The following is a 109856-nucleotide window of genomic DNA, read 5'->3' as shown; positions in this document are numbered from 1 at the left end:
CGGCCGTGCCGTCGCGCAGCAGGCCTTCGAAGTAGGCCTCGCCGAAGGGCTGGCCCGTGAGCTCGGCGATGCGGCGGTCGTGCGGCAGCACGTAGTCGCGCCACTGCGGCGTGATGGCGCGGCGGTTGGCGCCGGTCATCATGCCGCCGCCATGCAGTTCGACGCGCAGGCCCGGCACCTCGCGCGCGGCCTCGACCAGCGGCGCGGCGGCATAGCACCAGCCGCACAGCGGATCGAAGATGCAATGCAGGGTGGTGGCTTCGTTCATTGCGGCCATTTCATCTCTCCCTTGATGACCTTCGCGCTCAGTTCGAGCGAGGAGGCGTCCTCCAGCTTGGGGTAGCGCTTCTTCATCGCGGCGATCAGCGCGGCCGAGTCCTTGGCTTTCGCGGCCTCGGTCTCGAAGGCCTGCAGGTAGGCGCGCGTGAAGTTCACCGAGGCGAGCGTGGAGGGCGCCGAGCCGTCGGCGTTCGGCAGGTAGTGGCCGGGCACCACGGTCTTCGGCTTGAGCGCCGCGATGCGGTCGAGCGTGCGGCGCCAGTCGCGGCGCGACTCGGGTGTCTGCGTGTCGGCCACCCAGAGGTGGATGTTGGCCGATACCGGCACGCCGCCGACCACGGTCCTGAGCGAGGGAATCCACGCGACGGTGCGTGCGGGCGTGGGGCCGACGACCTGGATCTTGCGGCCCTCGAGCTCGATCGTGTCGCCCGCGAGCGGCTCGGGCACCACCAGCGACTGCGGCGCGTTGTCCTTGAGGATCGGACCCCAGTGGGCCAGCTTGCCGTCCTTCGAGGCCTGGATCGCGGCCACGGTCTGCGGCGTGGCGACGATCTTCGCGTCGGGGAAGGCGGCATGGATCACGTCGAGGCCGAAGTAATAGTCGGGGTCGCTGTGGCTGATGTAGACGGTGGCGAGCCTGCGGCCGCCGGCCTGGATCTTCTTCACCAGCGCCTGGGCGTCGTTGCGCTGGAACTGGGCGTCGATCAGCACGGCCTCCTTCTCGCCCGAGACGATGCTCGAGGAGACGGGAAACAGCGAGGCCGCGCCAGGGTTGTAGACCTCGAGCGTCAAGGGGGAGGCGGATGCGGCGAGACCGAGGGTGGAGAAGGCGGCGAGCGCGGTGGCGGCGAGGAAGCTGCGGCGGAACATGGCGATTCTTTCTGCGGATGAGGGTGTGACAGGTGAAGCCCGCAGTGTGGATGGCGCCGAACGAAACAAAAACCGGCTTCCGCGCAAAGGATCGTTTCGCAATCCGGTCGAATCGGGCGGATCAGTCGCGCCGCGCCAGCTTCTCGAGGTGCGCCACCAGCAGCTGTGCCGCGGGCGACAGCGAGGCCTCGTCGCGAAAGCAGATCGCGAAGCGGCGCTTCGCCCACGGGTCGGCCAGCGGCATCAGGCACAGGCCGTAGGCCGCGGTGAAGGGCTGCGCCACCTCGGCCGGCACCACGCTGATCGCGAGGCCGGCGCGCACGACGCGCAGCGCGGCGTCGAAGTTCGACACCAGCACGCGGTGCACCAGCGGCTTGCCCGCGGCCGTGGCCTCGCGCGCGAGCAGCAGCTGCACCGCGCTGAGCGCGGGCATGCCGACGAACTCGTGGTCGAGCAACTGCTCGAAGCGCACCTCGCGCATCCGCGCCACCGGGTGCGAGGGATGGGCCACCACCGCGAGGTGGTCGCTGCGGTAGTCGCGCCGCTGCAGGCCCTCGAGGTCGGCCGCGTCCCAGCACAGGCCGATCGAGGCCACGCCCTCGCGGATGCCGCGCACGATCTCGGGGCTGACGCGCTCCTCCATGTCGACGCGGATGTTGCGGTGCGCCGGGTCCTGCAGGAAATCGGCCACGTCCTCGGCCAGCGACTCGGCCATCACCGAGGCCGAGGCCAGCATGCGCACGTGGCCGCGCATGCCGCCGGCATAGGCCGCCATGTCGCGCTCGATGCGGTTCACGCTGCCGAGCATGGCGCGCGCATGCTCGAGCAGGGTTTCGCCGGCCGCCGTGGGCACCACGCCGCGGCGGCGTCGCACGAACAGCGGCGTGCCCAGCGTGTCCTCGAGCTGCGCCAGCCGCTTGCTGATGGCCGAGCCGACGATGCTGGCCTGGGCGCCGGCGCGCGCGATGCTGCGGGTTTCGCAGACCGAGACGAACAGGCGCAGGGTGGTGAGGTCGAGGTCGCGCATGGCGTCGGCTCCGTTGTTTTCGTGGTGTTCCGATTCGGAACGGATCGGCTTCCGAAATATAGCTTCTGCATCGAATCGGAAAGTCTAAGAATGACGCCGATTCCAGACACCCATCGCACGGAGACACCGCCTTGACCGAACCTTCCGCCCTGGCGCGCCCGCACGCCTTCCTGCCGCCGCGCGCCACCGTGCGCGAAGTGGGCCTGCGCGACGGCCTGCAGAGCATCGCCCGCACCCTGCCCACCGAGCACAAGCGCGAATGGATCCGTGCTGCCCATGGGGCAGGCCAGCGCGAGATCGAGGTCGGCTCCTTCGTGCCCGCGCGGCTGCTGCCGCAACTGGCCGACACGGCCGAGTTGCTGGCCTTCGCGAAGACCCTGCCGGGCCTGTTCGCCTCGGTGCTGGTGCCCAACCTGAAGGGCGCCGAACGCGCCATCGAGGGCGAGGCCGACCTGCTGGTGGTGCCGCTGTCGGCCAGCCATGCGCACAGCCTCGCCAACCTGCGCAAGACGCCCGACGAGGTGGTGGCCGAGGTCGGCCGCATCCGCGCCGCGCGCGATGCCGCGGGCTCGAGGACGCTGATCGAGGGCGGCGTGGGCACCGCCTTCGGCTGCACGCTGCAGGGCCCCGTGGCGCCCGAGGAGGTGCTGCGGCTGATGCAGGCGCTGCTCGACGCGGGCGCCGACCGCGTGAGCCTGGCCGACACCGTCGGCTATGCCGATCCGGCGATGGTGCGCCGCCTGTTCGAGCGCGCGCGGGCCATCGCGGGCGAGCGGCTGTGGTGTGGCCATTTCCACGACACGCGCGGGCTGGGGCTGGCCAACGTCTATGCGGCGCTCGAGGTCGGCATCGCGCGCTTCGACGCCTGCCTGGCCGGCATCGGCGGCTGCCCGCACGCGCCGGGCGCCAGCGGCAACGTCGACACCGAGGACCTGCTGTTCATGCTGCAGAGCATGGGCGTGGCCACGGGCGTCGACCTGCGGCAGCTGCTCGCGCTGCGCGGGCGCGTGGCGCAATGGCTGGACGGCGAGACCCTGCAGGGCACGCTGTGGCGCGCGGGCTTCCCGAAGACCTTCGCGCAGGAAGAGGTGGCGGCATGAGCGCCCTCGAAGAGAAGCGCCTGCCGCTGGCCGGCATCCGCGTGGTCGAGTTCACCCACATGGTGATGGGCCCGACCTGTGGCATGGTGCTGGCCGACCTCGGCGCCGAGGTCATCAAGGTCGAGCCCATCGAGGGCGACCGCACGCGCCACCTGCTGGGCGCGGGCGCGGGCTTCTTCCCGATGTTCAACCGCAACAAGAAGAGCATCGCGCTCGACCTGCGCCATCCGCAGGGGCTCGAGGCCGCGCTGCGCCTGTGCGCCGGCGCCGACGTGGTGGCGCAGAACTTCAAGCCCGGCACCATGGGGAAGTACGGCCTCGACTACGCCGCGCTGCGCCGGCTCAACCCGCGGCTGGTGTACGTCAACCACACGGGCTTCCTGCCCGGCCCCTACGAGCACCGCACCGCGCTCGACGAGGTGGTGCAGATGATGGGCGGGCTGGCCTACATGACCGGCCGGCCTGGCGACCCGCTGCGCGCGGGCACCAGCGTCAACGACATCATGGGCGGCATGTTCGGCGCCATCGGCGCGATGGCCGCGCTGATGCAGCGCGGCCAGACCGGAGAGGGGCAGGAGGTGCATTCGGCGCTGTTCGAGAACAACGTGTTCCTGGTCGGCCAGCACATGCTGCAGTACGCGATCACGGGCCAGGCCGCGGCGCCGATGCCCGATCGCATCTCGGCCTGGGCGCTGTACGACGTGTTCACCGTGAAGGACGGCGAGCAGATCTTCCTGGCCGCGGTCAGCGACGCGCAATGGCAGAGCTTCTGCGATGCCCTGGGCTTCGACGACCTGAAGGCCGACCCGGCGCTGCGCACCAACAACGACCGCGTGCGGCTGCGCCCGACGCTGCTGGCGGACCTGCGCGCGCGGCTGGCCTCGCGCCCGGCCGCCGAGCTGTCGGCGCTCTTCGAGGCGCGCGGCCTGCCGTTCGCGCCGATCGTGCGGCCCGAGGACCTCTACGGCGATCCGCACCTGCTGGCCACCGGCGGCCTGGCCGACATCCGCCTGCCCGACGGCGAGCGCGCGGGCCAGACCGCGCAGACCACGCTGTTCCCGATCACGCTGGGCGGCGAGCGCCTGGGCGTGCGCCTCGATCCGCCCGCGTTGGGCGAGCACACGCGCGAACTGCTGGCCGAGCTCGGCTACGGCGAGGCGCAGATGCAGGCGCTGCTCGACGACGCGGCCGTGGCATAGACCGGTTTTCTTTTCCCCATGACTACAACGAGAGACAAGACGATGCCCAACCAACTGCCTTCCTTCATCGACCGCCGCGCGCTGCTGGGCCTGGGTGCCGGCGCGGCCGCGCTCGCCGCCTGGCCCGCCTGGGCACAGGGCGACCGGCCCGTGCGCTTCATCCTGCCGATCAGCGCGGGCTCGGGCGTGGACGCCATCGTGCGCGCCGCCACGGTCGCGCTCGGCAAGGCCTTCGGCCAGCCGGTGGTGGTCGAGAACCAGCCGGGCGCGGGCGGCATCACCGGCACCTCGACCGTGGTCAAGGCCGTGCCCGACGGCTTCACCTTGGGCATGGTGTCGAACAACCACGTCATCAACCCGGCGGTGTTCAGGAAGATGCCCTTCGACCCGATCGCCGACGTGACGCCGATCAGCGTGGTGGGCGCCACGCCGCTGGTGCTGGCGGTGAACCCGAAGCTGCCGGCGAAGAACGTGAAGGAGCTGGTGGCGCTGCTGCGCGCGAAGCCCGAGGGCTACAACTACGCCTCCTCGGGCAACGGCACCATCATCCACCTGGCCGGCGAGATGTTCATGGACGAGGCCGGCGTGAAGGCGCGGCACATTCCGTACAAGGGCACGGGCCCGATGGTCACCGACATGATCGCGGGCCAGGTCGAGATGGGCGTGGTCGCGCTGCCGGCCGTGCAGCCGCACCTGAAGAGCGGCGCGCTGCGCGCCATCGGCCTGTGCGGCCCGGCGCGCTCGCCGGCCGCGCCCGAGATGCCGACCATCGCCGAGCAGGGGCTGCCGAACTACGTGGTCGAGGGCTGGTTCGCGGTGATCGGGCCGGCGAAGATGCAGGCGGCCGAGGTGCAGCGCGTGCACGATGCCGTGGCCGCGGCCTTCGCGAGCGCCGAGGTGCGCGAGGCCATGGACAAGCAGGGCAACCTCATCAAGCCGACCACGCCCGAGCAGGCGGCCGCCTATTTCCGCAGCGAGGCGGCGCGCTACGCGGCGCTGGTGAAGAAGGCCAACGTGGTGCTCGAGTGAGCACGCGGGCTTTCGCGGCCCGGGGCGATCAGTTCTCGGGCCGCACCGCGCGGTAGAGCGCGCGCACGAAATCCGACTGGGTGATCATGCCGGCCAGCCGCTTCTCGGCGTCGATGATCGGGATGTGGTGGTGGCCGCCCTCGGAGAACAGCGGCACCAGGTCGACCACGGGGCGGTCGGCGCTGGCCACGCGCACCTGGCGCGTCATGATCTGGCCCACCACCTCGGGCTTGTTCGAGACCACGGTGCGGGTGGCGCGGATGAAGTCGCGCAGCCGGCCCGCGATGCCCTCGTGGTGCGCCAGGTCGAGCTGGCGGAAGAAGTCGGCCTGCGTGACGATGCCCACCACGCGGCGCGTGCGGTCGACCACCGGCAGCGCCTTGATGCGGCGCTCGTGCATCAGCGCCCAGGCCTCCTGCAGCGGCGTGCCGAACTCCACCGTGATCGGCGTGCGCGACATGATGTCGTCGCAGTGCAGGGTGCCGAGCCGCCGCTTGTAGCTCTCGAGCTCGGTCTGCTGGATCAGCGACTCGAGGTCGTCGCGGCTGATGTCGAGCACCTGGTTGTAGCGCGCCAGCACGGCATCGATGTCGGCCTGGCTGAAGCGCGCGTCGGCGCGCGGCGGCTGCGCCACCTGCACGTGCGGATAGCGCCGGCCGGTGAAGCTGTTGTAGGCCGCGCCCGCGAGCACCAGCAGCAGCGAGTTGACGAAGAAGGGGAAGAAGGCCGACGACAGGTGCGTGGTGTGGGTGAGCACCGCGAGCAGCGCCGCGGCGCCGCCCGGCGGATGCAGGCAGCGCGCCACGAACATCAGGCCGATGGCGCCGCCGACCGCGACCGCGGCGGCCACCGCCGGGTCGGGAATCCAGTTGACGCTGGCGATGCCCACGATGGCCGACAGCGTGTTGCCGCCCACCACCGACCAGGGCTGCGCGAGCGGGCTGGCCGGCACCGCGAACACCAGCACCGCGCTCGCGCCCAGCGGCGCGATCAGCCACACGGCGTTGCCGCCGAGCGTCTGCGCGATCCAGCGGCAGATCAGCGCCGTGATCAGCAGCCCGAGGGCCGCGCCGCCCATGGCGCGCAGGCGCTCGCGCGCATCGACGGTGGTGCGGCCCGGCAGCCAGGCACGCAGGTAGACGAGGAGCTTGTTGGCGGAGGACATGCGGATCGAAGAGTGTCTCGGTGTTGTTCTTGTTCGTTCGCCGGCCGCCGCTTCAGCCCTCGTGGGCGACGCGCCGTCCGATGTCGGGCCAGCGGCCGTGCAGCCAGACCCAGGCCACCAGACCAATGGCCAGCATCAGGGTGGAAGTGAGCGCGAGCGCGAGCGTGGAATGCATCACCAGCGGCGCCACCGCGCCAGCCACGATGCCGTTGGCGGTGGAGCCGATCACGGCCTGCAGCGAGGAGGCCATGCCGCGGCGCTCGGGATGCAGGTCGAGCACCAGCAGCGTGACCACCGGCACCATCAGCGCCCAGCCGAAGGCGAACACCGCGAGCGGCCACAGCGCCCAGGCCACGTGGGCCTGGAAGAAGGTGTTGGCGACCACGTTGACCACCGAGGTGACCAGCATGATCAGGAAGCCGTCGCGGATCTGGCGCTTGGGCGCCACCTTGCCGGCCATGCGCCCGCTGGCGCGCGCGCCGAGCATGATGCCGCCGATGGTCAGCAGGAAGAACCAGAAGAACTGCTGCGGCTGCAGCGCGAGGTGGTCGCCGAGGAAGGCCGGCGCGGCCAGCACGTAGAGGAACATGCCGTTGAAGGGCACGCCGCTGGCGAAGGCCAGCAGCAGGAAGCGCGGGTCGGAACACAGGTCCCAGTAGCCGCGCAGCAGGTGGCGCACGTGGAAGGACTGGCGGTGCGAGGGGTGCAGCGTCTCGGGCAGCAGCTTGTAGTTGGCCGCGAACAGCACCACGCCCACGGCCACCAGGAACCAGAACACCGCGTGCCAGCCCGCGTGCACGAACAGGAAGCCGCCGACGATCGGCGCGATGGCGGGCGCCACGCCGAAGTAGATCGTGACCTGGCTCATCACGCGCTGGGCCTCGGCGGGCGGGAACATGTCGCGGATCACCGCGCGCGAGACCACGATGCCCGCGCCCGTCGACAGGCCCTGCAGGCCGCGGAACAGCACCAGCTGCGTGATCGTCTGCGACAGCGCGCAGCCCAGCGAGGCCAGCGTGAACACCGCGAGGCCCCACAGCACCACCGGGCGGCGTCCGAAGCTGTCGGACAGCGCGCCATGGAACAGGTTCATGAACGCGAAGCCGAACAGGTAGGCCGAGAGCGTCTGCTGCATCTCGGCCGGCGTCGCGCCGATCGAGCGCGCGATGCCCGAGAAGGCGGGGATGTAGGTATCGATGGAGAAGGGCCCGAGCATGCCGAGCACCGCGAGCAGCACGGCCAGCGCCCAGCGCGGGGCTTGCCAGAGTTTGTCTGCATCGGGATTCATGATGAGGATTGCTCCATTCTTCTTATCTGGGTGGCTGTCGCAGAGGGGCCCAAAAAAGAAAGCGCCCTTGCGGGCGCCTCCTTTGCGGGGAAATACCGGGAGACCGGCTCAGAGCGTATCAATAAAGCTGCGCAGCTTGTCCGAGCGCGACGGATGCTTGAGCTTGCGCAGGGCCTTCGCCTCGATCTGGCGGATGCGCTCGCGCGTCACGTCGAACTGCTTGCCGACTTCTTCCAGCGTGTGGTCGGTCGACATCTCGATGCCGAAGCGCATGCGCAGCACCTTGGCTTCGCGCGGCGTCAGCGAGTCGAGGATGTCCTTGACCACGTCGCGCAGGCCGGCCTGCATCGCGGCCTCGATCGGGGCCGTGTTGCTGCTGTCCTCGATGAAGTCGCCCAGGTGCGAATCGTCGTCGTCGCCGATGGGGGTTTCCATCGAGATCGGCTCCTTCGCGATCTTCATGATCTTGCGGATCTTGTCTTCCGGGATCTCCATCTTGGCGGCCAGGATGCCGGCGTCGGGCTCGAAGCCGAACTCCTGCAAGTGCTGGCGCGAGATGCGGTTCATCTTGTTGATGGTCTCGATCATGTGCACCGGGATGCGGATGGTGCGCGCCTGGTCGGCGATCGAGCGCGTGATCGCCTGGCGGATCCACCACGTGGCGTAGGTCGAGAACTTGTAGCCGCGGCGGTATTCGAACTTGTCCACCGCCTTCATCAGGCCGATGTTGCCTTCCTGGATCAGGTCGAGGAACTGCAGGCCGCGGTTGGTGTACTTCTTGGCGATCGAGATCACGAGGCGCAGGTTGGCCTCGATCATTTCCTTCTTGGCATCGCGCGAGGACGATTCGCCCTCGTTCATGCGCTTGTTGATGTCCTTGAGCTCGGTCAGCGGCACCACCACGCGCGACTGGATGTCGGCCAGCTTCTGCTGCAGTTCCTGCACCGGCGGGATGTTGCGCGCGAGCACGGCGCTCCAGGGCTTGCCGGCGGCGGCCTGCTTCTCGACCCACTTGAGGTTCAGCAGGTTGGAGGCGATCCGGTTGCCGTTCTTGTCGAAGCCGCTGAAGTCGCGGATGAACTCGTCCTGCGGGAAGCCGCACTTGTCCACGATGATGCGGCGCAGCTCGCGCTCCTTCTTGCGCACGTCGTCGACCTGGGTGCGCACGAGGTCGCACAGGCGCTCGATGGTGCGCGCGGTGAAGCGGATGGTCATCAGCTCGTCCGACAGGGACTGCTGGGCCTTGGTGTACGAGGGCGTGCCGTAGCCTTCCTTATCGTAGACCTTGTGCACCTTCTCGAACATCTCGGCGATGCGGTCGAAGCGCGACAGGGCCTCGTTCTTGAGTTCCTCGAGCTTCTTGGTCAGCGCCTTGGAGCCGCCCTTGCCGTCGTCGTCGTCTTCCTCGTCGAATTCGTCGAAGTCTTCCTCGGCCACGTAGTCGTCGGCCTCGTTGGGGTTCGAGAAGCCGTCGACGATGGTCGAGATGACGACCTTGCCTTCACGGATCTCGCCGGCCAGGCGCAGGATCTCGGCGATGGTGGCGGGGGAGGCCGAGATGGCCTCCATCATCGCCATCAGGCCGCCTTCGATGCGCTTGGCGATCTCGATTTCGCCTTCGCGGGTCAGCAGTTCGACCGTGCCCATTTCGCGCATGTACATGCGCACGGGGTCGGTGGTGCGACCGAATTCGCTGTCCACGGTGGAAAGAGCCGCTTCGGCTTCCTCTTCCGCTTCCTCCACCGTGGTCGCGGTGGGGGCGGTGTTGTTCAGCAGCAGGGTCTCGGCGTCGGGGGTCTGCTCGTAGACGGCCACGCCCATGTCGTTGAGCATGGTGACCACGACTTCCATGGTCTCTGCGTCGACCAGCTTGTCGGGCAGGTGGTCGGAGATTTCGCCGTGCGTCAGGTAGCCGCGGGTCTTGCCCAGCGTGATCAGGGTCTTCAGGCGCGAGCGGCGCTTGGCGAGGTCTTCCTCGGACAGCACGGTCTCGTCGAGGCCGAATTCCTTCATCAAGGCGCGTTCCTTCGCCTTGCTGATCTTCATGCGCAGCGGCTTGACCTTCTCCTCGGTCGTCGCAACGGTGGCCGCGGGTTCGTCACCGGCCAGATCGTCCTCGATGTCCGACAGGTCGACGTCGCTCTCGGGCGCATCCTTGTCGGCCTTGGGCTTGCGGCCGCGCTTGGCGCCGGTGGCGGGAGCGGCGGCGGTGCTGGCGGCCTTGGGCGGGCGGCCGACCTTCTTGGCCGCGGGGGCTGCAGCGCCTGCGGCAGCCGTCTTGGCGGCTGTCTTCTTGGTGTCGTCGGTGGTGGTCGTCGATTTCGTGGGCACGGTTTTCACTTTCGTTGCGGCTGCCGCCTTGGACGCGGCTGCACCCGTCTTAGTTGCCGGCAAAGCGGCCGCTTTCAACGGTTTTTCGGCTGCAGGCTTGGCGGCGGCGCTTTTGGCGGGTGAAGGAGCAGGCTTCTTTGAACTGGGCATACGACCTCGTTACAACAAGAATGAACAAGCGGGATCACACGAAATCACACGGGCGCGGTCCGCGAGGACAGCGCCGCCAGCCCGGCACGGCCGGACAGGAACAATTGGGGAAAAGAGGAATAAATCCTCAATAGGCAAGATGTCGGGCGATCATTTGGTGTGCAGTCCTTGCGGGTATTGGCCCTTTCCAGCGGGGTTGCCGTGGAGTGCGTTGCGCGAGGGGCCGGTCCGGAGGTGCTGCTGTCGCTCTTGCCGATTTCGCCAGTTGCGAAGCCCTACATTATAGCGTCTTGCGCAAATTTCAAGCAATCACACCGTCTTGGGGCGCATGCGGGCGCGCAACTCGAGCCGCCGTGCCTCCAGCGCCTTGTAGCGCTCGAGCGCCCGCGGATCCTTGCCGACGGCCGCGATGGCCTCGCTCTGCTGGAACTTGAGACGGTCGTCGAGCATGAAGTCGAGCACGCTGCCCAGCTCGCGGGCGGCCTCGGCCTGCAGGTCGCTCTCGCTGGCCTCCGGATCGACGGGCGGGCCGCCTTCCGCGGCCGTCATCAGCTTGTCGGCCAGCGCCTCTAATTCCTGGCCGCGCAGGCCCTCGCGCAGCGCGGCCCACGACTGGGCGCCGTGCTCGTGCAACTGGCTGTCGAGCCAGGTGAACAGCGCGCCGTGCGGCCCCGGCAGTTCGCACAGCATCAGGTGCACCTCGTGCGACAGCGGCTCCCACTGCGCCATGTTGGCGAGCAGCAGCCGCACCGCGATGTCGGGCCGGCTCAGCGGCTGGCTGCGCCCGCGCATCGGTTCGCGCGGCGGCTCCTTGCGGCCGAAACGCTTGTTGAACGGTCGTTTCTTGCTATCGTTTTCGTAGTAGCGCTCGCGCTCTTCGTAGACCGGCGGTTCCGGGAAGTAGCCGTCGTCGTCGGGCGGTCGCTCCTGGCTGCGCTCGGCCTGGCGCGAGGCGCCGCCGCCACGCGGCGCCGCCGCCGTGGCCCAGAGGTCCGACAGCGCGGCCGCGTCGAGCTGCACCAGCGTGGCGATCTCGCTCAGCAACTGGCGCTTGAGGGCGCCGTCGGGCAGCGCGCTCCACAAGGGGCGCACGTTGCTGCTCATGTGGGCGCGGCCCTCGGCGGTGCCGAGGTCGCAGCCCTCGCGCGCGGCCTCGATCATGAAGCGCGACAGCGGCGTGGCCTCCTGCACGAAGCGCGCGAAGGCGTCGGCGCCGAACTCGCGGATGAAGCTGTCGGGATCGTGCTCGGCCGGCAGGAACAGGAACTTGATGCTGCGCGTGTCGGTGGCATAGGGCAGGGCACCGTCGAGCGCCTTGCGCGCCGCGCGGCGGCCGGCGGCGTCGCCGTCGAAGCTGAACACCACCGATTCGGTGAAGCGGAACAGCTTCTGCACATGCTCGGTGGTGCAGGCCGTGCCCAGCGTGGCCACCGCGTTCGGAAAGCCGAGCTGCGCCAGCGCCACCACGTCCATGTAGCCCTCGGTCACCAGCGCGTAGCCGCGGTCGCGGAAGGCGGCGCGGGCCTCGTAGAGACCGTAGAGCTCGCGGCCCTTGCTGAAGACGGGCGTTTCGGGCGAATTCAGGTACTTGGGCTTCTCGTCGCCGAGCACCCGGCCGCCGAAGCCGATGCATTCGCCCTTGACGTTGCGGATCGGGAACATCACCCGGTCGCGGAAGCGGTCGTAGCGCTTGGCCTCGCTGGCCTCGACCTGGCCGTCCTCGGTGTTGACGATCACCAGGCCGCTCTCGGCCAGCAGCGGGTCCTCGTAGTCGGGAAACACGCCCGCGAGCGTGCGCCAGCCCGGCGGCGCGTAGCCGATGCCGAATTGCTTGGCGATCTCGCCCGAGACGCCGCGGCCCTTCAGGTAGTCGATGGCGCCGGGCGCCTGGCGCAGGTGCTTGCGGAAGGCGTCGCCGGCCTTCTCGAGCACGTCGGTCAGCGTGGCCTGCTTCTGGCGCTGGCTCGCGGCGCGGGCGCGTTCGGCCGGCGAGGCGTCGTCCTCGGGCACCTGCAGGCCGTACTGGCCGGCGAGGTCGTGCACGGCCTCCACGAAGCCCATGCCGGCGTGCTCCATGAGGAAACCGATGGCGTTGCCGTGGGCGCCGCAGCCGAAGCAGTGATAGAACTGCTTGGTCGGGCTGACCGAGAAGGAGGGCGACTTCTCACCGTGGAAGGGGCACAGCCCCATGAAATTGGCGCCGGCCTTCTTGAGCTGCACGTAGCGGCCGACGATTTCCACCACGTCGGCGCGCGCGATGAGTTCCTGGATGAATGAAGCGGGGATGGTCATGTAGGCGGGGAGCGGCAAATCATACGCAAGCCGCGGGTCCCCCGCGACCCGGCGGCATACTGGCGGCGACCGACCATCCCGCCCGCATGACGACGCTCAATCCGCTGAAACACGCCGCCCCGCTGCTGCGCCACCCGCTGCGCTTCGGCTGGGAGGCCCTGAAAGAATTCCGCGCCAACCAGGGGTTGCTGCTGGCCGGTGCCGTGGCCTATTACGCGCTGCTGTCGATCGTGCCGCTCTTGATCGTCAGCGTGATCGCGCTGTCGCATGTGATCGACCAGGCCGAGCTGCTGCGCACCATCGGCCGCTACCTCGAATGGCTGCTGCCGGGGCAGTCGAAGGCCATCGTGGCCGAGCTGTCGAGCTTCCTGGACCACCGCGACGTGCTCGGGCCGGTGCTGCTGGTGACGATGATCTTCTTCAGCTCGCTGGCCTTCAGCGTGCTCGAGAGCGCGATGGCGGTGATCTTCCATCACCGCAAGGCCGACCACAAACGCCATTTCCTGGTGTCGGTGGCCATGCCCTACGTCTACATCCTGTGCCTGTGCGTGGGGCTGCTGCTGGTCACGCTGGTGTCGGGCGCGCTGCAGCTCGTGGGGCAGGAGAGCGTGGACCTGCTCGGGCGCAGCTGGTCGCTGTCCGGCGTGTCGGGGCTGCTCCTGTACCTGCTGGGGCTGGGCGGCGAGATCTTCATGCTGACCTCGCTCTACCTCGTGATGCCGGCCGGGCGCATGTCGCTGCGCCATGCGCTGCTGGGCGGCATCACCGCCGCGCTGCTGTGGGAGGCCACGCGGCGGATCCTGATCTGGTATTTCTCGACGCTGTCGCAGGTGAACGTCGTCTACGGCTCGCTGACCACGGCGATCGTGGTGCTGCTGAGCCTGGAGATCGCGGCCACGCTGGTGCTGCTGGGCGCCCAGGTGATCGCGAACTACGAGCGCCTGGACCGCACCGGCAGCACCCGCGTGCGGCCGTCCTCGGTCAGCGGGGAGGGAGTCGAATCGCTCCGTCCAGCCGGATCACCTCGCCGTTGAGCATGTCGTTCTCGATGATGTGCTTGGCGAGCTTCGCGTAGTCGGCCGGGGTGCCCAGGCGCGAGGGGAAGGGCACGCTGGCGGCGAGTGCGTCCTGCACTTCCTGCGGCATGCCGAACAGCATCGGCGTGCCGAAGATGCCGGGGGCGATCGTCATGTTGCGGATGCCGTTGCGCGCCAGGTCGCGTGCGATCGGCAGCGTCATGCCGACCACGCCACCCTTCGAGGCGCTGTAGGCGGCCTGGCCGATCTGGCCGTCGTAGGCCGCGACCGAGGCGGTCGAGATCAGCACGCCGCGTTCGCCCGTGGCTTCGGGCTCGTTCTTGCTCATCGCGTCGGCGGCCAGCCGGATCATGTTGAAGCTGCCGATCAGGTTGACCGTGACGGTCTTGCTGAACACCGCCAGCGCGTGCGGGCCGTTCTTGCCCACGGTCTTCTCGGCCGGCGCGATGCCGGCGCAGTTGATCAGGCCGACCAGCTTGCCGAGCTGCAGCGCGGCCGCCACCGCGGCCTGGCCGTCGGCTTCCTGGCTCACGTCGCACTTCACGAACACGCCGCCGATATCGCGCGCGACGGCTTCGCCCTTGTCGGCCTGCATGTCGGCGATGACGACCTTGGCGCCGTTGCCGGCCAGCATGCGCGCCGCGCCTTCGCCGAGGCCCGAAGCGCCACCGGTCACGATGAAAACCTTGCCGTCGATTTGCATGTAGGAGTCTCCTGAGGAAGAAAAGCCCTGCATTATCGAAGACGCCCCGGTGCGCGACCGTTTCGGCGCGCGCATAAAAAAAGGCCCCGTCCGAAGACGAGGCCCTGAATTGGATCCGTGAGGACCCAAGGAGACAACTGGTGGTGGTCGGCGGCTTAGCGCTTGCGCGACGAAGCGGTCGCGGTCTTGGCAGCGGCGACGGCTTGCGTGGACACGGCGTTGAAGTTGGCTTCGGCGACGTCCGACGCTTGCTTGACGGCCTTTTGCACCGATTCGAAAGCGTTGTTGGCGGCGGCGACGGCGCTCTTCAGCACGGCGACGGCGGTTTCCGAACCGGCGGGGGCATTCTTCGAAGCGCTGTCGACCAGGCCGACGAAGGCTTGCTGGGCTTCGCTGGCCTTCGATTCGAAGGCCTTGGTGAATTCGGCGCCGGTGCCTTGGGCGATTTCGTACAGGTGACGGCTGTAGGCGGCGGTCTTCTCGGCCAGGGGCTGGAACAGGCTGGCTTGCAGCGTCAGCAGTTCTTGCGCGTCCTTCACGCTCAGGGCGGCCTGGGCGGTGGTGGCGGCTTCGGACAGGGCGGCCTTGGAGGCGGTCACGTTGAGTTCGACGAGCTTCTCGACGCCTTCGAAAGCCTTGGTGGTCAGGCCGAACAGGGTTTCGAGGTTGGCTTTTTGGGCGGCGAGGATCTGGTCAGCGGTCAGGGCCATTTGGAATCTCCGGAAGGGATGATGGTTGGTCTATTCACGTTGCGCTGCGCCTCGTCGTCTTTGTTGCGGTGCAGCATGGGCTCAAGTATAGGCAGCTGAAATCTCCGGGCAAGAGGTTTTTGTTGCTTTGCAGCAATTTAGAAGAGGCTTTCTAAAACAGGCCGGCCGCCCTTGAAAGCCGATGGCGGCCATGGGTGTCGCGCAGTCGCCTGGAGCCGGCCAAGGCCGCTGGCAGAATCTCGCGCGATGACGACGCCCGCCTCTCCCAGCCCCAAGCCCGTGCCGCAGCCGCGCGCCAGCTACCCCGTCTTCCGCAGCATCCCCACGCGCTGGATGGACAACGACATGTACGGCCACGTCAACAACGTCGTCTACTACAGCTGGTTCGACACGGCGGTGAACGCGCTGCTGATCGAGCGCGGCGCCCTCGACATCCACCAGGGCTCGACCATCGGCTTCGTGGTCGAGACGCAGTGCAACTACTTCGCGCCGCTGGCCTTCCCGCAGACCGTCGAGGCCGGCATCCGCGTGGCGCAGGCCGGGCGTTCCAGCGTGCGCTACGAGGTCGGCCTGTTCGCGCAGGGTGCCGACACCGCGGCGGCCCAGGGGCATTTCGTGCATGTCTACGTCGACCGCACGACCCAGCGGCCGGTGCCGCTGCCCGAAGCGCTGCAGCGCGTGGTCGATTCGCTGCGGGCCTGAGCCCCCAAGAGAAACGGCGCCCCTGGGGGCGCCGTCGTTGCGAGGTCGGAGACGCGGCTTACTTCTTGGCCATCGCCTTGATGTCGGCCTTGCCCTTGTCCTCGTCGGCCTTGGCCTGCTTCACGCAGGCGGACTTGGCATCGCCGGTCTGGTCGTCGCACTTTTCCTTCGCGACTTCATAGGTGGCCTTCACCTTTTCCTCGGCCACCTTGCGCGCGTTGCTGTCGCTGGGCTTGAACTGCTGCTCGAGCTCGGCCTTGGCAACGTTCTCCTTGCCCTTGGCTTCCTTCTGGCAGACGTCCTTGGCGTTGTCCTTCAGCGTGTCGCACTGGGTCTTGGCGACCTTGTAGTCGGCCTCGATCTTTTCCTTGGCGACCTTGTGCTCGTCCTTGTTCATCTGGGCGCCGGCCTGGGTGGCGACGAAGCAGGTGGAGGCGAGCGCGAGCATGAGCAGATGTTTCTTCATTTTGGAGTTCTCCTGGTCGATGGATGAGGGAGGGGGCGTCAGGACACCCGTCAGTAGCGTTCGAACCAGAGCGCGTCGGGCGTGCGGCCGTCGCGCGATTCCCAGTCCTTGACCTGCTTCTCGGCCTCGTCGCGGCTGATGCCGTGGCGTTCCTGGATGCGGCCCAGCAGCTGGTCGCGCTTGCCGGCGATGACGTCGAAGTCGTCGTCGGTCAGCTTGCCCCATTGCTCCTTGACCTTGCCCTTGAGCTGCTTCCAGTTGCCTTCGATGGTGTCCTTGTTCATGCGAATCTCCTTGAGAGGTTGATTCGGCGGGTCATTTCGCCGCCGTGAAAACACTGTCTCCAGGCGCATTCACCCCAGCGGTAGGACGTGCTGGGCAGGGTCCGTAGGCACAGGCCGACGGGGGCCGTGATAATCGAGCGATGCCCGCGAAAACTCCGGGCCGGGACGACAGAGAGACAACGCGCGCCGCACCATGATCATTCACAGCCTGCTCGACACCGACCTCTACAAGTTCACCATGATGCAGGTCGTGCTGCATCACTTCCCGGGGGCGCGCGTCGAGTACCGCTTCAAGTGCCGCAACCCCGGCGTGGACCTCGCGCAGTTCGCGAGCCAGATCCGCGAGGAGGTGCGCAGCCTCTGCTCGCTGCAGTTCCGCGATGCCGAGCTGGCCTACCTGCGCTCGATGCGCTTCATCAAGAGCGACTTCATCGACTTCCTCGGCCTGTTCCGGCTCAACGAGAAGTACATCAACATCATTCCCCAGCCCTCGGGCGAGCTCGAGATCCGCATCCAGGGCCCGTGGCTGCACACCATCCTGTTCGAGATCCCGGTGCTGGCGATCGTCAACGAGGTCTATTTCCGCAACACGCAGAAGCGCCCCGACCTCGACGAGGGCCGCCGCCGCCTCGAGACCAAGATCGCCCAGTTGCAGGAAGCCGGCCTCGGCGACCTCAAGATCGCCGACTACGGCACGCGCCGCCGCTTCTCGAAGGACTGGCACGAGGAAGTGCTGCGCACCCTCAACGCGCGCCTGGGCGCCGTGACCTCGCCGCCCTCGGCCTCGCAGCCCGGCGGCCGGCTGCCGCAGCTCGCGGGCACCAGCAACGTGCTCTACGCGATGAAGCTGGGCCTGATCCCGCTGGGAACCATGGCGCACGAATACCTGCAGGCCTGCCAGGCGCTCGGCCCGCGGCTGCGCGACAGCCAGATCTTCGGTTTCGAGAGCTGGGCGCGCGAATACCGCGGCGACCTGGGCATCGCGCTGTCCGACGTCTACGGCATGAGCGCCTTCCTGCGCGACTTCGACCTGTACTTCTGCAAGCTCTTCGACGGCGCGCGCCACGACAGCGGCGATCCGTTCCACTGGGGCGAGCGCATGATCGCGCACTACCTCGCGAACCGCGTCGACCCGCGCACCAAGACGCTGATCTTCAGCGACGGTCTCACGGTGCCGCGCACCATCGAGCTCTACCAGCAGTTCCGCGGCCGTTGCCAGCTGGCCTTCGGCATCGGCACCAACCTCACCAACGACCTGGGCTACGAGCCGCTGCAGATCGTGATCAAGATGATCCGCTGCAACGACCAGCCGGTGGCCAAGCTCTCGGACACCCCGTCGAAGAACATGTGCGAGGACGAGAAATACCTGGCCTATCTGCGCCAGGTGTTCGAGATCGAGCAGCCTGCCGCCTGATGCGGGTTCACGCGGTCCGCCGCGGGGCCCGGCTCTGGTACGGTACGGCCCCATGAAAAAATCGATGCGTCTCGTGGCGGCGATGGTGCCGCTGCTCGTTGCCGGGCCGGCCTTGGCCGCGGATTTCGACGGCGGCTCGCTGTCGCCGCTGTGGGGCGTGCCGTTCGCGGGCATTCTGCTCTCGATCGCGCTGATGCCGCTGCTGGCGCCGTCCTTCTGGCACCACCACTACGGCAAGGTCTCCGCGGCCTGGGCGCTGGCCTTCCTGCTGCCCTTCGCGGCACTGCACGGCCCGGCGCTCGCGGGCACGCAGCTCATGCATGCGCTGGTGGCCGAGTACATCCCGTTCATCGTGCTGCTGACCGCGCTGTTCACGGTGGCCGGCGGCATCCACATCCGCGGCAACCTGCACGGGGCGCCGGGCCTGAACACCGCCATCCTCGCGATCGGCGCGGTGCTCGCGAGCTTCATGGGCACCACGGGCGCGTCGATGCTGCTGATCCGGCCGCTGATCCGCGCCAACGACAACCGCGTGCACCGGGTGCACGTGGTCGTGTTCTTCATCTTCATCGTCTCGAACGTGGGCGGCTCGCTCACGCCGCTGGGCGATCCGCCGCTGTTCCTCGGCTTCCTCAAGGGCGTGGACTTCTTCTGGACCGCGCGCAACATCCTGCCCGACACGATGTTCGTGCTCGGCGTGCTGCTGGTCCTGTTCTACCTGATCGACCGCCACTACTACCGCAAGGAAGGCATCCTGCCGGTCGACCCCACGCCCGACACGCCCGGCATCGGCTTCGACGGCGCCGCCAACTTCTGGCTGCTCGCGGGCGTGGTGGCGCTGGTGCTCGTGAGCGGCTTCTGGAAATCCGATGTGCATTTCGACGTGGCCGGCACCGAGGTCGGCCTGCCGGGCCTGCTGCGCGATGTCGGCCTGATCGCGATCACGCTGGTCTCGCTGAAGATCACGGCGAAGTCGGTGCACCAGGCCAACCAGTTCGAATGGGGCCCGATGGCCGAGGTCGCCAAGCTGTTCGCGGGCATCTTCCTGACCATCATCCCGGTGATCGCGATGCTCAAGGCCGGCACGCAGGGACCGTTCGGCGCCGTCGTCTCGGCGGTCACGCGGCCCGACGGCCAGCCCGACCCGGCGATGTACTTCTGGGCCACGGGCGCGCTCAGTTCCTTCCTCGACAACGCGCCGACCTACCTGGTGTTCTTCAACACCGCGGGCGGCGATCCCGCGGCGCTGATGACCACCTACGCGACCACGCTCGCGGCCATCTCGGCCGGCGCGGTCTTCATGGGCGCCAACACCTACATCGGCAACGCGCCCAACCTGATGGTCAAGGCCATCGCCGAGAGTCGCGGCGTGCGCATGCCGAGCTTCTTCGGCTACATGGCCTGGTCGATGGCCATCCTGCTGCCGCTGTTCGTCCTCACCACCTTCCTCTTCTTCCGCTAGCGAGACAAGCCCATGAGCAAGCCCAAGATCCTGGTCGCCCGCGCGATCTTCCCCGAGACCCTCGAGCGCCTGGCGCAGCATTTCGAGATCGAGTCGAACCAGTCCGACGAGAGCTGGACCAGGGAGCAGCTCGCCGCGAAGCTGCAGGGCAAGCAGGGCGCCTTCACCACCGGCAGCGAGCGCATCGACGCGGCGCTGCTCGATGCCTGCCCCGACCTGAAGATCTGCGCCAACATGGCCGTGGGCTACAACAACTTCGACGTCGACGCGATGGCCGCGCGCGGCGTGGTCGGCACCAACGCGCCCGACGTGCTGACCGAGACCACCGCCGACTTCGGCTTCGCGCTGCTGATGGCCACCGCGCGCCGCATCGCCGAGAGCGAGCATTTCCTGCGCGCCGGCAAGTGGCAGAAGTGGAGCTACGACATGTTCGCGGGCTCCGACATCCACGGCGCCACGCTGGGCATCATCGGCATGGGCCGCATCGGGCAGGGCATCGCGAAGCGCGGCGCGCACGGCTTCGGCATGAAGGTGATCTATCACAACCGTTCGCGACTCGACGCCTCGCTCGAGGCCGAGTGCAAGGCCACCTACGCGAGCAAGGAAGAGCTGCTCAAGAGCGCCGACCACGTGGTGCTGGTGGTGCCTTACTCGGCCGCCTCGCACCACACCATCGGCGCCGCCGAACTCGCGCTGATGAAGCCCACCGCCACGCTGGTGAACATCGCGCGCGGCGGCATCGTCGACGATGCCGCGCTGGCCGTGGCGCTGCGCGACAAGCGCATCGCCGCCGCGGGGCTCGACGTGTTCGAGGGCGAGCCCAAGGTCCACCCCGACCTGCTGACCGTGCCCAACGTCGTGCTCACGCCGCACATCGCGAGCGCCACGGTGCCCACGCGCAAGGCCATGGCCGGGCTCGCGGCCGACAACCTGATCGCCTTCTTCGGCGGCAAGGGCCCATTGACGCCGGTCACGCCGGTCACGCCCGTGGCCGCCAGGTAAGCGGCGCCGAACGAAAAAGAAAGAAAGCGCCCCGCGATCCCCTTGGAACTCACCGATCTGCTTCTTCTCGCCCTGGCGGCCGTGGCCGCCATCCAGCTCGTGCTCCTCGTCTGGCTGCTCGCCCGCCGGCAGCCGCCGCCCGATCATGGCGAGCTGCTCGCCGCCCACGCGCGCACCGAGCGCGAACTGCGCCGCGAGATCGCCGAGAGTTCGCGTGGCGCGCGGCAGGAGACGGCGCAGGCCTTCGCCACCTTCCAGCAGTCGCTGGTGATGCAGGGCGCCGAGGCCACGCGCACGCAGAACGCCCAGCTCGACGCCTTCGCGCTGCAGCTCGCCGCGCTGCAGAACACGCTGGCCTCGCAGCTGCAGGGCCTGTCCGAATCGAACGCGCGCCGCCTCGCCGAGGTGCGCGCCACGATGGAGAGCCAGCTCACCCAGCTGCAGCAGGGCAATGCCGCCAAGCTCGACGAGATGCGCAAGGTCGTCGACGAGAAGCTGCAGAGCACGCTCGAGGCGCGCCTCGGCGAGAGCTTCCGGCAGGTGGCCGAGCGGCTCGAGCAGGTGCACAAGGGGCTGGGCGAGATGCAGACGCTGGCGGTCGGCGTCGGCAGCCTGCAGCGCGTGCTGACCAACGTGAAGACGCGCGGCATCTTCGGCGAGGTGCAGCTCGAGGCGCTGCTCGAGCAGGTGCTCACGCCCGAGCAGTACGCGCGCCAGATCGAGACCAAGCCGCGCAGCGGGCAGCGGGTGGACTTCGCGATCCGCTTCCCGGGCCGCGGCGACGAGGGCGCGCCGGTCTGGCTGCCGATCGACGCCAAGTTTCCGCGCGACGACTACGAGCGCCTGATCGAGGCCCACGAGCAGGCCGACGCGGGTGCCGCCGAGCTCGCCGCCAAGGCGCTCGAGGCGCGCATCCGCGCCGAGGCCAGGTCCATCGCCGAGAGCTACCTCGCGGCGCCGCACACCACCGATTTCGCGATCCTCTTCCTGCCGGTCGAGAGCCTCTATGCCGAAGTGCTGCGGCGTCCGGGCCTGATGGACGCGATCCAGCGCCAGTACCGCGTGACGCTGGCCGGGCCGACCACCTTGCTCGCGATGCTCAACAGCCTGCACATGGGCTTTCGCACGCTGGCGCTCGAGCGCCAGGCCTCCGAGGTCTGGAAGGTGCTGGGCGCGGTCAAGACCGAGTTCGAGCGCTATGGCGAGTGGGTCGAGCGCGTGAAGGAACAGGTGGCGAAAGCCTCCGACACGCTCGACAAGGCCGACACGCGCGCCAGGCAGATGCGCCTGGCGCTGCGCAAGGTCGAGGCGCTGCCCGAGGGCCAGGCGCAGGCGCTGCTGCCGCCGCTGGCCGCGGGCGCCGAAGGCATCGACGCCGACCCCGACACCGGCGGCAAGCCGTGAAGGGCAGCGAACTGCTGCGCGTCATCGGCGCGCAGGTCTGCCTCCACGCCACCATGGCCGGCATGCGGCTGGCCACGCCGCTGCTGGCGCTGCAGCAGGGCTACAGCGCGGCCGCGGTCGGCGTGCTGATCGCGCTGTTCGCGCTGACCCAGGTCTTCCTCGCGCTGCCGGCCGGGCGCTTCGCCGACCGCCACGGCTTCAAGCGGCCGCTGCTGCTGTCGGTGATCGCGGCCTCGCTGGGCGCAGGGCTGGTGTGGGCCTTCCCGGTCTTTCCGTCCATGTGCGTGGCGGCGCTGCTGACGGGTGGCGCCACCGGCGCGACCGTGATCGCGCTGCAGCGCCACGTCGGCCGCTCGGCCACCACGCCGACCGAGCTCAAGCGGGTGTTCAGCTGGCTCGCGATCGCGCCCGCGGTGGCGAACTTCGTCGGCCCGTTCCTGGCCGGGCTGCTGATCGACCATGCGGGCCGCGCGGCGGCCGACATGCTGGCCTTCCGCGTCTGCTTCGCCGCCATGGCGCTGCTGCCGGTGCTGTGCTGGCTGATGGCGCGCGGCGCCCACGAGCCGCCGCCCACGCCGCCGCCGCGCGGCGCCGCGCGCACGCGCGCCTGGGACCTGCTGCGCGAACCCATGTTCCGCCGCCTGCTGTTCGTGAACTGGCTGCAGTCCTCGAGCTGGGACGTGCATGCCTTCGTGCTGCCGGTGCTGGGGCACGAGCGCGGCATCAGCGCCTCGGTGATCGGCTCGATCCTCGGTGCCTTCGCGATTGCGGCGGCCGTCATCCGCATCGTGTTGCCGGCGATCGCCTCGCGCGCTTCCGAGCGCAGCGTGATCTTCGTTTCGACCCTGGTCACGGTCGGCGTCTTCCTGGTCTATCCGCTGCTGCCTTCGGCCCTGAGCATGGGCGTCTGTTCGGTGGTGCTGGGCTTCGCGCTCGGCGCGGTGCAGCCGATGGTGATGAGCATGCTGCACCAGATCACGCCGCACAGCCGCCATGGCGAGGCGCTGGGGCTGCGGCTGATGACCATCAATGCCTCGAGCGTGGCGATGCCGATGCTGTTCGGCTCGCTGGGCGCGCTGATCGGCATCGGCGGCGTGTTCTGGGTCGTGGGCGGGGTGGTGGCGCTCGGCGCGCGCGCGACCTGGGGCCTGAAGGTGCGGGAGGAGAGGGCCTGAACGGTCCCGAAGCCACTGCCGGCTTCCAGGAAACCCTGATACAAATAAGATTAATTCTCATCTGATTGACAAGATAGTGACTTGAAGTCAGTATCGCCGCCTCCTCAACGAATCCCGAAGGCGGTCCCATGGACTCCCCATCCCGGGCGGCGATCGACGATCCGCGCCGCCGGCTCGCGCTCGTTGCCGCGGTCTATCTCGGCAGCTTCATCGCCACGCTCGACGTGAGCATCGTCAACGTCGCGTTGCCCACCCTGCAGCGCGCGCTCGCCACCGACCTCGCGGGCCTGCAGTGGGTGATCGACATCTACGCCCTGTGCCTGTCGGCCTTCATGCTCTCGGCCGGGCCGCTGGGCGACCGCTACGGCCGCAAGCGCGCCTGGCTGGCCGGCGTGGTGGTGTTCACCATCGGCTCGGCGATGTGCGCCATGGCCGGCACCCTGAGCACGCTGCTGGCCGGCCGCGCGGTGCAGGGCATCGCGGGCGCGCTGCTGATCCCGGGCGCGCTGTCGATCCTGGCCCATGCCTTTCCCGAGCCGGCGAGCCGCGCGCGCGTGATCGGCGGCTGGTCCTCGTTCACCGCCATCTCGCTGATCCTCGGGCCGATGCTCGGCGGCCTGCTGGTGGACCACACGGGCTGGCAGAGCATCTTCCTGATCAACCTGCCGATCGGCCTGCTGACCGTGGGCCTGGGGCTCTGGGGCATCCGCGAGACTTCGCACCCCGAGCATGCGGCGCTCGATCCGGCCGGGCAGGTGCTCAGCGTGCTGTGGCTCGGCGCGCTGACCTTCGGGCTGATCGCGGCCGGCGAGCACGGCTGGCTGTCGGGGCGCACCACGGTGTCGCTGGCGCTGGCGGCGCTCGGGCTGGTGCTGTTCCTGGCGGTGGAGGCGCGCGTGCAGCGGCCGCTGCTGCCGCTGGGCCTGTTCCGGGACGCGCGCTTCTCGGTCACCAACTTCGCGTCCTTCGTGCTGGGCTTCTCGGCCTACGCGAGCCTGTTCTTCTTCTCGCTGTTCCTGCAGCAGGTGCAGGGCTGGTCGGCCACCGACACCGGCTGGCGCATGGTGCCGCAGTTCGTCGCGACCGGCATCGTGTCCTCGCAGTTCGGCCGGCTGTCGCGGCGCCACGGCGTCCACGCGTTGATGGTGGCGGGCTACGGCCTGATCGGCGCCGCGATGCTCGCGATGACGCTGCTGGCGGCCGACACGCCCTACGTGGTGCTCGCGCTGCTGTTCGTGGTGCTCGGCGCCGGCACGGGGCTGGCGGTGCCGGCCACCAGCACGGCGGTGATCGCCTCGGTGCCGGCGCAGCGCTCGGGCATGGCCTCGGCCACGATGAATGCGCTGCGCCAGGCCGGCATGTTGATCGGCATCGCGCTGCTCGGCACCTTGATGAGCAGCCGCGCCACCGCGCTACTGGCCACCGCGCTCGAGCATGGCGGCCTGTCGGCGGCGCGCGCGCAGGAGATGGCGGTGGCCGCCGTGGCGCGGCACGACACCGCCGCGCTCGGCGCGCTCGATCCTTCGCTGGCCCATGGCCTGGTGTCGGGTGCGCTGGCCGGGGGCTTCCATGCGGCCGTGGCCTGTGCCGGGCTGGCCGGCCTGCTGGCGGCCGGGCTGCTGCTCGGCGTCAGGCCGCGCGCCGCCGCGCTGCCGGCCCGCGCCTGAGGTCTTCGTTCCATGCCCGCCGCGCGCGTGCCGCTGCGCCTGTCCGCGCGTCGCCTTCCCGTTCTTCGTTCCCGGACTGTCGTCAAGGAGTTGTCCATGATCCATCACGAACTCGGCCAGTGGCCGCTGGTCATCAGCGTGTCTTCGGGCTTGCAGACCCTCGAGGACATGCAGGTCTTCACCGAGGACTGGAACCGCTGGCTTGACCGTGGCGAGCCTTTTGCTTCGCTGCGCGTGTTCGCCGACGCCGACGCGCTGGTGCATCCCGAAGGCAGCGCGCAGAGCGCGAAGCAGTGGCTGCAGGCGCGCGGCGCCGACATCCGGCGCCATATGATGGGAATGGCCAGCGTGGTGCCGCCCGATCAATACGAGAAAATCCGCAAGATGAATGTCGAGAAGCTCTTCGGCGTGCCGGCCGACACCTTCGCACGCACCGACGAGGCCATCGCCTGGCTCGGCGAGCGCGTGCTGGGGCCGCGCGGCCTGGCGCTCGACGCGGCCGCGGGGGACGCGGCCATCGCGGCGGCACGTGCCGCCGCAGCCACAACCTGAGGAACCGAATGACGACGGGGCGCCGCACCACCACTTCTTCCACGCCCGATGCGGCGGACCCGCCTGCGGCTCCCGAAACGGCCGAGCCGCGCCGCCGCGTCAAGGCCCCCGAAACCCGCGCCGTGGCGCTGATGGATGCGGCCGAGCGGCTGTTCATCGAGAAGGGCATCGCCACCACCAGCATCGACGACATCGCGGCCGGCGCGCAGGTGGCCAAGGGCACCTTCTACCTGTACTTCCCGTCGAAGGAGGCGCTGCTGGGCGCGCTGCAGCAGCGTTTCGTCGACAGCTTCTGCGCGCGGCTGCAGGAGGCGATGGACCGCCACCGTCCCGAGGACCACCATGGCCGCATCAAGGCCTGGGTCGAGACCGGGCTCGCGACCTACCTCGACAACGTCGCGCTGCACGACGTGGTGTTCCACGAATACCGGCCCGAGGACCGGCGCATGCGCAACGACAACGCGGTCATCACGCAACTGGTCGGCCTGCTCAGGCATGGCGACGCGGCCGGCGTGTGGGAGGTCGAGGACCCGACGCTCACGGCCGTGATCCTGTTCAACGCGCTGCATGGCGTGGCCGACGATGCCGTGGCCATGGGACTCGCCATCGGCCCGGGCCCCGAGCGGCGTCGGCGCGCCAAGGCGCTCACGCGCTTCTTCGAGCACGCGCTGCGGCCCGATGACGACGACGATGAGGACGAGGCCGCTAGCTCCTGAGGCGCGGCGGCCCGCGCCGGCTCAAAGCTTGTAGAAGCGCTTGATCGCGTCCCACGCGTCCTCGGGCGCGTCGACGTACTCGAAGAGCTTGACGTCGCCGGGCGAGATCACGCCTTCGTCGACCAGAAAGTCGAAGTCGATCAGGCGCTTCCAGTAGTCCGAGCCGAACAGCACGATCGGCACCGGCTTCGACTTGCGCGTCTGCACCAGCGTGATCACCTCGAACAGTTCGTCGAGCGTGCCGAAGCCGCCCGGGAACGCCACCAGCGCCTTCGCACGCATCATGAAATGCATCTTGCGGATCGCGAAGTAGTGGAACTTGAAGCTCAGCGCGGGCGTGACGTAGGGATTGGCCGCCTCCTCCATCGGCAGCGCGATGGCCAGGCCGACCGACAGGCCGCCGGCCTCGTGCGCGCCGCGGTTGGCCGCCTGCATGATGCCGGGGCCGCCGCCGGTGCAGATGAAGAGCTTGTCCTGCGGCTCCTTGTTCTCGCTGTGGCGCGCGACCAGCTTGCCGAAGGTGCGCGCCTTCTCGTAGTAGTGCGAGCTGCGCGCCAGCCGGCGCCAGCGCTCGGCCGCGGCGGTGTCGCCGGCCTTGTCGGCCTCGGCGATCAGCGCTGCGGCTTCTTCTTCGCTGCGAAAGCGCGCGCTGCCGAAGACCACGATGGTGTTCTCGATGCCGTGGGCGCGCTGCTCGATGTCGGGCTTCATCAGCTCGAGCTGCATGCGCACGCCGCGGGTTTCGCGGCGCAGCAGGAACTCGGGGTCGGCGAAGGCGATGCGCGAGGGATCGGGGTCGAGCGGCAGCCCATGGTCGGCATGGGCCTGGAGCGTGGCCCAGGCATCGGCGAGGCGCTTGTCGTGGAGGTCGTGCGTGCTGTTGGTCATAGGAATGGGATTGTGCGGCGCGGGATTCGTTGCGTGCGGCGGTGCGCAAAGACAAAAGGCTCCTTGCGGAGCCTCTTGCGGGTGGTGGTCAGCCGGGAAAAGCGTCGCTCAGACGCGCTTGCGGTATTCGCCGGTGCGCGTGTCGATTTCGATGCGGTCGCCTTGCGAGACGAACAGCGGCACGGGCACTTCGAAGCCGGTGGCGATCTTGGCGGGCTTGAGCACCTTGCCCGAGGTGTCGCCCTTGACGGCCGGCTCGGTCCAGGTGATTTCGCGCTCGACGCTGGTCGGCAGTTCGACCGAGATCGCCTTGCCGTCGTAGAACACCACTTCGACGGCCATGCCGTCTTCGAGGTAGTTCAGGGCGTCGCCCATGTTCTCGGCTTCGACTTCGTACTGGTTGTAGTCGGCGTCCATGCAGACGTACATCGGGTCGGCGAAGTAGGAGTAGGTGCACTCCTTCTTGTCCAGCACGATCTGGTCGATCTTGTCGTCGGCCTTGAAGACCACTTCGGTGTTGAAGTTGGCGATCAGGCTCTTCATCTTCATGCGCACGGTGGCGCTGTTGCGGCCGCCGCGGCTGTATTCGGTCTTGAGCACGACCATCGGATCCTTGCCGTGCATGATGACGTTGCCGGCGCGGATTTCTTGAGCGATTTTCATATCAGGGTCTCTGGATGTAAGCCGCTCGGTGCGCGGGACTTCCAGAATCCGGGCAGGAGTGCCGGTTGGAAAAAGCCCCGCGGTACATGTCCCGCGGCAGGTTCAGCGGAGTGCATCTCGAACCCCCAGGAAGTTCCCAGGATCCGGGCCGAAATCCGCAAAGCCCGCTATTTTAGCTTTTTCCGGCGACGAAATGCTGCAGTTGGGTCACGAGATCGTCTTGCGCGAGCAGGCGCTCGCGCCCCTGGGTCACCGCGAGACGCCATTCCTCGCCGATGTCGGCCAGCGACAGGGCCGCGTTGCCGAAGCCGTTCCAGGCGTGGTGGAAGCGCCGCATCGAGGCCGGCGCTTCCAGCCAGTCGAGCCAGGCGTCGAGCTTCACGTGATGCGCGTCGTCGTCCTGCGCATAGATCTGCCAGACCAGCGGCGCGCCGGCCCAGAGGGCGCGCACCAGCGAGTCCTCGCCGCGCACGAAGTTCAGGTCGCAGGCCCAGAGCAGATGGTCGAAATCGGGCTGGTCGAGGTGCGGCAGGTATGAAATCGATAGCGCGCTCGCCTGGCCGGGAGCGCGTTCGAGCCATGGCGCGCTCGAAAGACAGGCCTCGACGGCCGCGGTCGCGCGGCCGGGTGTCACGAGCAGCCGGGTCGGCGTGCCGTCATCGGCCAGTTGGGCCAGCAGCGCAGCCAGGGCCGGCGGCTCATAGCAGAACAGCGACACCAGCCGTTCGCCTTCGTTCCAGGGCAACTGCCGTCGAGCCAGCCAGGCAGCGCGATCGAAGGCCGCGCGCCGCCGCGCCAGGTCCGGTTCGCGCAGCAGGCCGCCGGTGGCCGGTGTGAAGCCTGGATAGAAGAAGCGCTTGGTGAGCCCGGCGCCCGGTTCCCTGAAGACCGGCGAGGGCAGGCCATGCAGCCGCTCCACATAGGGTTCGGCCGAGAGGTATTCGAGATTGATCCAGGCGCGCGGGGTGCCGTCGGCGGCCGAGGCTGCGGCGAAGCGCGCGATCAGTTCGGGCGCCGGGTCGCAGCCGAAGGCCTCGATCAGCACCCGCGGCGCCGGTTCGGCCGCGGCCGCGCTCACCGCCGCCGGGTCGCTCCAGTCGATCACGCGCACGCCCGCGCAGCCTTCCGGTGCCATCCAGGCCAGCGCGCTGGCGTCGTCGACCCAGAGCCGCACCCGTTCGCCGAGAGCGGCGAGCTGGCGCGCGAGCCGCCAGCACACGCCGAGGTCCCCATGGTTGTCGATGACCTTGCAGAAGATGTCCCAGTCGCGTTGCATGGCCGCGAGTGTGCACCTTGTGCCTTTCTTCTGAATGGCTCTCGCGCCGGGCCGTCGCTATGCTGGCCGCGCACCACAACCACAAGGAGAGAGCGAATGAGCCTGAAGAAGATCCGCGCCCGACATCCCGGCGCCGCCTTGCCCGCGACCTCGCGACTGCGCAGCTTGCGCAGCGCGCTGGCCCTGTCCCTCGCGCTCGGCGGCCTCGCCACGGCGGGCGCCCAGACGCTCACGCCGCAGCAGCAGCGCTTCCGCGAGATCTACAAGGAACTCATCGAGATCAACACCACCCACTCGGTGGGCGACAACACGCAGGCCGCGCGCGCGATGGAAAAGCGCCTGGTCGAGTCGGGCTTCGCGCCCGCGGACATCCAGATCCTCGAACCCTTCCCCAAGAAGGGCAACCTCGTGATGCGCTTCAAGGGCGACGGCTCGAAGAAGCCGTTGCTGCTGCTGGCCCACATCGACGTGGTCGAGGCCCGGCGCGAGGACTGGAAGACCGACCCGTTCAAGCTGCAGGAGTCGGGCGGCTACTTCACGGCGCGCGGCTCCATCGATGACAAGGCGATGGCCTCGGCGCTGGTGTCGGTGCTCGGGCAACTGAAACAGGAGGGCTTCAAGCCCCGCCGCGACATCATCCTCGCACTGACCGCCGACGAGGAGCGCGGCGATGCGCTGAGCAACGGCGCTTTCTGGCTCATCAACAACAAGCCCGAGCTGCTGCAGGCCGAGTTCGGCATCAACGAGGGCGGCGGCGGCGAACTGCGCAACGGCAAGCCGAACCTGCACCGGCTGCAGGTGGCCGAGAAGATGTACACCACCTACATGCTCGAGGCGCGCGACGTCGGTGGCCACAGCTCGGTACCGACCAAGAACAACCCGATCTACGCGCTGTCGGCCGGCCTGGAGCGGCTCGGCAACTACGCCTTCCCGATCAAGCTCGCCGACGTCACGAAGACCTATTTCGCGCGCAGCGCGCCCTTCGCCACCGGCCAGCTGGCCGAGGACATGCGCGCCATCGGCACCGGCAACCCCGATGCCGGCGTGCTGGAGCGCATGACGGCCAACCCGGCCTACAACGCCCAGCTGCGCACCACCTGCGTGGCGACCATGGTGCAGGCCGGCCACGCCGAGAACGCACTGCCGCAGTCGGCCAAGGCCACGGTCAACTGCCGCATCCTGCCGCACGACGACCCCGACGAGGTCGAGCGCCTGCTGACCCAGGCCGTGGGCAACGACAAGATCGTGGTGCGCAACCTCGGCAAGCCGCTGCGCAGCCCGGCGTCGCCGCTGCAGGGCGACCTGGTGAAGACGGTGGAGCGGCTGACCGAGCAGATGTGGCCGGGCGTGCCGGTGATTCCCGCGATGAGCACGGGCGCCACCGACAGCCGCTTCCTGCGCAATGCCGGCATTCCGATGTACGGCGTGACCGGCATGTTCCTCGAGCCTTCGGATGCGCGCGCCCACGGGCTGGACGAGCGCATCGAGATCCAGCGGCTCTACGACGGGCGCGAGTTCCTCTACCGGCTGGTGAGCGAACTCGCGAAGTAGGCGCCGCCGGGTTTCGGACCCCGGATCAGGGCGTGAAGGTATCGCCGAGCACGATGCCTTCGCGCCGCGGATCGGCGCCGCCCGTGAGCACTGGCTGGCCACCCACGTTGGTGCGGATGATGGTGCTGATGCCGCTGGACTGGGCGCCGAAGTTGACCGTGTGGCCGAGCGCGCGCAGGCCGGCGATCAGCGGATCGTTGTTGCCCGAGTTCGAGGTGTCGATGGCGGGGTGTTCGCCGCCCACGTTGGTGGTCACGCTGTTGGTGGCACCGAAGTCGACCAGCGAGGTCGCCTGTTGCGCATCGAGGCCCCAGTCGAGCGCGCCGACCACGGTCTTCACCACGTACTGGATGATCGTGCCGCCGCCCGGCGAGCCGGTGCCCATCACGAACTCGCCCATGCTGCCGTCGGTGTTCTTCTTGAATACCAGGGTCGGCGCCATCGTGCTGCGCGGACGTTTGCCCGGGGCGACGCGGTTGGCGACCTTGATGCTCGGGTCGGTGGTGTCGTTCGGGTTGGCCGAGAAGTCGGTCAGCTGGTTGTTCAGCATGAAGCCCTGCGTCATGTGGAACGAGCCCAGCGTGCTCTCGACCGTGGTCGTCATCGTCACCACGTTGCCCTGCTTGTCGACCACGGTGAAGTGGGTGGTGCCGTGCTCCTCGGTCTTGTCGATGCCCAGCGGCACGCTGCCGAGGTCGCCGGCCGCGGCCACGCCCATGCTCTTGGACAGGCTGATCAGGCTGGCCCGCTTCTGCAGGTACGGCTTGTTGAGCATCGTGTCGGCCGAGCCGCCGGGCAGCGGGATGAAGTCGGTGTCGGCCACGTACTTGTCGCGGTCGGCGTAGGCCAGGCGTTCGGCCTCGCTCACCAGGTGCACGCCCATCACCGTCGGCTTGCCGCCCTCGATGTCGATGGAGGTCGGCTTGTAGAGACTCATGTTGAAGGTCTCGAGGATGCCAAGCGCCTGCACCACGGCGATGCCGCCCGAGGAGGGCGGCGACATGCTGCAGACGTAGTAGTCGCGGTAGGTGCCGCAGACGGGGTCGCGGCGCTTGGCGACGTAGCTGGCCATGTCGGCCATGGTCGTCACGCCGGGCGTGATGGCCGAGCCGTCGTTGGCCGCGGTGGTGATGCCGATCTTGTCGACGATCGCCTGCGCGATGGGGCCGGTGTAGAACGCGTTGGCGCCTTCGTTGGCGAGCGTGGTCAGCGTCTTGGCGTAGGCCGGGTTCTTGAGCCGGGTGCCCAGCGCCTTCGGCGTGCCGTCGGCGTTGAAGAAATAGGCCGTCGCATCGGCGTCGCGCTTGAGGCTGGATGCCGACGAGGAGATCGCGGCCGCCATGCGGCCACCGATCGGGAAGCCGTCGGAGGCCAGCGTGATGCCGTAGCCGAACAGGTCCTTCCAGGGCAGCTTGCCATGGTCCTTGTAGGCGATGTCGAGCATGCGCACCGCGCCCGGCGTGCCGATCGAGCGGCCGCTGGCGCGTGCACTGGGCACGGGGGCTCCGCCGGCGGGATTGGTCTGCACGGCATAGCGCAGGTAGTTCTCGGTGGCCGCGGCGGGCGCCATCTCGCGTCCGTCGTAGGCCTGCACCTTCTTCGTCTTCGCGTCGTAGTGCAGCATGAAGGCGCCGCCACCCAGTCCGCTGGACTGCGGCTCGACCAGGCCCAGAACCGCCTGCACCGCGACCGCCGCGTCGACCGCGCTGCCGCCGGCCTTGAGGATGTCGCAGCCCGCGCGCGTGGCCAGCGGATGGTTGGCCACCACCATGTAGTTCTTTGCGTAGACCAGCTTGTGGCCGACCACGTAGCCCGAGGCCGGTTCGGGTGCCGCCGGATCGCCCGGATCGCCCGAGCCCACCGTCACCTGGGTGCCGCTGTCGCCGATCAGGCAGCCCTTGTCGGCCGCGGGCGGGGGCGGCGGGGGGATTGTTGGCCGCGTTGATGGCGGCGATCGTCGCGACCAGTGCTGCGTTGTCCTGTCCGCCGCCGCCACCGCCGCAGCCAGCCACCGTCAATGCCAGCGCCAGGGGCGAGAGCGCCCACCAGGCGCGCGACTGGATCTTCTTCGTCATGGAGAGAGTTTCCCGAGTAGTTGTGTTGAAACGAGACGGGCGCTCCTCGCGCCCGCATCCATCATGAGCACATTTCGTTCCAGCCACCTCGGGGTTTGCTCGCAGGTGCGCCATGACGTCGGTCGCCGCGCGCCACAATAGCCGCCATGTCAGACGTGCATTCCGATCAACTGCTCAGCGAAGTCGCGGCCCTGCCGCAGCTGCCGGGCGTCTACCGCTACTTCGACGCGGCGGGCGCCGTGCTCTACGTGGGCAAGGCGCGCAACCTCAAGAAGCGGGTCGCCAACTACTTCCAGAAGAGCCACGGCGGCACGCGCATCGGCCACATGATCTCCAAGATCGCGCGCATGGAGACCACCGTGGTGCGCTCCGAGGCCGAGGCGCTGCTGCTCGAGAACAACCTCATCAAGACGCTCAAGCCGCGCTACAACATCCTGTTTCGCGACGACAAGAGCTATCCCTATCTCAAGATCGCCTCGCACCAGTTTCCGCGGCTGGCCTACTACCGCGGCGCGGTCGACAAGAAGCACCGCTACTTCGGGCCGTACCCGAGCGCCTGGGCCGTCAAGGAGTCGATCCAGCTGCTGCAGAAGGTGTTCAAGCTGCGCACCTGCGAGGACACGGTCTACGCCAACCGCACCCGGCCCTGCCTGCTCTACCAGATCAAGCGCTGCACCGGTCCCTGCGTGGGCCACATCTCGACCGAGGCCTATGCGCAGGACGTGGCGAGCGCCGAGGCCTTCCTGCGCGGCGACACGCAGCTCGTGCTCAGCAAGCTCGAGCAGCGCATGACCTCGCACGCCGAGAAGCTGGAGTTCGAGCAGGCCGCCGAGCTGCGCAACCAGATGTCGGCGATCTCGCGCGTGCTGCACCAGCAGTCGATCGAGATCGCCTCCGACAAGGACGTGGACATCCTCGCCGTCAAGGTGCAGGGCGGCAAGGCCTGCGTGAACCTGGCGATGGTGCGCGGCGGCCGCCACCTGGGCGACCGGGCCTACTTCCCGGTGCACGTCGAGGACGCCTCGCAGATGCACCACGGCGAGCTCGACAACGACGAGGGCGAGGGCGAGGGCGAGGGCGCGCCTCCCGCCGCCACCGATTCGGTGGAGGTGCAGGTGCTCGAGGCTTTCATCGCGCAGCACTACATCGACGTGCCGGTGCCGGCCACGCTGGTGCTCAGCGAAACCGTGGGCCGCGAACTGATCGAGGCGGTGTCGCTGCAGTCGGGCACGCGCGTGACGGCCGTGTTCCAGCCGCGCGAGCAGCGCCGCCACTGGCTCGAGATGGCCGAGAAGAATGCCAGCCTGCAGCTGGCGCGGTTGCTGGCGGAGGAAGGTTCGCAGCAGGCCCGCACCCGCGCGCTGGCCGATGCGCTCGAGCTCGCGAGCGAGGACCTCGACAACTTCCGCGTCGAGTGCTTCGACATCTCGCACACCGCGGGCGAGGCCACGCAGGCCTCGTGCGTGGTGTTCGAGCACCATGCGATGCAGAACAAGGAATACCGCCGCTACAACATCGACGGCATCACGCCCGGCGACGACTATGCGGCGATGCGCCAGGTGCTGCACCGGCGCTACGGCAAGCTGGCCGAGGCGATGGCCGCCGAGACCGAGGCGCTGCCGCCCGGCGATGCCGAGAGCGAAGGCGCCGAGGGCGTCGAGGTTGCGGCGGCGCCGGCGCGGGCCCGGGGCGCGCGCATGCCGGAGCTGGTGCTGGTCGACGGTGGCAAGGGCCAGGTGTCGATGGCGCGAGAGGTGTTCAGCGAGCTCGGCCTGCCGCTGTCGCTGATCGTCGGCGTCGAGAAGGGCGAGGGCCGCAAGGTCGGCCTCGAGGAACTGGTGTTCGCCGACGGCCGCGAGAAGGTCTACCTGGGCAAGGATTCGGCGGCGCTGATGCTGGTGGCCCAGATCCGCGACGAGGCGCACCGCTTCGCCATCACCGGCATGCGCGCCAAGCGCGCCAAGGTGCGCGTGGGCGGCAGCCAGCTCGAGGACATCCCGGGCATCGGCCCGAAGCGCCGGGCCCGGCTGCTGCAGCGCTTCGGCGGCATCCGCGGCGTGGCGGCGGCGAGCGTGGAGGACATCGCCTCGGTCGAGGGCATCGCCTTCGACCTGGCCGAGGAAATCTACCGTGCGCTGCACTGAACATGCCGGCGCGGGAACGGGGCGCCGGCACGGCTTTGCCCCCGTTCTCGAATCCATCGTTTTCGCGTGACACAATCGAGCGCATGTTCTGGACCCTGCCGACCATCATGACCTGGACGCGCATCGTCGCGATCCCCCTGATCGTCGGTGTGTTCTACCTGCCCATCGCCGACCCGATGCGCAACGTGATCGCTACGGTCATGTTCATCGTGTTCGCGGCCACCGACTGGCTCGACGGCTTCCTGGCGCGCAAGCTCAACCAGACCTCGGCCTTCGGCGCCTTCCTCGATCCGGTGGCCGACAAGTTCCTGGTCTGCGCCTCGCTGCTGGTGCTGGTGCACCTGAACCGGGCCGACGTGTTCGTGGCGCTGATCATCATCGGCCGCGAGATCGCGATCTCGGCGCTGCGCGAATGGATGGCCCAGATCGGCGCCAGCAAGAGCGTGGCGGTGCACATGATCGGCAAGGTCAAGACGACGGTGCAGATGGTGGCGATCCCGTTCCTGCTCTACGACGGGCAGTTGTTCGGCTTCATCGACACCGGCCTGTGGGGCCAGTGGCTGATCTGGGTCTCCGCCGTGCTCACCGTGTGGTCGATGGTCTATTACCTGCAAAAGGCCATTCCCGAGATCCGGGCCCGGGCCAAATGAGCGCCGCCTCGGCCCGCGAGGCGGGCTGGTTGCGGGCCATGCCGGCGGTCTTCGTGCTGATCTGGAGCACGGGCTTCATCGTCGCGCGCTACGGCATGCCGCATGCGCCGCCCTTCAAGTTCCTGGCCGTGCGCTTCGTGCTCTCGTTCCTCTGCTTCGGCCTGTGGGTCGCGCTGGCGCGCGTGGCGTGGCCTTCGACCCGGGCGCAGTGGGGTCACCTCGCGGTCACGGGCATCCTGATGCAGGCCGGCTACCTCGGTGGCGTCTGGGCCGCGGTGCGCGCTGGCATGGGCTCGGGGCTGGTCGCGCTGTTGGTCGGCATCCAGCCGGTGCTGACCGCGATCTGGATGTCCTTCAACGGCGGGCGCGTGTCGCCGCGGCAATGGCTGGGTCTGGCGCTGGGCTTCGCGGGGCTGGTGCTGGTCGTGTGGCGCAAGCTGGGCGATGGCTCGGAGGTCAATGCCGCGACCATGAGCCTCGCGCTCATGGCGCTGGTGTCGATCACCGCGGGCACGCTCTATCAGAAGCGCTTCGTCGCACCCTGCGACGTGCGCAGCGCCAGCGCGGTGCAGATGGCGGCGGCCGTGGTCGCGACCCTGCCGTTCGCGCTGCTCGAGCCCGAGGCCATCGCGTGGAATGCGCATTCGATCGGCGCGATGGCCTGGTCGGTGCTCGCGCTCTCGCTGGGTGGCAGCTCGCTGCTCTATATATTGATCCAGCGTGGCACCGCGACCGCGGTCACGAGCCTGCTCTACCTGGTGCCGCCTTGCACCGCCCTCATGGCCTGGCTGCTGTTCCGCGAGCAGATCACGCCGGCCACGCTGCTGGGCACCGCGCTCACGGCGGTGGGTGTGAGCCTGGTGGTGCGCGCGGCCCGCTGAAGCGCGCGGGGCCTTCGCCTAGCGCGTTGGCTTCCAGGGTTCGCCGCGAAAGCGCTCTGCCAGGTGGTCGACCAAGAGCCGCACCCGCCGCGGCGTCTTCGGCCGCCAGGGCGCGATCCAGTGGATGTCGGCATCGGGCATCGCATACTGCGGCAGCACCCGCACCAGCGCGCCCGAAGCCAGTTGCGGCGCGATGTCCCAGAGGCTGCGCAGCATGATCCCGTGGCCCGCCAGGCACCAGTCGCGCACCATCTCGCCCGAGTTGCTCGACAGCGGGCCCTGCACCCGCACGCGCGCCGTGCTGCCGTCGCGGCCATGCCGCAGCGACCACAGCGCGTATTCCTGCCGGTGGATCTCGCCGTTCTCGCGCGCGACCAGGCAGTCGTGCGCGGCCAGCGCATCGACGCTGGCCGGCGTGCCGCGGCGCGCGAGGTAGGAGGGCGCGGCCGCCAGCACGCGCTGGTTGCGCGCGATGCGGCGCGAGACCCAGTCCGAGGCATGGCGCTGCTGCACCGCCCAGAGCCACAGCGCGCCGTCGTAGCCTTCGGCGCCGAGGTCGGGCAGGCGTTCGGTCAGTTGCAGCTCGATGCGCAGGCCCGGATGGCCGGCCTGGAATTCCGCGAGCGCGGGGCCGAGCCAGCGTCGGCCGAAGCCGAAGGTGGCGGCCAGCCGCACCGCGCCCGTGAGTTCGTTCTGGCGCTCGCCGAGTTCGCCCTCGAGCGCGGCGAAGCCTTCGAGCAACTGCTTCGCATGCCGGCACACGGCCTCGCCCTCGGCCGTGACGCTGAGCCGCCGCGTGGTGCGGTCGAACAGCCGCTGGCCCAGCCGTGCCTCGAGCGCGCCGAGCCGCTTGGTGACCACCGAAGGCACGACGTCGAGCGCGCCGGCCGCGCCCGCGAGGCTGCCGTGTTCGCGGATGGCGAGCGCCAATGCCAGGTCGGCGCGCTCCAGTGCCAATGAATTCATGCCAGAACGGAAAGTATGAATTGGCCGATTGTTGCTTGATGGACCGGGGTGCGCAACGCACAATCGCCGCGTGACCGCCTCTTTCCTCGACTTTCCCGTCTTCGACATCGAACGCGATGGCGTGCGCGTGCATGGCCGCATCGGCGGCCGCGGCGCACCCTTGCTGCTGCTGCACGGGCATCCGCAGACGCACGCCATCTGGCACCGCGTCGCGCCCGCGCTGGCCGAGCGCTTCACTGTGGTCGCGATCGACCTGCGCGGCTACGGCGATTCGGGCCGGCCCGCGGCCGATGCCGCGCACGCGAACCACAGCAAGCGCGCGATGGCGCTCGACGCGCTCGCGGCGATGCGCCATCACGGCTTCGAGCGCTTCGGCGTGCTCGCGCACGACCGCGGCGCGCGCGTGGCGCACCGGCTCGCGGCCGACCATCCGTCCGCCGTCGAGCGCATGCTGCTGCTCGACATCGCGCCCACGCTCGCCATGTACGAGCACACCTCGGAAGCCTTCGCGCGCGCCTACTGGCACTGGTTCTTCCTGATCCAGCCGCCACCGCTGCCCGAGGCGCTGATCGCCTCCGATCCGGTGCGCTACGTGCGCAGCGTGATGGGCGGGCGTCACGCGGGGCTCGCGCCCTTCGCGCCCGAGGTGCTCGCGGAGTACGAGCGCTGCGCGGCCATCCCGGGCAGCGCCGAATCCATCTGCGAGGACTACCGCGCCTCGGCCGGCATCGACCTCGAGCACGACCGCGCCGACATCGCCGCGGGCGCGCGGCTCGCGATGCCGCTGCGCGTGCTGTGGGGCGCGCACGGCGTGGTCGGACGCGCCTTCGACGTGCTGGCACTGTGGCGCGAGCGCGCCGACCGGGTCGACGGGCATGCGCTGCCCTGCGGCCACTATGTTCCCGAGGAGGCGCCGGGCGAACTGCTCGCCGAGGCACTCGACTTCTTTGCACCGCTCATCCCATCGGAAGGACCCAGACCATGACCACCCACAGAATCGCAGTGATCGCCGGCGACGGCATCGGCAAGGAAACCACGCCCGAGGGCGTGCGCGTGCTCGATGCGGCGGCGCGCAAGTTCGGCATTGACCTGAAGTTCGACCACTTCGACTTCTCGAGCTGGGACTACTGCGAGAAGCACGGCAAGATGCTGCCTGACGACTGGAAGGACCAGATCGGCGGCCATGACGCCATCTTCTTCGGCGCGGTCGGCTGGCCCGAGAAGATCGCCGACCACATCTCGCTGTGGGGCTCGCTGCTGCTGTTCCGCCGCGAGTTCGACCAGTACATCAACCTGCGGCCCGCGCGCCTCATGCCCGGCATCGTCGCGCCCGTGGTGCGCCGCGACGGCTCGCCGCGCCAGCCCGGCGAGATCGACATGTACATCGTGCGCGAGAACACCGAGGGCGAGTACTCGAGCATCGGCGGGCGCATGTACGAAGGCACGCCGCGCGAGATCGTGGTGCAGGAGACCGTGATGTCGCGCCTGGGCGTGGACCGCGTGCTCAAGTTCGCGTTCGAGCTCGCGCAGTCGCGGCCGAAGAAGCACCTGACCAGCGCTACCAAGTCGAACGGCATCTCGATCACCATGCCCTACTGGGACGAGCGCGTGGCCGAGATGGCGAAGGCCTATCCGGGCGTGACGCTCGACAAGTTCCACATCGACATCCTCACCGCCCACTTCGTGCAGCGGCCCGACTTCTTCGACGTGGTAGTGGCGAGCAATCTGTTCGGCGACATCCTGTCCGACCTCGGGCCGGCCTGCACCGGCACCATCGGCATCGCGCCGAGCGCCAACCTCAACCCCGAGCGCACCACGCCCTCGCTGTTCGAACCGGTGCACGGCTCGGCGCCCGACATCGCGGGCAAAGGCATCGCCAACCCGATCGGCCAGATCTGGTGCGGCGCGATGATGCTGGAATTTCTCGGCCACAAGGACGCGCACGACGCGATCCTCTCGACCATCGAGAAGGTGCTCGCGCCCGGAAGCGGTGCGCCGCGCACGCCCGATATCGGTGGCACGGCGAGCACCAGCGACCTCGGAAAAGCGATCGCCGAGGCCTTGTGAGACGGCCCGAGCCCGGTCGGAAAAAGGTCTTCGCGAAACGCCCCTAGAATCGCGCGCTCCGCTGCGCCGCACGGGCTGATGTCGTATTGACACCCCGCAGGCCAGTGGTTGTAATCCCCGATGGCAGCGCGCTGCCGGGGCGTCAGGCCTGCCAAGCTTCCGCGTCGCACCACGTCGCGACCGACTCGCCAGCCGACGAAAGCCGACCAACTTTTTTCTACAAGGGGCCCTTGTGAACAAGACCGAACTGATTGAGCACATCGCAAAGAACGCCGATATTTCCAAAGCAGCCGCCACGCGCGCGCTCGAATCCACCATCGGCGCCATTCGTACCACGCTCAAGAAGGGCGGCTCCGTGTCGCTCGTCGGTTTCGGCACTTTTGCAGTCGGTAAACGTGCGGCGCGTACGGGTCGCAATCCGCGCACCGGCGACGCGATTAAAATCAAGGCCGCCAAGATTCCGAAGTTCCGTCCCGGCAAGGCCCTCAAGGACGCGTTGAACTAAGTCGACGACGAGAACTCGGAAGAAAAGTATTCCCGGTGGGGTGCTTAGCTCAGCTGGTAGAGCGGCGCCCTTACAAGGCGTAGGTCGGGGGTTCGAGCCCCTCAGCACCCACCACCACCCGATGCAAAGGCGAACAACGGTTCGCCTTTTTTATTGCCGTCCGACAGCCAACGCCTGAGAGTGTCCAAGCATGTTTGATTTCTTCCGCAAGTACAACAAGATCATGATGATTATCTTGTTCTTGCTGATCATCCCGTCGTTCGTGCTGTTCGGCGTCGAGCGCTACCAGGGCTTCTCCAAGGACGAGGCCGTCGCGCATGTCGATGGCACCAGCATCACGCGGCCCGAATGGGATGCGCAGCATCGCGTGGAAACCGACCGCATCCGCCAGCAGTCGCCCAACGTCGACCCGCTGGTGCTCGACTCCGATGCGCTGCGCTACGCCACGCTCGAGAAGATGGTTCGCGACCGCGTGCTGACGGTGGCGGCCAACAAGGCCAACATGACGGTGTCCGAGGAACGTCTCTCGCGCATCTTCGCGCAGGACCCGGGCCTCGCGACCTTCCGTACGCCCGAGGGCAAGTTCGACCGCGACGCCTTCCAGCGCGTGACCGGCCGCACGCCCGAGCAGTACGAAGCCTCGATGCGCGCCGAGCTCGCCACGCAGCAACTGCTGCTGGGCGTGTCGGGCACCACCTTCACGCCGCCCGCGCTGGCGGCCGCCACCATCAACGCCTTCTACGAGCAGCGCGAGATCCAGGTGTCGCGCTTCGCGCCCGAGGGCTTCGCGTCGAAGGTCACGGTCAGCGATGCCGACATCGAGACCTACTACAAGGACCACGCGGCGCAGTTCCAGGCGCCCGAGCAGGCAAGCATCGAATACCTGCTGCTCGACCTCGAGGCGGCCAAGAAGAACGTGACGGTCAACGAGGCCGAGCTCAAGAGCTACTACGAGCAGAACACCGCGCGCTTCGGCACCAAGGAAGAACGCCGCGCGAGCCACATCCTGATCACCGCGGCCGCCAGCGCGCCGGCCGCCGATCGCGCCAAGGCGAAGGCCAAGGCCGAGCAACTGCTGGCCGATGTGCGCAAGGCACCCAACACCTTCGCCGATGTCGCGCGCAAGAACTCGCAGGACCCGGGCTCGGCCGAGAAGGGCGGCGACCTCGACTTCGTCACGCGCGGCGCGATGGTCAAGCCTTTCGAAGATGCGATGTTCGCCCTGAAGAAGGGCGAGATCAGCAACGTCGTCGAAACCGAGTTCGGCTATCACATCATTCGCCTGGACGACATCAAGCCGGCCGTGGTGCCGCCGTTCGAGCAGGTGCGCGCCACCCTCGAGAACGACTACCGTGCCCAGCAGGCCACGCAGGAATTCGCCAAGGCCGCCGAGACCTTCACCGATACGGTGTACCAGCAGCCCGAGAGCCTGAAGCCGGCCGCCGAGAAGCTCAAGCTCACGATCCAGACCGCGAACAACATCGGCCGCACGGCCGCGCCGGGTGCCACCGGACCGCTCGCGAGCCGCAACTTCCTGAGTGCGCTGTTCTCTCCCGATTCGCTGAGCCGCAAGCAGAACACCGAAGCGATCGAGGTCGGCACCAACCAGCTCGCCTCGGGCCGCGTGACCCAGTATTCGGCCGCGCACCCGATTCCGCTGGCCGATGTGAAAGACAAGATCCGCGCGCAACTCGTCACCGAGCGCGCGGCGGCCCTCGCCAAGACCGAGGGCGAGGCCAAGCTCGCGGCCTGGACCGCGAAGGCCGACGGCGCCAATTTCGCGGCGCCCGTCACCGTGTCGCGCACCGATGCGAAGGCACAGCCGGGCGTGGTGGTCGAGGCCGCGTTGCGCGCCGACGCCAGCAAGCTGCCGACCCTGGTCGGCGTCGACCTCGGCACGCAGGGCTATGCCGTGGTGCGCGTGACCAAGGCCGTCCCGCGCACTGCGCCGACGGCGGAAGTCGCGAAGCAGGAGAACGCGCAGGTCGGCCAGTCGATCGCCGCCGCCGAAGACGCCGCTTACTACAACCTGCTGAAGGACCGCTACAAGGCCGAGATCCTGGTGCCGCGTCCCGCGACCGACGGACTGCCGTTCGCCGGCGCACGCTGACCGATCGCGCCGCGAGGCGCTTCCTCTTCCCTTCGCGGGCCGCCTTGTGCGGCCCGTTGCTTTTTCCGTCTCGCGTGGGACAAGCGCCGCGGTCGCTTCTTGCCAGAATCCGCGCATGGGAACTCTCTACCTCGTGCGCCATGGCCAGGCCAGCTTCGGCGCGGCCGACTACGACAACCTGAGCGAACTGGGCCACAGGCAGTCGGTGCGGCTCGGCGAGTACTGGCGCGAGCGCGGCATGCGCTTCGATGCCGTGATCACCGGCACCTTGCGCCGGCATCGGCAGACCTGGGAAGGCATCGCACAGGGCCTCGGTCTGACGCGCGACGACGTGCTGCCGTGGCCCGGCCTCAACGAGTACGACAGCGAGGCGGTGATCGCCACCATCCATGAAGGCAAGCTCGAGAAGCCCGATTCGCCCGAGATGTACCGGCATCACTTCCGCCTGCTGCGCGAAGGACTGGGCGCCTGGATGCAGGGGCGCACGAAGCCGGTCGGCATGCCCAGCTACGTCGACTTTCTCGCGGGCGTGACCACCGCGCTCGACCATGTGCGCGACAAGCACCATGGGGCCAAGGTGCTCGTGGTGTCGAGCGGCGGCCCGATCAGCACGGCGGTGGGCCATGTGCTGGGCACCAGCCCCGAGACCACGATCGAGCTCAACCTGCGCATCCGCAACTCGTCGGTGACCGAGTTCGCCTTCACGCCCAAGCGCCACATGCTGGTGACCTACAACACGCTGCCGCATCTCGACGGGCCGGCGTACGAGGACTGGGTCACCTATTCCTGACGCGGGCCTTCGCGCTCAGGCCTGCCAGACGCCGTAGCCCGCCTTGCGCAGGGCGATGCCGAGCTCGACTTCCATCGAGCGCGCGTCTTCGTAGTTCATCGGGTTGTAGCGCTCGTAGAGCGCGGGCAGCAGGTGCAGGCCGTAGTCCTGCACGAAGCTGTTGGCCTGGATGCCCGCCTTGTGCTTGTCGAAGCGTATGTCGGGATCGAGCCCGGTCATGCCGACGTAGACGAAGGGCTTGCCGAGCTGATAGTCGGGATTGGCGCGCCGGAAGCGGGCGATGTTCCAGACGCGGTCGTCGAGCTCGACCACGTAGACATGGTGGTGCGCGCGGGGTTTGCGTGGCATCGGCCCCGCCCGATGGCCGGCGACTCAGCTCTTGCGCTTGACGAGGCCGTAGAGGATCAGCAGCACGATCGCGCCGAGCACCGAGGCGATGAAGCCGGCGCCTTCGCCGGCGGTGTACCAGCCGAGCGACTGGCCGACATAGGTGACGACCAGCGAGCCCGCGATGCCGATCAGCGTGGTGACGATGAAGCCGGCGGAGTCGTCGCCCGGTTTGACGGCGCGTGCCACCAGACCTACGACGAAGCCGATCAGGATGGTCCAGACGATGCTCATGAGTGATCCCTTGGTTCGTGAATGAAGCGGCGCCCGCATGGCAGGGCGCGGCCATGATAGCGGCCGGATGCATCGCGCGGGCGAGGCGAGAGCCCGTGCTTTCGAATCGGCGTGCGGGGCTGCGCGATCTGGCGCCGCAGGCTTCGGTTGGCCCGCTGCGGCGTCCTACAGGGGCGCGGCAAAGGGCGCGCTATACCCTCGGCATGCTCGAAAAGTTGCCCGAAGTCATCGGCCAGGCCCTGCACGGCGTGCGTGCCGGCCTGGACAAGATCGTTTTCAACACGCTCGGCCTGCGCGAGGGCATGGCCACGATCTCGCTGACGAGCGTCGCCTTTGCCGATCACGCGCCGATTCCGCCGCGCTACACGGCCGATGGCGAAGGCCTGTCGCCGCCTCTGCAATGGGAGGGCGTTCCGCAAGGCGCCGCCTCGCTGCTGCTGGTGGTCGAGGATGCGGATTCGCCCACGCCCAACCCGCTGGTGCATGCCATCGTCGTCAACCTGCCGCCTGGCGACACCCGGCTGGTGGAAGCGGCGCTGCCGAGCCAGGGCAACGAAGGCCAGGACACGGTGCACGCCGGCCGCAATTCCGGGCTGCAGGCGGCGTGGCTGCCGCCCGATCCGCCGCCGGGGCATGGCGTGCATCGCTACGCCTTCCAGCTGTTCGCGCTCGACCGCGCGCACGAGTTCTCGGTCGCGCCCGGACGGGACGAGGTGGTCGACGAACTGAAGGCGCATGCGATCGCCAGCGGTCTGCTGATCGGTACCTTCGAGCGCTCGGACGGCTCGATCCGGCAGAGGGACGCCGCGCATGACGAGGCGCCGCAGGTAGCGCCTTCGGGTCCGCTGGCGGCGGGCTGAGTGGGGCGCGCGCATCATTCTTCCAAACCAGGGTCGGGGTCGCGGCTTTTATGGCTATAATCGTGGACTCTATTACGGTGGCTGTAGCTCAGCTGGTAGAGTCCCAGATTGTGATTCTGGTCGTCGTGGGTTCGAGTCCCATCAGCCACCCCATATGAATTCCGAAGAAACGGCCCTGGAGCGATCCAGGGCCGTTTTTGTTTTTGGGGCCTGCCTAAAGCGTTTTCCGTGCGCGTTCTTGGGTGGGCAACGGGCGAATGCTTTTCTTTCCGGCCTTTCAATAAGCACCAGCGGCCCGAAACGGTCGCAAGGCGTTCAATTCCCCGGCTTCCGCGTTGCAGGCAGACTTTCAAAGCCCGGCTCAGGCCCGGTTCCTGCCCAGGAGCGGGGCGTTTTACCCTCGCGCTGTTGTAAAACGCCAAGCGCCCCGGATTTTTCTGGTCGGGTTTGCTCAAAATCAATTGCAAACTGAATTAAACTGCGGGCGTTTTCATTTACAGGAGCCGCCAATGGCCTCGACGCTCGCAGATATCAATTCCCAGATCCAGAAGCACGACGAACAGATCGCGCAATTGCGCAAGCAGGCCGAAGAGCTGCGCAACCAGGAACGTGCCGGCGTGATCGAGGACATTCGCAGGAAGATTGCCGACTACGGCTTGACCGCGTCGGATCTGAAGCTCTCGGCCGGCCGCGCCGTGACCGCCAAGCGCGCCGCCAGTGCGCCGGCCCCCAAGGCCGCCGCCAAGTACCGCAGCCCGACCGGCGAAACCTGGTCCGGCGGCCGTGGCCGCAAGCCGCGCTGGGTGACCGAGGCGCTGGCCGCGGGCAAGTCGCTGACGGATTTCGAGATCAAGTGAGCATGGTGCGCGAACACGCGCCAACCGGTTCCGCAATAAAAAAGCCCGCAAGCGCGGGCTTTTTTATTGCGGGTCCGGGTGCCAATCTCCTGGTGCCCGGGTTCGTGGGGATCAGTTCACCATCACGAGCTTTCCCTTGACCCCGCGCGAACCCATGTGCGCGTAGGCGGCTTTCAATTCGGCCATCGGCATCGTGCTGTCGATCACCGGCTTGATCTTTCCCTGCCCATACCATTGCGCCAATTCGGCCATCATCTGCGCGTTGGCCTTCGGCTCGCGCTTGGCGAAATCGCCCCAGAACACGCCCACCAGCGACGCGCCTTTCAACAGCGTGAGGTTCAATGGCAGCGAGGGAATCGGGCCCGACGCAAAACCCACGACCAAATAGCGGCCGCGCCATCCGATCGAGCGAAATGCGGGTTCCGCGAAATCACCGCCGACCGGGTCGTAGATGACGTCGGGGCCTTTGCCGTCGGTCGCGGCCTTGATGGCGTCCCTGAAGCCGTTCGGCAATGCATGCGTGGTGTAGTTGATCGTCGTGTCGGCGCCGATCGAACGGCACAGCTCGCATTTCTCGTCGGTGGACGCCGCCGCGATCACCTTGGCGCCGGCCGCCTTGGCGATCTGGATGGCGGCCGTGCCCACGCCGCCCGCCGCGCCGAGCACCAGCACCGTTTCGCCGGCCTTGAGCTGCGCGCGGTCCATCAGCGCGTGCCACGAGGTCGCGTAGATCATGATGAAGGCGGCCGCGTCGACATGGCCGAAGCCCTCGGGCAGCGGCATGCACAGCGCCGCGGGCGCCAGCGTGTGGGTGGCGAAGCCGCCGGTGCCCGAGAGGCAGGCGACGTTCTGGCCGACCTTGAGGTGCGTGACGCCTTCGCCCACGGCCTGGACGATCCCCGCGTACTCCGAGCCCGGCACGAACGGCAGCGGCGGCTTCATCTGGTACTTGTTCTGCACGATCAGCAGGTCGGGGAAATTCAGGCTCGCGGCCCGGATCTCGATCAGCACCTGGCCCGGGCCGGGTGTCGGCGTGGGCAGCTCCTTCCAGGTGAGCGCGTCGACACCGACGGGGTTCTCGCAAAGCCATGCGTGCATGCTCGGTCTCCTTCGAAACGGGTAGTAATGTTGAGGCAATGAAGCGCGCGATGATAGGCGTCGCCCTCGCGTGTCCTTGTCCCTGCTGCGACGCACCCGGCGCCTACAATCCGTTGCACCGCACCGCATCATGAAGATACTCATTTCCAACGACGATGGCTTCCAGGCGCCCGGCATCGTCGCACTGCACGACGCGCTCAAGGACCTGGCCGAGGTCGAGGTGGTGGCTCCCGAGCACAACAACAGCGCCAAGTCGAACGCGCTGACGCTCGCGGCACCGCTCTACGTCCACACCGCGCACAACGGCTTCCGCTACGTGACCGGCACCCCGGCCGACTGCGTGCACATCGCGCTCAAGGGCCTGCTCGGCTACCGGCCCGACCTGGTGGTCTCGGGCATCAACAACGGCGCCAACATGGGCGACGACACCATCTATTCGGGCACCGTCGGCGCGGCCATGGAGGCCTACCTGTTCGGCATTCCCGCGATCGCGTTCTCGCAGATCGAGAAGGGCTGGGCCCATGTCGACGCGGCGGCCCAGGTGGCGCGGCGACTGGTGCAGCGTATCGAGCGCGAGCGCATGCTCGAGGGCGGCGCCTTTCTTTTGAACGTCAACGTGCCGAACCGGCCCTTCGACGAGCTCAAGCCGGTGAAGGTGTGCCGGCTGGGCCGCCGCCACGCGGCCGAGAAGGTCATCACGCAGGAAAGCCCGCGTGGCGACACGATGTACTGGATCGCCGGCGCGGGCAGCGCCAAGGACAGCGGCGAGGGCACCGACTTCCATGCCACGGCCGAGGGCCACGTGGCGCTCACGCCGTTGCAGATCGACCTGACCGACCACGCCAACCTGGGCCAGTGGCGCGACGCGGTGGTCCGGCTCGCCGACTGACATGGCCACCCAACGGCCTGGATTCCCGGCTCGCCTCGCGCCCACCGTCTCGGCTTCGACGCCGGCTTCGTCCGCGCTGCGCGGACGGCAGCCCGTCGTGCCGCCCAAGCCGTCGGTCGCGTCGACGCCCTCGATGGCCTCCGACGCGGTGCGCGCGCGCATGGTGCAGAAGCTGGCCGCGCAGGGCATCTCTGATGCGCGCGTGCTGCGCGCCATGGGCGCGGTCGAACGGCATCGCTTCGTCGACAGCGCGCTGGTCAACCAGGCCTACGAAGACACCAGCCTGCCGATCGGACTGGGCCAGACCATCTCCAAGCCCAGCGTGGTTGCGCGCATGATCGAACTTTTGCTCGCGGCCCCGGCTCTGAGTGGCAAGCCGCAGGACCGTCTGGGGCGCGTGCTCGAGATCGGCACCGGTTGCGGCTACCAGGCCGCGGTGTTGAACCACGTGGCCACGGAGGTCTACAGCATCGAACGGTTGCGCGGCCTGCACGAGCGGGCGCGGACCAATCTGCGGCACTTCCGGCTGGCCACGGTTCACCTGATGTTCGGCGACGGCATGGTCGGCTATGCCAAGGGCGCACCCTATGCGGGCATCATCGCCGCCGCCGGTGGCGAGGCCGTGCCCGAAGCCTGGATCGAACAGCTCGCGGTGGGGGGGCGGATCGTCGCGCCGACGCACTCGGCGAAGGGCGGCCAGGCCCTCGTCGTGATCGACAAGACGGCCCGCGGTCTCGAGCGCCTCATTCTTGAGGCGGTTCACTTTGTCCCCCTAAAATCGGGCGTTGCTTGAAGGAATAACAAATGCAGGGTTTTGGCAATCGGAGTTGGTACGCTGGCGTCACGTTGGCCGTCGTGCTCGTGATCGCGGGCTGTTCCACGCCGCGGGGCCCGGCACCGGTCGAAGACCGCGGCACGATGACTCGCGCGCCCGGCGCGGCCGCGCCCGTTCCGGGCGGTCCGACCATCACCACCGACGCCTCGGGCAAGCCGCTGGCCGGGATCGAGAACTTCGGCAAGCCGGGCTACTACGCCGTGCGTCCCGGCGACACCATTCGCCGCATCGCCAACGAGACCGGCCAGACCTGGCAGAACCTCGTTCGCTGGAACAACCTCGACAACCCCGACCTGATCGAGGTGGGGCAGGTGCTGCGCGTGATCCCGCCTTCGGGCCCGGGCTCCACCGTGGCCGCCGCGCCGTCGGCACCGAACGAGAACGGTGTCGTCACCAAGCCGGTGACGCCGCAGCCCGCCGTCGTGCCCGGTGCGGCCGCGAGCGGCGCCGCCGCTGCGGGCGCCAAGCCGCCGGTCACGGCTTCGCCGTCGACCCCGGGTGCTGCGGGTGGCGATGAGGACATCGGCTGGATCTGGCCGGCCCATGGCTCGCTGATCGCGGGCTTCGACGATGCCAAGAACAAGGGCTTCGACATCAGCGGCAAGGCCGGCGACCCGGTGCTGGCCGCCGCCGATGGCCGCGTGGTGTATGCGGGCGCGGGCCTGCGCGGCTACGGCAACCTGATCATCCTGAAGCACAACAACACCTACCTCACGGCCTATGCGCACAACCAGACGCTGCTCGTGAAGGAAGACCAGTCGGTCCAGAAGGGCCAGAAGATCGCCGAGATGGGCAGCAGCGATGCCGATCGCGTGAAGCTGCACTTCGAGATCCGTCGCCAGGGCAAGCCGGTCGATCCGGCGCGCTACCTCCCGAACCGGTGATGCCATGGCCGGTTCCCGCCCCCGTCGCACGTTGCCCGTGCGCCGGTCGGCGGGCAACCCGGCCGAATCGGCTACCGGCGGCGAAGCTCCACCGCCCGCTTCATCCCCCGATGGCCTGACCGCGCCCGAGCCGAGCGTCGAATCGCTCGCGCGCATCGGCGACGACACGGCCGACGCGCTCACCGTCTACCTGCGCCGCATCCGGCGCACCGAGCTCTTCACCCCCGAGCAGGAATACGCAACCGCCTGCGCCGCGCGTGCCGGTGACTTCGCGGCGCGCCAATCCATGATCGAGCACAACCTGCGGCTCGTGGTCAACATCGCCAAGGCCTATCTCCATCGCGGCGTGCCGTTCTCCGACCTCATCGAGGAAGGCAACCTAGGCCTGATGCACGCGATCACCAAGTTCGAGCCCGAGCGCGGTTTCCGCTTCTCGACCTATGCGACCTGGTGGATACGCCAGTCGGTCGAGCGCGCGCTGATGACCCAGTCCCGCACGATCCGCCTGCCGGTGCACATCGTGCGCGAACTGCAGCAGGTGCTGCGCGCGCGCCGCACGCTCGAGGGCGATCCCGAGTTCGTGGCGCGCCGGCCCGACGGCGTGCGCGTGGAAGACGTCGCGGCGCTGCTGGGCTCGGACGTGCAGTCGGTGGCCCACCTGCTGGCGCTGGCCGAAGCGCCGCGTTCGCTCGACGCGGGCGAATCGCGTGGCGAGGAGAGCTACGCGCTGTCCGATTCGGTCGCGGCGGACGGCGAAGAAAGCGACCCGACCGGCGCGACCCAGGCGCACGAGGTCGAGCGCCTGCTCGACGGCTGGGTGGCCGCGCTCGACGCGCGCGAGCGCGAGGTGCTCGAAGGGCGCTACGGCCTGCACGACCGCGAGCCCGAGACGCTCGAGGTGCTCAGCGTGCGGCTGGGCCTGACGCGCGAGCGCGTGCGCCAGATCCAGAACGAGGCGCTCGCGAAGATGCGGCGTCAGCTCGCGCGCTCGGGCGTGGGGCGGGACGCCTTGTTCTAGCCCTGCCGGGCTCCGCGCGAGGGTCTCTTCCCACGCTGAGACAATCGGGGCATGACGGAACCCATCAAGAAAGATAAATCCCCCACGGACACCCCCACGAACGCCGGCGGCGAATGGCTTCACGTGGAGTCGCTGGACCTCGACGCACAGGGCGTGGCGCACAAAGCTGACGGCATGGTCGTGTTCATCGAGGGCGCGCTGCCCTTCGAAGAGGTGCAGCTCAACGTGCACCGCCGCAAGAACAACTGGGAGCAGGGCACGGTCACGCAGATCCGGCGCGAGTCCTCGCAGCGCGTGCGGCCCGGCTGCCCGCACTTCGGCCTGCACACGGGCGCCTGCGGCGGCTGCAAGATGCAGCACCTCGACGCCGCGGCGCAGGTGGCGGTGAAGCAGCGCGCGCTCGAGGACAACCTCTGGCACCTCGGCAAGGTCCGTCCCGAGAACCTGCTGCGTCCGCTCGAGGGCCCGGCCTGGCACTACCGCTACCGGGCGCGCCTGTCGGTGCGCCACGTGGTCAAGAAGGGCACGGTGCTGATCGGCTTCCATGAGCGCAAGAGCCGTTACCTGGCCGACATGCAGGTTTGTCCCGTGCTGCCCAGGCAGGTCAGCCAGATGCTGATGCCGCTGCGCGCGCTGATCGCCTCGCTCGATGCGCGCGACACCTGCCCGCAGATCGAACTGGCCTGCGGCGACGCGCCGGGTACCCAGGCGCTCGGCACCATCGCGCTGGTGCTGCGGCACCTCGAGCCGCTGTCGGACGCGGACATCGGACGCCTCAAGGCCTTCGCCGCGAAGAACGATCAGGTGCAATGGTGGCTGCAGCCCAAGGGGCCCGACACCGTGCGGTTGCTCGAGGAGGGCGGCACGCCGCTGGCCTACGGGCTGCCAGAGTTCGGCGTGACGATGCCGTTCCGGCCCACCGATTTCACGCAGGTCAATCCGCACATCAACCGGGCGCTCGTGGGCAAGGCGCTGCGCCTGCTCGATGTGCAGTCTGACGAACGCGTGATCGACTGGTTCTGCGGCCTCGGCAACTTCACGCTGCCGTTGGCAAGCCGCGCGCGCGAGGTGCTGGGCATCGAGGGCAGCGACACGCTGGTGGCGCGGGCCACCGAGAATTTCCGCAAGAACCAGCCCGCGACATCCGCGCGGCGTGCGCTGTCGCCGGCTTCGTTCGTGGCGCGCAACCTGTTCGAGATGACGCCCGAGATGCTGGTCGCCGACGGGCAGGCCGACAAGTGGCTGGTCGACCCGCCGCGCGAGGGCGCCTTCGCGCTGGCCAAGGCGATGGCCGACCTGCATCAGCAGCCCGAGCTGCGCACGGGCGGATGGACGCCGCCCAGGCGCATCGTCTACGTGAGCTGCAATCCGTCGACGCTCGCGCGCGATGCCGGCCTGCTGGTGCACCAGGCGGGCTACCGCTGCACGCATGCGGGCGTGGTCAACATGTTCCCGCACACGGCGCACGTGGAGTCGATCGCGGTGTTCGAGCGCGAATGAGCCGGTTCTGACGCCGCAATGAGAAAGGGCCCCGAAGGGCCCTTTCTTTTTCGCCGATCGATGGCCGCGGGGCCATCGAAAGAGGAATCGTCAGTCGCGTTCGCCGCCCGCGAGGCCCAGCAGCGCCAGCAGGCTCTGGAAGACGTTGAACAGGTCGAGGTACAGGGCGAGCGTCGCGCTGATGTAGTTGGTCTCGCCGCCGTCGATGATCTGCTTCAGGTCATAGAGCATGTAGGCCGAGAAGATGCCGATGGCCGCGACCGAGATCGCGAACATGCCGGCGGTCGAACCGACGAACACGTTGATGACTGCGCCGACCATCAGCACCATTGCGCCGACGAACAGCCACTTGCCCATGCCCGACAGGTCGCGCTTGATCACGGTGGCCAGCGAGGCCATCACGAAGAACACGCCGGCGGTGCCGCCGAAGGCCGTCATGATGAGTTCGGGGCCGTTCTTGAAGCCCAGCACCATCGCGATCAGGCGCGAGAGCATCAGGCCCATGAAGAAGGTGAAGCCCAGCAGCACCGGCACGCCGGCGGCCGAGTTCTTGGTCTTCTCGATCGCGAACATGAAACCGAAGGCGCCGCCGAGGAAGACGATGAGTCCGAGGCCGCCGGTCAGCGAACGGGTGATGCCGGTCTGCACGCCCAGCCAGGCGCCCAGCACGGTGGGTAGGAGGCTCAGCGCCAGCAGCCAGTAGGTGTTGCGCAGCACGCGTTGGCGGTCAGCCTGCGGCAGTACCTGGCCGTAGCCGGTGGAAGTGTCGAGGGTTGTAACGCGGTCATTCATGGCCGAAGCTCCTGTGGTTGCTGCCTTGGCAGTTGGGCTCATTCTAGAAGTCTGCAAGACCGGGGCCTCCAAAGACCGTATGGGGGGTGTTCCTTAGGCGGCGCGCCGTCCGACAGGGGGAGCCCATGCGACGGACCGGTATGCTCGGGGGTTCGCGCAACAAGACTTTTGATCACCATCATGCAAACGAAATCATTCCTCGAACTCGCCGATGTCAAGCTGATCGCCGCCGCCGCGGAAGCTGAGGCACTCAAGAACAACTGGGCCGTGACCATCGCCATCGCCGACGACGCGGGCAACCTGCTGTGGCTGCAGCGCCTCGACGGCGCGGCCGCGCTGTCCTCGCACATCGCACCGGCCAAGGCCCATACGGCCGCCATGGGCCGCCGCGAGAGCAAGGTCTACGAGGACATCATCAACGGCGGCCGCACCGCTTTCCTGACGGCACCCCTGGTGCAAGGCCTGCTCGAGGGCGGCGTGCCGATCGTGAAGGACGGTCATGTGATCGGCGCGGTGGGCGTGAGCGGCGTGAAGTCCAACGAAGATGCGCAGGTCGCCAAGGCCGGCATCGCGGCGCTCGGCCTCTGAGATCCTGCGCGGGGCGCCTCGGCGCCTTGCACCAGCGAAAACGCCGACTCGAGGGTCGGCGTCAGATTGCTGACAAACCCCAAGCCCTCGCCCCCGGCGAGGGCTTTGTGCTTTTAAATGGCGGGATGCTCAAGAGCCCCACCCCCGCGCAGCAAGAACTCGAGATGGTGACGCTGGAGATGCTGGTGCCGCAGGACCACTTGCTGCGCAAGATCGAAGCGGCGATCGATTTCGAGTTCATCCGGGCCAAGGTCGCTCACCTGTACTGCGCCGACAACGGCCGCCCGGCGCTCGATCCGGTCGTGATGTTCAAGCTGCTGCTGGTGGGCTACTTGTTCGGCGTACGCAGCGAGCGGCAGCTGATGCGCGAAGTGCAGGTCAACGTGGCCTACCGCTGGTTTGCCGGCTTTCGCCTGACCGACAAGGTCCCCGACGCTTCCACCTTCTCGCAGAACCGGCGCCGCCGCTACAGCGACACCACCGTGTACCAGGAGATCTTCGACGAGATCGTGCGCCAGGCCATCGGCCACGGCATGGTCGATGGCCGGGTGCTGTACACCGACAGCACCCACCTGAAGGCCAACGCCAACAAGAACAAGTTCGACCTCGTGCAGGTCCAGCAGACACCCTCGGCCTACCTGGGAGCGCTGGACGCGGCGGTCGATGCGGATCGCGCCGCGCAGGGCAAGAAGCCCTTGAAGCGTGATGACGACGATACCCCGCCGCCGAGCAAGGAAGTCAAGCGCAGCCGCACCGATCCCGACAGCGGCTTCATGGTGCGCGACGACAAGCCTCGAGGCTTCTTCTACCTGGACCACCGCACGGTCGACGCCAAGCACGCCATCATCACCGACACCCACGTCACGCCGGCCTCGGTGCACGACAGCCAGCCGTACCTGGGGCGGCTGGACCATCAGCGAGAGCGCTTCGGCCTGCAGGTGCAGGCCGTGGGCCTGGATGCGGGCTACTTCACACCGGCGATCTGCCAGGGACTGGAGACGCGTGGCATCGCCGGGGTAATGGGCTACCGCACGCCGACCCACAAGCCGGGCACCTTCTACAAGCGCCAGTACGAATACGACCGCTACCGCGACGAGTATGTCTGCCCGGCGGGGCAGGCGCTGGCGTACAGCACGACCAGCCGGGTGGGCTATCGCGAGTACAAGTCCGATCCGGCAATCTGCCGACGCTGCGAGCTGCGCGGGCAGTGCACGAGCAGCGCCAATGCGGTGAAGGTGGTGGTGCGCCACGTCTGGGAGTGGGCCAAGGAGCGGGTGGACACCAGGCGTCTGACCGAAGAGGGCAAGCGCCTGTATGCGCGGCGCAAGGAGACGGTGGAGCGCAGCTTCGCCGATGCCAAGCAGCTGCACGGGCATCGCTACGCACGCATGCGAGGGCTGCGCAAGGTGGCCGAGCAGTGCTTGCTGGCGGCGGCTGCGCAGAACATCAAGAAGATCGCGCTGCTGCTGGCGCGTCTGAGGGCGCTTTTACGTCATCGCAGGCGCGTTCTGACTGCGCAACAGCGCATCCAGGCCTGCTCGGACCTCGTTGCAGCTCGATGGGGCGAGCGCCGCGCAGAAATCGGCTTCGCTTGAAAGACAAAACCCCATGTTCCGGAAAACATGGGGTTCGTCAGCAGCCTGACGCCGACTCGAGGGTCGGCGTTTTGCATTGGACGTTCAGCGTGAAAAAAAGCTTGGCTAGTCGGCGAACCGTTGGCTAGCAAAAAACGACCCTTCGGAGAAATGAATCTCCTGGAGTCGCCCCACGATGAAACTTGCGCGAGGGGCGGGCTGACCGGGACCTACTTGGTCAGGATCAGCTTGCCCAGTTTGGTGGCCTGCAGGCGGTACAGCGAGCCGTTGTGCATGATGCCGACGGTCTTGCTGCCCTTGAGCAGTTCGGTGCTTTCGACCATCGGAACCGGCCGCTGAGCCTGGATGGTGGCGTGACCGCCGCCCGATTGATCGAGCGAAGGGTGGCTCAGAACAGAAAAGGCGTTGGTGGTGGCTGGCATCTCGAATTCCTCTTATCGAAGCGATGACTGAATGATAATAATTCTCATCAAGAAGTCAATCGCCGCGATGAAAAATTTTGTGAGCCGCGGGGCCGTTATTTCGCGTCGGGCTCGGTGATGAAGCCGATCTTGCGCACGCCGGCTTCGCGGGCCTCGGACATCGCCTTGGCCACGCGCTCGTAGCGCACCGCCTTGTCGCCGCGGATGTGCAGCTCGGGCTGCGGCTCCTTGGCGGCCTCGGCCGCGAGGCGGCCCGGGAGTTCGCTGTCGGCGATCTTCTGGTCGTTCCAGTAGTAGTCGCCCTCGGCCGTCACGCTGAACAGGATGTTCTCGGGCTTCGGCTGCTCGGGCTCGCTGGTGGCGCGCGGCAGGTCGATGTTCACCGCGTGCTTCATCACCGGCACGGTGATGATGAAGATGATCAGGAGCACCAGCATGACGTCGACCAGCGGCGTCATGTTGATCTCGTTCATCACCTCATCGGGTTCGTCTTGGGTACCGAAAGCCATGATGCTCAGCCCTTCTTGAGCGGAACCACGATCGATTCGGCGCCGCTCTGGACGCGGGCACCGGTCACGAAGTAGGCGTGCAGGTCGTGCGCGAAGGCATTGAGCTTGGTCAGCACGAACTTGTTGCCGCGCACCAGGGCGTTGTAGCCGAGCACCGCGGGAATGGCGACCGCGAGGCCCAGGGCCGTCATGATCAGCGCTTCGCCGATCGGGCCCGCGACCTTGTCGATCGTGGCCTGGCCGGCCGAGCCGATGCTCATCAGTGCGTGATAGATGCCCCAGACGGTACCGAACAGGCCGATGAAGGGCGCGGTCGAGCCGACCGACGCCAGCACGGCCAGGCCGGTCTGCAGGCGCGCGGTGAAGGCGTCGATGCCGTTGCGCAGCGAGCGCGTGATCCAGTCGCTGACGTCGAGCGCGTCATGCAGGTGCGCCTTGGTGTTGCGGTGGTGGGCGGCGGCTTCGCGGCCTTCGAGCGCGAGGGCGCGGAAGGGGTTGCTGTCGTCCTTGCCGAGCTTGTTGAGCGCGGTGGCGAAATCCTCGCTGTGCCAGAAGTCCTGCGACTGCTTGGCGAGACGCTTGTAGCGGATGACGTCGAGCGCCTTGACGATGATCACGATCCACGACGCGAGCGACATGGCGATCAACAGCACCGCGACGGCCTTGGTGACGAAGTCGCCTTGGTGCCAGACATTCATCAAGCCAAATTGGGAATCCATAGGGGTCTCAGTTACTTAGGTTGGTTGAAAACGATGGGCGCGGGCAGCATGAAGAGGGTCTCGTCGCTCGCGTTCGGATAGTTGCTCACGGTCACGGACGACTTCAGCACCGCCTCGCGGGCCGCGCGGTCGAGGCGGTCGTAGCCGCTGGACTTGAGGATCTCGGCGCGGCGCACGATGCCGCTGCGGTTGAAGTACACGGCGATGGTCACCGTGCCCGATTCGCCGAGCCGTGAACTCAGCTGCGGATAGACCACCACCGGCTGGCGCAGCCACTGCGCCTGCGCGGCCGTCACCTCGACCACCCTGGGCGGTGCGGGCGGTGCCGGCGGAGGGGCCGGCGGCGCGGGTGGCGCCGGCGGCGGCGAGGGGGGTGTCGGTGCCGGCGGCGGCGGTTCCGGATCGCCCACGGGGGCTTGCGGCGCCGGCGTGGGCTTGGGCTCGCGGATGGCCTGCGGACGCGGCGGCGGCGGCGCCTTCACGCGCGGCTGGGGCGGCGGCGGAGGTGGGGGCGGCGGAGGCGGCGTCGGCTTCGGCGGCTCGATGAACTGGCTCATGATCTCGACCGGGATCACCACTTCGGCGGCCCGGCGCAGCAGGCCGCTCTGCAGCGCCCAGAGCGCTGCGGCGTGGAAGACGATCACGCCACCGGCGATGGCGGCGTTGCGCGAGAGGCCGAGAAAGGTAGGAGGGGGGGCAAAGCGGTCAGACACGATCAACCATTCGAGTGCGAGCACGTGGGTACGTGCCCCGATTGCAGCAAAACCGCTACGACGACGTCTACTTCTATTTACGAAGGATCCACCAGACGGAGCCCGCCACCAGGATCAGGCTGCCGCCGAGTGCAGAGACGAGTTCCATGCTTTGCTTTCCTTGATGGAGTTGGCAAGCTGGATCGACTTCGGTTCCGATTCGCAGTGCAGGGCCGCGACCGGGTGCGAAGCGCTGCACTGCGCGACGATATCGCGCGCACATCCTTCGCATTGGCCACACTGGGTGGCCACGCCGAGTTCGAATTGCACTTCGTCGAAAGTCATCCCCGCGCGCACGTGGCGTGCGATTTCGCGGTCGGAGACTCGGCGGCAAATGCAAACGATCATGGCTGTGAAGGCGGCAGTTTGGCTGGCTGTTGGATGCAACGATTATAAATAAGAATCCCTCGCATTTGCAATAACTATCGTATTCGCCAGCGCCCGGCGCGACAGCTATTCGCTATGAGGGGGCGGTCGCCTATATCTCCGACCAGAGCCGAAGCAGGTTGTGGTAGTGGCCGGTCAGGGCCACGGTTTCCTCGGATTCGCCCAGCCGGGCGCGCAGTTTCTGGATGTTCTGGTCGAGTTCGAACAGCATCGCGCGCTGCTGGTCGTTGCGCACCATGCTCTGGGCCCAGAAGAAGGCGCATACGCGCGCGCCCCGGGTCACGGGGTGCACGCGGTGCAGGCTGCTCGAGGGATACAGGATCAGGTCGCCGGCCGGCAGCTTGACCTCGTGCGAACCGTAGGTGTCGACCACCTCGAGCTCGCCGCCGTCGTAGTCGTCCGGGTCGCAGAGAAACAAGGTGCACGACAGGTCGGTGCGCAGCGGCTGCTCGCTGCCGGGCACGGCGCGCACCGCGCCATCGACGTGCAGGCCGTAGTGCTCGCCGCCCTCGTAGCGGTTGAACAGCGGCGGCACGAAGCGCGCGGGCAGGGCGGCCGAGAAGAACAGCGGGTTGCGCGCCAGCGCGGCCAGCACGGTCTTGGCGAGCTCGCGTCCGACCGGCGAATGCTCGGACAACTGTCGGTTGCGCTTGACCTGCGCTCCCTGGTCGCCGACGGTCTCGCGCCCGTCGACCCACTGGGTGGCATCGAGCGTGGCGCGCATCCTGCGCACCTGGTCCGGGCTCAGCACTTCGGGCACATGCAGCATCATCTTCGGGAACTCCGGAAGGAAAAAAGCCCCGGCGCGGGCCGGGGCTCGAGTGTCGCACCGCGGCGCACCGGGCTCGGCCGGCGGCGCGCCGTGGCGAACGATCAGAACGCGAAGTTCGCGGTGACCTTGAACGAGCGCGGCGTGCCCGGCGTGTAGCGGTAGCCCGACTTGTTGATGGCCGCCACGTAGTCCTTGTCGAACAGGTTGTAGACGTTGAGTTGCAGGTCCACGTTCTTGTTGATCCGGTAGGACGCCATGGCGTCGACCACCCAGTACGACTCGACGTAGGCCGGCGTGCCGACCGCGCCGTCGGTGCCGCGGTAGAGCTTGCCGTTGTAGCGCGCGCCGCCGCCGATGGTCAGTCCGAACGGCAACTGGTAGGTGGTCCACAGCGTGAAGGCGCGCTTGGGCGTGTAGGCCAGCGCGGTCGAGCCGTCGGCCAGCACCGAGGGGCCGCTGAGCACGCGGGTGTTCATCGTCGTGAAGCCCGTGGTCACGCCCCAGTTGTCGGTGATCGCGCCCGACACGCCGAGCTCGATGCCCTGCACGCGCTTCTTGCCGGTCTGGTAGTACTGCTGCGAGACCGAGTCCTGCACCACCTCGTTGCTGACGTCGGTGCGGTAGAGCGCGGCCGTCAGCGCCACGTGCTTGTTGAGCACGTCCCACTTGGTGCCGAGCTCGTAGGTCTTGGCCTTCTGTGGCAGGAAGTCGGTGCGCGCGGCGCTGTTGCCGGTGCCGCCCGCGGCGAGCTGGAAGTTCGAGCCGCCCGGCGGTTGCGCTGCCGTGCCGTAGGCGGCATAGACGCTGCCGTTCTCGGTCGGCTTGTAGACCAGGCCGATCTTGCCCGACCACAGGCTGTCCGACAGCTTGAGGTTGGTCGGGGTCAGCACGCCGCTGGTGGCGTTCAGCGCCGTCGAGTCGAACTTGGTCGAGTAGTGGTCGTAGCGCAGGCCGCCGGTCAGCATCCACTGCTCGTTGAACTTGACCGTGTCGAACACGTAGGCGCCGACGGTGGTGGTCTCGCCCGAGGTGGTGGTGCCGTTCGGGATGCGGTTGTAGCCGATCACGTAGGGGTTGGGCGCGTACAGGTTGGCGGCCGGCCAGGCGCCGCTGTTGGAGAAGCCCGGAACGTTGAAGACCTTGGCGTTCTGGCCGTAGTAGCCCACCGAGTCCTGCTTTTCGCGGATCAGTTCCACGCCGGCGTTGAGCGTGTGGCCCACGCTGCCGGTGTTGAACTTCGCGCTCACGTTCGTCTGGTTCGTGAAGATCGTGTTTTCCTGGTCCTTGTTGGTCGGCGAGCTGCGCGCGATGGTCCAGCCCAGGGGGACGAACTGGTTGGGCGTCAGCAGGTTGGCCGTGCTGCCCATGAAGGAGGTCAGCAGGTAGTCCTGCTGCGTCTTGGCATAGCGCGTGGTGTTGCGGATCGTGATGTCCGGCGTCAGGTCATGCTCGACGCGCGCCGTGAACATGTCGGTCGTGACGTGGTCGAAGTCCGAGCTCGTGCCGTAGAAGTTCTTCGAGTTCACGCGCGAGGCGTAGTTGAGGTAGCCGCGCTTGGTGTCGGGCGTCGAGAAGCCGGGCAGGCCGATGGTGGGGACGCCGCCGTCGGGAATATTGTTCTGCTCGACGTGCACGAAGTCGAAGAAGAAGCGCGTCGGGCTGTTCAGGCCCAGGGCCAGCGAGGGCGCGACCGCCCAGCGCTTGTTCTTCACGAAATCGCGGCCGGCCACGCCGGCGTCCTCGGCCACGGCGTTCAGGCGGAAGGCCGCGCCGATGCCGTTCTCGCCGCTGAGCGACTTGTTCCAGTCGATGCTGCCGCGCTTGAAGTCGGCGCTGCCGAAGCCCAGCGAGCCCGTGAAGCTGTCGTCGAGCTTGGGCTTCTTGGTCACGAGGTTGATGTAGCCGGTGGGCGAGGTGCGGCCCACGTCGGTGCCCGAGGGGCCCTTCACGACTTCGACCTGGTCGATGTTGAAGGTGTCGCGCGAGATCGAGCCGATGTCGCGGATGCCGTCGACGAAGATCGCGCTCGAGCTGTCGAAGCCGCGCATGAACACCGCGTCGCCGGTGTTGGTGTTGCCGTTCTCCCCGAGGAAGAAGGTGCCCACGCCGGGGGTGTTGCGCAGCGCTTCGGTCAGCGTGGTGGCGCCCTGGTCGCGCAGCACCTGCTCCTTGATGACCTGCACGGTCTGCGGCGTGTTCACCAGCGGTGCCGTGAACTTGGGATTGGCCGAGGTGTCGGCCTTGAAGTCGGCGGCGACCGAACCCTCGACGCGAATCTCGGGCAGCACGCGCGAGGGCTGCTGCTGGGCGATGGCGGGGGCAGAGAGGGCGATCAGCGTGGCGGCTGCGGCGCCCGAGACCTGGGGAACGGCGCGCGCGACGGCGTGCTTCCGGCTCTTGATATAGGAGGTGGCCATGAAGGTTCTCGAAAAAGGAAAAAACGCCCTGAGAACTCGACTGGCGATGCCCTGCGCGCGTGCTTGCGGAAGCACTGGCGGGCTGGCTGGGTGAGCGAACTGCGGGAGGGCAGAAGTAAAAACCGTGTCAAATGATAATGTTTATCAATACGAATACTGAGTACTTTTGCTGGAATATGCCTCTGTGGCTTTGTAAAGTAGATACTTTGTTGCAGTGATGCAACTGCTAATTCTGTGGAAATTGTTGACAGGGTCGCAACAATGCTAGGCGGCATCGGCCGCCGAGGGCTTCAGTAGACGTCGCGTCTGTAGCGCCCCGAGCCGACCAGCTCGGCCCACAACGCCTCGCCGGCCACCTGCCGCAGCGCCGCATCCACGCCCGCGGCCATTCCTTGCAGGCTGCCGCACACGTACACGGCCGCGCCGCGCGCGAGCCATTCGCGCAGCGCATCGGCGCGCTGCAGCAGCCGATGCTGCACGTAGAGCCGCTCGGCCTGGTCGCGCGAGAACACCATGTCGAGTTCGCTCAGCGCGCCTTCGCGCTGCCAGCCCTCGATCTCGTCGCGGCAGAGGAAGTCGTGCGCCGCGTGGCGCTCGCCGAATACCAGCCAGTTCTCGTGTCGGCCCGCCGCGATGCGCGCATGCAGATGCGCGCGCAGCCCGGCCAGCCCGGTGCCGTTGCCGATCAGGATCAGCGGGCGCGAAGCATTGCCCTCGAGGCGGAAGCCGCGGTGCGCGCGCAGGCGCAGCGCCACCGTGTCGCCGATGGCCAGCGTCGAGGTCAGATGGCCCGAGGCCATGCCCAACGTGCCGTCGGGGTGTTGTTCCTGTCGTACCAGCAACTGCAGTTCGCCATCGGCGGGCAGCGAGGCGATCGAGTAGTCGCGCGGCCGCGATGGATCGCTCGCGACCGCCATCTGCACCAGGTCGCCCGAGTCCCAGGCCGGCATCGCACCGGCCTGCGGCACCAGACCGAGTAGGAAGACCGGCGCGCCCGCGCTGCCGGGATTGAGCAGGTTGCGATGCGCGAGACGCCACGGAGCGAAGGCGCGGCTTTCTTCCTCGTCGTGCGCGACCTCGGCATCTCCCCATCGCGCATGCCACGTGGCCAGCGCCTCGGGATCGCCGTTGTCGACCTCGACGCGCGCGAAGGACGGCGTCGCGCCCTGGCCTTGCAGCCAGTCGTCGAGCTGGCGCCCGAAGCCGCAGAAGTTCGCGTACTGGCGGTCGCCCAGGGCCAGCACCGCGTAGCGCAGCGCGGAGAGATCGGTTTGCTCGGCCATCGCCTTTTCGGCGAACAGGCTGGCGCCATCGGGCGCATCGCCTTCGCCATAGGTGCTGGCCACGAACAGCGCCTGCCGCGCGTCGCGCAGGGTGGCGGCGTCGAGCGCATTGAGTTCCATCACGCGCACCGGCGTGCCGGCCGCGCGCAGGCGGCGCGCGGTCTGCCAGGCGATGGCTTCGGCCTGGCCGGTCTGGCTGGCGAACAGCACCAGCGTCGGAGGCACCGTGCCGTCGCCCGCCAGTGCCTGCGCGGCGCGCGCGGTGGCCGCGACAGCGCGGCGTTCGCGCGTGTAGATCGCCAGGCACATCGCGCCGTAGGCGGCCACGGTGGAGCCCGCGGCCAGCGCGCGCAGCAGCGTCTCGTTCATGCCGAGGCGGTCCGTTCGGTCCAGGCCGGCGTCGCGCGCAGGCTCGGCGCTTCGTCGCCCTGCGCCGCATGCGCGACGAACAGCGCCGCGATGCCGCGCGCCTCGGCGAAGACGAAGCCTTCCTCGGCTCCGAGCACCGTCAGCACCGTGGCCAGCGCATCGGCCTGCATGCACTGCGCGTGCAGCACGGTGACGCTCGCGAGCCCGGCGGTCACGGGCTCGCCGCTGCGCGGATCGATGGTGTGCGACCAGCGGCGGCCTGCGTGCTCGCGCTGGTGCCATCGATCGCCGGAAGTGGCGATCGCGAGGCCGTCGAGCGCCACGTGCACCGGCGCGGGCAGTTCGCCGTCGACCTGCACGCGCCACGGCTGTCCGCCGGGGCGCCGGCCCACGCCGCGCAGTTCGCCGCCGATCTCGAACAGGAAATCCTCGAGGCCGAGCGCCTGCAGGGCCTCGACGCCGTGATCGACCGCGAAGCCCTTGGCGATGCCCGACAGATCGAGCGCGAAGCCGCCGGGTTGGGTCAGCGTGGCCGTTGCGTCATCGGCCATTTCGAAGGCGAGCTTTCGCCAGCCCGTGCGCTTGCGTGCCGCTTCAAGGGCGTCCGTGTCGATGGGGCCATCGTTTGCATCGGGGCCGAAACCCCAACTGGCCACCAGTGCGCCGACCGTCGGATCGATCGCGCCGCCGCTGTCCTCGGCCCATTGCAGCGCGCAGGCCATCACGCGCGCGAACTCGGCCGGAAGCGTGTGCCGCGTGCCCGCCGGCGCGCGGTTGAAGCGCGAGATCCCGGCGTCGGCCTCCCAGTGGCTCATCTGCGCGATCACGCGCGCCAGCGCCGATTCGACCGCCTCGCGCACCTCGGCCAGCGGACGCATGCCGGGGTTGTCGAAGCGCAGCGACCAGGTCGTGCCCATGGTCCGGCCGGCCAGCTGGTGCAGGCGGGCCGGATCGGCGAGGCGCGGCACGGCCGCGTTGGCGTAGCCGCCGTGCCAGGAACCGCGGGAGGCGAAGGAAAGGCCCAAGGCGGTCAGGGCATGACTTCGAGCGTGGCCGCGTAGCTCAGGCGGCGCTCCTTGGCGTTCGGCACGGTGGTCTTGCCGTCGCGCGTGGATACGTCGAGCCAGTACATGCCGGCGCTGGGCCAGGTCACGCTGAACTGGCCCTTGTCGTCGGTCTTGACCTTGAACTCCTCGAGCTTGTCGCGGTACTGCGTGTTGCCCGCGGTCACCGTCACTTCGAGGTCCTTGGCGGGCTGGCCGTCCAGGTGCAGCGTGAAGCTGGCCTTCTCGCCCTTGGCGAGGTCGGTCGGGCTGCCGGCGGAGATCAGCTCCAGCCCCTGGCCGATCGGCTTCAGCGCCGAGGGCTTGCCGACGGTGACGAAGGTCTCGATGCGGCCCGAGGACTGGGTGATGGTCACGTCCTGCGCATCGGCCGGGATTTCCTTGGCGATGGTCTCGGGCGTGCCGCGTGCGCGCTTGTTCTGGCCGGTGGCCTTGTCCTTCCAGCTCGCGAAGGCGCCGCCGTTGATCACGGCGATGCGGTAGGTGCCGGGCTGCGCGACCGGCACATCGAACACGTTGCGCTGCTTGAGCTTGGCCTCGCTCTCGGGCTTGACGGCGCTGCCGTCGGGCGCGGTGATCTGCAGGCCCTCGAGGCGCAGCGGCGCATGGTTGGCGACGAACAGGTCGTTCGACACCGCGGCATCGACGCTGACCGTGTCGGCCTTCGAGAACACGGTGCCCGAAGGCAGCAGCCAGGCGTTGTGCGCGTGGGACAGCGGGGCGATGGCGACGAAGGTGGCGGCAATGGCGGCGGCGCGCAGGCGGAGGGTGTTCATGGCGATTCCTTGGAGGTGAGCGGCGAAGGTGCGGGGCGATGTGGCGGTCAGGGCTTGAGCTCGAGCTTGATCTCGCCCAGTTCTTCCTTGCCCGAAGCGGTCGGCTGCGAGGCGCTGGTTGGCGGCCACTGGAATGGGATGCTCACGACCTCGCGGCCGCCGACTTCGCGCGCGGCTTCCACCACCAGCTTGTAGCTGCCCGGCGCCAGTTGCGGCATCGGCGCGCTGCCGTCGGTGAAGCTCAGCTGGTGCTTGCCCGCGGGCTTGGTCGCGCCAGTCACGCCGTCGATCGGCACCGACAGGTCGCGGCCGCCGCGGCGCCACCACTGGCGCATGTCCTTGAGCCACTTGGTGCCTTCGCCCTCGGGGTTGTTGGTCTTGGTGCGCACGTCGTACCAGACCGCCAGCGTGCCGGCCACGGTGTTGTCGGCGCGCTCGATCCAGGTCGCGATGTAGGGGCGGTGGTATTCCGACACGTTGAGGCGCGGCACCTCGATGTTGACGCCGAGACTGGCCGAAAAGGCCGGCGCGGCGAAAAGCGCCGACATGGCGAGCGGTGCGAGCGAGTAGCGGATGTGCACGAGAGGGGCCTCTTTCTTCGAAACGGACGAAACCAAAGTCAGTGGATGAAAAGCAGCGCGAGCAGCACCGGCACCACCAGCCCCATGCCCACCATCGGCCAGGTGAAGGGGCGGTTGCCCGCATGCATCTTGAGAATGAACAGGCCGGTGATCGAGAAGACCAGCGCGGCACCCGCGAAGATGTCGATGAACCAGCTCCAGGCGGTGCCGGTGTTGCGGCCCTTGTGCAGGTCGTTGAAATAGGAGAGCCAGCCGCGGTCGGTGCGCTCGTACTCGGCCTCGCCGTCGGCCAGGCTCAGGCGCAGCCAGGCGTCGCCGCCGGGGCGGGGCAGCGACAGGTAGATCTCGTCGTCCGACCATTCGGCCTCGCGGCCGGCGGTGTCGATGTCCCAGCGCTGGCGCACCCAGGCCTGGAGTTCGGCGGGCAGCGCGGCCTTGCCCTTGGCCGCCGTGTTCGCCTTGACCTCGCCCATGGCCGATTCGAGGCGGGTGCGCAGCGCCTCGTCGACGGTCGCGTGCAGCCGCGTGACCTGCGGCTTGCCCTCGATCTGCCCCGCGTGGTTGAGCGTGAAGCCGGTGACGCTGAAGAGCACCATGCCGATCAGGCAGATGGCGGAGCTGACCCAGTGCCATTCGTGCAGGGTCTTGAGCCAGTAGGCGCGGCGGCGATTGTCGGGGGAGGCGGCATTCATTGGCGGCCGGCATTTTAGGCGCGCAAATGAGAATTGATTTCGTTTGGCAATCGGGTTCGACCCTTGCCGAAGGGGGCGATCCTGTCGAATCTAAGGTAAATCCTTTGTCTTATGCTATTAATTGGATAGCGTGTGAAGTTTGGTAAAGGCCAAACGCACGCCAAAAAAAAGCGGGACCGAAGTCCCGCAGTTGTCGAGTGCAGTGAAATGCGAAGGGGAGACTTACTCGATCTCGCCCATTTGCGACTGCAGGTAGTTCTGCAGGCCCACGCGGTCGATCAGGTCGATCTGGGTCTCGAGGAAGTCGATGTGCTCCTCGGTGTCGTCGAGGATTTCCTGCAGCAGGTCGCGCGAGACGTAGTCGCGCACCGATTCGCAATGCGCGATGCCGTCCTTGATGGTGGCTTGCGCGCCGGTCTCGGCACCGAGGTCGCAGCGCAGCAGTTCGGGTACGTCCTCGCCGATGTTCAGCTTGCCCAGGTCCTGCAGGTTCGGCAGGCCGTCGAGCATGAAGATGCGGTCCATCAGCTTGTCGGCATGCTTCATCTCGCCGATCGATTCTTCGTATTCCTTCTTGGCCAGCTTGTCGAGGCCCCAGTGCTTGAGCATGCGGTAGTGAAGGAAGTACTGGTTGATCGCAGTCAGCTCGTTCTTGAGCTGCGCCTGCAGATGCTCGATGACCTTGGGATCGCCCTTCATGGTGTTTTTCCTTCTTATGAAAGCAGTAAAGGCCGCGATTGTCGGAGGGCGAGGGAGGCCGGCGCAAGCAAAGCCATGCATTCGCGGTCTGCATGCGTGTGATGGCGATACACGTTCGCATTGAGACGCGGCGAGCCCATCGCAAACATAGCGGCTCCCAATACTTTTAATAGTTCTTGGCTATCAAAAATGCAATATTGGTAGCTATACTCATGGCTCGCACTTATTTTTCCACCCGCAGCATCCAAGGAATCTTCATGTCCCTGATCAACACCCAAGTCCTGCCCTTCAAGACCCAGGCCTACCTCAACGGCAAGTTCATCGATGTGTCCGACGAAACGCTCAAGGGCAAGTGGTCCGTGCTGATCTTCATGCCGGCGGCTTTCACCTTCAACTGCCCGACCGAAGTCGAAGACGCGGCCGACAACTACCCCGAGTTCCAGAAGCTGGGTGCCGAGGTCTACATCGTGACCACCGACACGCACTTCTCGCACAAGGTCTGGCACGACACCTCGCCGGCCGTGGGCAAGGCCAAGTTCCCCCTGGTGGGCGACCCGACCCACACGCTGACCAACAACTTCGGCGTGCATATCCCCGAAGAAGGCCTGGCACTGCGCGGCACCTTCGTGATCAACCCCGAAGGCATCATCAAGACCGCCGAAGTGCACTCCAACGAGATCGCCCGCGACGTCAAGGAAACCCTGCGCAAGCTCAAGGCAGCGGTCTACACCGCCGCCCACCCGAACGAAGTCTGCCCGGCCAAATGGAATGAAGGCGACAAGACCATCGCCCCGTCGTTCGACCTCGTCGGCAAGATCTAAGGCGCTCCGCGCGAAAGCCCGGGCGCTCACGAGGCCCCCGGGCTTTCTTGTCCCCAGTTGATAGTTTCCAGTTATCGAAAGAGAGTTCCTCATGCTCGACGCCAGCACCAAAGCCCAATTGAAGAGTTACCTCGACCGCGCCACGCAGCCGATCGAGATCGTCGCCTCGCTCGACGACAGCAAGGCCTCGGACGAAGTGCTGTCGTTGCTGAAGGACGTGGCCGAAGCCTCGCCGCTGGTCCGCCTGAGCGAAAGCCGCGACGACAACCACCGCAAGCCCTCGTTCTCGGTCAACCGCCCGAGCGAAAACCACGGCCCGCGCTTCGCCGGCCTGCCGATGGGCCATGAATTCACCTCGCTGATCCTCGCGCTGCTGCAGATCGGCGGCTACCCGCCGAAGGTGGAGCAGGCCGTGCTCGACCAGATCAAGGCGCTCGACGGCGATTTCGAGTTCGAGATCTACGTTTCGCTGACCTGCCATAACTGCCCCGACGTGGTCCAGGCGCTGAACCTGATGGCGGTGCAGAACCCGCGCATCCGCACCACGATGATCGAGGGCGGCACCTTCCAGGAAGAAGTGAAGGAACGCCAGGTGATGGCCGTGCCCACCGTGTTCCTCAACGGCACCGAGTTCGGCCAGGGCCGCATGAGCCTCGAAGAGATCCTCGCGAAGATCGACAACAGCGGCGTCGAGCGCGAAGCGAAGAAGATCGCCGCCAAGGACCCGTTCGACGTGCTGATCGTCGGCGGCGGCCCCGCGGGCGCCGCGGCGGCCGTGTATGCGGCGCGCAAGGGTATCCGCACCGGCGTGGCCTCCGAGCGTTTCGGCGGCCAGGTGCTCGACACCATGGGCATCGAGAACTTCATCTCGATCAAGGAGACCGAGGGACCGAAGTTCGCCCATGCGCTCGAGGAGCACGTGCGCGACTACGAGGTCGACATCATGAACCTGCAGCGCGCCAAGGCGCTGATTCCGGGCGAGGGCCTGATCGAGGTGCAGCTCGAGAGCGGCGCGTCGCTCAAGAGCAAGTCGGTGATCATCTCGACCGGCGCGCGCTGGCGCAACATCAACGTGCCCGGCGAGCACGAGTTCAAGAACAAGGGCGTGGCCTACTGCCCGCACTGCGACGGCCCGCTGTTCAAGGGCAAGCGCGTGGCCGTGATCGGCGGCGGCAACTCGGGCGTCGAGGCGGCGATCGACCTGGCCGGCATCGTGGGCCATGTCACGCTGATCGAGTTCGACACCCAACTGCGCGCGGACGCGGTGCTGCAGCGCAAGCTGCACAGCCTGAAGAACGTCGACGTGTTCACCAACGCGCAGACCACCGAGATCACCGGCGACCAGAAGGTCAACGGCCTGGTCTACAAGGACCGCGCGACCGGCGAAGCCAAGCGCGTCGAACTCGAGGGCGTGTTCATCCAGATCGGCCTGGTGCCCAACACCGACTGGCTCAAGGGCACGATCGAACTGTCGAAGCACGGCGAGATCGTGGTGGACGCGAAGGGCCAGACCTCGGTGCCCGGCGTGTTCGCCGCGGGCGACGCGACCACGGTGCCGTTCAAGCAGATCATCATCGCGGCCGGCGACGGCGCGAAGGCGGCGCTCGGTGCATTCGATCACCTGATCCGCACTTCAGCCCCAGCTTGAGTGGGTCCATCGGCGGTCAGATGAGAATTATTCTCATAAAATAGTTTTCAGAGGCTCGCACGCCGCGCATCGCGGCGAGAACACCAAGAAAAGAGAACCGAGCCTCCCGCCGCCAGCCAGGTCAGCCGCGCAGTTTCCGCTGCGCCGAGGTCCAGCAAGCCGTTGTCCATTCCAACGCTTGCCGGACCTTTTTCGTGGCCGCCACCTCTACCCGTTCCTCGCGCTTCGAGCGCCCGTTCTCCTCTTCTTCCTCTTCCCGACCCGTGCGTGCGCGCCGCGCGCTGCTGCCCTGGCTGATCGCCAGCGGCTTCGGCGCCGCGGCGCCGGCCTGGGCCCAGCAGCCGCCCCCGCAGCAGGTCGCCGCGCTCGGCGAGATCGTGGTCAGCGGCTCGCGCTCCGAACAGGAGAAGGACGCGCTGCCGGTCAGCGTCGAGGTGCTCAACCGCGAGACGATCGAATCGAAGCAGATCAACGACATCCGCGACGCGGTGCGCGACCTGCCGAACGTCTCGGTCAAGCGCTCGCCGGCGCGCTTCGGGCTCGCGCAGGGCAACACCGGCCGCGACAACAACGCCGGCTTCAACATCCGCGGCCTCGACGGCAACCGCGTGCTGCTGCTGACCGACGGCATCCGCACGCCGCGCAGCTATGTCTTCAGCGCCAACGCCTTCGGCCGCGACTACTTCGACATCGGCCTGATCGAGCGCATCGAGATCCTCAAGGGCCCGGCCTCGGCGCTCTACGGCTCCGACGGCCTCGCGGGCCTGGTCAACTTCATCACGCGCGATCCGTCCTCGTTCCTGCGCGACGGCAAGAGCTTCGGCGGCAGCGCCAGCCTGGGCTACAGCGGTGACGACAACGGCCGCCGCGCCGGCGTCACGCTCGCGGGCAAGCCCAGCGACACGCTGCAGTGGCTGCTCTCGGCCAACCTCGGCCGCTCGCACGAGCTCGAGAACCGCGGCAGCTACAACGCGCCCAATGCCGACCGCACCACGCCCAACCCGCAGCGCGACCGCAGCGGGGCGCTGCTGGCCAAGGTCATCCTCACGCCCAATGCCGACCAGCGCCACGGCTTCACCTTCGAGCACATCGAGAAGACCAGCCGCTACGACCTGCTGTCGGGCCTCGCGAAGCCGCCCTATGCCTCGACCTCGGTGGTCGGCCTCAACGCCCGCACCGACCTGCAGCGCGACCGCTTCACCTACGACGGGCGTCTGCGCCTGAATTCGGTCGTGGCCGACAGCCTGCAGGCCACGGTGAGCTACCAGAAATCGAAGTCGCGCGAGTACATCTTCGAGGACCGCTTCAGCGCCGCCGACCGTTCGCGCGACGTGACCTACGACGAGAGCACCTGGCAGTTCGGCCTGCAGGCCGACAAGCTGGTGCGCGCCGGGGACTGGGCCCAGAAGATCACCTACGGCTTCGACTACGCGCGCACCAACGTCGAGAACCTGCAGACCGGCCTGGTGCCGCCTGCCGGCGAGAGCTATCCGCTCAAGCGCTTCCCCGACACGCGCGAGACCTCCTCGGCCTTCTATGTGCAGGACGAGTTCATCCATGACCGCTGGAGCATCACCCCCGGCATCCGCTTCGACCGCTTCTCGCTCGACGCCAAGCAGGCTGGCTTCAACGCGCAGGCCGTCTCGCTCTCGGGCTCGGCGGTCTCGCCCAAGCTCGGGGTGCTGTTCCGCGCCACGCCGCAATGGAGCGTCTACGGCAACTACGCCTCGGGCTTCAAGGCGCCCAACGCGTTCCAGGTCAACAACTTCTTCGAGAACACGATCTCGGGCTACCGCACGATCCCGAACCCCAACCTCAAGCCCGAGAAAAGCCAGAACGTCGAGCTCGGCGTGCGCGGGCGCACCGGCGTGCTGAACTTCGACGTCGCCGCCTTCAGCGGCAACTACAAGGACCTGATCGAGAACGACCGCCAGGTCGGCGGCGTGTTCGGCTCGCGCGTGAACCCGGCCACCTTCCAGTCGGTCAACATCGGCCGCGCGCGCATCAGCGGCTTCGAGGTCAAGGGCGAGCTCGACTTCACCGACAACGGCCATGGTTTCTCGGTGCCCTTCGCCTGGGGCCAGACGCGCGGGCGCGACCGCAGCAACAACCGCCCACTGAACTCCATCGATCCGCGCAAGCTCAACCTCGGCCTGGCCTACAAGGCGCCGGCCTGGTCGGTGCGGCTCGACGCGGTGCACCATGCGGCCAAGAAGCGCTCCGACGTGGATGCGGCCGAAATCACCACCGGCGGCGTGCAGTTCCTCACGCCCTCGGCGACCACGCTGGATCTGAGCGCCCAATGGCGCATCAACCGCGACCTGCGCCTCAACGCCTCGATCACGAACCTCACGAACAAGCGCTACTGGATGTGGAGCGACGTGCGCGGCCTGACCTCCACCGCGCTGATCCGCGACGCCTACACGCAGCCGGGACGCAGCTTCAACGTCTCGCTCGTGGCCGACTTCTGAGCCACCGAATTCAACCCAGGAAGGACCACCGACGATGAATGCCGACGACATCCGCCACCGTTTCGCCGAGCTGCGTGCCAAGGGCATGCGCCACAAGGACGCCGCGGCCGCCATGGGGCTTGCCGAGGGCGCCGCGATCGCGGCCCACGCGGGCGCGCACGACCAGGCCCTGCGCGCCACGCCGCTGCGCGGGCCGTGGCTGGCGCTGCTGCAGTCGCTCGAGGCCTGCGGGCCGCTGCTCGCGCTCACGCGCAACGAGACCACGGTGCACGAGAAGACCGGCATCTACGAGAAGCTCTCGGGCGGCGAGGCCATGGGGCTCGCGCTCGGCGAGGCGATCGACCTGCGGCTGTTCTTCAGCCGCTGGCACGCGGGCTTCGCGGTGGGCGAGGCGGCCGCCAATCCCGGCGTGCCGTCCTCGCTGAGCCTGCAGTTCTTCGACGCGCACGGCCTGGCGGTGCACAAGATCTTCGTGCGCGAGGCCACCGACCGCAGCGCGCTGCAAGCGGTGATCGATGCGCATGCGACGCCGGAGCTTGAGGTGGAATTCAAGCCGGCCGAGCCCAAGCCCGCGCCGCGCGCCGACGCCGCCATCGACGCCGGCGCGCTGGCCGAGGCCTGGCGCGGCATGCAGGACACGCACGAGTTCTTCGGCCTGCTCAAGAAGTTCGATGCCGAGCGCCAGCAGAGCTTCCGGCTCGCCGAGGGCGAGTTCACGCAGCGCGCCGCGCTGCATGCGGTGGGCGACCTGTTGCAGGAAGCGGCGTTCAGCGGCACGCCGATCATGGTCTTCGTGGGCAGCCCCGGCTGCATCCAGATCCACACCGGGCCGGTGGTGCGCGTCGAGCCGATGGAGATGCCGGCGCGCGGCGACGCCGCGCCGATGCGCTGGCTCAACGTGCTCGACCCCGGCTTCAACCTGCACCTGCGCGAGGACCGCATCGCGAGCGTGTGGATCGTCGAGAAGCCCACGAGCGATGGCCACGTGACTTCGGTCGAGGCCTTCGACGGCGAGGGCGAGCTGATGGCGATGTTCTTCGGCGCGCGCAAGCCCGGCGTGCCCGAGCGCGAGGACTGGCGCTCGCTGGTGCGCGGGCTCGCGCGGCTGCCCGCGAAGGCCCCGGCCGCCTGATCGCGCGGACGTTTTTCTCCTTGCCCCACGTTTTTTCTCCATGACCGAAGAACGCATCTCCTCCTCCCTCGTCCGCCGCCGCGACGCACTGCGCCTCGCCGCCGCGGCCTCGCTCGGCGCCGCCGCGCTGCCCCTGTTCGCCCAGTCGCCCGAGGCGAAGAAACTGCCGCGGCTCATCACCGTGAGCGGCGCCATCACCGAGGTGGTCTACCTGCTCGGCGCCGAGGGCCAGCTCGTCGGCACCGACACCACCAGCCTCTATCCGGCCGCGGCGCGCGGCACGCCCAAGGTCGGCTACATGCGCCAGCTCTCGGCCGAGGGGCTGTTGTCGCTCAAGCCCGATGCCGTGATCGCCACCGATGAGTCGGGCCCGCCGGTGGTGCTCGACCAGGTGCGCTCGGCCGGCGTCAAGGTCGAGATCGTGCAGGCCGACCACAGCTGGGGCGAGGTGCAGCGCAAGATCCAGGTGGTGGGACGCGCCGCGGCCCGCGAGGCGCAGGCGCGCGCGCTGGAGGTGAAGCTCGATGCCGAATGGGCCCAGGTGCAGCAGCGCGTGGCCGCCGCGCAGGGCCGCAAGCCGCGCGTGCTGTTCGTGCTCTCGCACAGCGCGAGCCCGCAGGTGTCGGGCGAGAAGACCGCGGCGCATGCGGTGATCGGCTATGCGGGCGGCGTCAATGCGCTCGGCGGCTTCGAGGGGTACCGCCCGATGACCGCCGAGGCCATGGCCACGGCCGCGCCCGACATCGTCATGACCAGCGACCAGAGCATCGAGGCCCATGGCGGCATCGAGCGCTTCTGGCAGCGGCCCGAACTGGCGCTCACGCCGGCGTTCAGGAAGCGCTCGCTGGTCACGCTCGACGCCTTGCTGCTGCTGGGCTTCGGCCCGCGCATGCCGGCGGCGATCGCCGAGCTGCATCCGAGGTTCTTGGCCGCGGTGGCATGAGCCAGCGCTTCCCGCCGCGGGCCGTGCTGGCCGGCTGCGCGCTGCTGCTCGCCATCGCGCTGGCGCTCGGCGCGGTCTCGGGCGCCTACGCGATCAGCCTGTCGCAACTGTGGAAGATGCTGGCCTCGCTGGGGCAGGGCGCCGGGGCCGACAAGTCGCCCGAATACCTGGTGTTCTTCAACATCCGCCTGCCGCGCCTGGTGCTCGGCGTGGCGGCCGGCGCCGGCCTGGGCATGGCGGGCACGCTGATGCAGGGGCTGTTCCGCAACCCGCTGGCCGACCCCGGCCTGGTGGGCATCAGCAGCGGCGCCGCGCTGGCGGCCGGCGTGACCATCGTGCTGGGTGCCTGGTTCATGCCGCTGCTGCCGCGCACGCTCGGCAGCTGGACGCTGGTGGTCATGGCCTTCGGCGGCGGCCTCTCGGTCACCTTGCTGATCTACGCGCTGTCGCGCAGCGAGGGCGGCACGCGCATGGCGCTGATGCTGCTCGCGGGCATCGCGGTCAATGCGCTGGCGGGCGCCGGGCTCGGCTTCCTCAGCGTGATGGCCACCGACGAGCAACTGCGCAGCCTGCAGTTCTGGCTGCTCGGCAGCCTGGGCGGCGCGCGCTGGAGCGCGGTGATCCTGGTCGGCGTGGCGGTGCTGCTGGCCTGCGTGGCGGCGGCCTCGCTGGCCGCGCCGCTCAACGCGATCGCGCTGGGCGAATCGCAGGCGGCGCTGCTGGGCGTGGACGTGGAGCGCATCAAGCGGCGCGCCATCGTCGTCACGGCGGTGGCGGTGGGCGCCGTGACTGCCACCACCGGGATCATCGGCTTCATCGGCCTGATCGCGCCGCACTGGGTGCGCATGGTGGCCGGGCCCGACCACCGCGTGGTGCTGCCCGCCTCGGCGCTGCTGGGCGCGGCGCTGGTGCTGGTGGCCGACACGGTGGCGCGCACCGCGATGGCGCCGGCCGAGCTGCCGCTGGGCGTGCTCACGGCCTTCATCGGCGTGCCGATGTTCCTGCTGATGCTGCGGCACTTCCGGGGGCGCATATGAAGGCGCCGGACCTGAACCAGGGGCTGCGTTGCGAGGATGCCGAGGTGCGCATCGGCGCCAAGGCGCTGCTCTCGCGGGCCTCGGTGCAGCTGGCGCCCGGCCGGGTGACGGCGATCCTCGGTCCCAACGGCGCGGGCAAGTCGACCTTGCTGTCGGTGCTGTCGGGCCAGCGCGAGCCCACGGCGGGCCGGGTGCTGCTCGACGGCCGGCCGCTGCGCGCCCACGGCATGCCGGCGCTCGCGCTGCGGCGCGCGCTGATGCCGCAGGAAAGCGCGGTGGCCTTCGACTTCAGCGCGCGCGACGTGGTCGCGCTGGGCCGCTATCCGCACCGGCTGGCGCCCGCGCCCGACGAGGACGCGATCGTCGCCGCGGCCATGGCGCTGACCGACGTGTCGGCGCTCGCGCCGCGTGTCCTCAACACGCTGTCGGGCGGAGAGAAGGCGCGCGTGCACATGGCGCGGGTGCTGGCGCAGCTGTGGCATCCGCGCGCCGACGGGGCCGCGCGCTGGCTGCTGCTCGACGAGCCGACGGCCGCGCTCGACCTGGCCCACCAGCACGCCGCGATGCGGCTGCTGCGCGGCCGGGCCGAGCAGGGCGTCGGCGTGGTGGTGGTGCTGCACGACCTGAACCTGGCGCGGCGCTATGCCGAGGAGGTGGTGGTGCTGGGCGTGCCGGATATCCCTGGCGGGCTGCGCCAGGGGCCGACCGCCGAGGTGCTGGCGCCGCCGCTGATCGAGGCGGTCTGGCGCATGCCGTGCCAGGGCGTGGTCGGCGCGGACGGGACGGTGCAGTACCTGTTCGGCTAGGAGCCGCCGCCCGGGGCGCTCAGTAGGTCAGCCGCTCCGGCCGCAGCTCCTGCAGGATCGTGGTCGCGATCTCCTCGATCGACTTGGTGGTGGTCGAGAGCCAGCGGATGCCGGCGCGCCGCATCATGGCCTCGGCCTCGCTGACCTCGTGGCGGCAGTTCTCGATGCTGGCGTAGCGCGAATTCGGCCGGCGCTCGTTGCGGATCTCGCTGAGCCGCTCGGGCTGGATGGTCAGGCCGAAGATCTTCTTGCGGTGCGGCATGAGCGCCGGCGGCAGCTGGCGGCGGTCGAAGTCTTCCGGAATCAGCGGGTAGTTGGCCGCCTTCAGGCCATGCTGCATCGCCAGGTAGAGCGAGGTGGGCGTCTTGCCGCTGCGGCTCACGCCCACCAGGATGACGTCGGCGCCCTGCAGGTCGCGGTTGCTCTGGCCGTCGTCGTGCTGCAGGCTGAAGTCGATCGCGGCGATGCGGTCGTTGTATTCCTTGCTCTTGCTGACGTCGCTGAAGCGGCCGATGCGGTGGTTGGACTTCATCGCCAGCTCGATCTCGAGCGGGCGCACGAAGGTGCCGAACATGTCCAGCAGCATGCCCTTGCAGCCGGTTTCGATCACTTCCAGCACGTCCATGTTGGCCAGCGTGGTGAAGACGATCGGGCGCACGCCCTCGAGTTCGGCCGTGTGGTTGATCTGCCGCACCGCCTGGTGGGCCTTGTCGACCGTGTCGGTGAAAGGCAGCCGCACGTGGCGCGGTTTCATCTCGAACTGGGCGAGCACGGCGTTGCCGAAAGTCTCGGCCGTGATGCCCGTGCCGTCGGAAACGAAGAAGACAGTTCGTGTGTGCATGGTCTGGCGGTGTTGTCCTGCGACGCGCGCGGCCCCGGCGCGCCTACAATCCGCCCCATTATCGGGATTCCGCCCCTCGGCACCCACCGTATCTTTCCTTCCATGCCCACCGCGTCCGCACCCAGAGCAACGACAACGATCGTGCCGCGCCGTCCGCATGGAATGCAGCAGGTTTCAACTTCTGGAGCTTTCCCATGTCTGCACTTTTCGACGCGACCGCCCTGGTCGTACCGTTTGAAAACCTGAGAATGACCGACGTCGAGGCGGTTGGCGGCAAGAACGCCAGCCTCGGCGAGATGATCTCGCAGCTGCCCCAGGGCGTGCGCGTGCCCACGGGCTTCGCGACCACCGCCCATGGCTTCCGCCAGTTCCTGGCCCACGACGGCCTGGCCGACAAGATCAGCAAGCGCCTGGCCGCGCTCGACACCGAGGACGTGCGCGCGCTGGCCACCGCCGGCGCCGAGATCCGCGCCATGGTCGAGGCCCAGCCCTTCCCGGCCGACCTCGAGAAGGCCATCCGCGATGCCTTCGCCGCCCTGAGCGCCGGCAACCCGCAGGCCTCGTTCGCCGTGCGTTCCTCGGCCACCGCCGAAGACCTGCCCGACGCCTCCTTCGCCGGCCAGCAGGAAACCTTCCTGAACGTCGTCGGCATCGAGGACGTGCTGCACAAGATGAAGGAGGTGTTCGCCTCCCTCTACAACGACCGCGCCATCAGCTACCGCGTGCACAAGGGCTTCGCCCACGACGTGGTGGCGCTGTCGGCCGGCGTGCAGCGCATGGTGCGCTCCGACCTCGGCGCGGCCGGCGTGATGTTCACCATCGACACCGAGTCGGGCTTCGAGGACGTGGTGTTCATCACCTCGAGCTACGGCTTGGGCGAGACCGTGGTGCAGGGCGCCGTGAACCCCGACGAGTTCTACGTCCACAAGCCCACCCTGAGTGCCGGCAAGCGCGCGGTGATCCGCCGCAACCTGGGCTCCAAGCTGATCCAGATGGAATTCGCCACGCCCGAGGAGAAGAAGGCCTCGGGCAAGCTGGTCAAGACCACCGACGTGAAGGCCGAGCAGCGCAACCGCTATTCGCTGACCGACGACGAGGTCGAGCAGCTCGCCAAGTACGCGCTGGTGATCGAGCAGCACTACGGCCGCCCGATGGACATCGAATGGGGCAAGGACGGCACCGACGGCCAGATCTACATCCTCCAGGCCCGTCCCGAGACCGTGAAGAGCCAGCAGCAGGGCAAGGCCGAGCAGCGCTTCAAGCTGCTGGGCCGCGGCGCCGTGCTGGCGGAAGGCCGCGCGATCGGCCAGAAGATCGGCACCGGCCCGGTGCGGCTGGTCCACAGCATCAGCGAGATGGACAAGGTGCAGGCCGGCGACGTGCTGGTCACCGACATGACCGACCCGAACTGGGAGCCGGTGATGAAGCGCGCCGCGGCCATCGTCACCAACCGCGGCGGGCGCACCTGCCACGCGGCCATCATCGCGCGCGAGCTGGGCATCCCGGCCGTGGTCGGTTGCGGCGACGCCACCGACCTGCTGAAGGACGGCACCCTGGTCACCGTGAGCTGCGCCGAGGGCGACACCGGCTACATCTACGACGGCCTGCTCGAGACCGAGGTCACCGAGGTCCAGCGCGGCGTGATGCCCGAGATCGACATCCAGCTGATGATGAACGTCGGCAACCCGCAGCTGGCCTTCGACTTCGCGCAACTGCCCAACCACGGCGTGGGCCTCGCGCGGCTCGAGTTCATCATCAACAACAACATCGGCGTGCACCCGAAGGCGATCCTCGACTACCCGAACGTCGACAACGACCTCAAGAAGGCCGTCGAGTCGGTGGCCCGCGGCCATGCCTCGCCGCGCGCCTTCTACGTCGACAAGGTGGCCGAGGGCATCGCCACCATCGCCGCGGCCTTCTGGCCCAAGAAGGTGATCGTGCGCCTGTCGGACTTCAAGTCGAACGAGTACCGCAAGCTGATCGGCGGCAGCCGCTACGAGCCCGAGGAAGAGAACCCGATGCTGGGCTTCCGCGGCGCCGCGCGCTACCTCAGCGAGGACTTCGGCCAGGCCTTCGCCATGGAATGCGAGGCGCTCAAGCGCGTGCGCAACGACATGGGCCTGACCAACGTGCAGATCATGGTGCCCTTCGTGCGCACGCTGGGCCAGGCCGAGCGCGTGACCGGCCTGCTGGCCAAGTACGGCCTGAAGCGCGGCGACAACGATCTCAAGCTGATCATGATGTGCGAGGTGCCGAGCAACGCCATCCTGGCCGACGAGTTCCTCGAGTACTTCGACGGCTTCTCGATCGGCTCGAACGACCTGACCCAGCTCACCTTGGGCCTGGACCGCGATTCGGGCCTCGAGCTGCTGGCGGCCGACTTCGACGAGCGCGACCCGGCCGTGAAAGCCATGCTGAGCCGCGCCATCAAGGCCTGCAAGGACAAGGGCAAGTACGTCGGCATCTGCGGCCAGGGCCCGTCGGACCATCCCGACTTCGCGCTGTGGCTGGCGGAGCAGGGCATCGAGTCGATCTCGCTCAATCCCGACAGCGTGATCGACACCTGGCAGCAGCTCGCCCAGCGCTGAGCCGGCGCGACCTGCGGGAATCCCCATGCGGGGATTCCCGTGTCAGGCTGGTGTCAATCTCTTGGATTGGCGTTTCCGGTGTCAGACTCGTGACATTCATCACGAGGCGGCGGTGATCGACCCAAGCTTCCGTGGCGTGCGGCGATCCCGCTCGCGGCGGCGGTCGGCCGGCATTCCGTCGGGAGACACGCATGATTCTTGTCAAGACGGAGGCCGGCCAGCAGGTCCTCAAGGACCGCTCGGTCCCGCTGTCGCCGCGGCAGCGCACCGCTTTCATCCTGTTCGACGGCAAGCGTTCGGTCGACGACGTGATCGCCGCTGGCGCGGGCATCGCGCGCGAGGACATCGACCAGATGGTGTCGCTGGGCCTGCTGAGTCCGCCAGGCGGCGCCGCGGCGGAGGCGCCGGCGGCGGATTCCGCCGAGGCGGCGCCCAAGGCTTCTTCCGGCCGCAGCAGCCAGCAGCGCTACACCGACGCCTATCCCATCGCCACGCGGCTCACGGCCAGCCTCGGGCTCAAGGGGGTGCGGCTCAACCTGCAGGTCGAAGGGGCAGGGGGCTACGAGGATCTCGTGGCGCTGGCGCCGAAGATCCGCGCGGCGGTCGGGCCCGAGAAGGCCGAGCCGCTGGACCGGGCGCTCTACGACTGAACCCGCCCGTCGTCGGTGCCGCGCTGGCACCCGATTTGGCGTTTCCCCGAAGTTATGGCTACAATAGCCGGCTTTGCCTTGCCACACCGCGCCGACGCTGCGGGTGGCTTCAACCCCTTCTTCCGGTCTGCCGGGGGAGAAACCCACAAGGAGTGCCATGCGTCACTACGAAATCATTCTGCTGATCCACCCGGATCAAAGCGAGCAAGTTCCGGCCATGCTGGAGCGTTACAAGGGCCTGATCACGACCGGCGGCGGCAAGATCCACCGTGTCGAGGACTGGGGCCGTCGTCAACTGGCCTACCAGATCAACAAGCTCAACAAGGCGCACTACCTGTGCGTCAACATCGAAGCCGAACAGGCCGTGATGAGCGAACTGGAACACGCCTTCAAGTTCAACGACGCCGTGCTGCGCCACCTGACCGTTCAGAAGAAGAAGGCCGACACCGGTCCTTCGTCGATGATGAAGACGGTCGAGCGCGAAGAAGCCCGCAAGGCTCAGCAGGCCGAATACGCCGCCGCCAACAACAACAACTGATGTCGGCGTGAGCGCTGCCGCTGCGGCGGCAACCGGGGTCAACCAGCTTCTGCTGTCCGCCCATGTTGCCGAACTCGGTACCTTGCGATTCACCCCGGCCGGCTTGCCCGCCATCGACCTGAAGCTCGAACACGAGTCGACCCTTCAGGTGGCGGGACAGTCCAGGCAGGTGAAGACGGCCCTCAAGGCCGTTGCCTTCGGCGCCATCGCCGAGCGGCTCGCGAAGCAGTCGATGGGAAGTCTCTGGCGATTCCAGGGTTTCCTCTCCACACCGGCCAACGGCAAGCTCCCGGTCCTGCACATCCAGGATTTTCAGCAAGATTAATTTTCGACAAGAGGTCCCTCCATGGCCACGTTCAAGAAATTCAACAAAGACAAGCGCCCGAAGCGCAACACCCAGTCGCTGCTGTTCAAGCGCAAGCGTTTCTGCCGCTTCACCGTCGCTGGCGTCGAGGAAATCGACTACAAGGACATCGACACGCTGCGTGACTTCATCAGCGAAAACGGCAAGATCATCCCGGCCCGCCTGACCGGCACCCGCGCGATCTACCAGCGTCAGCTCAACACCGCGATCAAGCGCGCCCGCTTCCTCGCCATGGTCCCGTACAGCGACCAGCACCGCGTCTAAGAAGGAGACACAGCATGCAAGTCATTCTTCTGGACAAGGTCATCAACCTCGGCACCCTCGGTGAAATCGTCAAGGTCAAGGACGGTTACGCCCGCAACTTCCTGATCCCGTCGGGCCGCGCCCGCCGCGCCACCGCCGCCAACAAGGCCGAGTTCGAAGCCAAGCGCGCCGAACTCGAGAAGGCCGCCGCCGCCAAGCTGGCCGAGTCGCAAGCCCAGGGCGAAAAGCTCTCCGGCACGACCGTCAAGCTGACGCAGAAGGCTGGCGTCGACGGCCGCCTGTTCGGCTCGGTCACCAACAGCGACATCGCTGAAGAACTGGGCAAGCAAGGCTACAAGGTCGCGAAGTCGCAAGTTCGCCTGCCGAACGGCCCGATCAAGACCGTGGGCGACACCACCGTCAGCGTCTCGCTGCACACCGACGTGGTGGTCGACATCAACGTGACGGTCTACGGCGAAACCGCCTGATCGTTCCGGCGCGTCCTTGATGCGCTGCCAGAAGCCGCCCTCGGGCGGCTTTTGTTTTTTGTGCCCGCCAGCGGAAGTTGTCCCGCCGGCTGCACCGGAAGTTCACCTGTTATTCACAACCTTGTCCACGTGACGCCGCGGGGTGCGCGGCTTAGCATGGAGGGTTGCAAGGAAGCCCATGTCCGCCGTCTTTTCCTACGCCGACAACGATCCCTCCGACCGCCAGGTCGCGCAGCTGCGCATCCCGCCGCATTCGATCGAGGCCGAATCGAGCGTGCTGGGCGGCCTGCTGCTCGACAACACGGCCTGGGACCGCATGGGTGACCTGCTGGTCGACGGCGACTTCTACCGCCATGAGCACAAGCTGATCTTTGCCGCCATCGGCGGCCTGATCAACGGCAGCAAGCCGGCCGACGTGATCACGGTCTACGAGCAGCTGCAGACGCTCGGCAAGGCCGACGAGAGCGGCGGGCTGGTCTACCTGAACTCGCTCGCGCAGTACGTGCCGAGCGCGAGCAACATCCGGCGCTACGCCGAGATCGTTCGCGAGCGCTCGATCCTGCGCAAGCTGGTCTCGGCCAGCGACGAGATCGCGACCAACGCCTTCAATCCGCAGGGCAAGACGGTCGACAAGATCCTCGACGAGGCCGAGCAGAAGATCTTCAACATCGGCGAGGAAGGCACGCGGATGAAGCAGGGTTTCCAGAGCATGGATTCCCTGGTGGTCGAGCTGCTCGACCGCGTGACCGAGATGGCCGACAACCCGAACGACATCACGGGCGTTCGCACCGGCTTCTACGAGTTCGACAAGATGACCTCGGGCCTGCAGCCCGGCGACATGATCGTGCTGGCCGCGCGCCCCTCGATGGGGAAGACCTCGCTGGCGATCAACATCGCCGAGCACGTGGCGCTCAACGAGGGGCTGCCGGTGGCGGTGTTCTCGATGGAAATGGGTGCCTCCCAGCTCGCGGTGCGTATCGTCGGCTCGATCGGCCGCATCGACCAGGGCCACCTGCGCACCGGCAAGCTCACCGACGAGGAATGGCCGCGCCTGACCGAAGCCATCGAGAAGCTGCGCACCGTGTCGCTGCACATCGACGAGACGCCGGGCCTGTCGACCAGCGAGCTGCGCGCCAACGCGCGCCGGCTGGCGCGCCAGTACGGCCGCCTCGGCCTGATCGTGGTCGACTACCTGCAGCTGATGTCGACCAGCATGTCGGGCGACGAGAACCGGGCCACGGCCGTGGGCGAAATCTCGCGCGGCCTGAAGATGCTGGCCAAGGAGCTCAAGTGCCCGGTGATCGCGCTGTCGCAGCTCAGCCGCGGCGTCGAGAGCCGCACCGACAAGCGTCCCATGATGAGCGACCTGCGCGAATCGGGCGCCATCGAGCAGGACGCGGACATCATCATGTTCATCTACCGCGACGACTACTACAACAAGGAGTCGAAGGAGCCGGGCGTGGCCGAGGTGATCATCAGCAAGCACCGGAACGGCCCCACGGGCACCGTCAAGCTGGCCTTCCTCAAGCCCCTCACCAAGTTCGAGAACCTGGCGATGGGCAGCGACGACTTCTGAACTCGCGTCTTCAACGCGGTTCGGTGGAGCGCGCGAGCGCGATGCCCGCGTCGGGCGCGGTCGGCGCGCCCTCGGGCCAGCGCTTCTGCAGCCGGCTGGCCTCGGCGGCCTCGGCTTTCACCTGGCGCAGCATGTCGGCCATCGTCTTGCCGGGTTCGTCGCGAAAGCGCTCGGCCAGCACCTCGACCGCGTCGATGCGGTCGATGCGAAAACCGCGGAAGTCCTCGCGCAGCTCGCACCAGGTCGACAGCGTCCAGACCTTCCCCCAGTAGAAGCAGCCCAGCGGCCGTACCGTGCGCTCGCTGGGTTCGCCCGCCACGTCGCGGTAGACCAGGTGCAGCTTGTGGCGCGACTGCACCGCTTCGCGCAGCGTCTGCAGCCGCTCGCGCAGCAGGTCGCTCAGGCCCAGCGCGGGCGCGTAGAGCGCCAGCGCCTCGGCCGACACGCGCGCCGAGGGCGGCAGCACCGAGAGGATCTTGCCCAGCCCGGTCTCGATGTCGCGCGCCATCGCCGGGTCGACCCAGCTCTGCGCGAGCCGGGCCGCGGCCACCAGCGCCGAGGCCTCGTCCTGGGTGAACATCAAGGGCGGCAGTTCGAAGCCCGCGCCGAGCCGGTAGCCCACGCCGGCCTCGCCTTCGATCGGCACGCCCTGGTGCTGCAGGTCGGCGATGTCGCGATAGACCGTGCGCTCCGAGACCTCGAGCCGTTCGGCCAGGAAGGCGGCCGTGGTCAGGCGCCGGCCACGGATCAGCTGGACGATCTGGAACAGGCGATCGGCGCGGCGCATCAGCGCTCGCTCTTCGGGATGCTCATGCCACTCCGATGTGGATCTCTACCTTGTCCGGCCCCTCGTAGGCTTCGAAATCGCTGCGGTAGCGGCGCGCGATCTCCGGGTGCGCCTCGAAATACTGCCAGATGCGCTGCCAGGTGGCGATCACCATCTGCGGCATCTCGCCCTGGCCGGTGAAGACCAGGTAGTCGCCGGCCTCGATGGCCACGCTGTCCGCGCCGCCGGAGACGGCCACGCCCACGCTCAGGTCGAAGGGGCCGTGGGCATCGGATTCGTAGGCGGAATAGACACCGAAGATGCGCGTGTCGCCCGTGCGATGGGGCGTGGCTTCGTAGGTCTGCTCGCCGAAGAAGCGTCCCCACAGCGCGCCGATGCGGGCGGTCGCGGGGTTGCTCTCTTCGCGGTTGGTGGTGCGGACCGTGAGGCCCGCGACCCGGAAGGCGTCGTGGTGGAGTCGCTCGGGTTCCATGGTGTTCTTCTCCTGCAGAGGTGATCTCGGTTCTCGTCGTTCAGAGGGCCAGCGTTTTCAGGTCCGCCTTCATGCTGCGTGCGATCAGTGCCATGTCGGCATCGCCGACGTCGAACAGGCCGAAGCGGAACTTGTAGCCCCATTGCTTCGGGTTCTCGATGAAGGCGAGGCGTTCGATCATCGGCGCGATCGGTGTCTCCAGCGCGTCGGCATAGCGCACGTCGCGGCGCCAGGGCACGAAGCCGCCGCCCATGTCGAACTCGTAGGCCTCGCCAGGCTGCACGATGCCGATCGACACGAAGCTCTGCAGCCTGTCCGTGCCGCCGAACACCGTGGCCGGCGAATAGTAGGCCACGCGATCGCCCGCGCCGACTCGCCGGAGCGGGCCCGGCTTGCCGTGGCAGGTCTGCATGAAGCCCAGTGGTCGGTGGTCGCGTCCGCGCCGGGCATGCTCGGCGCTCGCGACCGCAATCCAGTTGCGCTGCGGCATGGTGCTTCAGGCGAGGGCGTGCAGGCCGACTTCGTTGCCTTCGGTGTCGCGCAGGTGGGCAATGAAGCCCATGCCGGGCGGCAGCGCCGACTTGGGCGCCACGATCTGTCCGCCGGCCGCTTCGATGCGCGACAGCACGGCGTCGATGCTGGGCATGCAATCCAGGTAGATGCGGATGCCGGTGCCCGCATTCGCCGCGCCCTTCGCGCCGGCTTGCAGGGCGCCGCCGGTCGCGGGATTGTCGTAAGGGAACACGGCCAGCGTGCCGCCGCCGAGATTTTCGCGGCGCAGCTTGCGGTCGAGCACGGTTTCGTAGAAGGCCTGGGCACGGTCCAGGTCGGTGACGGGGATCTCGAACCAGCTGATGGCGTTGGTCATGAGGGGCTCTCTTTCATGGGTGTTGAGGAGCCTCGATGGTGCGGACCGGCTCCTGACAACGTCTTGTCAGGAGCCTGTCATCGCGGGACGAAGAAAAGCCCGCGCTGCTCCGGGGAGCGGGCGCGGGCCCGAGGTTGGCGCGGCGGCGCGTTAAAGCACGTCGCTCGCGAAATCAGCCAGTCGCGAGCGTTCGCCGCGCGCCAGCGTGATGTGGCCACCGTGCGGCCAGCCCTTGAACTTGTCGACCGCGAAGGTCAGGCCCGAGGAGCCTTCGGTGAGGTAGGGCGTGTCGATCTGCGCGAGGTTGCCCATGCAGATGATCTTGGTGCCCGGACCCGCGCGCGTGATCAGCGTCTTCATCTGCTTGGGCGTGAGGTTCTGCGCCTCGTCGATGATCACGTACTTGTTGAGGAAGGTGCGCCCGCGCATGAAGTTCATGCTCTTGACCTTGATGCGGCTGCGGATCAGCTCGTTGGTGGCGGCGCGCCCCCATTCGCCGGCACCGCCGCCGTCGCCCTTGGCCAGGAACTCGAGGTTGTCGTCGAGCGCGCCCATCCAGGGGCCCATCTTCTCTTCCTCGGTGCCGGGCAGGAAGCCGATGTCCTCGCCCACGCTCACGGTGGCGCGGGTCATGATGATCTCGGTGTAGCGGCGGTCGTCGAGCACCTGCGTGAGGCCCGAGGCCAGCGCCATCAGCGTCTTGCCGGTGCCGGCCGTGCCGGTCAGCGTGACGAAGTCGATCTCGGGGTCCATCAGCAGGTTCATCGCGAAGTTCTGCTCGCGGTTGCGCGTGTTCACGCCCCACACCGCGTTCTTGCCCGAGCTGTAGTCCTTGAGCGTCTTGAGCACCGCGGTCTTCTCGCGGATCTCGGTGACGCGCGCGTACATGCTCGGCTCGCCGGGCGCCTCGAAATACACGAACTGGTTGATGTACATGTTCGGCACGATCGGGCCGCTGACGCGGTAGAAGGTGCTGCTGCCGCTCTGCCAGCTCTCCACCGTCTTGCTCTGGCGGGTCCAGAAGTCGGGCGGCAGGGCGAGCGAGCCCGAATAGAGCAGGTCGCCGTCTTCGAGTGTCTTGTCGTTCTGGTAGTCCTCGGCGTCCAGGCCCAGCGCGCGCGCCTTGACGCGCATGTTGATGTCCTTCGACACCAGCACCACCTCGCGCTTCGCGCGATCGGGCGACTCCTTGGCGTAGAAGTCGCGCAGCGCATGCACCACGCCGAGGATCTGGTTGTCGGCCTTGCCCTGCGGCAGGCTCAGCGGCAGCGCGTAATCGAGCGGATCGGTCTGGAAGAACAGCTTGCCCCCGGCTTCGCGGTGGCCGGTGGTGTCGAGCTTCAGGCCCTTGGCGATGTCGGCGTCCTGCGCGGCGGCCAGCGCGTCGAGCGTGCGGCTGGTCTGGCGGCCGTTGCGCGCGACCTCGGTCGTGCCCTTCTTGTGGCCGTCGAGCTCCTCGAGCACGATCATCGGCAGGTAGATGTCGTGTTCCTCGAAGCGGAACAGGCACATCGGATCGTGCAGCAGCACGTTGGTGTCGAGCACGAAGAGCTTGGCGGGGCCGCTCGAGCGGCTGCGCTTGGGCTTCGGTGCCGGTTGCGGCGCGGGAGCTTCGGCACGCGGGGCTTCGGCCGGCGCCGAACGCGTCAGGGCTTGCTGCTGCTGCGGCGCCGGGGCGGCGGCGGGCGTCGACCGGGGTTTGCGACGGGGGCGGGCGGCGGGTGCCGGCGCGGTCTCGAGGCCGCCACCGGGGACTTCGGCCGAATGCCGGTCGAACAGCTCCAGCGCTTGCGGTCCGCTCGGCGCCTCGGTCTCGGCGCGCGCGTCGCCGGACCGGCGGGACCCCCTGTGCGAAGAACGGGCGGGCGCGTCAAGCGCGTCCGGAGAAAGCAAAGCGGCACGTTTCGTGGGGGCGGGGGGCAGTGGCATGTGTCAGGTCGCTCGCAAAAAAGTGGGTACCAGAAAACGAAAAAGCCGCCTGTAGACCCAGGCGGCTTTGTTCGGAGGATGCGGTCGTGGAGCTCAACAGCATGCGGCCATTATGCACACCGCCTCTGGGGCGTCGGCGCCACTTTACGCCGTTCGTTGGACATTCCCCACGCGAGAGCGCAATTGCGCACGCCTGACACGCGGCTGAAACCTTCGATCGGGCAGGCCCGGAAGCCTCAGGCCGGCTTCTTCAGGGTCTTGACGGCCTTGAGGACTTCGTCGACGTGGCCCGGCACCTTGAGGCCGCGCCATTCGGCCTTCAGGATGCCGTCGGCGCCGATCAGGAAGGTGCTGCGCTCGATGCCCTTGACCTTCTTGCCGTACATGATCTTGTTCTTGACCACGCCGAACATGTGGCACATCTTCTCTTCGGTGTCGGCGATCAGTTCGAACGGCAGTTCGAGCTTGGCCTTGAATTCGTCGTGCGACTTCATGTTGTCGCGCGAGACGCCGAACACCGTGGCACCGGCCTTTTCGAAGTCCTTGTAGCGATCGCGGAATTGCATGGCTTCGGTCGTGCACCCCGGAGTGTTATCTTTCGGGTAAAAATACAGGACCAGGACGTGGCCGAGGTGCGAAGTATTCGAGACCTTGAGGCCACCGGTGGCGTTGGCGTCGAATTCGGGAATGGGTTTGTTGACAACGATCGCCATGAAACTTGTTTTCTCCGTTTGTTTCCACTACCCGAGCCTGCCTGTGTCGAGCGCAAGGCGCCTTTCGGTGCCGCTCGCCAAAATCTCGGGTCCTCGGTTGATGGAAGATTGGTCGTTGCTAACTCTGGGTGCCCGGTAGGCCCCAAAAGGAGCGCGCCAGGCGGTTCGCAACCCGAGATTTTACCCCGAAAACCCCTCTCTCAGCCACCCTCGGGCCGCTCGACCAGCAGGGCAGCGACCACGTGCCGGCCTTCGCCGGCCAGGATGTTGTAGGTGCGGCAGGCCGCGGGGGTGTCCATGGTCTCCACGCCGGTGCGCTGGGCCATCAGGGGCTTGATCCAGGCGGGCTGCGGGAAGCGGATGCGCCCCCCGCTGCCGAAGATGATCAGTTCGGCGCCCAGCGCGGCCAGCTGGGCGAAGTGCTCGGGGCCCAGTTCGTCGAAGCGGCTGCAGTTCCATTCGAAGCGCTCGCCGCGCGAGCCGACGACCACGCTGCCCTCGACCTTTTCGTTGTTGATGGCGACCCAGCCCGGGCCGTGCGCGGTGAGGGTCTGGGTGTCGGATTTGTCGGGCTGGAGCTTCATCGGGGCACTGGGAACTGTGGTCAAATTATAGGTTTTCCCTAGTGACACGAGGCTCGCCAGGGCCTTTGCGGGCCGCACGGCGTTTCCCGCAGTCTTCGCAACTTTCTTGCATGAACCGCGCCCGGGAGGGCCCTTTGAAGCAGCTCAAGAAATCGGCCAAGCTGGCCAACGTGCTCTATGACATTCGCGGTCCGATCATGGACGCGGCGAAGCAGATGGAGGAGGACGGCCAGAAGATCATCAAGCTCAACATCGGCAATCTCGCCGTGTTCGGCTTCGATGCGCCCGAGGAAATCCAGCAGGACATGATCCGCAACCTGCCCACCTCGGCCGGCTATTCGGACAGCAAGGGCGTCTTCGCCGCGCGCAAGGCGGTGATGCACGAGACGCAGAAGCAGGGCATCACGGGCGTCACCCTCGACGATATCTACCTGGGCAACGGCGCCAGCGAGCTGATCGCCATGTCGACCAACGCGCTGCTCGACGACGGCGACGAGCTGCTGCTGCCGGCCCCCGACTATCCGCTGTGGACCGCCTCCACCAGCCTGTCGGGCGGCACGCCGGTGCACTACCTGTGCGACGAGGCCAACGGCTGGATGCCCGACCTGGCGGACATCCGCGCCAAGATCACGCCGCGCACCAAGGGCATCGTGGTCATCAACCCGAACAACCCCACCGGCGCGCTGTATTCCGACGCGCTGCTCAAGAGCATCGTCGAGATCGCGCGGGAGCACGGCCTCGTGATCTTCGCCGACGAGGTCTACGACAAGGTGCTCTACGACGACGTCAAGCACACGGCGATCGCCAGCCTGTCGACCGACGTGCTCACGCTGACCTTCAACTCGCTGTCCAAGAGCTACCGTTCCTGCGGCTACCGCGCCGGCTGGCTCGTGGTGTCGGGCGACAAGCGCGCCGCGCGCGACTACATCGAGGGCCTGAACATGCTCTCGAACATGCGGCTGTGCGCCAACGTGCCCGGCCAGTGGGCGATCCAGACCGCGCTCGGCGGCTACCAGAGCATCAACGAACTGGTGGGCGAGGGCGGCCGGCTGCGCCGCCAGCGCGACCTGGCCTACGAGCTGATCACCGCGATCCCCGGCGTGAGCTGCGTCAAGCCCAGCGCCGCGCTCTACATGTTCCCGAAGCTCGACCCGAAGGTCTACCCGATCGCGGACGACCGCCAGTTCTTCCTCGAGCTGCTGAAGGAGACCCGCGTGATGCTGGTGCAGGGCACCGGCTTCAACTGGGCCACGCCCGACCACTTCCGGATCGTGTTCCTGCCCCACGAGGACGACCTGCGCGAGGCGATCAACCGCATCGCGAAGTTCCTGGAGCAGTACCGCCTGCGCCGCAAGACGGAGTCATGAACGCCGCCTGCGCCGCCGCGGCCCTGTCGCTCGCCGCGTTGTCCGCCTCGGCCGCCGGGCCCGCCGCCAAGGCGCCGGTGTCCTTCACGCACAACGACTGGGAACTGGCCTGCGACAACACGCGCACCTGCCGCGCGGCCGGTTACCAGTCCGAGACCGGCGCCAACGAACCGGTCTCGATGCGCATCACGCGTCCCGCCGGGCCGGGCACCGCGCTCGAGATCGACCTGCAGATCGGCGCCGACGACGTCAAGGGTCCGCTGCGCCTGACGGTCGGCAAGGCCGTGGTGCCGGGCCTGAAAAACGATGCCCCGAGCCTCGACGCCGCCCAGATCCGCACCGTGCTGCCCGAGCTGCTCAAGGCCGACAGCGCCAGGCTCACGGCCGGCGGCGGCCGCGAATGGCAGCTCTCGCTCTCGGGCCTGAACGCCGTGCTGCTCAAGATGGACGAGGCCCAGGGCCGCATCGACACCCCCGGCGCGCTGGTGCGCCCCGGCGGCAAGGCCGAATCGACGGTGCCGGCGGCCGTGCCCGCGCCGGTCGTGCGCGCGGTCCAGCCCGCGAAGCCGAAGCCGGGCGACGACGCGCTGGCCGCGCGCATCTTTCCCTCGCTCGACCTCAAGAAGGCCATCGAGTACTGCAACAACAGCGACAAGGTCGACCCGAAGTCGCTCGAGGTGCATCGCCTCACCGGCACCAGGGTGCTGCTGTCGCTGGGCTGCGGCATGGGCGCCTACAACTACTCCAGCCTGCAATGGCTCGCCAACGACAAGCCGCCCTATGCGCCGGTCTCGCTCGAGGCCAACGGCGAGTACGACGACAAGGACGCCAGCATCACCTCCAGCTTCAAGGGCCGCGGCATCGGCGACTGCTGGTCCAGCGAGACCTGGCATTTCGACGGTCAGGGCTTCGTGCGCACGGCCGCCGAGAGCGACCAGATGTGCCGCGGCTTCGCCGGCGGCGCCTGGTCGCTGCCGCGCTACGTCAGCCGCGTCGTGAGCGCCGCGCCGTCCACCACCCCATCCAAACCATGAACGCGACTCTCCCCATGAAACCCATCCAAGTAGGCCTGCTCGGCGCAGGCACGGTCGGCAGCGGTACCTTCAAGGTGCTCCAGCGCAACCAGGAGGAAATCAAGCGCCGCGCCGGCCGCGGCATCGAGATCACCATGGTGGCCGACCTCGACACCGCGCGCGCCCGCGAAGTGGCCGGCGACGGCGTCAAGGTGGTCGGCGACGCGCGCGAGGTCATCGCCAATCCCGACATCGACATCGTGATCGAGCTGATCGGCGGCTACGGCATCGCGAAGCAGCTCGTGCTCGAGGCCATCGCGGCCGGCAAGCACGTGGTCACGGCCAACAAGGCACTGCTCGCGGTGCACGGCACCGAGATCTTCGCGGCCGCGCATGCCAAGGGCGTGATGGTGGCCTTCGAGGCCGCGGTGGCCGGCGGCATCCCGATCATCAAGGCGCTGCGCGAAGGCCTCACGGCCAACAGCATCCAGTGGCTGGCCGGCATCATCAACGGCACCACCAACTTCATCCTTTCGGAGATGCGCGACAAGGGCCTGGACTTCGCGACCGTGCTCAAGGAGGCGCAGCGCCTGGGCTACGCCGAAGCCGATCCCACCTTCGACATCGAGGGCGTCGACGCCGGCCACAAGGTCACGCTGATGAGCGCGCTGGCCTTCGGCATCCCGGTTCAGTTCGACAAGGCCCACATCGAGGGCATCACCAAGCTGGCCGCGCAGGACATCAAGTACGCCGAGCAGCTCGGCTACCGCATCAAGCTGCTGGGCGTGACCAAGCGCACCGCCAAGGGCATCGAGCTGCGCGTGCATCCCTCGCTGGTGCCGAGCAAGCGCCTGCTGGCCAACGTCGAGGGCGCGATGAACGCCGTGGTGGTGCACGGCGATGCCGTCGGCACCACGCTCTACTACGGCAAGGGCGCGGGCAGCGAGCCCACCGCGAGCGCGGTGATCGCCGACCTGGTCGACATCACGCGCCTGCACACGGCCGATGCCGCGCACCGCGTGCCGCACCTGGCCTTCCATCCCGATGCGCTGAGCGACCTGCAGGTGCTGCCGATGGCCGAGGTGGTCACCAGCTACTACCTGCGCCTGCGCGTGGCCGACCAGGCCGGCGTGCTGGCCAAGGTCACGGGCCTGCTCGCGACCGCCGGCATCAGCATCGACGCCGTGCTGCAGCGCGAAGCCGACGAGGTCGGCGGCGAGGGCTCGACCCAGACCGACCTGATCATCCTCACGCACGACGCGCGCGAAGGCACGGTCGACGAAGTCATGGCCGAGCTGCAGGCGCTGCCGACGGTGCTCGAGCCCATCGTGCGCATCCGCAAGGAAGAGTTGAAGTGAACTACCTGAGCACCCGCGGCCATCCCGACCGCAAGCGCTTCTGCGAAATCCTGCTCGAGGGCCTCGCGCCCGACGGCGGCCTCTACCTGCCCGAGCGCTATCCGCAGGTCGATGCCGCCACGCTCGCGAAGTGGCGTTCGCTGTCCTATGCCGAGCTGGCCTTCGAGATCCTGTCGCTCTACATCGACGACATTCCGCCGGCCGACCTGAAGGCGCTCTGCGCGAAGACCTACACCGCCGAGGTCTTCGGCAGCGACGAGATCGTGCCGCTGCGCGAGCTCGAGGACGGCGTCTACCTCGAAGCCCTGTCCAACGGCCCCACGCTGGCCTTCAAGGACATGGCGATGCAGCTGCTGGGCAACCTGTTCGAGTACGAACTGGCCCGCCGCGGCGCCGAGCTCAACATCCTGGGCGCCACCAGCGGCGACACCGGCAGCGCGGCCGAGTACGCGATGCGCGGCAAGAAGGGCGTGCGCGTCTTCATGACCTCGCCCGACGGCCGCATGAGCCCGTTCCAGCAGGCGCAGATGTTCAGCCTGCAGGACGAGAACATCCACAACATCGCCATCGCGGGCGTGTTCGACGACTGCCAGGACATCGTGAAGGCGGTCTCGAACGACCTGGCCTTCAAGCGCAAGTACCGCATCGGCACCGTCAATTCGATCAACTGGGCGCGGCTGCTGGCGCAGGTGGTCTACTACTTCGCGGGCTACTTCCAGGCCACGGCGAGCAACGAGCAGCCGGTGAGCTTCACCGTGCCCTCGGGCAACTTCGGCAACATCTGCGCCGGCCACGTGGCGCGCATGATGGGCCTGCCGATCCATACGCTGGTGGCCGCCACCAACGAGAACGACGTGCTCGACGAGTTCTTCCGCACCGGTGTCTACCGCGTGCGCGGCGCCGCCGACACCCACGAGACCTCGAGCCCGTCGATGGACATCAGCAAGGCCAGCAACTTCGAGCGCTTCGTGTTCGACCTGGTCGGCCGCGACAGCGGCAAGCTGCGCGGGCTGTTCGTCGACGACCTGAACCGCCAGGGCTTCTTCGACCTGAGCGCCGATCCCGCCTTCGCGCAGGCCGCGTCGCGCTTCGGCTTCCGCAGCGGCCGCAGCACGCACGCCGACCGCCTCGCGACCATCCGCGACACCGAGAAGCGCTTCGCCACGCTGGTCGACCCGCACACCGCCGACGGCCTCAAGGCCGCGCGCGCGCACCTGGCGCCGGGCGTGCCGATGGTGGTGCTCGAGACCGCGCTGCCGATCAAGTTCGCGGCCACACTGGTCGAGGCGCTCGGCGAGGAGCCCGCGCGGCCCGCGAAGTTCGAGGGCATCGAAGCGCTGCCCAAGCGCGTGGTCAAGCTGCCGGCCGATGCCGAAGCGGTGAAGGCCTACATCGCTGAACACTGCGACTGAGCGATCGACACGAAGGGGTGGCCGAGCGGCCGCCCCGCTCGGTATTCAAAGCTATCCCCTGAATAGCATCGGAGACATCGGATGAAAGTGGTCGGCTTCGCCGGTTACTCGGGCGCCGGCAAGACCACGCTGGTCGAGCGGCTGATTCCCGTGCTCAAGCGCGCCGGACTGCGCGTGTCGGTGGTGAAGCACGCGCACCACAAGTTCGACATCGACCACCCAGGCAAGGACACCTGGCGCCACCGCGAGGCCGGTGCCTTCGAGGTGGTGGTCGCCTCCGACCGGCGGCTGGCGCTGATGCGCGAGTTCGAGACGCCGGTCGAGCTCGACGTGCACCAGCTGATCGCCGAGCTCTACAGCGGCGCCGACTGGGTGCTGGTCGAGGGCTTCCGCCACAGCGACCTGCTCAAGATCGAGGTCTGGCGCCCCACCGCGCAGGACGAGGCGCCGCGGCCCTCGCTCTATCCCGAGGATCCCTTCGTCGTCGCGATCGCCGCCAAGGGCGCGCTGCTGGTGCCCACCGAGCGGCCGGTGTTCGACCTCGACGACGCCGAGGCCATCGCGCGCTGGCTGGTCGACAGCGGCGAGCGCTTCGACTACAACCCCGAGCACCATGGCTGACTCTTCCGCTGTTCCCTTCGCCGCCTCCTCGCGCCGGCCGCCGCTGCTGCCGCTCGACGACGCGATCGCCCAATTGCTCGCCAAGGCCCGGCCGGCGCTGTCGTCCGAGCTGGTCAGCACCTTCGATGCCGACGGCCGCGTGCTGGCCGAGGATCTCGTGGCCGGCCTCACCGTGCCGCCGCGCGACAACAGCGCGATGGACGGTTATGCGCTGCGCGTGGCCGACTGCGCCGCGCCCGGTGCGCTGCTGAAGGTGGCGCAGCGCATTCCCGCCGGCACGGTCGGCACGCCGCTCCTGCCCGGCACCGCGGCACGGATCTTCACCGGCGCGCAGATTCCCGAGGGCGCCGACGCGGTCGTGATGCAGGAAGACACCGCCGCCATCGCGGAGGAGGGCGGCCTGGGCAGCGTGCGCGTCGAGATCGTGCCCGCGGCCGGCCAGTGGATTCGCCGCGCCGGCGAGGACGTGGCGTCCAGCGACGTGGTGCTGCGCAAGGGCGAGCGCCTCACGCCCGCCGCGCTGGGGCTGGCGGCCAGCATCGGCTTCGACCGGCTGCCGGTGGCGCGCAAGCCGCGCGTGGCGCTGCTGTCCACCGGCGACGAACTCGTGATGCCCGGCGAGGTCGCGCCCGCGGCGATGAAGCCCGGCGCGATCTACAACTCCAACCGCTTCTTCATGCGCGCGCTGCTGCACCGGCTGGGCTGCGAGGTGCACGACCTCGGCATCGTGCCCGACCGGCGTGAGGCCACCGTCGAGGCGCTGCGCGAGGCGGCCGAGCATAACGACCTGATCATCACCACCGGCGGCGTGTCGGTCGGCGAGGAGGACCACATCCGCGCCGCGCTGCAGGCGCTCGGCGAGATCGATCTCTGGTCGCTCTCGATGAAGCCCGGCAAGCCCTTCGCCTACGGTTCGATCCCGCGCTCGGGCCGGGGCGACGCGCAGGGCCACTGCCACGTCACCGGGCTGCCCGGCAACCCGGTGTCGAGCTTCCTGACCTTCCTGATGCTGGTGCGGCCCTTCCTGCTGACCCTGCAGGGCGCCAGCCGCGTCACGCCCGAGCCGGTGCGCATGCGCGCCGATTTCGACTGGCCGCGCGCCGACAAGCGCCGCGAGTTCCTGCGCGCGCGCCGCAATGCCCAGGGCGGGCTCGACCTGTTCGGCAACCAGAGCTCGGGCGTGCTGACCTCGATGGTCTGGGGCGACGGGCTGGTCGACAACCCCTCGGGCCAGACCATCCGGGCCGGCGATCCGGTCGAATTCATTCCCCTCGCAGCCCTGCTGTCCTGACGCGCATGAAGGTCCATCTCCGTTATTTCGCCTCGGTGCGCGAAGCGCTCGGCAAGAGCGACGAAACCATCGACACCGCGGCGCCCACGCTGGCCGCGCTGCGCGACGAGCTGATCGCGCGCGGCGGCGCCTACGCCACGGTGCTCGCGCGCGGCCGCGCGCTGCGCATGGCGCTCGACCACACCATGAGCGACGAGGCCGCGGCCCCGCACGAAGGCTGCGAGGTCGCGTTCTTCCCGCCCGTCACGGGCGGCTGAGGGCCGCGTCGAGCGCCACCAGGCGCTCGCGCAGCGCGTCCGAGGCGCGCGTCATCGGCGAGCGCAGTTCGTCGCGCAGCGCGCCCTGGTGCGCCAGCAGGGCCTTCAGCGGGCCCGGATTGGCCTCCGCGAACAGGCCCTCGACCAGCGGCTGCAGCGGCTGCCACAGCGCGCGCGCCTCGGCCAGCCGGCCCTCGCGCAGCAGTGCGATCAGCCGCACGAAGCGCGCCGTCTGCACATGGCCGCTGGCCGCGATCGCGCCCACGCCGCCCTCGGCCACGGTGCCGAAGATCTGGCCGTCCTCGCCCGCGAGCACCTGCAGCCGGCCGTCGGCGATCACGGCGCGGGTCTTGCCCGCGTCGCCGCCGCAGTCCTTGATGCCGCGGATGCGCGGGTTGGCGGCCAGCGTCAGCAGGGTGTCGCGCGCGATCGTGGCACCGGTGCGGTAGGGGATGTCGTAGATCAGCAGCGGCGCGGCGCTGGCCTCGGCGATGGCGCCGAACCATTCGAGCAGGCCGGCCTGCGAGGGCCGGATGTAATGCGGCGCCGGCACCAGCAGGCCCGCGAGCGGGCGCTGCGCGAGCCGGCGCGCCCAGGCCGTGGTCTTGCCCAGGTGGTAGCCCGAGAGGCCCATGACCAGCGGCAGGCCGCCCGCGGCCTCGGCCACCGTGTCGAGCGCGGCGAGCTGCTCGGCCTCGTCGAGCGCCGCGGCCTCGCCGGTGGAGCCGCAGACCACGAAGCCGGCCACGCCATCGGCGGCCAGGCGGCGCGTGAGCGCGGCCAGCGCCGCATGGTCGAGCGCGCCGTCGCGAAACGGCGTCACGAGGGGAATCCACAGGCCCGAGAAATCGGGAGCGGCGGTTGCGGAGGAGGAATGGTTGGCGGGCACGCGGGCGTCCTTTCGACGATCGACCGATGGAAGGAACCATCGTCCGATGCGCGCGCAACCCATGCGGGGCCAGTGCCTGTGCCGGTTCCGTCGCTCATCCGACGACGGAACCGAAGCTCCGGTCAGACGAGCTTTGGTTTTTTGGCTTTGCCGCCCAGGCGCGCGCCGTTCGTGCCTTCGGTCGAAGGCGCGGGCGAACGTGCGGTCAGGGCGAACATGGGGCTGGAGTTTAGCCGCGCGCGCCGCGGTGCCACAATTTGCGCATGGCATTCCCGCAACGCGTCACCATCCAGACGGCCGATTTCGATCTCGGCGCCGAAGTCGCAGCCCTGCGCGCGAGCGACGCGCGCATCGGCGCGGTCTGCAGCTTCATCGGCACCGTGCGTGATCGCAACGACGGCGCCGATGTCGCGTCGATGGAGCTCGAGCACTACCCCGGCATGACCGAGAAATCGATCGAGGCCATGATCGACGAAGCCCACGAGCGCTTCGACATCCTCGGCGTGCGCGTGGTCCACCGCGTGGGCCTGCTGCAGCCGCTCGATCAGATCATGATGGTGGCGGTGGCCTCGGCGCACCGCGGCGAGAGCTTCCAGGCCTGCGAGTTCCTGATGGACTACCTCAAGACCCAGGCGCCGTTCTGGAAGAAGGAGCAGACGCCCGAGGGCGCCCGCTGGGTCGATGCGCGCGTCGCGGACGACGCGGCACTCGCGCGCTGGGGCATCAGCGCGTCGAACGCCTGAGCGCGCTCACAGAGGCTTGAAGCCGCTCGACTGGATGATCCGTTCCCAGGTCTGCGTGTAGCTGCGCACGCGGCCCGCGAACTGGCCCTGCGGCTCGTAGCCGACCGTCAGGCCCAGCGTGGTGAGCTTCTGCTTCACGTCGGGCATGGCCAGCACCTTCTGCAGCGCCGCACCGTACTTGTCGATGATTGGCTGCGGCGTGCCCACGGGCGCGAAGATGCCGTAGTAGGGCAGGTCCTCGAGGTTCGCGAAGCCCAGCTCGGTGAAGGTCGGCACGTTGGGCAGCAGCGCCTGACGCTTGGCGCCGATCGAGGCCACGATGCGCAGCTTGCCGGCCTTGTGGTTCTCGATGAAGTCGGGCACCGAGGCGATGCCGGCCGTGATCTGGTTGCCCAGCATGTCGGCCGTCATCGGCGCGCTGCCGCGGTAGGGTGCGGGCTGCACGTCGATCTTGTACTTGTCCGAGATCATCTTCACGAGGAACTCGGGGATCGAGGCCGGCGCCGGGATGCCGATGGTCTCCTTGCCGCCCTTCTGCGTGCGCACCCACTTGACGTACTCGTCGATGCTCTTGGCCGGCGTGCCGCCCGAGACCGCGAGCACGTTGGCGAAGGTCGCGAAGCCGGCCACGGGCACGAAGTCGGTGGCGGGATTGAAGCCCGGGTTCTTGACCACCTGCGGCAGGATCGAGATCGTGTGGTCGTGCGAGAGGAACAGCGTGTGGCCATCGGCCGGCGAGGACTTCAGCACCTGCGCCGCGATCTGGCCGCCCGCGCCCGCGCGGTTCTCGACCACCACCGGCGCGCCGAGCTCGTCCTTGAGCTTCTCGCCCAGCGTGCGCGCGATCGCGTCGGTGCCGGCCCCGGCCGGGAAGCCGACCAGGATGCGGATCGGCGTGCCGCTCTGGGCCTGTGCCAGCCCGGCCATGCCCAGGGCAGCCGCGAAGAGGCCCACGCCGAGCGCGCGGCGCACCGGTTGGACGCGCTGCATTGAAAAAACCATGATCGACTCCATTCGAGAAGAGAGAAATGCCTACGGGCGGGAGGGTGCGGGCATCGTGCAATAGCCGTGCCCGTCGCGCGGGCCCGGCCCGCAACCTTGAATCGTGCCCGAACAGCCCTATTTTGGATGCAGGAATACCACCATGCGACAAGACAAACTCACCACCAAGTTCCAGGAAGCACTGGGCGACGCCCAGTCGCTCGCCCTCGGCAGCGACAACGCCTATATCGAGCCGGCCCACCTGCTGGCCGCGATGCTGCGCCAGGACGACGGCCCGCGCGCGCTGCTCGAGCGCGCCGGGGTCAACGTGCCCGGCCTCGCACAAGCCGCCGAGGCGGCCATCAAGAAGCTGCCCCAGGTGCAGGGCCATGACATCGTGCAGGTCGGCCCCGAGCTCGGGAAGCTGCTGCAGGCAACCGAGAAGGAAGCCCTCAAGCGCAACGACCAGTTCATCGCGGGCGAACTCTTCCTTTTGGCCGTGGCCGACAGCAAGAGCGACATCGGCCGGATCGCCAAGGAGAACGGCCTCTCGCGCAAATCGCTCGAGTCCGCGATCGACGCGGTGCGCGGCGGCCAGGGCGTGAACAGCGCCGATGCCGAAGGCCAGCGCGAGGCGCTCAAGAAATACACGCTCGACCTCACCGAGCGCGCGCGCCTGGGCAAGCTCGACCCGGTCATCGGCCGCGACGAGGAGATCCGCCGCGCGATCCAGGTGCTGCAGCGCCGCACCAAGAACAATCCCGTGTTGATCGGCGAACCCGGCGTGGGCAAGACCGCCATCGTCGAAGGCCTCGCGCAGCGCATCGTCGCGGGCGAGGTGCCCGATTCGCTCAAGGGCAAGCGCGTACTGTCGCTCGACATGGCCGCGCTGCTCGCGGGCGCCAAGTTCCGCGGCGAGTTCGAGGAGCGGCTCAAGACCGTGCTCAACGAACTCGCGAAGGACGAGGGCCAGACCATCGTCTTCATCGACGAGCTCCACACCATGGTCGGCGCCGGCAAGGCCGAGGGCGCGATGGACGCGGGCAACATGCTCAAGCCCGCGCTCGCGCGCGGCGAGCTGCACTGCGTGGGCGCCACCACGCTCGACGAATACCGCAAGTACATCGAGAAGGACGCCGCGCTCGAGCGCCGTTTCCAGAAGATCCTCGTGGGCGAGCCCAGCGTCGAGGCCACCATCGCGATCCTGCGCGGCCTGCAGGAGAAGTACGAGGTGCACCACGGCGTGCAGATCACCGACCCGGCCATCGTGGCCGCGGCCGAGCTCTCCGACCGCTACGTCACCGACCGCTTCCTGCCCGACAAGGCGATCGACCTGATCGACGAGGCCGCGGCCAAGATCAAGATCGAGATGGACTCCAAGCCCGAGGTGATGGACCGCCTCGACCGCCGGCTGATCCAGCTGCAGATCGAGCGCGAGGCCGTGCGTCGCGAGAAGGACGAGGCCTCGCAGAAGCGCTTCGGCCTGATCGAGGACGAGATCGCCAAGCTGCAGAAGGAGATCGCCGACTACGACGAGATCTGGCAGGCCGAGAAGGCCCAGGCCCAGGGCAGCGCGCACGTGCGCGAGGAGGTCGACAAGATCAAGTTCCAGATCGAGGAATGGAAGCGCAAGGGCGACTTCAACAAGGTCGCCGAGCTGCAGTACGGCCAGTTGCCGGCGCTCGAGAAGCGCCTGAAGGAAGCCGAGGACAGCGAAGCCAACAAGGGCAAGTCGAGCGCGCCCACGCTGCTGCGCACCCAGGTCGGCGCGGAAGAGATCGCCGAGGTCGTGGCGCGCGCCACCGGCATCCCGGTCGCCAAGCTGATGCAGGGCGAGCGCGACAAGCTGCTCGTGATGGAAGACAAGCTGCATGAGCGCGTGGTGGGCCAGGACGAGGCCATCGGCGCGGTCGCCAATGCGATCCGCCGCTCGCGCTCGGGCCTGTCCGATCCGAACCGGCCCACGGGCTCGTTCCTGTTCCTCGGCCCCACGGGCGTGGGCAAGACCGAGCTCTGCAAGGCGCTCGCGGGCTTCCTGTTCGACAGCGAGGATCACCTGATCCGCATCGACATGAGCGAGTTCATGGAGAAGCACTCGGTGGCCCGCCTGATCGGCGCGCCGCCCGGCTACGTGGGCTACGAGGAGGGCGGCTACCTGACGGAAGCCGTGCGCCGCAAGCCCTACAGCGTGGTGCTGCTCGATGAGGTCGAGAAGGCGCATCCTGACGTGTTCAACGTGCTGCTGCAGGTGCTCGACGATGGCCGCCTGACCGATGGCCAGGGCCGCACCGTGGACTTCAAGAACACGGTGATCGTGATGACCAGCAACATCGGCTCGCCGATCATCCAGGCCATGGTGGGCAAGCCGGGCGAGGAGATCAAGGAAGCGGTGTGGGACGAGCTGAAGAACTACTTCCGCCCCGAGTTCCTCAACCGCATCGACGAGACGGTCGTGTTCCATGCGCTCGACGCGAAGAACATCGAGGCCATCGCGGCGATCCAGCTCAAGGTGCTGCAGTCGCGGCTCGCGAAGATGGACCTGGGCCTCGAGGTGTCGCCCGCGGCGCTGGCAGAGATCGCCAAGGTCGGCTTCGACCCGGTGTTCGGTGCCCGTCCGCTGAAGCGCGCGATCCAGCAGCGCATCGAGAATCCGCTCTCGAAGCTGCTGCTCGACGGCAGCTTCGGGCCGAAGGACACGATCGAGGTCACGACCGACCCGATCCGCTCGCCGGGCCAGTTCGACTTCGCAAAAGCAGGAAATCCCGGAAAAACCGGGGAACCTGCGGCCGAAGCCTCGGCCTAAGATGGAATGATGAACTTCATTCTTCGCGTGATCCTCGTGATGCTGGGCCTGGTCTTCGCGGCCAGCCTGGCGGTTGCCGTGATGCTGCTGGCCGCGGTGTGGGGCGTTCGCTACGCCTGGGCGCGGCTCACGGGCAAGCCCGTGACGCCCTGGGTGATGCGTTTCAACCCGCGTTCGGGCTTCGACCGCTTCCGCAGCGCCGCCCGGCCGGCCGAACCCTCGGCCGCCGACGTGGCCAATGCGCGTGCGCGGGGCGAGTCGGTGCGCAGCCCGCTGCTGCGCGAGCGCGGCGGCAACGTGACGGACGTGCAGGCACGGCCCGCCACGCGCGGCGAGTAAGCAGCCGCAACACGGCTGCAGTTTTTTTCAGATCACGAAAGGCCGGCCTCGCGCCGGCCTTTTCCTTTCTGGCGATCCTCAGGCGTACAGCGCCTCGATCTCCCCTGCATAGGTCTTGTAGATGCTCGAGCGTCGCACCTTCATGGTGGCGGTGACCTCGCCATCGTCGTGGTCGAGTTCCTTCGTCAGCAGGTGGAAGCGCCGCACCTGCGCCACCTGCGCGAGGCGCGCGTTGCCGCGCTGCAGCTCGGCATCGATCAGCTCGCGCACGCGCGGCAGCTCGACCAGCGAACGGAAGTGGGTGAAGGCCAGGCGCTGCGCTTCGGCCCATTTGCCCACGGTCTCGTAGTCGATCTGCACCAGCGCCGAGACGAACTTGCGCCCCTCGGCGATGACGATGCATTCCTTGACGTAGGGGCTGGCCTTCATCGTGTTCTCGATCTCCGAAGGCGTGAGGTTCTTGCCACCCGCGGTGATCATGATGTCCTTGAGCCGGTCGACGATGCGCAACTGGCCGCCTTCCTCGGCCACCACGTCGCCGGTGTGCAGCCAGCCGTCGCGGATCGAGGCGGCCGTGGCCTCGGGGTTCTTGTAATAGCCACGGAACACCATCTCGCCGCGGATCTGCAGCTCGCCCTGGTCGCCCACGCGGTGCTCCACGCCCTCGGTGGCCGGCCCCACCGTGCCCACCTTCACCTGGTCGAGCCGGTGGCCGCTGACCATGCCGGTCGATTCGGTGAGGCCGTAGACCTCGACCAGCGGCACGCCCAGCGTGCGGAAGAAGCGCACCACGTCGGGCGGAATCGGCGCGGCGCCGGTCAGCGCGACGCGCGCGTTGCGCAGGCCGATGAAGTTCTGCAGCGCGCGCAGCACGCTCCAGTAGGCCAGGCCGAAGCGCAGCCGCTCGCCCGGGGTCCACTCCGCGCGCGGCTTCTCGGCCAGCGGCGCGCAGGTGGCCAGCGCGCGGCGGTAGAGCGAGCGGCGCAGCCGGCCGGTGTCCTGCATCTTGATGCTGATGGAGGCGTGCAGCTTCTCCCAGATGCGCGGCACGCCGAGGAACATGGTCGGCGCGACCTCGCGCAGGTCCTCCTGCACGGTGCGTATCGACTCGCCGAAGTTGACCTGCGAGCCCAGGTACAGCGGCACGAAGCTGGTCAGCATCTGCTCGGCCACATGGCACAGCGGCAGGTACGACAGGTGGGTGGTGCGCGCATCGAGTTGCAGCCGCTCGACGATGCCCGGCACCACGCCGCGGATGTTGCGCCACGAGATCATGGCGCCCTTGGGCGCGCCGGTGGAGCCCGAGGTGTAGATCATGAGGCCGATGTCGTCGAGCGACTGCGCGGCCAGCGCGGCGTCGACGCGCGCATCGCCCTCGCGCGCCTGCAGCGCGGCGCCGGCCGCCTCGAGTTCGGCGAAGCTCAGGATGCGCTCGCGCGCCTCGGCACCGTAGCTCGCGAGGCCCTTGGTCTCGATCACGACGATGCGGCGCAGCCGCGGCAGCGCGTCGATGGCCTCGAGCACCTTGTCGGCCTGCTCCTGGTCCTCGCAGACCACGATCTCGATGTCGGCATGGCCGACCACGTAGGCCACCTCGTTGGTCGGGCTGGTGGGATAGACGCCCACGGTCACGGCGCCGACCAGGCCCGCGCCCATCTGCGCCAGCACCCATTCGACGCGGTTCTCCGAGATCACGCCCACATGGCCGCCGCGCGCCAGGCCCAGCGCCGCGAAGCCCAGGCCGACGTGGACCGCGCGCCGGTGGTAGTCGGCCCAACTCAGCGGATGCCAGATGCCGAAGTCCTTCTGGCGGATCGCGATGCGCGCACCCTGCGCGCGCGCCTGCTCGCGCAGCATCTGCGGCAGGCTTCGTTCGGGGAGGGAATGCGTCATGACAACCAGCGCTTGCGCCGCTTGTAGTGCTTCAACTCGCGAAAGCTCCTGGATTCGCCGGCACCGCCGACGCCCAGGTAGAACTCGCGCACGTCGGGGTCGGCCGCGAGCCGCTCGGCGCTGCCGTCGATCACGATCTTTCCGTTCTCCATGATGTAGCCGCTGTCGGCCACGGCCAGCGCGAGGCTGGCGTTCTGCTCCACCAGCAGCATCGACACGCCGCGCTCGGCGTTGATGCGCGCGATGATGCCGAAGATCTCCTCCACCAGCTTGGGCGAGAGCCCGAGAGAGGGTTCGTCGAGCAGGATCAGCTGGGGCTCGGCCACCAGCGCGCGGCCGATCGCGAGCATCTGCTGCTCGCCGCCCGAGAGGTAGCCCGCGAGGCCGCGGCGCCGCTCGTGCAGCCGCGGGAAGTAGGCATAGACGGCGTCGAAGTCGCGTGCCTGCGCGCCGCGGCCGGCGCGCGCGTAGGTGGCGGCCACGAGGTTCTCCTCGACCGTCAGGTCCTCGAACACGCGCCGTCCCTCCATCACGTGCGCGAGGCCGCGCCGCACCAGCTGCTGCGGCGCGAGCCGCTCGGTGGGCTGGCCGTCGAAGGCGATGCGCCCGGCCTCGAGCTCGCCGTCCTCGAGCGGCAACAGGCCCGAGATGGCCTTCAGCGTGGTCGACTTGCCGGCGCCGTTGCTGCCCAAGAGCGCCACGATCTGCCCGCGCGGCACGGCCAGCGACAGGCCGCGCAGCACCTGCACGACCTTGTTGTAGACCACCTCGATGTTGTTGACCTCGAGGATGGGGCTGCCGCCGCCGGTGTTCATCGCCGCCGTCCGCTCACTTGTCGAGCGAGATCCAGTCGGATGCCGCCACCATCTTCTGCGCCTTCATGTCGGCGCGGTAGACGCGGCCCACCGGGATGGAGTTGCCCTTGATGGTGATCGGCACGCCGATCAGGCCGCCGGTGTCGAAGTCCTTGATGCTGTTGAGCGCGGCCTTGAGGTTCTTGCCGTCCAGCGGCTTGCCGGCATCGAGCGTGCGTTTCGCCGCCTCGGTGAACAGCATGGCGGTGAGGAAGCCCTGGGTGTAGGCGGTGCTCTGGTACTCGGGGCGCAGGGCGCGGATCTTCTCGAGCATGGGCGCCTTGGCCGAGGTGTCGTAGTAGTAGCGGTAGGGCATGACGCCCATGAAACCGTCGCCGGCCTCGCCCATCTTCATGACGGTGGAGCTGTCCATGGTCCAGAAGGTGCCCATCCACTTGGTGGTCATGCCCATCTGCTTGCCCTGCTGCACGAATTCGGGAATGGGCGCGAGCACGTAGCCGTGGAAGATGGTGTAGTCGGGCGCGGCGCGGCGCAGCTTGATGACCTCGGTCGAGACGTCGACGCTGCCGGCGGGCGTCATGATCTTGACGGGCACCGTGAGGCCCAGCTTCTTCGCGGCGGCCTCGCTCGACTCGATGGGATCGCGGCCGAACTCGGAGTCGGAATAGACGAAGGCCACCTTCGCGCCGGGCTTCTCCTTGGCGATGTGGCGCAGCAGGATGCCGATCATCTCGGTGTAGTCGGGGCCGACCAGGAACTGGTTCGGGTACTTGGCCGGGTCGTTGAGCTCGGTCGCGAACGAGGCGCCGGCCATGAGGATCTGGCCGCTGCGGTCGAGCTCGGGATTGATGGTCTTCGAGAAGCCGGTGGAGTCGCCGTAGTAGAGGTTGACCTTGTTCTGGCTGGTGATCTTCTTGTAGGTCGCGACCGAGACGTCGACCTTGTAGCCGGTGTCCTCAGGCACGTAGCGCAGCTTGCGGCCCTTGATGCCGCCGCCGTCGTTGACGATCTTCACGTAGTCGGCGATGCCGGCGTTGATGCCGATGCCCGCGAAGGCGAACACGCCGGTCATCGGGATCGAGCCGCCGATGACGATGTCCTCGCCCGACTGGGCATACGCGCCGAGCGGCGCGGCAAGCGCGGCGCCGGCGGCCACGATGAGCTCGCGGCGGCGCAGGACGGGGGTCTTCTTGTCGGATGCCATGCTTCGTCTCCTTGTCAGTTCTTGAAAGGCCACAGATGAAAGAAACGGCGGATGCGCCGCCACACTTCGGCGAGCCCGTGCGGCTCGAACACCAGGAAGCCGACGATCAGCAGGCCGAAGACGACCGTGCGCACCGGCGACAGGAAGACGGTCATCTCGTGGCCGCCCGGCAGCAGGTCGAACACCAGCTTGAGCAGCTCGGGCACCATGGTCATGAAGACGGCGCCGAGGATGCCGCCGAGGATCGAGCCCATGCCGCCGACGATGATGGCGGCGAGGAAGAAGATGGACATCAAGAGCGGAAAGCTCTCGGGCGTGACGACGCGGAAGAAGTAGGCCCAGAGGCCGCCGGCCACGCCGGCATAGAACGACGAGAGGCCGAACGAGAGCAGCTTGTAGCGCAGCAGCGGAATGCCCAAGACTTCGGCCGAGATGTCGCGATCGCGGATGGCGATGAAGGCGCGGCCCACGCGGGTGCGAAACAGGTTGGCGGCGCCCAGCAGCATCAGCACGGTGATCGGCAGGATCAGCCAGTACAAACGGAACGAGGTGTCGAGCGCGATGCCGAAGAGTTGCGCGGGCGGCAGCGACAGGCCGGTGGTACCGCCGGTGAGCTTGAGGTTGGCGAACAGGAAATGGGTGATGAACGAGGCCGCGATGGTGGCGATGGCGAGGTACAAACCCTTGACCCGCAGCGAGGGAATGCCGACGACGAGACCGCCCACCATGGCCACGACGCCACCCGCGAAGAGATTGAACAGGAAGGGTGTGCCGAAGCGGATCTGCAAGATCGCGACGGTGTAGGCACCGAGGCCCATGAACGCGGCCTGGCCCATGCTCACGAGACCGGTGTAGCCGGTGAGGATGTTGAGGCCGGTGGCGCTCGCGACGTTGATGGCGACGAGGCAGGCGAGGTAGAGCCAGTAATCGCTGGCCATGAAGGGGAACAGCACGAGCAGGGCGGCGCCTAGCAGCAGCCAGGTCTTCTGGGTGCGGGAATCGAACAGCGCGGCGTCGGCGATGTAGCTTTGCTTGAGGGTGCCTATGCGCATCGGGTCACCTTTTGATGAGGCGCGAGGATGCGTCGGGGCGCGTGCACAGGACGCCGGGTACTTCCCTCCGCGAATGTCCCCCGCCCTTCGGGCTCCTCCTTGATTTCGCTGCGGGAAGCACCCGGCATCCTGTGCACGAGAAGCGCAGCGGTGGTGCGGCCGGTTCGACCGGCGTGAGCCCACCCCGGACAAAGCGATCGCGTGAAAGAAGAGACCCTCATTCAGAGCCTCTCGATCTCATGCGTACCGAACAACCCGTAAGGCCGGATCATCAGCACGATCACCAGCACCACGAAGGTCGCGAGCAGCTTGTATTCGCCACCGAGATAGGACCCCGCCAGCGCCTCCACCAGCCCGATGAAGAGACCGCCCACCAGCGCGCCGAGCACGCTGTCCAGACCGCCCACGATCACCACCACCAGCACCGAGAGACCGAAGATCCCCATCGACGAGGAGATCCCGCCGATCGCGCCGACCACGATCCCCGCGACCGCCGCGATCATGGCCGAGGCCACCCAGGCCAGCGAGAACACGCGCGGCACGTTGATGCCCATCATGTAGGCCGCGCCCTGGTCCGACGCCGTGGCACGCAGGGCCACGCCGCCGCGCCAGAAGCGGAACAGCAGCAGCACCAGCACGATCAGCACCAGCGCCGCGAGCGCGCCGTAGGCCACCTTGGGCGCGAGGAAGGCTTCGCCCACCATCACCGGCGCGCTCGGCATGAACTCGGGCAGCCGGCGCTGGTCGGCGGTCCAGACGATCTCGACCAGGCCCACCAGCACCGAGGCCAGGCCCACCGTCACCATGAAGGCCGAGATCGGCGGCTCGCCCAGCAGCGGACGGATCATCGTGCGCTCGATCACCGCGCCCAGCAGGCCCGTGCCCAGCACCGAGCCCAGCACCGCGAGCCAGATCGGCAGCGAGAAGCTCGCGGCGAAGGCGAAGAACAGGTAGGCGCCGATCATCAGCATCTCGCCGATCGCGATGTTGACCACCCGCGTGGCCTTGTAGACCAGCACGAAGGCCAGCGCAGCCAGTGCATAGAGCCCGCCGCCGGCCAGGCCGGTCAGCGCGATCTCGAACAAGTAGGCCCAATCCATCACGCCACCGCCGTTGCGTTCGATGCAGTGGCCGCCGCCTGGCCGCGCAGCCTGCGCCGCAGCTCGCCCACGTCGCCCGCGCCCAGGTAGGCGCGCACCACCTCGGGATCGGCCTGCACCTGCGCCGGCGTGCCCTGCGCGATCACCTGGCCGAAGTTGAGCACCACCACGTGGTCCGACAGGTCCATCACCATCCCCATGTCGTGCTCCACCATCAGCACCGTGATGCCCCATTCGCGCCGCACGTCGAGGATGAAGCGCGCCATGTCCTCGGTCTCCTCGCGGTTCATGCCGGCCACCGGCTCGTCGAGCATCAGCACCTTGGGGCGCATCGCGAGCGCGCGCGCCATCTCCACGCGCTTCTGCAGGCCGTAGGGCAGGGCGGCCACGCTGGCATGGCGGATGTGGTCGATCTCGAGGAAGTCGATGATCCGCTCCTCGATGTCGCGGCGCAGCTCGGCCTCCTCGCGGCGCGCGCGGCCCAGGTAGAACAGCGCGTCGAACACGTTGGCCTTCAGGTGCACGTGGCGGCCGAGCTTGATGTTGTCGAGCACCGTCATGCCGCGAAACAGCGCGATGTTCTGGAAGCTGCGCGCCAGCCCGAGCGCGGCGCGCCTGGGCGCCGGCAGCCGCGTGATGTCCGCGCCCTCGAAGACCACGCGGCCGGCGGTCGGCCGGTAGAAACCCGAGACCGTGTTGAACAGCGAGGTCTTGCCCGCGCCGTTGGGGCCGATCACCGCGGTGATCGAGCCGGGCTGTACGTCGAAGCCCACGCCGCTGAGCGCCTTCACGCCGCCGAAGGCCAAGGTGAGCGCCTCCACGCGCAGCACGGGCGCGGCGGCGCTTCCGTCGGCGGGCGAGGTGGCGCGCGGGCGCTCGGTGTCGGCGTGCATGGCGTCGAGTCGTGTCCTGTGTCCGGGCTTCTGAACGAGAAGAGAAAGAGCAGGTGAGCGATGCGCCGCCGCCTCAGGGTTCCTCCGGCATCCGCATCGCGGGCTACTTGCCCGTAGAATTTCTACTCCTCGGTAACGTCCGCGATCTTCCAGACGCGACTTCGCCGCGGCATCAGGACTTACCCCTGCGCGCAAACCCGGATCGCCCCATGACCCTCACCAAGCGCCGTGCCTCCGCCGCCAAGGCCTCTTCCACCGAGGCCGCCGACGAATCGCCCTGGGTGCCCTCGGCCCAGCGCGCGATGCAGCGCGAACTCAAGCGCCAGGCCGTGCTGCAGACGGCGGCGCAGCTGTTCAACGAGCGCGGCTTTCATGCCACCTCGCTCGACGACATCGCCGAGCGGCTGCACGTGACCAAGCCCACGCTCTACTACTACGTGAAGAGCAAGGACGACATCCTGCTCGAGTGCGTGCGCGCCGCGCTGGGCATGATGCAGGAGGGCATCGACGAAGTGCGCCGCAATGGCGGCCGCGCGCTCGACCAGCTCATGGCCTGCATGCGCAGCTACTCGGCCATCGTCTGCGAGGAGTTCGGCAAGTGCGTGATCCGCATCGGCGAGGACCCGCTGCCCGAGCCGCTGAAGAAGGAGCTGCGCCGCCTCAAGGCCGGCATCGACCACGAGTTCCGCCGCCTGATCGACGAGGGCATCGCCGAGGGCTCGATCGCGCCCTGCGACCCGAAGATGGCGGCCTTCATGCTGGCCGGCGCGCTGAGCTGGATCGGCCGCTGGTACCGGCGCGACGGCGACCTCACGCCCGAGCAGATCGCCGACCAGGCGATCGCGCTGCTGCTCAACGGGGTGCTGCAGCCGGTGCCCGTGGCACCGGCGCGGCGCAAGCCGCGCGCGACCGCCGCCTGAACTTCCCATGCCATGGAGCAGACAAAGATGAACGACACCACCACTCCCGACACCCCGCTCGAGTTCGGCCGCGAAGGCGCTGTCGCCACGCTGCGCTTCAACCGCCCGGCGGCGCTCAACGCCATCGACGTGCCGATGGCGCAGGCCTTCCTCACGGCGGTGCGCGCTATCGCGGCCGACCGTTCGGTGCGCGCGGTGCTCATGAGCGGCGCCGGCAAGGGCTTCATGGCCGGCGGCGACCTCGCGCTGCTGAGCGCCGATCCGCAGGGCGGCGCGGCCGCGCTGATCGGCCCGCTGCACGAGGCGCTGGAAGTGCTCGCCACCATCGACGCGCCGGTGGTCGCGCAGGTGCACGGCGTGGCGGCCGGCGCGGGCCTGAGCCTGATGCTGCAGGCCGACTTCGTGCTCGCGGCCGAGGGCACGCGCTTCAACCTGGCCTACGTCAACATCGGCGCGAGCTGCGACGTCGGCGCCTCGTGGGCGCTGCCGCGCTGGGTCGGGCTGCGCCGCGCGCTCGAGATCGCGATGCTCGGCGACATGCTCGACGCGGCCGAGGCCGAGCGCATCGGCCTCATCAACCGCGTGTTGCCGGCCGATGCGCTGGCCGGCGAGGCGATGGCGCTGGCGCAGCGCCTGGCCCATGGGCCGACCGTGGCGCTGGGCCAGTTGCGGCGGCTGATGCGCGGCAGCTTCGAGCGCGAGTTGCCGGCGCAGCTCGAGGCCGAATCGGCGGCCTTCCAGGTCTGCGCCGCGAGCCAGGATTTCCGCAGCGGCGTCGACGCCTTCTTCGCCAAGAAGCCGGCGCGCTTCGAAGGCCGCTGATCCCTTTCCCCCTTTTTTTCTTGTTCATTTCATCCAGGAGCAGTTCATGACCTCACGCGAGATCTTCGTCGTCGGCAGCGCCCGCACGGCCATCGGTACCTTCGGCGGTTCGCTGAAGGACGTGCCCAACACCCAGCTGGCCACCACCGCGGTCAAGGCCGCGATCGAGCGCAGCGGCGTCGCGCCCGCGGCCATCGGCCACGTGGTGATGGGCAACGTGATCCCCACCGACACCAAGGACGCCTACTTGAGCCGCGTCGCCGCCATCGATGCCGGCTGCCCGATCGAGACGCCGGCCTTCAACGTCAATCGCCTCTGCGGCTCGGGCCTGCAGGCCATCGTCTCGGCGGCGCAGGCGATCGCGCTCGGCGACTGCGACATCGCGATCGGCGGCGGCTCCGAGTCGATGAGCCGCGGCCCGTACTTCGACACCGCGGCGCGCTACGGCGCGCGCATGGGCGACGTGCAGCTGGTCGACTACATGCTCGGCACCCTCCACGACCCGTGGGAGAAGATCCACATGGGCATCACGGCCGAGAACGTGGCCGCGCGCTACGGCATCACGCGCGAACAGCAGGACGCGCTGGCCGTGGCCAGCCAGCAGCGTGCCGCGGCCGCCATCGCCGCGGGCCGCTTCAAGGAGCAGATCGTTCCGGTCGAGGTCAAGACGCGCAAGGGCGTGGTGCTGTTCGACACCGACGAGCACGTGCGCGCCGACACCACGGTGGAGACGCTCGCCAAGATGAAGCCGGCCTTCAGGAAGGACGGCCTGGTCACGGCCGGCAACGCCTCGGGCATCAACGACGGCGCCGCTGCGCTGGTGCTGGCCGAGGGCGCGCGCGCGAAGGCCGAGGGCCTGAAGCCGCTGGCGCGCCTCGTGGGCTATGCGCACGCGGGCGTGGAGCCGGCCTACATGGGCATCGGCCCGGTGCCGGCCACGCGCAAGGTGCTCGAGCGCACCGGCCTCAAGGTGAGCGACTTCGACGTGATCGAGTCGAACGAGGCCTTCGCGGCC

The 109856-nt window shown here is 68.2% G+C and carries 105 protein-coding genes, 2 tRNA genes and 2 pseudogenes (2 of these 109 running past the window's edge); 60 read left to right on the top strand and 49 right to left on the bottom strand.

Annotated features, from left to right (window positions below; translation table 11 throughout):
• The 3 genes and pseudogenes from ACEN9J_RS10215 to ACEN9J_RS10205 all read right to left on the bottom strand — a co-directional run.
• Nucleotides 1-277, bottom strand: the beginning of a protein-coding gene (locus ACEN9J_RS10215) for a DsbA family protein (protein WP_413763974.1). 437 nt of this gene lie to the left of the window's left edge; 277 of the gene's 714 nt are visible here — the first part of the coding sequence; it begins with the start codon at nucleotides 275-277; its stop codon lies beyond the left edge, outside the window.
• Nucleotides 271-1149, bottom strand: a pseudogene (locus ACEN9J_RS10210) (MBL fold metallo-hydrolase); the annotation flags it as partial. The gene ACEN9J_RS10215 and the pseudogene ACEN9J_RS10210, both read right to left, overlap by 7 nt.
• 121 nt (nucleotides 1150-1270) lie before the next feature.
• Nucleotides 1271-2176 (bottom strand): LysR family transcriptional regulator, encoded by a 906-nt coding sequence (locus ACEN9J_RS10205; RefSeq protein WP_057590428.1) that lies wholly within the window; start codon nucleotides 2174-2176, stop codon nucleotides 1271-1273.
• Between the two features lie 131 nt (nucleotides 2177-2307).
• Between ACEN9J_RS10205 and ACEN9J_RS10200 the strand changes: the two genes are divergently transcribed.
• The 3 genes from ACEN9J_RS10200 to ACEN9J_RS10190 are packed head-to-tail and all read left to right on the top strand — an operon-like array spanning nucleotide 2308 to nucleotide 5504.
• The gene (locus ACEN9J_RS10200) at nucleotides 2308-3276 is read left to right on the top strand and encodes a hydroxymethylglutaryl-CoA lyase (protein ID WP_413763973.1); all 969 of its coding nucleotides are present in this window, start codon (nucleotides 2308-2310) and stop codon (nucleotides 3274-3276) included.
• Complete coding sequence (locus tag ACEN9J_RS10195; protein WP_057590426.1) at nucleotides 3273-4475, top strand: CaiB/BaiF CoA transferase family protein; 1203 nt, start codon at nucleotides 3273-3275, stop codon at nucleotides 4473-4475. Before ACEN9J_RS10200 ends, ACEN9J_RS10195 begins: the two co-directional genes overlap by 4 nt.
• A 42-nt stretch (nucleotides 4476-4517) precedes the next feature.
• On the top strand, nucleotides 4518-5504 hold the full coding sequence (locus ACEN9J_RS10190) for a tripartite tricarboxylate transporter substrate binding protein (protein WP_413763972.1): 987 nt from the start codon (nucleotides 4518-4520) through the stop codon (nucleotides 5502-5504).
• 28 nt (nucleotides 5505-5532) lie between these two features.
• Here ACEN9J_RS10190 and ACEN9J_RS10185 read toward each other — a convergent pair whose 3' ends face one another.
• The 4 genes from ACEN9J_RS10185 to dnaG all read right to left on the bottom strand — a co-directional run bounded on the left by ACEN9J_RS10185 (nucleotide 5533) and on the right by dnaG (nucleotide 12730).
• The gene (locus tag ACEN9J_RS10185) at nucleotides 5533-6669 is read right to left on the bottom strand and encodes an HPP family protein (protein ID WP_057590424.1); all 1137 of its coding nucleotides are present in this window, start codon (nucleotides 6667-6669) and stop codon (nucleotides 5533-5535) included.
• A gap of 52 nt (nucleotides 6670-6721) precedes the next feature.
• On the bottom strand, nucleotides 6722-7957 hold the full coding sequence (locus tag ACEN9J_RS10180; RefSeq protein WP_057590423.1) for a multidrug effflux MFS transporter: 1236 nt from the start codon (nucleotides 7955-7957) through the stop codon (nucleotides 6722-6724).
• 108 nt (nucleotides 7958-8065) lie between these two features.
• On the bottom strand, nucleotides 8066-10438 hold the full coding sequence (gene rpoD / locus ACEN9J_RS10175; RefSeq protein ID WP_413763971.1) for an RNA polymerase sigma factor RpoD: 2373 nt from the start codon (nucleotides 10436-10438) through the stop codon (nucleotides 8066-8068).
• A 309-nt stretch (nucleotides 10439-10747) separates the two neighbouring features.
• Nucleotides 10748-12730, bottom strand: a complete 1983-nt coding sequence (dnaG, locus tag ACEN9J_RS10170; RefSeq protein WP_413763970.1) for a DNA primase — start codon at nucleotides 12728-12730, stop codon at nucleotides 10748-10750.
• Between the two features lie 86 nt (nucleotides 12731-12816).
• Here dnaG and ACEN9J_RS10165 point away from each other — a divergent pair, with 86 nt between their 5' ends.
• On the top strand, nucleotides 12817-13764 hold the full coding sequence (locus tag ACEN9J_RS10165; protein WP_057590420.1) for a YihY/virulence factor BrkB family protein: 948 nt from the start codon (nucleotides 12817-12819) through the stop codon (nucleotides 13762-13764).
• On the opposite strand, the gene ACEN9J_RS10160 is transcribed toward ACEN9J_RS10165, so the two are convergent.
• Together ACEN9J_RS10160 and ACEN9J_RS10155 are read right to left on the bottom strand one after the other, a co-directional pair.
• On the bottom strand, nucleotides 13712-14470 hold the full coding sequence (locus ACEN9J_RS10160) for a 3-hydroxyacyl-CoA dehydrogenase (RefSeq protein ID WP_057590419.1): 759 nt from the start codon (nucleotides 14468-14470) through the stop codon (nucleotides 13712-13714). The genes ACEN9J_RS10165 and ACEN9J_RS10160 overlap by 53 nt on opposite strands.
• A 155-nt stretch (nucleotides 14471-14625) precedes the next feature.
• Entirely contained in the window at nucleotides 14626-15180 is a 555-nt protein-coding gene (locus ACEN9J_RS10155; RefSeq protein WP_057590418.1) for a phasin family protein, read from the bottom strand.
• Nucleotides 15181-15426: 246 nt separating this feature from the next.
• On the opposite strand from ACEN9J_RS10155, the gene ACEN9J_RS10150 reads away from it, so the two are divergent.
• Nucleotides 15427-15882: an acyl-CoA thioesterase gene (locus ACEN9J_RS10150; protein WP_093343058.1), complete on the top strand. Its 456-nt coding sequence runs from the start codon at nucleotides 15427-15429 to the stop codon at nucleotides 15880-15882.
• A gap of 58 nt (nucleotides 15883-15940) precedes the next feature.
• Here the strand turns inward: ACEN9J_RS10150 and ACEN9J_RS10145 are convergent, their stop codons facing one another.
• Nucleotides 15941-16348 (bottom strand): hypothetical protein, encoded by a 408-nt coding sequence (locus ACEN9J_RS10145; RefSeq protein WP_057590416.1) that lies wholly within the window; start codon nucleotides 16346-16348, stop codon nucleotides 15941-15943.
• A gap of 50 nt (nucleotides 16349-16398) precedes the next feature.
• Complete coding sequence (locus ACEN9J_RS10140) at nucleotides 16399-16632, bottom strand: CsbD family protein (RefSeq protein WP_057590415.1); 234 nt, start codon at nucleotides 16630-16632, stop codon at nucleotides 16399-16401.
• A 193-nt stretch (nucleotides 16633-16825) separates the two neighbouring features.
• On the opposite strand from ACEN9J_RS10140, the gene pncB reads away from it, so the two are divergent.
• The 8 genes from pncB to ACEN9J_RS10100 all read left to right on the top strand — a co-directional run bounded on the left by pncB (nucleotide 16826) and on the right by ACEN9J_RS10100 (nucleotide 26024).
• Complete coding sequence (gene pncB, locus ACEN9J_RS10135) at nucleotides 16826-18046, top strand: nicotinate phosphoribosyltransferase (RefSeq protein ID WP_057590414.1); 1221 nt, start codon at nucleotides 16826-16828, stop codon at nucleotides 18044-18046.
• Between the two features lie 52 nt (nucleotides 18047-18098).
• Entirely contained in the window at nucleotides 18099-19508 is a 1410-nt protein-coding gene (locus ACEN9J_RS10130) for a sodium:proton antiporter (protein WP_057590413.1), read from the top strand.
• Between the two features lie 12 nt (nucleotides 19509-19520).
• Nucleotides 19521-20510: a 2-hydroxyacid dehydrogenase gene (locus ACEN9J_RS10125; protein WP_413763969.1), complete on the top strand. Its 990-nt coding sequence runs from the start codon at nucleotides 19521-19523 to the stop codon at nucleotides 20508-20510.
• Between the two features lie 42 nt (nucleotides 20511-20552).
• On the top strand, nucleotides 20553-21914 hold the full coding sequence (locus ACEN9J_RS10120) for a DNA recombination protein RmuC (RefSeq protein WP_413763968.1): 1362 nt from the start codon (nucleotides 20553-20555) through the stop codon (nucleotides 21912-21914).
• On the top strand, nucleotides 21911-23089 hold the full coding sequence (locus ACEN9J_RS10115) for an MFS transporter (RefSeq protein WP_413763967.1): 1179 nt from the start codon (nucleotides 21911-21913) through the stop codon (nucleotides 23087-23089). The genes ACEN9J_RS10120 and ACEN9J_RS10115 overlap by 4 nt, the downstream gene beginning before the upstream one ends.
• Nucleotides 23090-23217: 128 nt before the next feature.
• Entirely contained in the window at nucleotides 23218-24756 is a 1539-nt protein-coding gene (locus tag ACEN9J_RS10110) for an MFS transporter (RefSeq protein ID WP_261213651.1), read from the top strand.
• 12 nt (nucleotides 24757-24768) lie between these two features.
• On the top strand, nucleotides 24769-25308 hold the full coding sequence (locus tag ACEN9J_RS10105; protein WP_413763966.1) for a hypothetical protein: 540 nt from the start codon (nucleotides 24769-24771) through the stop codon (nucleotides 25306-25308).
• 8 nt (nucleotides 25309-25316) lie between these two features.
• On the top strand, nucleotides 25317-26024 hold the full coding sequence (locus ACEN9J_RS10100; protein ID WP_057590407.1) for a TetR/AcrR family transcriptional regulator: 708 nt from the start codon (nucleotides 25317-25319) through the stop codon (nucleotides 26022-26024).
• Nucleotides 26025-26045: 21 nt separating this feature from the next.
• On the opposite strand, the gene ACEN9J_RS10095 is transcribed toward ACEN9J_RS10100, so the two are convergent.
• From ACEN9J_RS10095 to earP, 3 genes are all read right to left on the bottom strand, one after another.
• Complete coding sequence (locus tag ACEN9J_RS10095) at nucleotides 26046-26912, bottom strand: TIGR00730 family Rossman fold protein (RefSeq protein WP_413763965.1); 867 nt, start codon at nucleotides 26910-26912, stop codon at nucleotides 26046-26048.
• 108 nt (nucleotides 26913-27020) lie between these two features.
• Nucleotides 27021-27575 (bottom strand): elongation factor P, encoded by a 555-nt coding sequence (efp, locus tag ACEN9J_RS10090; RefSeq protein WP_057590405.1) that lies wholly within the window; start codon nucleotides 27573-27575, stop codon nucleotides 27021-27023.
• A 172-nt stretch (nucleotides 27576-27747) separates the two neighbouring features.
• Nucleotides 27748-28851, bottom strand: coding sequence for an elongation factor P maturation arginine rhamnosyltransferase EarP (gene earP / locus ACEN9J_RS10085; RefSeq protein WP_413763964.1), 1104 nt, complete (start codon nucleotides 28849-28851; stop codon nucleotides 27748-27750).
• 96 nt (nucleotides 28852-28947) lie between these two features.
• On the opposite strand from earP, the gene ACEN9J_RS10080 reads away from it, so the two are divergent.
• Nucleotides 28948-30402 carry a M20/M25/M40 family metallo-hydrolase gene (locus tag ACEN9J_RS10080; protein ID WP_412179706.1) on the top strand — a complete coding sequence of 485 codons (1455 nt, stop codon included), beginning with the start codon at nucleotides 28948-28950 and terminating at the stop codon, nucleotides 30400-30402.
• Nucleotides 30403-30427: 25 nt separating this feature from the next.
• On the opposite strand, the pseudogene ggt reads toward ACEN9J_RS10080, so the two are convergent.
• Nucleotides 30428-32477 (bottom strand): annotated as a pseudogene (ggt, locus tag ACEN9J_RS10075) (gamma-glutamyltransferase).
• A gap of 146 nt (nucleotides 32478-32623) precedes the next feature.
• On the opposite strand from ggt, the gene uvrC reads away from it, so the two are divergent.
• The 3 genes from uvrC to ACEN9J_RS10060 all read left to right on the top strand — a co-directional run bounded on the left by uvrC (nucleotide 32624) and on the right by ACEN9J_RS10060 (nucleotide 36152).
• Nucleotides 32624-34621, top strand: a complete 1998-nt coding sequence (gene uvrC / locus ACEN9J_RS10070; RefSeq protein WP_413763963.1) for an excinuclease ABC subunit UvrC — start codon at nucleotides 32624-32626, stop codon at nucleotides 34619-34621.
• An 83-nt stretch (nucleotides 34622-34704) separates the two neighbouring features.
• The gene (pgsA, locus tag ACEN9J_RS10065) at nucleotides 34705-35271 is read left to right on the top strand and encodes a CDP-diacylglycerol--glycerol-3-phosphate 3-phosphatidyltransferase (protein ID WP_057590401.1); all 567 of its coding nucleotides are present in this window, start codon (nucleotides 34705-34707) and stop codon (nucleotides 35269-35271) included.
• A complete protein-coding gene (locus ACEN9J_RS10060) occupies nucleotides 35268-36152 on the top strand; it encodes a DMT family transporter (protein ID WP_261213641.1) in 885 nt (294 codons plus the stop codon). Before pgsA ends, ACEN9J_RS10060 begins: the two co-directional genes overlap by 4 nt.
• Before the next feature lie 18 nt (nucleotides 36153-36170).
• Here the strand turns inward: ACEN9J_RS10060 and ACEN9J_RS10055 are convergent, their stop codons facing one another.
• Nucleotides 36171-37118, bottom strand: coding sequence for a LysR family transcriptional regulator (locus ACEN9J_RS10055; RefSeq protein ID WP_413763962.1), 948 nt, complete (start codon nucleotides 37116-37118; stop codon nucleotides 36171-36173).
• A gap of 70 nt (nucleotides 37119-37188) precedes the next feature.
• Between ACEN9J_RS10055 and ACEN9J_RS10050 the strand changes: the two genes are divergently transcribed.
• The 6 genes from ACEN9J_RS10050 to ACEN9J_RS10025 all read left to right on the top strand — a co-directional run bounded on the left by ACEN9J_RS10050 (nucleotide 37189) and on the right by ACEN9J_RS10025 (nucleotide 42590).
• Nucleotides 37189-38103, top strand: a complete 915-nt coding sequence (locus ACEN9J_RS10050; RefSeq protein ID WP_413763961.1) for an alpha/beta fold hydrolase — start codon at nucleotides 37189-37191, stop codon at nucleotides 38101-38103.
• On the top strand, nucleotides 38100-39185 hold the full coding sequence (locus ACEN9J_RS10045; RefSeq protein ID WP_261213634.1) for a tartrate dehydrogenase: 1086 nt from the start codon (nucleotides 38100-38102) through the stop codon (nucleotides 39183-39185). Before ACEN9J_RS10050 ends, ACEN9J_RS10045 begins: the two co-directional genes overlap by 4 nt.
• A gap of 232 nt (nucleotides 39186-39417) precedes the next feature.
• Nucleotides 39418-39690 (top strand): HU family DNA-binding protein, encoded by a 273-nt coding sequence (locus tag ACEN9J_RS10040; RefSeq protein WP_007830705.1) that lies wholly within the window; start codon nucleotides 39418-39420, stop codon nucleotides 39688-39690.
• 38 nt (nucleotides 39691-39728) lie between these two features.
• A tRNA-Val gene (locus ACEN9J_RS10035) sits at nucleotides 39729-39804 on the top strand.
• Between the two features lie 76 nt (nucleotides 39805-39880).
• On the top strand, nucleotides 39881-41800 hold the full coding sequence (locus ACEN9J_RS10030; protein WP_296741426.1) for a SurA N-terminal domain-containing protein: 1920 nt from the start codon (nucleotides 39881-39883) through the stop codon (nucleotides 41798-41800).
• Nucleotides 41801-41915: 115 nt separating this feature from the next.
• The gene (locus tag ACEN9J_RS10025; protein WP_208512135.1) at nucleotides 41916-42590 is read left to right on the top strand and encodes a histidine phosphatase family protein; all 675 of its coding nucleotides are present in this window, start codon (nucleotides 41916-41918) and stop codon (nucleotides 42588-42590) included.
• Between the two features lie 15 nt (nucleotides 42591-42605).
• Here ACEN9J_RS10025 and ACEN9J_RS10020 read toward each other — a convergent pair whose 3' ends face one another.
• Nucleotides 42606-42938, bottom strand: a complete 333-nt coding sequence (locus tag ACEN9J_RS10020) for a hypothetical protein (protein WP_057590394.1) — start codon at nucleotides 42936-42938, stop codon at nucleotides 42606-42608.
• A 24-nt stretch (nucleotides 42939-42962) separates the two neighbouring features.
• Nucleotides 42963-43211, bottom strand: coding sequence for a GlsB/YeaQ/YmgE family stress response membrane protein (locus tag ACEN9J_RS10015; protein ID WP_057590393.1), 249 nt, complete (start codon nucleotides 43209-43211; stop codon nucleotides 42963-42965).
• Between the two features lie 203 nt (nucleotides 43212-43414).
• Here ACEN9J_RS10015 and ACEN9J_RS10010 point away from each other — a divergent pair, with 203 nt between their 5' ends.
• From ACEN9J_RS10010 to ACEN9J_RS10000, 3 genes are all read left to right on the top strand, one after another.
• Entirely contained in the window at nucleotides 43415-44071 is a 657-nt protein-coding gene (locus ACEN9J_RS10010; RefSeq protein WP_413763960.1) for a YbhB/YbcL family Raf kinase inhibitor-like protein, read from the top strand.
• A gap of 77 nt (nucleotides 44072-44148) precedes the next feature.
• A tRNA-His gene (locus ACEN9J_RS10005) sits at nucleotides 44149-44224 on the top strand.
• 356 nt (nucleotides 44225-44580) lie between these two features.
• Nucleotides 44581-44928 carry an H-NS family nucleoid-associated regulatory protein gene (locus ACEN9J_RS10000; protein WP_057590319.1) on the top strand — a complete coding sequence of 116 codons (348 nt, stop codon included), beginning with the start codon at nucleotides 44581-44583 and terminating at the stop codon, nucleotides 44926-44928.
• 111 nt (nucleotides 44929-45039) lie between these two features.
• Here the strand turns inward: ACEN9J_RS10000 and ACEN9J_RS09995 are convergent, their stop codons facing one another.
• Nucleotides 45040-46026: an NADPH:quinone oxidoreductase family protein gene (locus tag ACEN9J_RS09995; RefSeq protein ID WP_296741415.1), complete on the bottom strand. Its 987-nt coding sequence runs from the start codon at nucleotides 46024-46026 to the stop codon at nucleotides 45040-45042.
• Nucleotides 46027-46156: 130 nt separating this feature from the next.
• Here ACEN9J_RS09995 and surE point away from each other — a divergent pair, with 130 nt between their 5' ends.
• The 5 genes from surE to rlmD are packed head-to-tail and all read left to right on the top strand — an operon-like array spanning nucleotide 46157 to nucleotide 51152.
• Nucleotides 46157-46915, top strand: coding sequence for a 5'/3'-nucleotidase SurE (gene surE / locus ACEN9J_RS09990; RefSeq protein ID WP_057590316.1), 759 nt, complete (start codon nucleotides 46157-46159; stop codon nucleotides 46913-46915).
• A 1-nt stretch (nucleotide 46916) separates the two neighbouring features.
• Nucleotides 46917-47708, top strand: coding sequence for a protein-L-isoaspartate(D-aspartate) O-methyltransferase (locus ACEN9J_RS09985; protein ID WP_057590315.1), 792 nt, complete (start codon nucleotides 46917-46919; stop codon nucleotides 47706-47708).
• Nucleotides 47709-47719: 11 nt separating this feature from the next.
• The gene (locus tag ACEN9J_RS09980) at nucleotides 47720-48634 is read left to right on the top strand and encodes a peptidoglycan DD-metalloendopeptidase family protein (RefSeq protein WP_413763959.1); all 915 of its coding nucleotides are present in this window, start codon (nucleotides 47720-47722) and stop codon (nucleotides 48632-48634) included.
• A 4-nt stretch (nucleotides 48635-48638) separates the two neighbouring features.
• Nucleotides 48639-49652, top strand: coding sequence for a sigma-70 family RNA polymerase sigma factor (locus ACEN9J_RS09975; RefSeq protein ID WP_413763958.1), 1014 nt, complete (start codon nucleotides 48639-48641; stop codon nucleotides 49650-49652).
• Between the two features lie 51 nt (nucleotides 49653-49703).
• A complete protein-coding gene (rlmD, locus tag ACEN9J_RS09970; RefSeq protein WP_261213611.1) occupies nucleotides 49704-51152 on the top strand; it encodes a 23S rRNA (uracil(1939)-C(5))-methyltransferase RlmD in 1449 nt (482 codons plus the stop codon).
• A gap of 90 nt (nucleotides 51153-51242) precedes the next feature.
• Here the strand turns inward: rlmD and ACEN9J_RS09965 are convergent, their stop codons facing one another.
• The gene (locus ACEN9J_RS09965; protein WP_057590307.1) at nucleotides 51243-51944 is read right to left on the bottom strand and encodes a Bax inhibitor-1/YccA family protein; all 702 of its coding nucleotides are present in this window, start codon (nucleotides 51942-51944) and stop codon (nucleotides 51243-51245) included.
• A 180-nt stretch (nucleotides 51945-52124) separates the two neighbouring features.
• On the opposite strand from ACEN9J_RS09965, the gene ACEN9J_RS09960 reads away from it, so the two are divergent.
• On the top strand, nucleotides 52125-52532 hold the full coding sequence (locus ACEN9J_RS09960; protein WP_057590432.1) for a GlcG/HbpS family heme-binding protein: 408 nt from the start codon (nucleotides 52125-52127) through the stop codon (nucleotides 52530-52532).
• A 125-nt stretch (nucleotides 52533-52657) separates the two neighbouring features.
• On the top strand, nucleotides 52658-54127 hold the full coding sequence (locus ACEN9J_RS09955; protein ID WP_413761731.1) for an IS1182 family transposase: 1470 nt from the start codon (nucleotides 52658-52660) through the stop codon (nucleotides 54125-54127).
• A 209-nt stretch (nucleotides 54128-54336) separates the two neighbouring features.
• Here the strand turns inward: ACEN9J_RS09955 and hemP are convergent, their stop codons facing one another.
• The 13 genes from hemP to bfr form a co-directional block, all read right to left on the bottom strand.
• A complete protein-coding gene (gene hemP / locus ACEN9J_RS09950; protein WP_057590305.1) occupies nucleotides 54337-54549 on the bottom strand; it encodes a hemin uptake protein HemP in 213 nt (70 codons plus the stop codon).
• A 95-nt stretch (nucleotides 54550-54644) separates the two neighbouring features.
• Nucleotides 54645-55058 carry an ExbD/TolR family protein gene (locus tag ACEN9J_RS09945; protein ID WP_057590304.1) on the bottom strand — a complete coding sequence of 138 codons (414 nt, stop codon included), beginning with the start codon at nucleotides 55056-55058 and terminating at the stop codon, nucleotides 54645-54647.
• 5 nt (nucleotides 55059-55063) lie between these two features.
• Complete coding sequence (locus ACEN9J_RS09940; protein ID WP_057590302.1) at nucleotides 55064-55777, bottom strand: MotA/TolQ/ExbB proton channel family protein; 714 nt, start codon at nucleotides 55775-55777, stop codon at nucleotides 55064-55066.
• A gap of 11 nt (nucleotides 55778-55788) precedes the next feature.
• On the bottom strand, nucleotides 55789-56490 hold the full coding sequence (locus ACEN9J_RS09935; protein WP_261213606.1) for an energy transducer TonB: 702 nt from the start codon (nucleotides 56488-56490) through the stop codon (nucleotides 55789-55791).
• Between the two features lie 114 nt (nucleotides 56491-56604).
• Nucleotides 56605-56877, bottom strand: a complete 273-nt coding sequence (locus ACEN9J_RS09930; protein WP_082322199.1) for a bacterioferritin-associated ferredoxin — start codon at nucleotides 56875-56877, stop codon at nucleotides 56605-56607.
• A 130-nt stretch (nucleotides 56878-57007) separates the two neighbouring features.
• Entirely contained in the window at nucleotides 57008-57688 is a 681-nt protein-coding gene (locus tag ACEN9J_RS09925; protein WP_208512141.1) for a Fe2+-dependent dioxygenase, read from the bottom strand.
• 101 nt (nucleotides 57689-57789) lie between these two features.
• The gene (locus ACEN9J_RS09920) at nucleotides 57790-60105 is read right to left on the bottom strand and encodes a catecholate siderophore receptor Fiu (protein WP_413763957.1); all 2316 of its coding nucleotides are present in this window, start codon (nucleotides 60103-60105) and stop codon (nucleotides 57790-57792) included.
• Between the two features lie 290 nt (nucleotides 60106-60395).
• Nucleotides 60396-61757, bottom strand: a complete 1362-nt coding sequence (locus ACEN9J_RS09915; protein WP_057595998.1) for a sulfite reductase subunit alpha — start codon at nucleotides 61755-61757, stop codon at nucleotides 60396-60398.
• The gene (locus ACEN9J_RS09910) at nucleotides 61754-62782 is read right to left on the bottom strand and encodes an FAD:protein FMN transferase (RefSeq protein ID WP_413763956.1); all 1029 of its coding nucleotides are present in this window, start codon (nucleotides 62780-62782) and stop codon (nucleotides 61754-61756) included. Before ACEN9J_RS09910 ends, ACEN9J_RS09915 begins: the two co-directional genes overlap by 4 nt.
• A 5-nt stretch (nucleotides 62783-62787) precedes the next feature.
• The gene (locus ACEN9J_RS09905) at nucleotides 62788-63597 is read right to left on the bottom strand and encodes a DUF4198 domain-containing protein (RefSeq protein WP_413763955.1); all 810 of its coding nucleotides are present in this window, start codon (nucleotides 63595-63597) and stop codon (nucleotides 62788-62790) included.
• A gap of 47 nt (nucleotides 63598-63644) precedes the next feature.
• Complete coding sequence (locus tag ACEN9J_RS09900; RefSeq protein ID WP_172705657.1) at nucleotides 63645-64145, bottom strand: DUF2271 domain-containing protein; 501 nt, start codon at nucleotides 64143-64145, stop codon at nucleotides 63645-63647.
• A 71-nt stretch (nucleotides 64146-64216) separates the two neighbouring features.
• Complete coding sequence (locus ACEN9J_RS09895) at nucleotides 64217-64870, bottom strand: PepSY-associated TM helix domain-containing protein (RefSeq protein WP_057595994.1); 654 nt, start codon at nucleotides 64868-64870, stop codon at nucleotides 64217-64219.
• A gap of 222 nt (nucleotides 64871-65092) precedes the next feature.
• Nucleotides 65093-65569: a bacterioferritin gene (bfr, locus tag ACEN9J_RS09890; RefSeq protein ID WP_057595993.1), complete on the bottom strand. Its 477-nt coding sequence runs from the start codon at nucleotides 65567-65569 to the stop codon at nucleotides 65093-65095.
• Between the two features lie 257 nt (nucleotides 65570-65826).
• Between bfr and ahpC the strand changes: the two genes are divergently transcribed.
• From ahpC to ACEN9J_RS09855, 7 genes are all read left to right on the top strand, one after another.
• Nucleotides 65827-66390: an alkyl hydroperoxide reductase subunit C gene (gene ahpC / locus ACEN9J_RS09885; protein WP_057595992.1), complete on the top strand. Its 564-nt coding sequence runs from the start codon at nucleotides 65827-65829 to the stop codon at nucleotides 66388-66390.
• Between the two features lie 91 nt (nucleotides 66391-66481).
• The gene (ahpF, locus tag ACEN9J_RS09880) at nucleotides 66482-68038 is read left to right on the top strand and encodes an alkyl hydroperoxide reductase subunit F (protein WP_261213592.1); all 1557 of its coding nucleotides are present in this window, start codon (nucleotides 66482-66484) and stop codon (nucleotides 68036-68038) included.
• A 194-nt stretch (nucleotides 68039-68232) separates the two neighbouring features.
• The gene (locus ACEN9J_RS09875) at nucleotides 68233-70509 is read left to right on the top strand and encodes a TonB-dependent hemoglobin/transferrin/lactoferrin family receptor (RefSeq protein WP_413763954.1); all 2277 of its coding nucleotides are present in this window, start codon (nucleotides 68233-68235) and stop codon (nucleotides 70507-70509) included.
• A gap of 34 nt (nucleotides 70510-70543) precedes the next feature.
• A complete protein-coding gene (locus tag ACEN9J_RS09870) occupies nucleotides 70544-71641 on the top strand; it encodes a hemin-degrading factor (RefSeq protein WP_413763953.1) in 1098 nt (365 codons plus the stop codon).
• A gap of 40 nt (nucleotides 71642-71681) precedes the next feature.
• Nucleotides 71682-72584: a heme/hemin ABC transporter substrate-binding protein gene (locus ACEN9J_RS09865; protein WP_413763952.1), complete on the top strand. Its 903-nt coding sequence runs from the start codon at nucleotides 71682-71684 to the stop codon at nucleotides 72582-72584.
• Nucleotides 72581-73621, top strand: coding sequence for a FecCD family ABC transporter permease (locus tag ACEN9J_RS09860; protein ID WP_413763951.1), 1041 nt, complete (start codon nucleotides 72581-72583; stop codon nucleotides 73619-73621). Before ACEN9J_RS09865 ends, ACEN9J_RS09860 begins: the two co-directional genes overlap by 4 nt.
• Complete coding sequence (locus ACEN9J_RS09855) at nucleotides 73618-74427, top strand: heme ABC transporter ATP-binding protein (protein WP_413763950.1); 810 nt, start codon at nucleotides 73618-73620, stop codon at nucleotides 74425-74427. Before ACEN9J_RS09860 ends, ACEN9J_RS09855 begins: the two co-directional genes overlap by 4 nt.
• 19 nt (nucleotides 74428-74446) lie before the next feature.
• On the opposite strand, the gene ACEN9J_RS09850 is transcribed toward ACEN9J_RS09855, so the two are convergent.
• A complete protein-coding gene (locus ACEN9J_RS09850) occupies nucleotides 74447-75268 on the bottom strand; it encodes a pyruvate, water dikinase regulatory protein (protein WP_057595986.1) in 822 nt (273 codons plus the stop codon).
• Nucleotides 75269-75462: 194 nt separating this feature from the next.
• Between ACEN9J_RS09850 and ppsA the strand changes: the two genes are divergently transcribed.
• From ppsA to dnaB, 7 genes are all read left to right on the top strand, one after another.
• Nucleotides 75463-77856, top strand: coding sequence for a phosphoenolpyruvate synthase (ppsA, locus tag ACEN9J_RS09845; protein WP_057595985.1), 2394 nt, complete (start codon nucleotides 75463-75465; stop codon nucleotides 77854-77856).
• 191 nt (nucleotides 77857-78047) lie between these two features.
• Nucleotides 78048-78506 carry a hypothetical protein gene (locus tag ACEN9J_RS09840; protein ID WP_413763949.1) on the top strand — a complete coding sequence of 153 codons (459 nt, stop codon included), beginning with the start codon at nucleotides 78048-78050 and terminating at the stop codon, nucleotides 78504-78506.
• 157 nt (nucleotides 78507-78663) lie between these two features.
• Nucleotides 78664-79044, top strand: coding sequence for a 30S ribosomal protein S6 (gene rpsF, locus ACEN9J_RS09835; protein WP_057595983.1), 381 nt, complete (start codon nucleotides 78664-78666; stop codon nucleotides 79042-79044).
• 7 nt (nucleotides 79045-79051) lie between these two features.
• The gene (priB, locus tag ACEN9J_RS09830; protein ID WP_261213586.1) at nucleotides 79052-79369 is read left to right on the top strand and encodes a primosomal replication protein N; all 318 of its coding nucleotides are present in this window, start codon (nucleotides 79052-79054) and stop codon (nucleotides 79367-79369) included.
• 21 nt (nucleotides 79370-79390) lie between these two features.
• Entirely contained in the window at nucleotides 79391-79672 is a 282-nt protein-coding gene (gene rpsR, locus ACEN9J_RS09825) for a 30S ribosomal protein S18 (protein ID WP_007830781.1), read from the top strand.
• Between the two features lie 14 nt (nucleotides 79673-79686).
• Nucleotides 79687-80139: a 50S ribosomal protein L9 gene (gene rplI / locus ACEN9J_RS09820; RefSeq protein ID WP_057595982.1), complete on the top strand. Its 453-nt coding sequence runs from the start codon at nucleotides 79687-79689 to the stop codon at nucleotides 80137-80139.
• A gap of 178 nt (nucleotides 80140-80317) precedes the next feature.
• A complete protein-coding gene (gene dnaB / locus ACEN9J_RS09815) occupies nucleotides 80318-81715 on the top strand; it encodes a replicative DNA helicase (RefSeq protein WP_057595981.1) in 1398 nt (465 codons plus the stop codon).
• A gap of 10 nt (nucleotides 81716-81725) precedes the next feature.
• On the opposite strand, the gene ACEN9J_RS09810 is transcribed toward dnaB, so the two are convergent.
• The 7 genes from ACEN9J_RS09810 to ACEN9J_RS09780 all read right to left on the bottom strand — a co-directional run bounded on the left by ACEN9J_RS09810 (nucleotide 81726) and on the right by ACEN9J_RS09780 (nucleotide 87068).
• Nucleotides 81726-82502, bottom strand: a complete 777-nt coding sequence (locus tag ACEN9J_RS09810; RefSeq protein ID WP_413763948.1) for a helix-turn-helix transcriptional regulator — start codon at nucleotides 82500-82502, stop codon at nucleotides 81726-81728.
• Nucleotides 82503-82524: 22 nt separating this feature from the next.
• On the bottom strand, nucleotides 82525-82974 hold the full coding sequence (locus ACEN9J_RS09805) for a GyrI-like domain-containing protein (protein ID WP_172705654.1): 450 nt from the start codon (nucleotides 82972-82974) through the stop codon (nucleotides 82525-82527).
• A gap of 40 nt (nucleotides 82975-83014) precedes the next feature.
• A complete protein-coding gene (locus ACEN9J_RS09800; RefSeq protein ID WP_057595978.1) occupies nucleotides 83015-83464 on the bottom strand; it encodes an EVE domain-containing protein in 450 nt (149 codons plus the stop codon).
• 6 nt (nucleotides 83465-83470) lie between these two features.
• Nucleotides 83471-83842 carry a VOC family protein gene (locus ACEN9J_RS09795; RefSeq protein WP_057595977.1) on the bottom strand — a complete coding sequence of 124 codons (372 nt, stop codon included), beginning with the start codon at nucleotides 83840-83842 and terminating at the stop codon, nucleotides 83471-83473.
• A 150-nt stretch (nucleotides 83843-83992) separates the two neighbouring features.
• Nucleotides 83993-85771 (bottom strand): PhoH family protein, encoded by a 1779-nt coding sequence (locus ACEN9J_RS09790; protein WP_261213570.1) that lies wholly within the window; start codon nucleotides 85769-85771, stop codon nucleotides 83993-83995.
• A gap of 236 nt (nucleotides 85772-86007) precedes the next feature.
• Nucleotides 86008-86484, bottom strand: coding sequence for a peroxiredoxin (locus ACEN9J_RS09785; RefSeq protein WP_057595862.1), 477 nt, complete (start codon nucleotides 86482-86484; stop codon nucleotides 86008-86010).
• Nucleotides 86485-86684: 200 nt separating this feature from the next.
• On the bottom strand, nucleotides 86685-87068 hold the full coding sequence (locus tag ACEN9J_RS09780) for an Mth938-like domain-containing protein (RefSeq protein ID WP_057595861.1): 384 nt from the start codon (nucleotides 87066-87068) through the stop codon (nucleotides 86685-86687).
• A 134-nt stretch (nucleotides 87069-87202) separates the two neighbouring features.
• On the opposite strand from ACEN9J_RS09780, the gene ACEN9J_RS09775 reads away from it, so the two are divergent.
• The 7 genes from ACEN9J_RS09775 (at nucleotide 87203) to ACEN9J_RS09745 (ending at nucleotide 94387) form a co-directional block, all read left to right on the top strand.
• On the top strand, nucleotides 87203-88435 hold the full coding sequence (locus ACEN9J_RS09775; protein ID WP_296741431.1) for a pyridoxal phosphate-dependent aminotransferase: 1233 nt from the start codon (nucleotides 87203-87205) through the stop codon (nucleotides 88433-88435).
• Nucleotides 88432-89469 carry a DUF1176 domain-containing protein gene (locus ACEN9J_RS09770; RefSeq protein WP_413763947.1) on the top strand — a complete coding sequence of 346 codons (1038 nt, stop codon included), beginning with the start codon at nucleotides 88432-88434 and terminating at the stop codon, nucleotides 89467-89469. Before ACEN9J_RS09775 ends, ACEN9J_RS09770 begins: the two co-directional genes overlap by 4 nt.
• 14 nt (nucleotides 89470-89483) lie before the next feature.
• On the top strand, nucleotides 89484-90806 hold the full coding sequence (locus ACEN9J_RS09765) for a homoserine dehydrogenase (RefSeq protein ID WP_057595858.1): 1323 nt from the start codon (nucleotides 89484-89486) through the stop codon (nucleotides 90804-90806).
• On the top strand, nucleotides 90803-92218 hold the full coding sequence (gene thrC / locus ACEN9J_RS09760) for a threonine synthase (protein WP_261213567.1): 1416 nt from the start codon (nucleotides 90803-90805) through the stop codon (nucleotides 92216-92218). Before ACEN9J_RS09765 ends, thrC begins: the two co-directional genes overlap by 4 nt.
• 81 nt (nucleotides 92219-92299) lie before the next feature.
• Complete coding sequence (gene mobB / locus ACEN9J_RS09755; protein WP_413763946.1) at nucleotides 92300-92839, top strand: molybdopterin-guanine dinucleotide biosynthesis protein B; 540 nt, start codon at nucleotides 92300-92302, stop codon at nucleotides 92837-92839.
• Entirely contained in the window at nucleotides 92832-94130 is a 1299-nt protein-coding gene (gene glp, locus ACEN9J_RS09750) for a gephyrin-like molybdotransferase Glp (protein ID WP_413763945.1), read from the top strand. Before mobB ends, glp begins: the two co-directional genes overlap by 8 nt.
• 5 nt (nucleotides 94131-94135) lie before the next feature.
• Nucleotides 94136-94387 (top strand): MoaD/ThiS family protein, encoded by a 252-nt coding sequence (locus ACEN9J_RS09745; RefSeq protein ID WP_057595854.1) that lies wholly within the window; start codon nucleotides 94136-94138, stop codon nucleotides 94385-94387.
• On the opposite strand, the gene ACEN9J_RS09740 is transcribed toward ACEN9J_RS09745, so the two are convergent.
• Nucleotides 94374-95276, bottom strand: a complete 903-nt coding sequence (locus ACEN9J_RS09740) for a 4-hydroxy-tetrahydrodipicolinate synthase family protein (RefSeq protein WP_413763944.1) — start codon at nucleotides 95274-95276, stop codon at nucleotides 94374-94376. The genes ACEN9J_RS09745 and ACEN9J_RS09740 overlap by 14 nt on opposite strands.
• A gap of 263 nt (nucleotides 95277-95539) precedes the next feature.
• On the opposite strand from ACEN9J_RS09740, the gene ACEN9J_RS09735 reads away from it, so the two are divergent.
• On the top strand, nucleotides 95540-96019 hold the full coding sequence (locus ACEN9J_RS09735) for a molybdenum cofactor biosynthesis protein MoaE (protein ID WP_057595852.1): 480 nt from the start codon (nucleotides 95540-95542) through the stop codon (nucleotides 96017-96019).
• 6 nt (nucleotides 96020-96025) lie between these two features.
• On the opposite strand, the gene ACEN9J_RS09730 is transcribed toward ACEN9J_RS09735, so the two are convergent.
• Nucleotides 96026-97021 (bottom strand): Bug family tripartite tricarboxylate transporter substrate binding protein, encoded by a 996-nt coding sequence (locus tag ACEN9J_RS09730; protein WP_057595863.1) that lies wholly within the window; start codon nucleotides 97019-97021, stop codon nucleotides 96026-96028.
• 142 nt (nucleotides 97022-97163) lie between these two features.
• Between ACEN9J_RS09730 and clpB the strand changes: the two genes are divergently transcribed.
• Both clpB and ACEN9J_RS09720 read left to right on the top strand, forming a co-directional pair.
• Nucleotides 97164-99803, top strand: coding sequence for an ATP-dependent chaperone ClpB (clpB, locus tag ACEN9J_RS09725; protein ID WP_057595851.1), 2640 nt, complete (start codon nucleotides 97164-97166; stop codon nucleotides 99801-99803).
• A gap of 6 nt (nucleotides 99804-99809) precedes the next feature.
• Nucleotides 99810-100142: a hypothetical protein gene (locus tag ACEN9J_RS09720; protein ID WP_057595850.1), complete on the top strand. Its 333-nt coding sequence runs from the start codon at nucleotides 99810-99812 to the stop codon at nucleotides 100140-100142.
• A 78-nt stretch (nucleotides 100143-100220) separates the two neighbouring features.
• Here the strand turns inward: ACEN9J_RS09720 and ACEN9J_RS09715 are convergent, their stop codons facing one another.
• The 6 genes from ACEN9J_RS09715 to ACEN9J_RS09690 form a co-directional block, all read right to left on the bottom strand.
• A complete protein-coding gene (locus ACEN9J_RS09715) occupies nucleotides 100221-102035 on the bottom strand; it encodes an AMP-dependent synthetase/ligase (RefSeq protein WP_413763943.1) in 1815 nt (604 codons plus the stop codon).
• Nucleotides 102032-102850, bottom strand: a complete 819-nt coding sequence (locus ACEN9J_RS09710; protein WP_057595848.1) for an ABC transporter ATP-binding protein — start codon at nucleotides 102848-102850, stop codon at nucleotides 102032-102034. The genes ACEN9J_RS09715 and ACEN9J_RS09710 overlap by 4 nt, the downstream gene beginning before the upstream one ends.
• Nucleotides 102851-102863: 13 nt before the next feature.
• Complete coding sequence (locus ACEN9J_RS09705; protein ID WP_057595847.1) at nucleotides 102864-104054, bottom strand: ABC transporter substrate-binding protein; 1191 nt, start codon at nucleotides 104052-104054, stop codon at nucleotides 102864-102866.
• Nucleotides 104055-104068: 14 nt separating this feature from the next.
• On the bottom strand, nucleotides 104069-105106 hold the full coding sequence (locus ACEN9J_RS09700; protein ID WP_413763942.1) for a branched-chain amino acid ABC transporter permease: 1038 nt from the start codon (nucleotides 105104-105106) through the stop codon (nucleotides 104069-104071).
• Between the two features lie 221 nt (nucleotides 105107-105327).
• Nucleotides 105328-106206, bottom strand: a complete 879-nt coding sequence (locus tag ACEN9J_RS09695; protein WP_261213551.1) for a branched-chain amino acid ABC transporter permease — start codon at nucleotides 106204-106206, stop codon at nucleotides 105328-105330.
• On the bottom strand, nucleotides 106206-107099 hold the full coding sequence (locus ACEN9J_RS09690; RefSeq protein ID WP_057595844.1) for an ABC transporter ATP-binding protein: 894 nt from the start codon (nucleotides 107097-107099) through the stop codon (nucleotides 106206-106208). Before ACEN9J_RS09690 ends, ACEN9J_RS09695 begins: the two co-directional genes overlap by 1 nt.
• A gap of 209 nt (nucleotides 107100-107308) precedes the next feature.
• Between ACEN9J_RS09690 and ACEN9J_RS09685 the strand changes: the two genes are divergently transcribed.
• The 3 genes in view from ACEN9J_RS09685 to ACEN9J_RS09675 are tightly spaced (at most 46 nt apart) and all read left to right on the top strand, a layout consistent with a single transcriptional unit that may run on beyond the window.
• Nucleotides 107309-108019 (top strand): TetR/AcrR family transcriptional regulator, encoded by a 711-nt coding sequence (locus ACEN9J_RS09685; protein WP_413763940.1) that lies wholly within the window; start codon nucleotides 107309-107311, stop codon nucleotides 108017-108019.
• 27 nt (nucleotides 108020-108046) lie between these two features.
• Nucleotides 108047-108841: an enoyl-CoA hydratase/isomerase family protein gene (locus ACEN9J_RS09680; RefSeq protein ID WP_413763939.1), complete on the top strand. Its 795-nt coding sequence runs from the start codon at nucleotides 108047-108049 to the stop codon at nucleotides 108839-108841.
• A gap of 46 nt (nucleotides 108842-108887) precedes the next feature.
• Nucleotides 108888-109856 carry the 5' portion of an acetyl-CoA C-acyltransferase family protein gene (locus tag ACEN9J_RS09675; RefSeq protein ID WP_413763938.1) on the top strand. The gene runs 216 nt beyond the window's last position, so only the first 969 of its 1185 coding nucleotides appear in the window; the start codon lies at nucleotides 108888-108890; the stop codon falls past the right edge of the window.

The organism is Variovorax sp. Varisp41 (assembly GCF_047325085.1).
Lineage (GTDB): Bacteria > Pseudomonadota > Gammaproteobacteria > Burkholderiales > Burkholderiaceae_C > Variovorax.
Note: the sequence above shows the minus strand (reverse complement) of the source record. Positions and strands in the feature narration are given on the sequence as shown.

What these genes read in the sequence shown, in the direction of transcription:
- ACEN9J_RS10205 (WP_057590428.1), bottom strand. Translation starts at nt 2,176, where the DNA reads ATGCGCGACCTCGACCTCACCACCCTGCGCCTGTTCGTCTCGGTCTGC.
- ACEN9J_RS10195 (WP_057590426.1), top strand. Translation starts at nt 3,273, where the DNA reads ATGAGCGCCCTCGAAGAGAAGCGCCTGCCGCTGGCCGGCATCCGCGTG.
- ACEN9J_RS10190 (WP_413763972.1), top strand. Translation starts at nt 4,518, where the DNA reads ATGCCCAACCAACTGCCTTCCTTCATCGACCGCCGCGCGCTGCTGGGC.
- ACEN9J_RS10185 (WP_057590424.1), bottom strand. Translation starts at nt 6,669, where the DNA reads ATGTCCTCCGCCAACAAGCTCCTCGTCTACCTGCGTGCCTGGCTGCCG.
- ACEN9J_RS10180 (WP_057590423.1), bottom strand. Translation starts at nt 7,957, where the DNA reads ATGAATCCCGATGCAGACAAACTCTGGCAAGCCCCGCGCTGGGCGCTG.
- rpoD (WP_413763971.1), bottom strand. Translation starts at nt 10,438, where the DNA reads ATGCCCAGTTCAAAGAAGCCTGCTCCTTCACCCGCCAAAAGCGCCGCC.
- dnaG (WP_413763970.1), bottom strand. Translation starts at nt 12,730, where the DNA reads ATGACCATCCCCGCTTCATTCATCCAGGAACTCATCGCGCGCGCCGAC.
- ACEN9J_RS10165 (WP_057590420.1), top strand. Translation starts at nt 12,817, where the DNA reads ATGACGACGCTCAATCCGCTGAAACACGCCGCCCCGCTGCTGCGCCAC.
- ACEN9J_RS10160 (WP_057590419.1), bottom strand. Translation starts at nt 14,470, where the DNA reads ATGCAAATCGACGGCAAGGTTTTCATCGTGACCGGTGGCGCTTCGGGC.
- ACEN9J_RS10155 (WP_057590418.1), bottom strand. Translation starts at nt 15,180, where the DNA reads ATGGCCCTGACCGCTGACCAGATCCTCGCCGCCCAAAAAGCCAACCTC.
- ACEN9J_RS10150 (WP_093343058.1), top strand. Translation starts at nt 15,427, where the DNA reads ATGACGACGCCCGCCTCTCCCAGCCCCAAGCCCGTGCCGCAGCCGCGC.
- ACEN9J_RS10145 (WP_057590416.1), bottom strand. Translation starts at nt 16,348, where the DNA reads ATGAAGAAACATCTGCTCATGCTCGCGCTCGCCTCCACCTGCTTCGTC.
- ACEN9J_RS10140 (WP_057590415.1), bottom strand. Translation starts at nt 16,632, where the DNA reads ATGAACAAGGACACCATCGAAGGCAACTGGAAGCAGCTCAAGGGCAAG.
- pncB (WP_057590414.1), top strand. Translation starts at nt 16,826, where the DNA reads ATGATCATTCACAGCCTGCTCGACACCGACCTCTACAAGTTCACCATG.
- ACEN9J_RS10130 (WP_057590413.1), top strand. Translation starts at nt 18,099, where the DNA reads ATGAAAAAATCGATGCGTCTCGTGGCGGCGATGGTGCCGCTGCTCGTT.
- ACEN9J_RS10125 (WP_413763969.1), top strand. Translation starts at nt 19,521, where the DNA reads ATGAGCAAGCCCAAGATCCTGGTCGCCCGCGCGATCTTCCCCGAGACC.
- ACEN9J_RS10110 (WP_261213651.1), top strand. Translation starts at nt 23,218, where the DNA reads ATGGACTCCCCATCCCGGGCGGCGATCGACGATCCGCGCCGCCGGCTC.
- ACEN9J_RS10105 (WP_413763966.1), top strand. Translation starts at nt 24,769, where the DNA reads ATGCCCGCCGCGCGCGTGCCGCTGCGCCTGTCCGCGCGTCGCCTTCCC.
- ACEN9J_RS10100 (WP_057590407.1), top strand. Translation starts at nt 25,317, where the DNA reads ATGACGACGGGGCGCCGCACCACCACTTCTTCCACGCCCGATGCGGCG.
- ACEN9J_RS10095 (WP_413763965.1), bottom strand. Translation starts at nt 26,912, where the DNA reads ATGACCAACAGCACGCACGACCTCCACGACAAGCGCCTCGCCGATGCC.
- efp (WP_057590405.1), bottom strand. Translation starts at nt 27,575, where the DNA reads ATGAAAATCGCTCAAGAAATCCGCGCCGGCAACGTCATCATGCACGGC.
- earP (WP_413763964.1), bottom strand. Translation starts at nt 28,851, where the DNA reads ATGCAACGCGACTGGGACATCTTCTGCAAGGTCATCGACAACCATGGG.
- ACEN9J_RS10080 (WP_412179706.1), top strand. Translation starts at nt 28,948, where the DNA reads ATGAGCCTGAAGAAGATCCGCGCCCGACATCCCGGCGCCGCCTTGCCC.
- uvrC (WP_413763963.1), top strand. Translation starts at nt 32,624, where the DNA reads ATGTCAGACGTGCATTCCGATCAACTGCTCAGCGAAGTCGCGGCCCTG.
- pgsA (WP_057590401.1), top strand. Translation starts at nt 34,705, where the DNA reads ATGTTCTGGACCCTGCCGACCATCATGACCTGGACGCGCATCGTCGCG.
- ACEN9J_RS10060 (WP_261213641.1), top strand. Translation starts at nt 35,268, where the DNA reads ATGAGCGCCGCCTCGGCCCGCGAGGCGGGCTGGTTGCGGGCCATGCCG.
- ACEN9J_RS10055 (WP_413763962.1), bottom strand. Translation starts at nt 37,118, where the DNA reads ATGAATTCATTGGCACTGGAGCGCGCCGACCTGGCATTGGCGCTCGCC.
- ACEN9J_RS10045 (WP_261213634.1), top strand. Translation starts at nt 38,100, where the DNA reads ATGACCACCCACAGAATCGCAGTGATCGCCGGCGACGGCATCGGCAAG.
- ACEN9J_RS10030 (WP_296741426.1), top strand. Translation starts at nt 39,881, where the DNA reads ATGTTTGATTTCTTCCGCAAGTACAACAAGATCATGATGATTATCTTG.
- ACEN9J_RS10025 (WP_208512135.1), top strand. Translation starts at nt 41,916, where the DNA reads ATGGGAACTCTCTACCTCGTGCGCCATGGCCAGGCCAGCTTCGGCGCG.
- ACEN9J_RS10020 (WP_057590394.1), bottom strand. Translation starts at nt 42,938, where the DNA reads ATGCCACGCAAACCCCGCGCGCACCACCATGTCTACGTGGTCGAGCTC.
- ACEN9J_RS10015 (WP_057590393.1), bottom strand. Translation starts at nt 43,211, where the DNA reads ATGAGCATCGTCTGGACCATCCTGATCGGCTTCGTCGTAGGTCTGGTG.
- ACEN9J_RS10010 (WP_413763960.1), top strand. Translation starts at nt 43,415, where the DNA reads ATGCTCGAAAAGTTGCCCGAAGTCATCGGCCAGGCCCTGCACGGCGTG.
- ACEN9J_RS10000 (WP_057590319.1), top strand. Translation starts at nt 44,581, where the DNA reads ATGGCCTCGACGCTCGCAGATATCAATTCCCAGATCCAGAAGCACGAC.
- ACEN9J_RS09995 (WP_296741415.1), bottom strand. Translation starts at nt 46,026, where the DNA reads ATGCACGCATGGCTTTGCGAGAACCCCGTCGGTGTCGACGCGCTCACC.
- surE (WP_057590316.1), top strand. Translation starts at nt 46,157, where the DNA reads ATGAAGATACTCATTTCCAACGACGATGGCTTCCAGGCGCCCGGCATC.
- ACEN9J_RS09985 (WP_057590315.1), top strand. Translation starts at nt 46,917, where the DNA reads ATGGCCACCCAACGGCCTGGATTCCCGGCTCGCCTCGCGCCCACCGTC.
- ACEN9J_RS09980 (WP_413763959.1), top strand. Translation starts at nt 47,720, where the DNA reads ATGCAGGGTTTTGGCAATCGGAGTTGGTACGCTGGCGTCACGTTGGCC.
- ACEN9J_RS09975 (WP_413763958.1), top strand. Translation starts at nt 48,639, where the DNA reads ATGGCCGGTTCCCGCCCCCGTCGCACGTTGCCCGTGCGCCGGTCGGCG.
- rlmD (WP_261213611.1), top strand. Translation starts at nt 49,704, where the DNA reads ATGACGGAACCCATCAAGAAAGATAAATCCCCCACGGACACCCCCACG.
- ACEN9J_RS09965 (WP_057590307.1), bottom strand. Translation starts at nt 51,944, where the DNA reads ATGAATGACCGCGTTACAACCCTCGACACTTCCACCGGCTACGGCCAG.
- ACEN9J_RS09960 (WP_057590432.1), top strand. Translation starts at nt 52,125, where the DNA reads ATGCAAACGAAATCATTCCTCGAACTCGCCGATGTCAAGCTGATCGCC.
- ACEN9J_RS09955 (WP_413761731.1), top strand. Translation starts at nt 52,658, where the DNA reads ATGCTCAAGAGCCCCACCCCCGCGCAGCAAGAACTCGAGATGGTGACG.
- hemP (WP_057590305.1), bottom strand. Translation starts at nt 54,549, where the DNA reads ATGCCAGCCACCACCAACGCCTTTTCTGTTCTGAGCCACCCTTCGCTC.
- ACEN9J_RS09945 (WP_057590304.1), bottom strand. Translation starts at nt 55,058, where the DNA reads ATGGCTTTCGGTACCCAAGACGAACCCGATGAGGTGATGAACGAGATC.
- ACEN9J_RS09940 (WP_057590302.1), bottom strand. Translation starts at nt 55,777, where the DNA reads ATGGATTCCCAATTTGGCTTGATGAATGTCTGGCACCAAGGCGACTTC.
- ACEN9J_RS09930 (WP_082322199.1), bottom strand. Translation starts at nt 56,877, where the DNA reads ATGATCGTTTGCATTTGCCGCCGAGTCTCCGACCGCGAAATCGCACGC.
- ACEN9J_RS09925 (WP_208512141.1), bottom strand. Translation starts at nt 57,688, where the DNA reads ATGATGCTGCATGTGCCCGAAGTGCTGAGCCCGGACCAGGTGCGCAGG.
- ACEN9J_RS09920 (WP_413763957.1), bottom strand. Translation starts at nt 60,105, where the DNA reads ATGGCCACCTCCTATATCAAGAGCCGGAAGCACGCCGTCGCGCGCGCC.
- ACEN9J_RS09915 (WP_057595998.1), bottom strand. Translation starts at nt 61,757, where the DNA reads ATGAACGAGACGCTGCTGCGCGCGCTGGCCGCGGGCTCCACCGTGGCC.
- ACEN9J_RS09905 (WP_413763955.1), bottom strand. Translation starts at nt 63,597, where the DNA reads ATGAACACCCTCCGCCTGCGCGCCGCCGCCATTGCCGCCACCTTCGTC.
- ACEN9J_RS09900 (WP_172705657.1), bottom strand. Translation starts at nt 64,145, where the DNA reads ATGTCGGCGCTTTTCGCCGCGCCGGCCTTTTCGGCCAGTCTCGGCGTC.
- ACEN9J_RS09895 (WP_057595994.1), bottom strand. Translation starts at nt 64,870, where the DNA reads ATGAATGCCGCCTCCCCCGACAATCGCCGCCGCGCCTACTGGCTCAAG.
- bfr (WP_057595993.1), bottom strand. Translation starts at nt 65,569, where the DNA reads ATGAAGGGCGATCCCAAGGTCATCGAGCATCTGCAGGCGCAGCTCAAG.
- ahpC (WP_057595992.1), top strand. Translation starts at nt 65,827, where the DNA reads ATGTCCCTGATCAACACCCAAGTCCTGCCCTTCAAGACCCAGGCCTAC.
- ahpF (WP_261213592.1), top strand. Translation starts at nt 66,482, where the DNA reads ATGCTCGACGCCAGCACCAAAGCCCAATTGAAGAGTTACCTCGACCGC.
- ACEN9J_RS09870 (WP_413763953.1), top strand. Translation starts at nt 70,544, where the DNA reads ATGAATGCCGACGACATCCGCCACCGTTTCGCCGAGCTGCGTGCCAAG.
- ACEN9J_RS09865 (WP_413763952.1), top strand. Translation starts at nt 71,682, where the DNA reads ATGACCGAAGAACGCATCTCCTCCTCCCTCGTCCGCCGCCGCGACGCA.
- ACEN9J_RS09860 (WP_413763951.1), top strand. Translation starts at nt 72,581, where the DNA reads ATGAGCCAGCGCTTCCCGCCGCGGGCCGTGCTGGCCGGCTGCGCGCTG.
- ACEN9J_RS09855 (WP_413763950.1), top strand. Translation starts at nt 73,618, where the DNA reads ATGAAGGCGCCGGACCTGAACCAGGGGCTGCGTTGCGAGGATGCCGAG.
- ACEN9J_RS09850 (WP_057595986.1), bottom strand. Translation starts at nt 75,268, where the DNA reads ATGCACACACGAACTGTCTTCTTCGTTTCCGACGGCACGGGCATCACG.
- ppsA (WP_057595985.1), top strand. Translation starts at nt 75,463, where the DNA reads ATGTCTGCACTTTTCGACGCGACCGCCCTGGTCGTACCGTTTGAAAAC.
- ACEN9J_RS09840 (WP_413763949.1), top strand. Translation starts at nt 78,048, where the DNA reads ATGATTCTTGTCAAGACGGAGGCCGGCCAGCAGGTCCTCAAGGACCGC.
- rpsF (WP_057595983.1), top strand. Translation starts at nt 78,664, where the DNA reads ATGCGTCACTACGAAATCATTCTGCTGATCCACCCGGATCAAAGCGAG.
- rpsR (WP_007830781.1), top strand. Translation starts at nt 79,391, where the DNA reads ATGGCCACGTTCAAGAAATTCAACAAAGACAAGCGCCCGAAGCGCAAC.
- rplI (WP_057595982.1), top strand. Translation starts at nt 79,687, where the DNA reads ATGCAAGTCATTCTTCTGGACAAGGTCATCAACCTCGGCACCCTCGGT.
- dnaB (WP_057595981.1), top strand. Translation starts at nt 80,318, where the DNA reads ATGTCCGCCGTCTTTTCCTACGCCGACAACGATCCCTCCGACCGCCAG.
- ACEN9J_RS09810 (WP_413763948.1), bottom strand. Translation starts at nt 82,502, where the DNA reads ATGCGCCGCGCCGATCGCCTGTTCCAGATCGTCCAGCTGATCCGTGGC.
- ACEN9J_RS09805 (WP_172705654.1), bottom strand. Translation starts at nt 82,974, where the DNA reads ATGGAACCCGAGCGACTCCACCACGACGCCTTCCGGGTCGCGGGCCTC.
- ACEN9J_RS09800 (WP_057595978.1), bottom strand. Translation starts at nt 83,464, where the DNA reads ATGCCGCAGCGCAACTGGATTGCGGTCGCGAGCGCCGAGCATGCCCGG.
- ACEN9J_RS09795 (WP_057595977.1), bottom strand. Translation starts at nt 83,842, where the DNA reads ATGACCAACGCCATCAGCTGGTTCGAGATCCCCGTCACCGACCTGGAC.
- ACEN9J_RS09790 (WP_261213570.1), bottom strand. Translation starts at nt 85,771, where the DNA reads ATGCCACTGCCCCCCGCCCCCACGAAACGTGCCGCTTTGCTTTCTCCG.
- ACEN9J_RS09785 (WP_057595862.1), bottom strand. Translation starts at nt 86,484, where the DNA reads ATGGCGATCGTTGTCAACAAACCCATTCCCGAATTCGACGCCAACGCC.
- ACEN9J_RS09780 (WP_057595861.1), bottom strand. Translation starts at nt 87,068, where the DNA reads ATGAAGCTCCAGCCCGACAAATCCGACACCCAGACCCTCACCGCGCAC.
- ACEN9J_RS09770 (WP_413763947.1), top strand. Translation starts at nt 88,432, where the DNA reads ATGAACGCCGCCTGCGCCGCCGCGGCCCTGTCGCTCGCCGCGTTGTCC.
- ACEN9J_RS09765 (WP_057595858.1), top strand. Translation starts at nt 89,484, where the DNA reads ATGAAACCCATCCAAGTAGGCCTGCTCGGCGCAGGCACGGTCGGCAGC.
- mobB (WP_413763946.1), top strand. Translation starts at nt 92,300, where the DNA reads ATGAAAGTGGTCGGCTTCGCCGGTTACTCGGGCGCCGGCAAGACCACG.
- glp (WP_413763945.1), top strand. Translation starts at nt 92,832, where the DNA reads ATGGCTGACTCTTCCGCTGTTCCCTTCGCCGCCTCCTCGCGCCGGCCG.
- ACEN9J_RS09745 (WP_057595854.1), top strand. Translation starts at nt 94,136, where the DNA reads ATGAAGGTCCATCTCCGTTATTTCGCCTCGGTGCGCGAAGCGCTCGGC.
- ACEN9J_RS09735 (WP_057595852.1), top strand. Translation starts at nt 95,540, where the DNA reads ATGGCATTCCCGCAACGCGTCACCATCCAGACGGCCGATTTCGATCTC.
- ACEN9J_RS09730 (WP_057595863.1), bottom strand. Translation starts at nt 97,021, where the DNA reads ATGGTTTTTTCAATGCAGCGCGTCCAACCGGTGCGCCGCGCGCTCGGC.
- clpB (WP_057595851.1), top strand. Translation starts at nt 97,164, where the DNA reads ATGCGACAAGACAAACTCACCACCAAGTTCCAGGAAGCACTGGGCGAC.
- ACEN9J_RS09720 (WP_057595850.1), top strand. Translation starts at nt 99,810, where the DNA reads ATGATGAACTTCATTCTTCGCGTGATCCTCGTGATGCTGGGCCTGGTC.
- ACEN9J_RS09715 (WP_413763943.1), bottom strand. Translation starts at nt 102,035, where the DNA reads ATGACGCATTCCCTCCCCGAACGAAGCCTGCCGCAGATGCTGCGCGAG.
- ACEN9J_RS09710 (WP_057595848.1), bottom strand. Translation starts at nt 102,850, where the DNA reads ATGAACACCGGCGGCGGCAGCCCCATCCTCGAGGTCAACAACATCGAG.
- ACEN9J_RS09705 (WP_057595847.1), bottom strand. Translation starts at nt 104,054, where the DNA reads ATGGCATCCGACAAGAAGACCCCCGTCCTGCGCCGCCGCGAGCTCATC.
- ACEN9J_RS09700 (WP_413763942.1), bottom strand. Translation starts at nt 105,106, where the DNA reads ATGCGCATAGGCACCCTCAAGCAAAGCTACATCGCCGACGCCGCGCTG.
- ACEN9J_RS09695 (WP_261213551.1), bottom strand. Translation starts at nt 106,206, where the DNA reads ATGGATTGGGCCTACTTGTTCGAGATCGCGCTGACCGGCCTGGCCGGC.
- ACEN9J_RS09690 (WP_057595844.1), bottom strand. Translation starts at nt 107,099, where the DNA reads ATGCACGCCGACACCGAGCGCCCGCGCGCCACCTCGCCCGCCGACGGA.
- ACEN9J_RS09685 (WP_413763940.1), top strand. Translation starts at nt 107,309, where the DNA reads ATGACCCTCACCAAGCGCCGTGCCTCCGCCGCCAAGGCCTCTTCCACC.
- ACEN9J_RS09680 (WP_413763939.1), top strand. Translation starts at nt 108,047, where the DNA reads ATGAACGACACCACCACTCCCGACACCCCGCTCGAGTTCGGCCGCGAA.